Consider the following 112,784-nt stretch of genomic DNA (forward strand, 5'->3'; position numbering starts at 1 on the left):
CGGACGAGGAAGAATGCGGGGCGTCGGTCGTCATCGGCATGCGTGCGGGATACGGGCGGCCATTATAGGGGCGGCGCGCGCGGCGTCAGCCCGGCTTGCCGCCGAGCTTCGGCGCCCGCAGGCTGGCCAGCAGCGCCTCGGCGTCGCGCGCCGCCCGCTGTTCGAGCGCGGCGCCGTAGCCGCGCACGAAACCGAGCTGGTACGGCGGCGCCGCCAGTTGTTCGAGATGATGCAGCGCGACCATCGCGTCGTTCGCCTCCCCGAGCACGCTCTGCACGCGCGTGAGCGTCTTGACCGTCTCGTTGCGCGTGCGGCGCGACGCGAGCGACGCGAAGAATTCGAGGGCATAACGCAGCCGCTTCGCATCGATCCGCACCCGATGGCGTGCCTCGGTGTCCAGCGACGTGAGCGACGGCGATGCGTAGAGATGACCGAACAGCCGCCGCACGCGCTTGGACGCGTGACGCCGCAGCGACGGCGCGTCGTCGCCGTCGGCCGCCGGCAGCGCGAGCGCGCTCAGCCATTCGAGCCAGCCGAGCGTCAGCCGCGCATAGCGGGCCGAATGCAGCGCCTGCCGCAGCTCGACGCGCGCGGCCATCGACTGCGCGCGGGCGGCGTCGAGCGTGCCGTCCCAGTCGCTGCCGCCGCCGTCGGCCGCGATCAGCGCGGGCAGGCTCTCGGTCGCGAACACGTCCCAGTCGCGCACCGTGCCGAGCAGCGCGGCGAGCCAGCGCAGGTCGACGCCGAGCGTGTCCTTCCATTGACGGTCGGTGAAGCGCGGGAAGAAGCGCATCAGCGTGCGCAGGCGGCGCAGCGCGACGCGCATCTGGTGCACGAATTCGGGATCGTCGCGATCGAGCACGCCGCATTCGTTGCCGAGCCACTGCGCGGTGATGTCGCCGGACAGCGCGAACAGCGCGGCGCGCTGGGTGCGGATGCCGGTCAGGTCGACGGATTGCGCCTTGACCAGCGCGGGCGCCAGCGGGCCGCCCGCACAGGCGCGGTCGATCACGCTCGTCAGTTGCACGAAGGCGGGCCACGCGCCGCTCAGTTCGCGCGCAGCGGCAAACAACGCGCACAGCGCGGCCGTGCGCGCGGCCACGGTTTCCCAGTCCGGCGCGGCCAGGCGCAGCTCGACGTGGCGGCGCGGCGGCTCGCCGCCGCCGTGCAGCGTGATGTCGTCGAGCGTCATTTCGACCACGACGCCGCTGTCGTCGGCCCAGCGCCCGCGCCGCCGTTCGCTGACGACGCGCAGCGCCGACGCCTGGGACCGCGCTTCGTCGGTGTCCGGTGCATCGCCGCCGACGGCGGCCCGTGCGTCGGCACCGGCTGCGGCACTCGGCGTGGGTATCGGCAGCGGCGTCGCGACCGCGATGCCCGCGTGCTCCGCGTCGAACAGTTCGCGCTGCGTGACGCCGGGGGCGAACGTCGCGGTGCGCGAGGCGACGACCCGCGTACCATGCGCGTTCGATTCGACCCAGGTCCACCAGTTCGCGCCGGGACTCCGCTCGGCCTCCTCGATCTGGCACGGCGCGATCGTCACGCGCTCGTGGCCGCGCCGCATCCGGACCTGCGGGCAGATCCGCCACGCACGCACGAGTTCGGCGCCGAAGTCGCGCTGCGCGCCCCGGGCGCGGCTTGCGCCCTTGACCGGCCACCCTTCCAGCGACAACGACAGCACGATTTCCAGCACACGCGACATGGAGGCTCCTGCACATGAAGGATCGCCGGCGCATCGACCGCGCCGGCGTCGCTCGTGAAGCAACTTCCATAGTACACGCCCCAAAAGCGCGCAGGCGACGATCCGGCCCTGTCTCCCTGTGGCAGGTCAAGCCGGCACGTCAGACGGCGTATTGCGCGATGCCGTTGCCGAACGACCAGTTCTCCTTCAGCACCTCGACGAGACTGATGAATACGTCTTCCCGCCGCACGCCGGGCTGCTGCGCGAGGTTCTCGACGATCGTCCGGTACAACGCCCGCTTCTGCTCGAGCGTGCGTGTGTTGTTCGCGGTGATCTGGATCATCACGAGATCATCGCTGCGCTCGATATCGTAGTAATGACGGCCGAACACGAAATTCTCGGCCGCGTGCTCGGTCACGACCATGAAGATGTCGTCCTCGGGGACGTTGAACGTCTGCATCAGCGCGCGGTGCACGCCGTCGACGAGGGCCCTGCGGTAGGCGGCCGGTTTGCCTTCGCGTACGGCGATACGGGTCATTGGCATGGTCTTGCTCCTGTCGGTGAATGACGTTGAAGAACGAAAACACAGCGTCAGGTTAGGCGCGCCGATCTATAATGAACAGTCATTGACGGATATTTCATTCATTTTCATTTGAAATGAAAGTACTCGACCTCGATGCCGTCCGCGCGTTCGTGCTGGTCGCCGACCTCGCCAGCTTCACGCGCGCCGCCGATGCGCTCGGCACCACGCAATCGGCCGTCAGCCTGAAGCTGAAGCGGCTGGAAGCCCATCTCGGCAAGCCGCTGCTCGCGCGCACGCCGCGCGTCGTCAAGCTGGCCGCCGACGGCGAGCATTTCCTGCCGGCCGCCCGTGCGCTGCTCGACGCGCACGAGCACGCGCTCGGCGCGATCTCGACCGGCACGGTCCGCCTGTCGCTCGGCGTCAGCGAGCACGTCGCGGTGCCCGACCTGCCGGCCGTGCTCACGAGCCTGCACCGGCAGGATCCGGGACTGTCGCTGGAAATGCATCTCGGCGCGTCGACGAGCCTGCTTCCGCAATACGACGAACGGCGGTTCGACGCGGTGATCGTCCGTCACGAGCCGGGCGAGGATCCGCCGCGCGACGACGGCACGCCGCTGTTCACCGAGCCGCTCGCCTGGCTCGCCGCGCCCGACTGGACGCCGCGCGCCGGCGAGCCGCTGCCGCTCGCGGTGCTGGCCGGCCCCTGCGGCGTGCGGGCCGCCGCGCTGCGCGCGCTCGACCGCGCGGGGCTGCCCTGGCGCGAGCGCTTCACGGGCGGCGGGGTCGCGGCGGTCACGGCGGCGGCCGCGGCGGGGCTGGCCGTCTGCCCGCTCGCGCGCCGCGTCGCCCCGCGCACGCTGGTCGACGTCGGCGCGAAATTCGGGCTGCCGCCGCTGCCGCAATCGCAGGTCGTGCTGTATTCGCGCGTACGCGACGCCCGGGCCGCCGCCGCGCTGCGCAGGTTTGCCGACAGCCTTGCAATCTCGGCGTAAACTAGCGGGCTCCACCGCCCGCAATCTCCAGACGAATGCCGATGAAGCCCGACGCCCGCAAGCACCTCCGCGCCAATCTGCTGATGCTCGCCGCCGCCGCGATCTGGGGCTCCGCTTTCGTCGCGCAACGCCTGAGCCTCGACGTGATCGGGCCGTTCCTGTTCACCGGGCTGCGCTTCCTGCTCGGCGCGCTCGTGCTCGTGCCGCTGCTGATGATGAATACGGCGTCGCGCGCGCAGCTCGCGGCCATTCGGCGCGAACCGGCCCTGCTGCTGCCGGGCGTCGCGCTCGGCGGTCTGCTCGCCGTGTCGATCTCGCTGCAGCAGTTCGGCCTGCAATACACGCGGATCGCCAACGCCGGCTTCATCAGTTCGCTGTACGTCGTGATCGTGCCGCTGATGGGCGTGTTCGCGCGCCACCGGATCGGCGCGGGCACGTGGTTCGGCGCGATGCTGGCCGCGGTCGGCCTGTATTTCCTCAGCATCGACGAACACTTCGCGGTACTCGACGGCGACTGGTTCCAGCTCGCGGGCGCCGTCATCATCGCCGCGCACGTGATGGCGGTCGGCCATCTCGCGAAACGCCACGATCCGCTCGTGCTCGCGTTCCTGCAATTCGCCGTGTGCGGCATCGCGTGTCTCGCGGTCGGCCTGGCGGTCGAACCGGTCAGCGTCGCGATGCTGCGCGGCGCGCTGCCGACGCTGCTGTACGGCGGGCTGCTGTCGGTCGGGGTCGGCTATACGCTGCAGGTCGTCGCGCAACGCGACGCGGCGCCCGCACACGCGGCCGTGATCTTCAGCATGGAAGGCGTGTTCGCGGCGATCGCCGGCTGGGCCGCGCTCGGCGAAACGCTGACGCTGCGCGCGCTCGTCGGCTGCGCGCTGATGCTGGCCGGCCTGCTCGCGTGCCAGTTGCTGCCGAACGGCGACGCACGGAAAAAGGACGAGGACGCGCTGCCGGCGTGACGCCCACCGTCCCTATAATGGCGATTCGCGTGACTTCCACGCCAACCGCTTCCGACAGGCCTGCTCCGTGACGTCCACTTCCGTCGATCCCGCCGCCGACCTGCTGCGCGAACGCGCAGCGCACTACGCCGCCCAGGCGGCGCTATTCCTGCGCGACCAGGCGCTCTCCATCGCGTCGCACGACCTGCGCAGCCCGCTGAATGCGATGCACAGCTGGGCCTACGTGCTCGAGCGCCAGCTCGCCCATGCCGATCCGAACCTGCAGCGCGCGCTCGCGGGCATCCGCACGGGCATCGACCAACAGGTCGCGCTGATCGACGGCGTGCTCGACGCGCCGCGCGCGGAAACGCGCATGCTCACGCTCGCGCCGCGGCCGTTCGCGCTGCGCGCGCTGCTCGACGAGACGGTCGCGCTCGTGCGGTTCGCGCTCGCCGACGCACGGCAGGTCACGCTCGACACGACGCTGCCGGACGGCGAACCGTCGCTCGCCGTCGATCGCGAACGCGTCGCGCAGGCGCTCTGGACCATGCTGACGACGGCCGTCGAGGCCAGTGCCGCGGGCAGCCGCGTCGCATTCGCCTGCACGCGCGACGGCGCGCAATTCACCGCGCGCGCCACCTGCACCGTTAACGCCGACGCGCTCGTCGATCCCGCGCAGCCGCACGCGTTCGAATCGTTCGCCCGGCGCGAGATGCTGCGCGAGCGCGATGCAAAGCGCAGCGCGTGGACGCTCGCGCTGTGCCAGCGCGTCGCGCTCGCGCACGGCGGCACGTTCACGCACGACGTGTTCGCCGACGGCGCCGCCGCCACGCTCACGTTCTCGATTCCCTGCGAGGCGCCGGTGTAAGCAAGCGGCCGGTCGATACATTACAAATTCCTTTCCGGCTCTATACTGATGGGCCTGTCATAACCGGAGCGATTCTTTGTTACAGATCTTCGCGCTCATCGGCGCGTTGTTCCTGGTGGCCCTGAACGGGTTCTTCGTTGCGGCCGAATTCGGCCTCGTCAAACTCCGCGCGACGCGCGTCAAGACCCTCGCCCGCAAGCACGGCTTGCGCGGGCGCATCCTCGGCATCGTGCACGGCCGGCTCGACGCGTATCTTTCCGCGTGCCAGCTCGGCATCACGCTCGCGTCGCTCGGCCTCGGCTGGGTCGGCGAACCGGCGTTCGCGCAACTGATCGGCCCGCTGCTCGACCTGGTCGGCGTCCACTCCGAACGCGTCGTGCACCTGATCTCGCTCGTGTTCGCGTTCTCGCTGATCTCGTTCCTGCACATCGTCGTCGGCGAACTGGCGCCGAAATCGATGGCGATCCGCCAGTCGGAGAAGGTCGGCCTGTGGGTCGCGCTGCCGCTCTACGCGTTCTACTGGGCGATGTATCCGGCGATCTGGGTGCTCAATACCAGCGCCAACGCGGTCCTACGGCTCGCGGGGCTGTCGGCCGACCACGGCGGCGACGCGCACTATTCGACCGACGAGCTGAAGCTGATCCTGCGCAGCCGCCGCAGCGCGGCCGGCAATGCGGCACAGCCGGCGCGCGGCACGTACAGCAACGACGAGTGGAACACGCTCGCGCACTCGCTCGATTTTTCGTCGATGACCGTGTCGGACCTGATGCGGCCGGCCCATGAAATGATCGGCCTGCGGCGCGACCTGCCGCTGCCCGACAACATGGAGATCGTCGCGCGGCACCGCTTCAGCCGCTATCCGCTGTTCGAGGATGCGTCGCGCGAACAGGTGAGCGGGCTGATCCACCTGAAGGACCTGTTGCTCGCCCGTCACGCGGGCGCCGCGCTCGACGACCTGTCCGACTACGTGCGCCCGGTCCAGTACGTGAAGCCCGACACGCCGGCGCTCGAACTGTTCCGCCGCTTCCGCAAGGGCGCTCCGCACTTCGCGCTGGTGGGCAACAAGGGCGAGAAGCCGATCGGCTTCCTGACGCTCGACAACCTGCTCGGCGCGCTGGTCGGCCAGATCCACGACGAGTTCCGCCAGGGCGATGCCGACTGGAGCCGTCTCGACGACGGCACGTTGATGGGCAAGGGCAGCCTGCCCGTCGTCTCGCTCGAACAGGCGCTCGGCATCGACATCGACGAAGGCCGCGCGGAATCGGTCGGCGGCCTCGTGATCCAGGCGCTCAACGACCTGCCGACCGAAGGGCAGCGCGTGTCGTTCGACCGCTTCGACGTCGTCGTGAAGAAGATGAACGGGCCGCGCATCGTGCTCGTGCGCGTCTATCCGAAGATCGCGAAAGAGGCCGACGAATGACGGCCGCGCGCCGCGTCGTCGCGCGATGAACGCGCCGCTGCCGCGCTGCTGCGTGATCACGCCGGAACCGGCGTCCGCGTCGGCGGCCGATCGGGCCGCGTTTCTCGACCGGCTGTCGGCCGTGCTCGCGCGCGGCGAAACGCTCGTGCAACTGCGCGTGAAATCGCTCGACGCGGCCGCGTTCGCATCACTGGCCGCCGCGGCGCTCGCCCGCTGCGACGCAGCCGGCGCGTCCCTGATGCTGAACGGGCCGATCGATGCAGCCGGCGTGATGCGGCTCGACGGCGCCGGCTGGCATCTCGATGGCGCCGCCTTGCGCGCCGTCGCGCAACGACCGCTGCCGGCCGGCCGCCGCGTGTCCGCCGCGTGCCACTCGCACGACGATCTGCTGCTGGCCGCGCGTGCGGGCGCGGATTTCGTCACGCTGTCGCCGGTGCTGCCGACGCTCAGCCACCCCGGCGCGCCGACGCTCGGCTGGGCGCAATTCGACACGCTGGCCGCCCAGGCCGCGATGCCCGTGTTCGCGCTCGGCGGCATGACGCGCGCGCATCTCGACGAGGCGCGCCGTCACGGCGCATACGGCATCGCGGGCATCCGCGGGTTCTGGTAATTCGGCGCCTTCCGGCAGCGTTACCGGGCCGCGCCCGGCTCCGACGCGTCACGCGCTCGGCCTCACGCGTTCAGGTTCGGACGCATCCCGCGCCACGAACCGTCGTCGATGCGACGCACATCGTGCGTCAGCGCGTAGCGATTGACGTCGCCCGTCAGCCACGCGACGAGCGAATACGGCGGCAACTCCCCCTCATCGACCCGGTCGCGCGCACGCGCCGGCGTCTCGAACACCACGCGCCCTCGCGGCGCGTCGAACGGCACCGCCTCGGGCGACAGGTTCAACGCGATCGTCAACGTTTCGTCGTCGGCAAGCCGCCATGATGCGCACAGCGCGTCGGCATCGCCGTCGCCATCCGCTTTCAGCGCACGTGCGTCCTGCGGCCGGCAATCGGACAGCCTTGGCGCGATCAGCTTCGCGCGCACCGCGAGCGCCGACTGCACGAAATGCGCGCGGTCGATGTCGCGCGCGGTTTCGTCGAAGATCAGCGGGATCTGCGGCGTGAGCAGCGACAGCGCCAGACCGGCCAGACCGGCCGCCTGCCCATCGTGATCGCCCGGGCCGCCGTCACGCCATGCGCCATCGGACAGGACGAGCGACGTCAGCGACAGGCCGCCGTCGGCGGCCATGCCGTCAGCCGGCGCGGCCGGCCGGTACGCCGCGCCGGCCGCGGTCAGCGCGCGAGCGAGCGTGTGAATCGACTGGTGCATCGAAATGCCTTCATGCGCCGACGTGTCGCGCCCCGTGAGCCGGTGCAGCGCGCGTTCGCCGCAGCCGTTCCACTGCGCATCGAAATGGGTATCGGCGAGATGGGCCGGATGCCGCTCGCTGCCGAGCACGAGATGGATCAGCCGGTCGGCCGGCACGGCGGCGCGCACGCGATCCGCGATCTCGCGCAGCCACGACACGCCGATCCGGTCGGCTTCGCGCAGGCGCAGCCCGTCGCAGCGGTATTCGTCGATCCAGTACAGCGCGTTGTCGCAGAAGAAATCGCAGACTTCCGGATGGTCGAGCGCGAGCGGCGCGGCCTGCAGCGGATCGTCGCGCGTGTGGAAGAACGGCCCCGCGTAGTGGCGCAGCGCATCGGTGCCGCTGCCGAAGCGCGCGTAGTCGAGCTCCAGCAGCACTGCGAGACCGTAGCCGTGCGCATCGTCGATCAGCGCCTTCAGCGCGTCGGGGCCGCCTTCGGCCGCGAGCGGCGCGAACGGCAGGCTGTCGTGCGGCGATGCGAGCAGCTCCAGCGCGGTCACGCCGAGGCGCGCGAGCTGCGGCAGGCGGCGGCGCACGCCGTCGAAGCCGCCCACCGCGTGCGGGCGGATCGCATACAGCGCGATGTCCTCCCACGCGCGCCCGTGCCAGAACGTATTGCGCCATTTGAACGCACGCGGATCGACGACCTCGCTCGGGCCGTTGAGCCCCTCGGGTTGCGAGCGCGACGCGGGATCGGGAATCGACACCGTATCGTCGAGACGATAGCGGTAACGCGCACCCGCGCCGCAGTCGACGAAGACTTCGAACCAGTTCGGGCCGGCGCTCGTCATCGGGACGAGCGTCGGGCCGTAGCCGGTATCGAGTTCGAGCTGGACGTGAGTGCTGCCGGGCGCCCACACGCGAAAATGCGTGCGCGGCGCCGTGCTGAGCGCGCCGCAGGGCTGCGCGCCAAACGGCAAACAATGGATGTAGTGCTGCGCGTACGGATCGTGCGGACAATCGGACATCATGCGCTCCTCGTGCGTACCGAGCGGCATGGCCGCGCCGATGGCGCAGCGCATCGGGGCCCGGCATGCGACGGCCAGGCGGGGGAGAGAAACGAGTATGCGCCGGATTCGCCATCTCGATGCATCGTGGTCAGACATTTTTAAATGCGAATCGACCCCGGGAAGCCGGCTGGTGCGGGTCGACGAGTCGGGTAGTCGGCATACCGGAATGATCGCTCGCCTTGTTGCGCCGGCCACGCGCCCCTACGCTCTGCGTCATGCCCGCGGACACGCCGTCCGCCCCACTCCGAGGAACTCCGCCATGTCGCTTCCCGCCAGCGCCGCGAAATTCGATCCGTCGCGCGCGCACGAATACGCCGAGCAATCGCGCATCGCGCTCGCCGGCTACGATGCGTGCCACGAACTCGCCGCATGCCTGCTCGCGTCGGCGATCGGCGTGCCCGATGCGCGGATGCTCGTCGCGGGCGCGGGCGGCACGGGGCAGGAAATCTGCGTCGCGGCCGCGCTCGAACCGGGCTGGCAGTTCACGGCCGTCGACCCGTCCGCGCCGATGCTCGCGCTCGCGCGCTCGAATGTCGAGGCCGCTGGTTTCGGCACGCGTACGACGTTCGTCGAGGCCGGCGTCGACGCGTTGCCCGACGCGCCCGCGTTCGACGGCGCGACGCTGATCGGCGTGCTGCATCACGTGCCGGGCGACGACGCGAAAGCCGCATTGCTGCACGCGATCGCACGACGCCTGAAGCCCGGCGCACCGCTCGTGCTCGCCGGCAACCATCGCCGCTACGCGGACCACCCGCGTCTGCTCGACGCCTGGCAGCAGCGCTGGCGCATGAAAGGCGCCACGCCCGACGCCGTGCGCGCGCAGCTCGCGAAGATCCTGCAGGGCGCCGATCCGCCCGTTTCCGAGGACGCCGTGTTCGCGCTGCTGCGCGAGGCGGGCTTCGATGCGCCGCTGCGTTTTTTCGCGAGCCTGTTCTGGGGTGCATGGATCGCGGTGCGGCGCGCATGACGGCTCGATGCGGCGCGCAACGGCACGCGCCGTGCGATTCGCGAACGCGCCGCATGCGCTCGGTATGATGTCGTTCCCGCCCCCCTTTTCGGCCTCGACATGCTCACCGTCCATCACCTGAACAACTCGCGTTCGCAGCGCGTGCTCTGGCTGCTCGAAGAACTGGATGTGCCGTACGAGATCGTGCGTTACGAACGCGATCCGAAGACGATGCTCGCGCCGGCCGAATTGCGCGCGATCCATCCGCTCGGCAAGTCGCCCGTCGTGACCGACGACGGCCGCACGTTCGCCGAATCGGGCGCGATCGTCGAATACCTGGTCGAACGCTACGCCGACGGGCGCCTCGCGCCGCCGCCCGGCTCGCCCGAGCGGCACGACTACACGTACTGGCTTCACTATGCGGAAGGGTCCGCGATGCCGCCGCTGCTGCTCAAGCTCGTCGCGCTGCGGATCGCGCAGGCGCCGATGCCGTTCTTCGCGCGGCCGATCGCACGCAAGATCGCCGCGACGCTGCAGTCGGGCTTCGTCGATCCGCAGATCGCGCTGCATCTCGGCCATGTCGACGGCGCGCTGGCACGCACCGGTTGGTTCGTCGGCGACCGCTTCAGCGCGGCCGACATCCAGATGAGCTTTCCGCTCGAAGCCGCGACCGCGCGCGGCGGCGGCAGCCGGTATCCCGCGATCGCGCGCTTTCTCGACACGATTCATGCCCGGCCTGCATACCAGCGCGCGCTGGAGCGCGGCGGCCGGTACGACCTGCTCAAGTGACCGGCGTAACCGGCGTCAGCTCAGCAGCCCCGCCGCGACGTTGATCGACAAGCCGAGCACGGCCATGTTGAAGTAGAACGACAGGATCGACTGCGCGAGCACCGAGCGCCGCGCGGAGCGGTTCGCGAGCGACACGTCGGCCGTCTGCGACGCGACCGCGAGCGTGAACGCGAAATACAGGAAATCCCAGTAATCGGGCTCCGGGTTCCGGTCCGGGAAACGGAGCGCGCGATCGCCGCTCGGCGAGCCGTAGTAGAGCCGCGCATAGTGCAGCGTGAAGATCGTCGGAATCAGGAACCACGCGCCGAACAGCGTCGCGCCCGTTATCGCGTAGTGGCTGAGTCCCGCGCGGAAGCCGACGCTCTTCGCGGTCGCGAGTTCGATCGCGATCGCCGCGACGCTCGCGACGGTCGCGAGGCACACGACGGTCAGCACGGTCGTCGCGTTTTCATCCTCGCGGATCGCGACTTCGCGCACCTTGTGATGATGCGCGGTGACCATGCGCACCCACATCAGCACCAGATACAACCAGACCGCGCAATCCCAGCCGATCAGCGCCCGCACGGTCGGGCGCAGCGGAAACGGCAGCAGCACCGCGCACAGCAAGCCTGCGACGAACGCCGCGACCATGCGCGGCCGGTTGCGTAATACCTGCGGATAAAACGTCATCGTGCGATTCCCGAAAGCAGATGGAAAGGGTTCGGCCGGTGCACCGCATCGGCGGCCAACGCGCCCCGATTATCGCCATTCCATCGCGGCGTGGCGATGGGCGCGAGCGCCTAAGATAAGGGGATGACCGCCACCGCCCTGCTCTGCCGCCATCCCGAGAATACGACCGGCCGCGACTTCGTCGTCGGCGACCTGCACGGCTGCGTCGACGTACTGCGCGCGCTGCTGCACGACGTCCGCTTCGACCCGGCCCGCGACCGGCTGTTCTCGGTCGGCGATCTCGTCGATCGCGGCCCGGCCTCCGACACCGCGCTCGACCTGCTCGAGCGGCCGTGGTGCCACGTCGTGCGCGGCAATCACGAGGAAGTGCTGAGCCTCGTCGCGCGCGGCAAGCTGCCGCCCGACGCGTGGCGCGGCATCGGCGGCGACTGGGGCGCCGACCTGCCGCCGGAGCGGCTGCGCGCGCATGCGGCGCGCGTCGACGCATTGCCGCTCGTGCGCGTGATCGGCGACGGCCCGACGCGCTTCAACGTGTTGCATGCGGAATTCTTCGGCTCGGACGCGGATCTCGATACGGGCTGTTATTCGCACGACGTACGCGAGCGGCTGATGTGGGGCCGCGACCTCGTCCAGGGGCTCGCGGATCCGGCGCGGCAGGCCGGGCTGTCGCTGACCTGCACCGGTCACACGCCGGTGCGTGCGCCGCTACGGATCGGCGCGCAATGGTTCATCGATACGGGTGCGTTCGCGCCCGCCGGCCGGCTTACGCTCGCCGAGCCGCGCACCGGCCGCACCTGGTCGATGACGCAGGCCGAAGCGCGCGAACGCCACGCGGGCGACTGGCCGCTGCCCTGACGCGCCGGCCGGCGACCGCGCCACGCAACGCAACGGCCCGCCGCGCCGGCCAGGCGAACGCTAGCCGACCTGATTCAGTTCGAACACCGCATCGACGGCCGAACCGTTCCAGTTGTATTCGAGATAGGCCGCATGCTGGCAGTCGCGCAGCAGCGTCGTGCGGAACGCGGCGAGACACTCGCCGCGCGGGTCGCGCACCGACGGATAGACGATCCCCGCGCCGCCTGCACCGCGCACCGCACGGCCGAATGCCTGTCCCGCGCTGTAGTCGACCGGGTCCAGTAATGCGGGATCGCGCTGCGGCCACGCGCGTACGTCGGCGACGTCGCCGTGCGCGAACACGGTGTAGAGCCGCATCTGCTGACGCATCGGCGGCTCCTTCGTCGCGGCGAGGAACAGCCCGCTGTGATAGCGCGTTTCGGCGATCGCCGTGTCGCGCGTGCGCGTGCAGTAGAACACGCCGTAACTGCCGTCCGAAAAGCGGCTGCCCAGCGGATTCAGGTGCGTGAACGCGGCCATGATCGGCCCCCAGCCCTGCCCGTAGCGGCGCTCGGCGGGCGGCACGAGATCGAGCGTGCCGACTTCGTTGCGGATGCGGTCGTTGGTCAGCGATTCGAGCGCGTAGAGCGCGTCGAAGTCGTCCGCCGACGCGACGCGGTCGAACAGGTTGATGGCCGGAAAACGGGTGGGAATCACGCGATAGGCGGGCGCCCAATCGACGGTGGTCGTGGGCCACCGGCTGACTTCGATCGGTGTCGTCACGCCCAGCCACCCCGCATCGCGTCGAGATATTGCCGGACCGCCACCAGATCGCCGACGTTGCCGGCCAGCATCCGGTCGAGTGCGCGCTTGCCGCCGAACGGCGCCGCATCGTTCGGCCGCTTGACCCACGCATCGGCCGCGGCGGGTTGGGGCAGCAGGATCTGCAACCCCTTGTAGATGCCGAGTAGCAGCGATAGCCGCTCGAGCGTATCGCGCGGCAGGCGCGCCGATTCGGGCGCGGCCTTCCACTTGAAGAACGTCGAGCGGCCCGGCGATCCGAGCAGCACGATCTGCTCGTCGATCGTCAGCTCCCAATCGCGCGCGATGTTGAAAAACGCACGCAGGCCGGCCGCCGACATCTGCGCGACCGAAGCGTGCGGCACGGCGGAATGCGAATCGTACGCGGGCTGTGACATGATCGTTAGTCTCGAAACGAATTCACTAACAAGATTAGTCCATTCTCGTATTTTTGCAAGGGTCGCACCCATCGATCGCGTGCAGGCATCCAGCGAAACGATATTTTTTGTCCATTCTGGACTCCGATTTTATTTTCTGCGTTAATGGCCGTGCGGACACCGCGTCACGGCGCGGGTCGTGTCCGTGGAGACCGTGTCGCCCAGAAACCGGATGCACCACGCCAAGGAATGCACGATGAAGAGACTGATTGCCGCCGTTTCGATCGCCCTGCTCGCGGTATCCGCAGGCCCCGCCGTCGCGAAGGACTGGACCACGATCCGCTTCGGCACCGACGCCAGCTATGCGCCGTTCGAGTCGAAGACGCCCGACGGCAAGCTCGTCGGCTTCGACATCGACCTCGGCAACGAGATCTGCGCGCGCCTGAAGGCGAAATGCGTGTGGCTCGAGAACGACTTCGACGGGATGATTCCGGCGCTGAAGGCGAAGAAGTTCGATGCGGTGCTGTCGTCGATGTCGATCACGCCGCAGCGCGCGCAGCAGATCGGCTTCACGACGAAGATCTACAACCAGCCGACGCGGCTCGTCGTGAAGAAAGGCTCGCCGCTGCTGCCGACCGCCGAATCGCTGAAGGGCAAATCGATCGGCGTCGAGCAGGGCACGACGCAGGAGACGTATGCGAAGGCGTACTGGGGCAAGCAAGGCGCGAACGTCGTGTCGTACCAGAACCAGGACGGCGTGTATGCCGACCTGATCGCCGGTCGCCTCGACGCAGCGCTCCAGGATGAAGTGCAGGCCGCGATCGGATTCCTGAAATCGCCGCGCGGCGCGAACTATACGTTCGTCGGGCCCGAACTCGTCGACGAAAAGGTGCTCGGCATCGGCGCCGGCATCGGCTTGCGACAGGAGGACACCGACCTGAAGGCGAAGATCGACCGCGCGATCGTCGACATGGTCAAGGACGGCACCTACAAGCGGCTCGCATCGAAGTACTTCGACTTCGACATCTACGGCGGCTGAAAAAACGGCGTCGCGCGCGTACGGATGACCGCTTCCGTCGCGCGCGTCCGACCGCCCCTCCCCTTCAACCGGATGGCAACGACATCGAGCGGCTCGCCGTTGCATCGAATGCGCGTCGTGTTGCGTCGTTTGTCGTGTTGCGTCGTACGCGGCCTGCGGCACGACGTTTCGTCTATCGTTCGGATCACCAATCAATCGCGTGCGGCAACGGCGGGCCACGCGAGCGAACGTCGTGCGGTTCGAATCAATAGGCGAAAACCGGGCGTCGCGGTACCGGCGCCCGTGTGCACATGCCCATGCGGATCGGGTTCGCGTGCAGGAAAGTACCGACCCGGCGCGGATGACCGGCAACCAGCCGGATCCGCCTCGCGCCGGGCGCGGAGAGATGGCCTGTCGAGGCATGCCGGTCGGCCGCAAGCGCGACGTTCGAGCGGCGATGTCCCGAATCACGGCGATCGCGGCCTGCGGGCCGCGGCGTGTGACGATCGATCATTTTTCTACCCCGTTTGCTGTCTGATGTTTGTTCCGGCAACCGGACGATGCCGATGCCCCGGCGATCAGGCGACGACGCTCCGTGCTCGCCGCGACGCGGCCGCTGCACCGCGCGCGGCCGCCGCATCCCCGCGGACTGCGTCCTGGCCGGTACTGAAGGCTTCGGCTGCCTGACCGGACGGACCTCGCGTCGTCGACTCTCGCACGCCCTTCTTCGCAAGGACCGGGCCAGCGCGGCGCGAGCCCGGCCCGACAAGGAGGCGACCAGGCCGGCTCGCGGCCGGAACCGGCGTGGGATGCCGGAAGTTACGCAATTGAAACATCGGTGCCGCGGCACGCGCCGGCGGCGACACGGCGGGGCCTTGCGGAATAAGGCTGAACAATGGAGCACGGAATTTTTACCGGCGACGGACCGGCCGATCGGCCCGATTCGACGCGGGAATTCGCCCGGCGGCCGACGCGAAATGTTTCATGCGCTTTACATGCCGCCGGCGGCGAGGTGCGCCGCACGCCGCGGCCGGACGCCGAACGCGGCCGATCGCATGGCTTTCCTGCGGCGGCGCCGCACGCGACCTCGCGCCGCCCGGGCGACCGCCCACGACGATCCGCCGAGCTCGCCACGCTGACCCGCTTCGGCGTGTCGGGCCAAGGCTCGCCCGCGCGTGGCGCGTCGTCGCGGTCGTGCCGTGCGTGCCGCCCGTCACGTTCGTGCCGCACCGGCTGCGGACCGCTCGCCGAGCCGGTTCGCGCGCCGCTCAGCCGACCCGCTGATGCCCGGCGTCGTCCGACGGCGCGCCGTCGTGGCCGCCGTCGTGGCCGCCGTCGTTGCCGCCGTCGTTGCCGCCGTTGTCGCCGTTGTGGTCGCGATCGTTCAGCCCGTGCTCGATCATCATCCGATAGAGCGTCACGCGTGAAATGCCGAGTTCGGCGGCGGCCTTGTTGATCCGGTGGTCGTTGCGCAGCAGCGCATTCTCGATTGCGGTGCGCTCGGCCAGCGCCCGCGCCTGTTCGAGCGTCACCGGTTCGGTTTCGCCGGGCGTGTCGAGCCCGAGATCGTGCGGCGTCAGCAACCGGCTCTCGGCCATCACGATCGCGCGCCGCACGCGGTTGATCAGCTCGCGCACGTTGCCGGGCCACTCGTAGCGCCGCATCGCGTCGAGCGCGGCCGACGTGAAGCCGCTGATCTTGCGGCCGCTGTCGGCCTTGAATTTCTGCAGCACGTAGTGCGCGAGGATGTCGATGTCCTTGCCGCGTGCGCGCAGCGGCGGCTCGTGGATGCGCAGCACGCACAGCCGGTGATAGAGATCCGCGCGGAAGCGCCCGGCCTCGACCGCGCCGTCGAGATCGACGTGCGTGGCCGAGATGATCCGCACGTCGACCGCGATCGACTCGTGCCCGCCGAGCCGCTCGATCCTGCCTTCCTGCAGAAAGCGCAGCAGGCTTGCCTGGCTTTCGACCGGCATGTCGCCGATCTCGTCGAGAAACAGCGTGCCGCCGTTCGCCGATTCGATCCGGCCCGCGCGCCGCTGGTTCGCGCCGGTGAACGCGCCGCGTTCGTAGCCGAACAGCTCGGACTGCAGCAGATGATGCGGAATCGCTCCGCAATTGATCGCGACGAACGGCCCCTTGCCGCGGCCGGAGCGCTCGTGAATCGCGAGCGCCGTCAGTTCCTTGCCGGTGCCCGACTCGCCCGAGATGAACACGCTCGCGTCGGTCTTCGCGACCTTGCGGATCGTGCTGAACAGTTGCTGCATCGCCTCGCAGTTGCCGATCATCCCGTGTTCGCCGATCGACGCCGCGTAGGCGGCGCCGTCGACGCGATCGAGCGCGGCCATCCCGCGCGCATGGCCCAGCACGTGCGAAATCCATTCGGACGGCAGCGGCAGCGTCACGTAATCGAAACAATAGCTGCGGATCAGTTCGCGCACGGCGGGGCCGATCGTGATGCCGGCCTGCGCGATGGAAATCCAGCCGATCGCCGGCTGGCTCAGACACATCTTCAGCGCGGGATAGTCGCGCGACGTGAACCCGGTGAAATCGACCAGCCCGGCGGCCACGCTCACGCCGGAGGTCATGTTCTGCGCGGCGCCGGCCGTCTTCGCGACCGCGATCTCCCAGCCGAGCCCGCGCAGTTGCGCCAGCAACGGCTCGTCGGGCGTGCGCATGATCACGAACAGCTTGCGGCCGGCCTCGGGAGCGGTGACGGACACGTCCGTCATCTCGGGCGCCGCGTGCCCGTTTGCGTCGGGTGACCTTGCAACCATCGTTGTTCCCCGCTTGGCTTTGGTATCGCGCGCCGGCTCACCGCCGCGTACGACGGACACGATCGAACCGACATATTGGGCGTATTTCCGTCCGAATAAAATCCCCCTGCGCATGAATCGCGCGGGAGTCGACGTCGCCATGAACGGTATATCGATGCGGCCGGCCGCCGGCTACATGGGTGTTATCCCTGTGGCGGGCGCCGCACACGGCCGGAAAGAACCGGTACCGCACGCGCAAAGCCGCGCCGGTGCTGGCGCGAGGCATGGGTATGGGACGGGCGCACGCCCGATCGGCGCACCGGCGCATGCGTGTGCAACCGGTGTGGCGGGCATGCGAACGCGGCGCAACCGGTTCCGGTTGATTGTCGTCAATCGTCGGAACGAGCCGGCCGATGCGCGAACGCAACAGACACGATGCCCCGCCGCGCGACGGGCGACGGGCGACGGGCGGCCTGCGGCCCGGATCAGCGGCCCGACGCGAGCGGCGCCGGCGCGTTCGCGCGACCGCGGCCGGCCGGCGTGCCGCCGTGTTCGCCGTAGGTGGCGGCCAGTGCGTCGACCCGCGCGAGATGGTGACGATTGTCGTGATCCCACGGGTGGAAGCCCGGCCGGAAAAAGCTCAGCCATTCGCCGGCGATGCGCGGGAACAGCCCGCGGCGCGGCCCGTACAGGAACGCGATCGTCCGCAGCAGGCCGCGCACGTGATGGCCGGCGCCGCGATCGCGCCACAGCAACGTCGCATGCATCAGGAACACGGTCGGCCAGAACGTCAGCGTCGTCAGCAGATACACGCCGATGCGGATCAGGTAGCGGCGCAGCCCCGGCTTCATCGCGGCGTTCCACACGTCGAACGACACGGCCTTGTGCTCGGTTTCCTCCAGCGCGTGCCAGATCCACATCTGCCGGTAGCCTTCGACCGAGCCGTCGAGCCGCGTCGGGTCGCGCAGCAGCCAGTCAGCGAGCATCGCCGTGTAGTGCTCGGCCGCCACCGTGTGCGCGAGCTGCACCGAATGCGGCAGCGTGCGCTTCATGTAGCCGAGCACCGCCCACACGCGCCGGTCGAGCTTGCGCGCGGGCAGCCGGTTCGCCTGCATCAGCTCGTTGTATTCGACGTGCTCGCGCGTGTGCATCGCCTCCTGGCCGATGAAGCCCAGCACCTGCTGCTTCAGCACGGGATCGTCGATCCGGTCGCGGTAATTGCGCACCGAATCCATGAAGAAGCGCTCGCCGGCCGGAAACAGCAGCGACAGCGCGTTGAAGAAATGGGTCACGTGCGACCCCAGGCCATGCCAGTCCTTCGCGCGTTCGACCGGCAGGTCGAAGCGCAGGTCGCGGCGCACCGGCATGATCCCGGCTGCGGTGACGGAAGCGGCTGACTTCATGTGCATCGTTCTCCTGTTGCCGAGCGGCCCGGCGCATCGTCGGACGCGGCCGGTGCAAGCCCGGGCGACGCGTCGCGCGCCGCCAAAATCCTGACATCGACAGATGTAACGATAGGCCGCGCGCGCCGGCGCACGCAAGCCGTGCGGTAGATGCGCGCTTCCAAACAGGGCACGGTCGGACAGGCGGAAAAAACGGCGTTCGAACGACGCTCGGCCGGGTGGCGATTCGAACGCGCCGGCGCGCGAACGAGCGAGGTGGCGGGTGTGGCGCAGCGCCTCGCCATCGGCCCGGCAGCCCCGTGCGCCGGGCATCTCGCCGCGTCCCGCAACGGTCGCCCGGCATGCGGCAACACGTGCCGGGGCGCCGATTCATACACATGGCGCACTGCCGTGGTGCAACCTCGGGCCCGCGGGCTCGCCGAAAATTCAAACGCGCGTTCCAATAGCGGATCGGCCGATCCCGCGCGCGGCGCCCCGCCACCTTCGCCGACACGCGTACGACGGCACGAAATCCACGCGCGCCGGGCCGCTGCGCGCTCGCCTACAATAGCGGTTTCACGCAACGTTCTTTCAGGAGAAGTCATGTCTGTCACCACGACCGCATCGGGCCTCAAGATCGAGGACCTGACCGAAGGCACCGGCGCGGAAGCGCAAGCCGGCAAGACCGTCAGCGTCCATTACACCGGCTGGCTGACCGACGGTCAGAAATTCGATTCGAGCAAGGATCGCAACGACCCGTTCGCGTTCGTGCTCGGCGGCGGCATGGTCATCAAGGGCTGGGACGAAGGCGTGCAGGGCATGAAGGTCGGCGGCGTGCGTCGCCTGACGATCCCGCCGCAACTCGGCTACGGCCCGCGCGGCGCAGGCGGCGTGATTCCGCCGAATGCGACGCTCGTGTTCGAAGTCGAACTGCTCGACGTCTGACCCCGCCTCCGGCCGTTTCCCTTCCAATGGAACGCATCGCCTCGCCCGCCATCGCGCTGCGCCGCTACGCCACGTGCGAAGCGTCGGACGTGCACGACTTCCACCAGGTCGTGCTCGGCGTCGATGGCGCGATGGTGATGGCGGTGGACGGAATCGGCCGGCGCATCGACCGGCACGCGGCCTGGCTGATTCCGGCCGGTGCGCGCCACGACTACGCGGGCCTCGGCGAGAATCGCCAGCTCGTGATCGACCTGCCCGCCGCGTCGCTCGCGGTACCGCAGCGGCTGTTCGACCATGCGCGCGCCGTGGCGATCGACCCGGCGCTCACGTCGCTCGTCGCGCAGGTCGCGGCGGCCGCCGCACAGCACGATGCGCCGGCCGGCGACGCTCGACAGGCCGCCGCGCACCGCTTTCAGTGGCAGGCCGCCGCGCGCCTGTGCGACGCGCTGCTCGACGATGCGGGCATCGCCGCGCCGGCGTCGGGCCTCGATTTCGCGCGCATCGACCGCTGGCTGCGCGCGCGGCTCGCCGAACCGCTGCGCATCGCCGATCTCGCCGCGCACTGCGGCTACGGCATGCGCCGGTTTCATCAACTGTTCGTCGAGGCATTCGGCGAAACGCCGCATCGCTACCTGCAGCGGCTGCGGCTCGACGCCGCGGTCGTGCTGCTCGCCGACGGCCGGCATTCGCTCGTCGACATCGCGGGCAGCGTCGGCTTCGCGGATCAAAGCACGTTCACGCATGCGTTCACGAAGCGCTTCGGCGTGGCGCCTGGACGCTGGCGCGGCGAACGGCATTGAGCGCGGTAGCGCGCTGAATACGCATCGACGCACGTAGCCGGCAGCACGCGGATCGGCATCCGTATCGACGCTTCGCGTCTCGCTGAAACGTCGCGTGTCCGTCGCCGCCTACGATGGGCGCATGGATACGACCACACCCTCCCCCGCTTTCCCGCCCGCGCTGGCGCGCGTCGTCGCCACCGTCAGCATCGGCTTCGTCGTCACGCAGCTCGACGTGACGATCGTCAACATCGCGCTCGCGCATCTCGCCGCCGACCTGCACCTGCCGGTCGCCGGCCTGCAGTGGGTCGTCGATGCGTACACGCTCGCGTTCGCCGTGCTGATGCTGTCGGCCGGCGCGCTCGGCGACCGCTTCGGCGCACGGCGCCTGTACGTCATGGGCCTCCTGCTGTTCGCGCTCGCGTCGCTCGCATGCGGCGCCGCCGTCGCGCCCGCGATGCTGGTCGCGGCCCGCGCGCTGCAAGGCGTCGGCGCCGCGGCCATGCTGCCCAATTCGCTCGCGCTGCTGAACGACGCGTGCCGGCACGACCCGCGCCTGCGCGCCCGCGCGGTCGGCGCGTGGACGGCGGCCGGGTCGATCGCGATCGCGGCCGGCCCGGTCGTCGGCGGCCTGCTGATCGCCGCATGGGGCTGGCGCGGCATCTTCCTCGTGAACCTGCCGCTGTGTGCGGCGGGACTCGCGGCCACGTTCGCGTGGGTGCCCGCGCGCCGCGAACGCGCGGCGCCGCCCCGCTCGCTCGACCTGCCCGGCCAGTTCGTCGCGATCGCGATGCTGACCGCGCTGACCGGCGCCGTGATCGAATGGCGGCCGCTCGGCTTCACGCATCCGGTCGTGGCCGGCGGCTGCGTGCTGGCGGCGCTGGCCGCGCTCGCGTTCGTCGCGATCGAGTCGCGCACGGCCACGCCGATGCTGCCGCTGTCGCTGTTGCGCCACCGCACGTTCAGCGCGGCCGTGCTGTTCGGCATCTGCGTGAACCTCACGTACTACGGCACCCTATTCGTGCTCGCGCTGTACCTGCAACGCGCACGCGGCGAATCGGCGCTGCAGGCGGGACTCGCGTTCCTGCCGCTCACGGGCGGGTTCCTGCTGTCGAATCTCGCGAGCGGCCGCGTCGTCGCGCGCCACGGCCCGCGTGTGCCGATGCTGGCCGGCGCGCTCGTCGCCGCGCTCGGCTACGGGTCGCTGCATTTCGTCGACGCGTCGACGCCGCTCGGCGTGCTGCTGGCGCCGTTTCTGCTGATACCGTCGGGCATGGGCTTCGCGGTGCCCGCGATGACGACGGCCGTGCTCGCATCGGTCGCCCCCGACCGCGCCGGCATCGCGTCGGCCGTGCTGAATACCGCGCGGCAGGCCGGCGGCGCGATCGGCGTCGCGGCGTTCGGCGCGCTCGCCGGCGGCGGTGCATCGCAGGTCGTCGGCGGATTGCGGATCGAAACCGCCGTGTCGGTCATGCTGCTGCTCGCGGCCGCGCTGCTCGCGACCCGCGTGCGGGCCGATGCGCGTCGCGATGCACCGCGTTCGCGTCGGGCGGTGCCGGCGCACGATCGAGCGCTGGCGGTCACGCGTCGCCGGGGTCGGGCTGGATCAGGTGACGCCACGGAAAGAAGTTCTTCCTGAAGTGGCTCACATAGCCGCCTCTGCCGGCCTGGATCACCATCAGTTGCAACGCCGGATGCAGCGCCTGCAGCGCTTCAAGCGCGTCGAGGTCGAGACAGGTATTTCTCAGATACAGCGCGTGGAGCCGCTGGCCGGTCCGGCTCTTCAGCAAGCGCTCGTAGGCGTCGAACGGCGTGATGCAGCCCGCGCCACGCTCGTGCTTCCACGCCGAATGCAATTCCGTCGACTCGGAGAAATCGAGCCGGCCGAGCGACGGCAGGTTGTCGCTGCCGGCAAGACGGTCGATGAACTGCTGCGTGTCGTAACAGCCGCCGATGCGCAGCCGGCTCAGATACGGCAACGGCACGTCGAAGAAGCGTGCATCGGGTGCGTTCGGCACCGTCAGCTCGGCGAGAAACGGCGCCTTCGCGACGAAGCGGACAATCTCGCCGCCCTCCTGCATGATCCGATCCCGGCGCACGATCATCGACATGTTGTGATCGGCCGGCTCGGTCGGCCGCACATACAGCGACCGCAGTATCGGAAAGTGCGCATCCGAATCGAGCAGCGGACCGAAATCCCATTCGCGCGTGCCGTTCGCGCCTTCGTCCGGCCCGCTGAACACCAGATCGGTCACGAGGCTCGCCACCTCCGGCTCCGCCAGACATGCCAGCGTCCAGTCGAGCGGCTCGCCCCATGCCTCGCCGAAGTATCGGACATGCAGCCCGGCCCGCAGCGGCGCGACGTCGAGATGATTGAAATCGGACAGCCACAGCGGCTCCGCCGGATCCGCATGGTCGTGGCCTTCCTCGGCACCTTCGCTTGCGCAATGATCGTGGATACGGCGCTGCAACTCGAGCAAGCGCCGATAACCGGCGGAATCCAGTGGATGAGTCATGGCGATGCGGCTCCGGACGACGATCGCGACAGTCTAGCCGACGGTGCAGCCATCGCGCCTCGCGCTCATCGCCGTGCCGCACCCGCTTCATCGTCGATCTTCCTGACGACCGTGTCGGCCGCCTTCAAGGGCCGGCCGTCGCCATGCCGCAGCGCGAGCTTGCGAATCGCGCGCCCGGTGCCGCGGTCGACCAGCACCGAATGCGGCTCGCCGCGCGCGAACAGGTTGGCCTCGCCCCACTGCCGCAGCATCACGATGACCGGAAACAGCCCCTCGCCTTTCCTGGTCAGTACGTACTCCTGATACGCGGTGCCGTCGGAGGCCGGCACGACGTCGAACACGCCCGCGTCCACCAGCATCTTCAGCCGGTCGGACAGGATGTTGCTCGCGACGCCGAGGCTCGCACGAAAATCGCCGAAGCGGCGCACGCCGTCGAACGCGTCGCGCACGATCAGCAATGCCCAGCGATCGCCGACGATATCGGTCGCGCGCGCCACCGGGCACGGCGAATCCGCAAGACTTTTCTGCCTGGCCATGTTCCTCTCCGCAATCGCGCCGGCCGCCTTCGCGGGCAGGCCGACCGTCCGTGCACGGGCCCCACGCCCGCCGTCAAACAGGTTGCATTTTAAAACTACTTTCCCTACACTCCAAACCAGTTTCAAATTGCAACTACATTGCATGAGGAAACCCATGGAATCGTCCTGCCATTCCGGCACCGTTGCATCGAACGCGCCAACCGGCGCGGTCCATCCGGCCGAGGGCGGCCGCCTGTCGTCGGCGCGCGTCGCGCTCCTGGCCGTCTGCTGCGCGGCGAGCGTCGCGAACGTCTACTACGCGCAGCCGCTGCTCGATTCGATCGCGCGGGATTTCGGCGTGTCGCAAGCCGCGGTCGGCGGCGTCATCACCGCGACGCAGCTCGGCTGCGCGCTCGCGCTGCTGTTCGTCGTGCCGCTCGGCGACCTGCTGAACCGCAAGCGCCTGATCGCCGTGCAGCTTGTGCTGCTGAGCGCCGCCTGCATCGGCGTGGCCGTGGCGTCGACACGCGTCGCGCTGCTGGCCGGAATGGTCGCGGTCGGGCTGCTCGGCACCGCGATGACGCAAGGGCTGATCGCATGCTCGGCCACCCTCGCCGGCGCCGGCGAACGCGGGCGCGTGGTGGGCGCCGCGCAGGGCGGCGTCGTGGTCGGGCTGCTGGCCGCGCGCTCGCTGGCGGGCGTCGTCACCGACATCGCGGGGTGGCGGGCGGTCTATCTCGTGTCGGGCGGGCTCGCGATCGCGATGCTGGTCGTGCTGTCGCGGCTGCTGCCGGATCGGCACGAACCGCGCGAACGCATCGGTTATGCGGCGCTGCTGCGCTCGATGGTGTCGCTGCTGCGCGACGAACGCGTGCTGCGCGTGCGCGGCGCGATCGCGCTGCTGATGTTCGCCGCGTTCAGCATCTTCTGGAGCGCGCTCGTGCTGCCGCTGAGCGCGCCGCCGCACGCGATGTCGCACACGCAGATCGGCGCATTCGGCCTCGTCGGCGCACTGGGTGCGGCGGCCGCCGCCCGCGCGGGCCGGCTCGCGGATCGCGGGCGCGGCGAAGCGACGACCGGCGCCGCCCTTGCGCTGCTCGCCTGCTCGTGGCTGCCGCTCGCGTTCGGCAATACGTCGATTGCGCTGCTGATCGTCGGCATCGTGCTGCTCGACGTCGGCGGACAGGCCGTGCACGTCGTCAATCAGAGCATGATTCTCGGCGCGCGGCCCGACGCGCATGCGCGGCTCGTCGGCTGCTACATGCTGTTCTATTCGGCCGGCAGCGGGCTCGGTGCGATTGCGGCGACGATGACGTATGCACGCGCCGGATGGACCGGCGTCTGCGCGCTCGGCGCGGCGGTGAGCATGGCCGCGCTCGGCGTATGGGCCGCGACGCTGCGGCGCGCGTGATGCGCGCGGGTCATGCGGATCGAATGGGAAAGCCGGCGCGCCCTCGGCGGGCGGCCGGCACGCGAACTGGCCGCGCACGCGCGCCGGTCGGGCGTTCGGTTCGGCGCGCGCGCTGCGCGCCGCAGGCGTTCAGCCCGCCGCCCGGATCGCCTCTTCGTAGACGCCGGCCACGCGCCGCGCGATCACCGCATTGTCGAAATGATCGCGCGCATAGCGCTTGCACGCGGCCTCGTCGGGCAGCGCGATCGCGCCCGACAGCGCACCGCCGAGCCCTTCGGCGATCGCATCCGCGCCCGTCGACGGCAGCACGAGATCGTTCGACAGCCCGGCGACCGCCTCCGGCAATCCGCCGACCGGCGTGACCAGCACCGGCGTGCCGGATGCCAGCGATTCGACGGTGATCAAGCCGAAGCCCTCGAGCGCGACCGTCGGCACGACGCTGACCGTCGCCGCGCGGTACAGCGCCGCGAGATGGTGGTCGGGCACGAAGCCGAGCAGCTTCACGTTGTCCTGCAGCCCGGCTGCGTCGATGCGCTGCTGCAGTTCCTCGCCGATCTTGCCCTTGCCGGCGATCAGCAGCAGGACGTCCGGGTGGCGGCGCTTGACGAGGCCGATCGCGTCGATCAGGTCCTCCAGCCCCATGCGCCGCACGAGCCGGCGCACGGCCAGCACGATCGGCCGGTCCTGCGGCAGTTGCAGCTTGTGCCGCGCCTCGGCCGGCGTAAGCGGCGTGTCGAACTGCGCGGTATCGACGCAGCCGGGAATCACGCGCACGCGCGACGGATCGATCCCGTAGCGGTTCGTCAGGATCTGGCCGAACGCCTGCGACAGCACGATCAGCCGCGACGAGCGCGTGTAGACGGCCTGTTCGAGATAGCGCTTCGCGCGCTGCCCGAGCGACGCGGCGCCCTCGACCTGGCTTTCGTCGGCCCACGGCCCCTGGAAGTGCGAGACCTGCGGAATCCCGCGCGTCACGTCGAGGCCCGGAAACGTGTACAGCGCGAAGTGCGACGAAATCACGTCCGGACGCGCGCTGCGGATCTCGTCGCGCAGCGCGCGCCGCGCGGCGAGCATCCGCCGCGCGAGCGGCTGCGACGCAGGCCCGAAGCCCTGGATCGCCCCGCCCGTGTCGTCGGCGACCTTCGGCGAGCCGGCGACGAGCCCGCGCACCTCGACGCCCGCCCCGGGCAGCGCGCCGACGAGCGAGTAGTACATCCGGTCGAGGCCGCCCGCGCGTTCGGGAAACCAGTGCATGCCGATCTGCAACGATTTGATCGGCCGGGAAGATTGGGACATCACGGTTGCTCCTGCGTGACCGCATGCTCGACCCGCTCGAAGGCGGACGGCTGCGTGGGTTGGCCGATGCGCCGGTAAAGCGCGACGTACTGGGCGCCCATGTGCGCCCAGCCGAAACGGGTCATCAGTTCGCGGGCCGCGTCGCCCATCGCGCGACAGGTGTCGCGCGACGCCGCGAGCGAGCCGATCGCCTGCGCGAGCGCGGCCGGATCGTCCGGATCCTCCAGCACGATCCCGCATTCGCGCGTGATGATTTCCGCGCCGCCCGCCGTGCGCGCGGTGACGACCGGCAGCCCGGCCGCCATCGCCTCCAGCAGCGACAGGCTCATCGCTTCGTAGCGCGACGGAAAGACATACGCGTCGACCGAGCGCATCAGCGTCGGCATGTTCTTCACGAGCCCGAGGAAATGCACGCGCGAATCGATGCCGAGCGCGCGCGCTTCGTCGGGATACGGGCTGCCGGGCAAGTAGCCGGCCACCGCGAGATGAACGTTGGGCGGCAGCTTCGTCAGCGCCTTCAGCACCGTGCCGAGGTTCTTGCGCGGCGTGCGCAGGTCGCCGACGAACAGCAGCAGGAACGCGTCGTCCGGCAGCTTGAACGCCGCACGGTCGGCCTGGGCGCCGGCGAACGCGCTGCCGTCGACGCCGTTGTAGATCACGCTGATCTTGCGGCTATCGATGCCGAGCCCGGCGATTTCGTCGGCCACCTTCTGCGACACGGCCGTGATCGCGCGCGAGCGCCGGTAGGCCCAGCGCTCGAGCGCGGTGTTCACGCGCGTATAGACGTACTGGTAGGCCGACCACAGCCCCTTCGTCAATCCGAACGGATAGTACGGACTCTTGAACCAGCCGCCGTGCACGAAGTGCGCGGTATTCACGTCGGCCTTGATCCACGAGATGAAGCCGTTCACGTGCAGCACGTCGTATTCGCCGCGGTGCGCGCGCAGCCACGCCGCGCTTTTCAGCGCGAACACCTGCTGCTTGACGAGATTCGACGGCCAGAAGCTGCCGACCTTCACCGGCACCCAGCGCACGCGCGGGTCGGCCAGCAGCTCGGGCGCGACGTGCGACGCGACCAGCGTGACCTCGTAGTTCTCGGCCAGCGCCGCGCGCGCGATTTCGTAATTGACGCGGCCCTGCCCGTCGTTATGTCGCACGACGTGCGTGACGATCGCGATTCTCAATGGTCGCCTCCCCGTGAACGCGCGGCGACCAGCAGGCGTTGCGCCTTCTGCCAGTGCGCCGCGGCAAGTATCGAAAAAATGGCCGTGAACATCAGCAGGCCGCCGGTGCCGATCAGCGAGTTCGTGAACACGAGCATCGCGAAAGTCGACAGGCACAGGCTCAGGCACGCGCCGACGAACTTGTCCTTGCGCAGCTTGAACGCCGCGCGCAATGTGCGGCCGAACAGCATCACGACGCCGGCGAGATACAGCAGCGTGCCGGGCCAGCCGAGCACGAACGGCACGTTCATCACGCCGCTGTCGAAGCTGCCGTACTTGCCGAGCTCGCCGCTGTCGCTCGACAGCTTCGTGGACGCGCCGGTCGCGCCCATCCCTTCGCCGGCGACGTCGGTGAACGCCGTCTGCGCGAAGGTCGCGTAGAACTTGTTGCGATCGTCGTAGCTGCGGTCGTCCTTCAGGTTCGCGATCGACTGCAGGCGCTGGCCGAGCCGGTCGGCCACCGGTCCGACCGTCAGGAGCGGCACGCACAGCCCGACCAGCACGACGCCGCTGATCAGGATCCGCATCCGCACGCGGTTGCTCGATTGCACGAGCTGGATCGCGAGCGCGATCACCCAGCCGCCCCAGGTCGAGCGCACGAGACACAGCGCGAACGACACGAAGCCCGCCGCGCCCGCGAACCAGCGGATCTTCTGCGGCGCGACCAGCACGAACACCAGCGCGCCCATCATCGCGAACGCGAACGGTCCGGACGAATTCATCGTGCTGAACACGCGCACGCCGTACGGCACCGGCTCGCCCTGCGAACCCATCTGCGAGCCGACCATCCACAGCACGTCCCACTGCGGCATCACGAAATACTGCACGACGCCGTACACGCCCATCACGAGCATGCCCCACATGAAGGTGGACAGCAGCACGTCGCGGTACTCCGGATAGTTGCGCGCGTTCACCATGATGTGAAAGCCGATCAGGATCGGGTACAGCCAGTTCGCGAGGTCGTAGGTCGCGGCCATCACGCCGCTCGACACGATCCCGACGAGATACGCATACACGAGCCCGAACAGGATCAGCAGCACCGGAATCCCGCGCCGCTGCGCGAGCACGCGGTAATGCCTGAGCAGCCCGAAGCCGGCGATCATCGTCACCGCGAGCGGCGCGACCTGGATCAGGCTCGTCGGCGTGAACGCGCCCTTCGACCAGTCGGCCAGGCGCCGGACCTCCGGGCTCAGGAACCACACCCACCACATGAAGCCGACATAGCGCGCCGGGCTCTTGAAATACAGCCAGATGCCGACCCCGATGGCCAGCACCGGGAACGCGAGCGTCAGCACCTTGCCCTGGTGGACGGCGATCAGCGCGGCGGTGAACGTCCACAGCCCGGCCTGCCCGGCCCAGTGCTTCGGCTCGGCGAACCGGCTGCGGGGGCGCGACGGCGCGCGTTCGGCGGCAATCGTACTCATCGATGCGCGCTCACTGCGACGAAGGACGCGAATCGGCGAGCGGCATCGCCACGCCGGCCGCCGCGGGTGTGCGGCGCCGGCGCAGCATGTCGCGCGTGATCCGCACGTGCTGCTCGGCGAACGCCTGCGTGGTCAGGTCGCGCTCGCGCAGACACGCGGCGGCCGCACGCGCGCAGTCGAGCGCCGCCACCGGGTCGGCGACGAAGCGATCGGCGGCCTGGCGCATCGCCTGCGCGTCGAACGCCGGCACATAGGCGGCCGTATCGTGCGGAAAGTAGTCGCTCAGGCCGCCCACGTCGGACACGATCATCGGCTTGCCGACGGCCGCCGCCTCGAGCATCACCGTGATGCCCGACGCGTGGAAATTCGGCCGCAGCGGCACGACGATCACGTCGGCCCACGCGTACAGCTCGTGCTGCTTCGCGAGCCCCGCCGCCGGGCCGATCTTCACGTTCGGCGCGTGCCACTCGCGCGGCACGCGGCGGCGCGTCGCGAGCCGCACGTCGTAGCGCGCGTCGCCGCCGAACGCGGCGAGGAACGTGCGCCAGTCGCGGTCGCGGTCGTTGCCGATCGCCGCGATCCGCAGCGGCCGGTTCGGTTTCCATTGCTGCGGCTCGACCGGCGGAAAGTCCTGCGTGTTCAGCCCGTAATAGACGAACTCGGCTTCGCGCCCGAGGTAGCGGCGGCACAGGTCGGCGTTGTCGCGAGCCAGCGTGGTCAGCGCGTCGGCGCGCGCGAGCAGCTTGCGGTACAGCCAGCGGCGCGGGCCGCCGAAGCTGTTCCATTTGTCGAACAGCCACACGCTCTGCGCGAGCAGCAGCGGGCGCTTGCCCTGCGCGCCGGCGAGCTTCAGGATCAGCGCGGCGGCCAGATGCTCCTGCTCGGTGTGGGTCCAGATCACGTCGGTATCGAGCAGCGCCGCGCGGTTGCGCCACGCATGCACGACGTCGAAGCCGAGCGCCGCCTTCAGCGCACGGCGCGCGACGCTCACGACGCGGTTCTCGCCGCCGTCCTGCGAATAGGTCAGCCGGAACTCGTCGGATTCGGCGTGGTGATAGCCGTACAGGCAGCCGATGTCGTCGCCTTTCCGGTAGGTACGCGGATCGGCGCCATAGAACAAATGGACGTGAACTTTCGTTGCATCCTTCATGGTCATGCGAGCCCTCCGGGCGTGGCCGCGCGCACTGCGCGCAGGCCGTTCAAGACGTCACCGGCGGCATCGCCGCGCGGTGGGGGGCGAGGTTCGTGCGGCGCGCATCGCGCGCGCCGCGGCGCACCGCGCGCCAGTGCGCGAGCACTCGGGCGCGCCGCGCGGTGGGCAACGACAGCAGCACGTGCGCGAAACCCGGATAGACGCGCGTGCCGATCAGCGTCCACCACCACCACGCGATCTCGCGCCGTACCGGCGGCAGATGCTCGCGCAGCGTCAGTTGCAGGTTGTACGCGCCGTTGCTGATCGCGTTCAGCGATGCCGCATCGCGACGGTCGTCGTCGAAGCGCTCGGCCGGGAAATGATCGACGGCGATCGCCGGGTCGTACAGCAGCGTCCAGCCCGCGCGCTGCACTGCCATGCTGAACGCCATGTCGTTGTGCACCTGCGCGCCGGCGCCGCGCAGCCGCGTGTCGAAGCGCAGCCGTTCGATCGCCGCGCGGCGGTAGCTCATGTTCGCGCCTTTCAGCATGTCGACTTCGCGTGCGCCGCCGACGCCGAGGTGATGATTGCCGACGATCTTGCCCGACAGCGTGAGCTGGCCGACCAGCTCGCGCGATTCGTCGAGCAGGCGGCCTTTTTCGTGCACCCAGTCGCGGCCGCCGACCGCGCCCACGCGCGGGTTGGACAGGAACGCGGCTTCGATGCGCGCGAGCCAGTCGGGGTGCGGCGCCGCATCGTCGTCGGTGATCGCGACGATGTCGCCGGTCGACGCGTCGAGCCCCTTGTTCAGCGCGGCGACCTGCCCCGCCACGTCGACCGGCACGATGCGCAGCGGCAGCGCGCCGCCGACCGCCGGATCGGCGAGCCGTTCGTGCGTGGCGTCGTCCTCCGGGCGCGCGACGACGATCACCTCGTCGGGCAGCCGCTGCTGCCGCTGCAGCGCCAGCAGGCAGCGCGCGAGGTCGGCGGGACGCCGGTAGGTCGGAACGAGCACGGAAATTTTCATCGAAGGTTCTCCATTCGGCCGGGCCGCTGCGGCGCGCGCCGGCCCGGTGTCGTGCAATGCGATCAAGCGCTCAGGTATTCGTGCACGGCCGCATAGCCGCGGCCGTAGCCGCGCGCCTTCGGCGGCACGCCATTGAAGATCCCGCCTTCCAGATCGACGCCCGCGGTGCGCAGGCGCTTGATCGCGTCGGCGATCTCGCCTTCCGTGTGCATGCCCGAGCGCAGCACCAGGAAGGTGGCGCCGGCCATGCGGCCGATGATGGTCGCGTCGGTCACCGCGAGCACCGGCGGCGAATCGATCAGCACGACGTCGTAGCGCTTGCCGAGGCCTTCGAGGTATTGCGGCAGGCGCGTCGACATCAGCAACTCCGACGGGTTCGGCGGGCGCGTGCCGGCCGCGATGAACGACAGGCCCTGCACCGGCGTCTCGCGGATCGCGTCCTCGAGCGAGGACTGGTCGCTCAGCAGCTCCGACAGCCCCGGCTGCGAGGTGAGGCCGAAGTAGCGGTCGAGCATCCCGCGGCGCATGTCGGCGTCGATCAGCAGCACGCGCTTGCCCGAATGGGCGAGCAGCACCGCGAGGTTGACCGTCAGGAAGCTCTTGCCGATGCCCGGCGTCGGGCCGGTCAGCACGATCACGCGGTTCTTCGCGTCCATCATCGCGAACTGCAACGCGGTGCGCAGGCTGCGCATGCTTTCGACGCTCAGGTCCTTCGGACGCAGGCTCGCGAGGATCGGCCGTGCACGACCGCCGCCCTTCTCGGCCGCGGCATCGAGCTTCACCTGCTCGGCGCTCTGCGGGACGAGCCCGTACAGCGGCAGGTTGAACGTGCGTTCGACGCGGTCCGGATCCTCGATGCCCTGGAACAGGTTGCGGCGCAGGAACACGACGCCGGTGCCGAGGATCAGCCCCAGGAACACGGCGGCCGACAGGATCAGCACCTTCTTCGGCTTGATCGGCGCGCCCGGACGGAGCGCCGAATCGACGAGGTGGATGTTGCCGCCCGTGCCGGCCTTCTGCACCGACAGCTCCTGCACGCGGTTCAGCAGCAGCACGTAGATGTCCTCGGCGACCTTCGCGTCGCGCTGGAGCTGGACCGCCTTCACTTCGGTCGCCGGCAGGCTGCGGAAGCGGTTGCTGAACTTGTCCTTCTCGCCCTGCAGCTCCGCGAGCTGCTGCTTCGCGGCGATCACCATCGGGTGCGAATCGGTGAAGCGCTGCGCGAGCGACGCGAGCTGCAGGCGTTGCGCGGCGATCTGCTGTTCGTACTGCACGCTGCCTTCGAGGTAGACCTTCGCCTCGTCGCTCGCGTTGATCGAGCCCGAGGTGCGCTGATACTGCGTCAACGCGGCTTCCGCGCGTTCGAGATCGGCCTTCAGGCGCGGCTCCTCGCCCTTCAGGAAGTCGAGCATCTTGGTCGCTTCGGCCTGCTTCGCGACCACGTGCTGGTTCAGGTACGACTGCGCGAGCGCGTTCGCGATCGCGGCGGTCTGATCCGGGTCCTTGCCTTCGAGCGAGATCTGCACGACACCCGTCTGCTTGCCCTGCTCGGACACCTGGATGCCCGTCTGGAAACCCGTGATCGCGTCGAGATCGTTGTAGCGGACCACCGTGAATTGCGTGCCGGGGCGCGCGACGAGCTTCTGTACGAGCAGCGTCACGCCGCCGCCCTGCGCCGGCTCGCCGACGCGACCCGCCAGCAGCCGCGTGCCGTTCTCGTCGACCAGCGAATAGGTGCCGTCCGGGCCGGCCGTCAGCGTCAGCTTCTTGCCTTCGAGCGCCGGCACGACGCTGATCGAGTCGACGTCGGCGAGCTCGCCGCCCCACGCATACGACTTCAGGCCGAGCCACGGCCGCGACGGCTGGCCTGGCGTCGCGAGGCGCGCGGCGAGGCTGCCGAGCACCGGCAGCGTCTTCGGCGCGACCGAGAAGTTCAGCTTGAACTGCTCGACGACCGGCGTGACGACGCCGCGGCTCTTGATGATCTCGATTTCCGCATCGGTCGGCGCCTGCTGCGGGCCGCTGTTGATCGACGCGCCCGTCTGCGTCTGCGTGAGCGCCTGCGACGTGTTGTCGTTGCCCTCGACCCGCACGTGCACGTCCGCCTGGTAGACCGGCTTCGCGATGAAGCAATAGAGGCCGGCGAGCGCGACGACCGTCACCGCGATGCCGAGCAGCAGCCAGATGTCGTCCATGATGACCTGGAGCAACTGGCCGAGAACGACGTCCTCTTCCTCGGTTTTCGCGGTCAGGTCCGCGTAGGAGTGTTTCGCTTGCGTGTTCACCATTCGTTCCCGCTTGAGTGGTGCCGGGGGGCGGACGCCGCCCCGGCGGGCTATCAGCGCGTGATTTGCCGCATGTAGAAGATCGTCTGGATCGTCGGCAGCACCTGCTGCAGCACGCGGTTGAACTGCACCGAGCCGGCCGTGCTGACGTAGACGACGTCGAGCGGTTGAAGCGGGAAGCGGCTCGACAGCATCAGCGCGTCGGGCTGCGTCATGTCGAGACGGAACACTTCGGGCTTCGTCGGGTTGTCGCGCATCCCGCGCATCACGTAGATCTTGCGCGGGTTCGCGTCGGTGTCGAGAATCCCGCCGCCGGCCGTCAGCGCGTCGGCGATGGTCAGCTTGCCCTTGAGCATCGGCACCGTGACCGGCGTCTTGACCTCGCCCATGATGAACACGCGGCTGTCGCTGCGGTCCGGCACGTTGACGATATCGCCCGGCTGCAGCATCACGTTCTGCTTCACCTCGCCGCGATCGAGCACGCCGTTCGCATCGAGCGTGTACAGCTTGCCGTCGCGCGTGAGCCGCACGCGCTGCAAATCGGCCTCGGCGGTCGAGCCGCCCGAGCGCGAGATCGCGTCGACCAGCGTGAGCGGCACGTCGCTCACCGCGAGCGGACCCGGCTGCTTCACCTCGCCCGTCACCTGCACCTTCTGGCTGCGGAACGACAGCACGCGCACGTCGAGCTGCGGATTCTTCACGTAGCGCGCCAGGCTGGACGCCATCTCGTCGCGGATCTGCGCGACCGTCTTGCCCGCCACGCGAATGCGGCCGACGAACGGGAAGAAGATCGTGCCGTCGGCGGCCACGGTCTGGCCGTACGGATCGGCCTGACCCGGCAGCGCGGTCGTATACGGCTGCTGCAGCGCGCCCGCGACCGATTGCGTCGTGTTGCCGCCGCTCGAGAACGACTGGCCCTGCGGCGTCGTCAGCTCCGGGTGATCCCACACGGTGACGCCGAGAATGTCCTGCGGGCCGACGCGATACGTGTACTGCGACGGATCGGTATAGCGCCCGGGCGGCAGCGGATGGTCGACCTGCGCTTTCTGCAGCTGATCCATCACCACTTTGGCGTCGATGTAATGAACCGGATAGGTCTCGGCCGCTTCCTGCCGGCCGTCGTCCTTCAGGTTCGACGAGTCGAGGTAGTTGCCGGGCGCGGTTGCGCAGGCCGACAGGAAGGTCGTCAGCGCGACGGCGAGCGCCAGCGGGCGCATGGGACGTTTCAGCATAGTTTTTGCAGCCATCCTTGAACCAGACGTTCGATCAATGAGTAGCTCTCGCGATAGTCGGCCTCGGGGCCGCCATGCGGGTCCGCGATCTCGGCGTCCTCCCACTTGCCCAGCAGGTGGACCTTGCCGCGCGCGAACGGATCGACCGATTCGACGGCCTTGATCTGATCGCGCTCGCTGACGAGAATCAGGTCGGCGTCGCGCACGATCCGGCGCGACAGCCGCCGCGAGCGATGGGTCGTCGCATCGACGCCCCGCTCGGCCAGCAGTTGCCGCATCACCGGATCGATGCCGTCGCCGTCGTTCGCGTTCACGCCGGCCGAATGGAACGTCGGGCGCGGGCCGCCGCGCGACGCGGCGTGCGACTTGAACAGCATTTCCGCCGCCGGGCTGCGGCAGACGTTCGCGTGGCAGACGATCAGGATGTTCCGGAACATGGCGTCTCGTAACGAGTGACGGAAAACGGGTTACGCGCCGGCGCGCGCGGCGCCCGGCACGCGGGCGGCGACGGCCTGGCGCGAGCCCGGCCGGCCGATCGGGTGGTACTCGATGCCCTGCTCGCTCATCGTCTCCGGCTCGTACAGGTTGCGGCCGTCGAAGATCACGGGGGCCTTCCACAGGCGGCCGAGCGCGACGAAGTCGGGGCTCTTGAACACCTTCCATTCGGTGACGATCACGAGCGCGTCGGCGTCTCGCGCGGCCTGCGCCTCGTCGTCGACGAAGGTGAGGCGCTCGAGCCAGCTCGGATGATCGGCGAGATCGAGCGCGATCACGCGGCGCGCTTCCTGCTGCGCGACCGGGTCGTAGGCCGCGACGCGCGCGCCGCGCGACAGCAGCTCGGCGATCAGCTCGCGGCTCGGCGCCTCGCGCATGTCGTCGGTGTTCGGCTTGAACGCGAGGCCCCACAACGCGAACGTGCGGCCGGTCAGGTCCTCGCCGAAACGCGCGACGATCTTGTCGGCGAGCACGCGCTTTTGCGTCGCGTTGACCGACGACACCGCCTTCAGGATCTGCAGCGACTGGCCGTGCTCGTCGGCGGTGCGGATCAGCGCCTCGACGTCCTTCGGGAAGCACGAGCCGCCGTAGCCGCAGCCGGCGTACAGGAAGTGGTAGCCGATGCGCGGATCGGAGCCGATCCCGCGGCGCACGGCCTCGATGTCCGCGCCGAAGCGGTCGGCGAGGTTCGCCAGTTCGTTCATGAACGAGATGCGCGTCGCGAGCATCGCGTTCGCCGCGTATTTCGTGAACTCGGCCGAACGCACGTCCATGTACAGCGTGCGCTCGTGATTGCGGTTGAACGGCGCGTAGAGCTTCTTCATCAGCTCGCGGGCGCGCTCGCCCGGCACGTCGTCGTCGCAGCCGATCACGATGCGGTCCGGCCGCGTGAAGTCGTCGACGGCCGCGCCTTCCTTCAGGAATTCCGGATTCGACACGACCGAGAACATCTGGTCGCCGCCGCGCTTCGCGAGCTCCTCGGCGACCGCCGCGCGCACGCGCTCGGCCGTGCCGACCGGCACCGTCGACTTGTCGACGATCACCTTGAAGCCGGTCATGTAGCGGCCGATGTTGCGCGCCGCCGCGAGCACGTATTGCAGGTCGGCCGAGCCGTCCTCGTCGGGCGGCGTGCCGACCGCGATGAACTGCACGTCGCCGTGCGCGACCGCGGCCTCGACGTCGGTCGAGAAGCGCAGGCGGCCGGCCGAGCGGTTGCGCGCGATCACTTCCTTCAGGCCCGGCTCGTGGATCGGCACGCCGCCGTCGTTCAGGATGTCGATCTTTGCCTGGTCGACGTCGAGACAGAACACGTCGTGCCCGATGTCGGCGAGACAGGCGCCGGTGACAAGCCCTACGTAACCGCTGCCGATGATAGTCAGATTCATGATGTGTCGGACCCCTTGACCAATGATTCGAAATTCGGAAAACCGGAATGCCTGCGTGACGCGGCGCGTCGGTGTCAGTACGCGTTGCTGCCGGTGAAGCCTTTCCACAGCGTCAGCACGACGATCTTGATGTCGAGCCAGAACGACCAGTTCTGCATGTAGTACAGGTCGAGCTTCACGCGGCCCATCATCTTCTCGATCTGGTCGGTTTCGCCGCGAAAGCCGTTGATCTGCGCCCACCCGGTGATGCCCGGCTTGATCCGGTAGCGGAACATGTAGCCCTTGACCAGATCCTTGTAGATGTCGTCGTGCGCGAGCGCATGCGGGCGCGGGCCCACCACCGACATCTCGCCCTTCAGCACGTTGATGAACTGCGGCAGCTCGTCGAGGCTCGTGCGCCGCAGGAACCGGCCGACCGGCGTCACGCGCGAGTCGTTCTTCGTTGCCTGCGTGACCTGCCCGGCCACTTCCTGATGCACCTTCATCGAGCGAAACTTGTAGATCTCGAACTCGTGCCCGTCGATGCCCTTGCGCTTCTGCCGAAAGAACACCGGCCCGCGCGAGGTCAGCTTGATCAGAACCGCGATCAGCACCATCACCGGCGCGAGCGCCGTGAGCGCCGCCAGCGCGAACAGCCGGTCGAACACGAACTTCGGCAGGATCCGCACGTCGGTGATCGGCGACGCCGCGAGGTTGATCGCCGGCACGCCGAGCACCTCGACCACTTCCTGGTTGAAGAACGACAGCGTGCGCACGTCCGGAATGAAGCGAATGTTCACGAAGTCGTGGCGGAACACCGTCACGATCTCGTGAATCCGACGCTCCTCCGTGATCGGCAGCGTGAGCCACAGCTCGCTGATCGCGCGGCTGCGCACCAGCCACACCAGCGATTCGAACTGCCGCTCGATACGCACGTCGTCGAGCGCGACTTCGCCCGGCGCCTCGCTTTCGTCGTACACGCACACCGGGTTGAAGCCGGCTTCCGGCCGCGCCCGCATCTGCGCGATCAGCCGCCGTGCCGCCGGCGTGCCGCCGACGATCGCGACCGCCTTCAGGTTGTAGCCGCCGCGGCGCAATTGCCGCAGCACCACGTGCACGCAGGCTTTCGAGCCCGCGAGCAGCGCCGTCGTCGCGAGCGCCCAGTAACCCAGCCACAGCCGCGACAGGTCGCCCGACTGGTGAAAGCTGAAACTCAGCAGGATGCCCGCGAGCTCCACGGCGAGCCACGCGAACGCAACGCGGACCACCAGCCCGACGAGACGCTTGCCGCGCCACGACTGGTAGATGCCGACGGCCGGAAAGAACACGACGACCAGCAGGCAGTCGAACAGCACCGTCGTGCGCTGCAGGTCGCTGAGCCCGATGCTGCCGTCGTGCAACGCGGCCGCGATCAGCGCACCCGTCACGACCATCGCGATATCGATGACTCTCGCCAGCACGCTCAACATGTCTGTTTCCTCTTCTTTGAACAGGCGTTTGCCGAACAGCGCCTTGCGCAGCCCTTGCCGCGCATTCGATTCAAACGTTGCATGACGCTATTGAAGCGACAAGAAAATTCCTCCTCAAGCGCACAAGTATTTCGAAAAATAATCGGAAATTCTTGCCGCGATCTTTTTTAATTAAATCGGCAGGTTTTCCCGAATCGGTCGGGAACGGAGATTTTTTCGGAATCTTTACGCTTCCCGGCCGCCCTTTGCGGGCGGTCGTGTCCGGCCGGCGCCCGGAATTATTTTTTATTTTTTTATTTCTGGCCGGTGCTATCGCGGAAAATTCTTCCGTACGCATGCCTGACGGATATCCGGCATTGGGTCCGGTTTTATTGTCGATTTACTTCATGCTACAACGACAGGCACCGACTTCAACCGTGGAGAGTGTCATCATGAATGCTCCGGCAGTGGCCGCCGAAACGCGCCCTTCTACTTCCGCCGCCCCCGCGGCCGGCACGCGTCTCGCCGTGCAGCCCGTGATTCTCGCCGGCGGTTCCGGCACGCGCCTGTGGCCGATGTCGCGCGAGCGTTTTCCGAAACAGCTGATCGGCCTGCTCGGCGATCACTCGCTGCTGCAGTCCACCGCGCTGCGCCTCGACGGCCTGACGGCCGATCATCCGCTCAACGACGACGTGCTGATCGTGTGCGGAGAAGATCACCGCTTCACGACCGCCGAGCAACTGCGCCTGACGGCCAAGCACGCGACGATCATGCTCGAACCGCTCGGTCGCGACACCGCGCCCGCGCTGACGCTCGCCGCGCTGCGGCTCGTCGCCGGCGGCAACGACGCGGTGATGACCGTGATGCCGGCCGACCATGCGGTCGCGGACGTGCCGCGCTTTCACGCGGCCGTCGCGGCCGGCGTGCACTGCGCCGCGCAAGGCAAGATCGCGACGATGGGCATCGTGCCGAAGCACGCGGAAACCGGCTACGGCTACATCCGCGTCGGCGCGCCGCTCGGCGACGCCGCAACCGGCCCCCTCGACGTACGCCGCCTCGACCGCTTCGTCGAGAAGCCGCACCTCGAACTCGCGCAGCAGTACGTCGCGTCGGGCGAATACTGGTGGAACAGCGGGATCTTCATCGTGCGCGCGTCGGTCTGGCTGAAGGCGATCCGGCAGCTCGAGCCCGCGATCTACGCGGCCTGCGAACAGGCCGTCGCGCAGGGCAAGGAAGACGGCGACTTCTTCCGCGTCGATCGCGACGCATTCGCCGCATCGCCGTCGAACTCGATCGACTACGCGGTGATGGAACCGCTCGCGAGCCAGCCGCAACTGTGCGAGAGCGTCGTCGTGCCGCTCGACGCGGGCTGGTCGGACGTCGGCTCGTGGGATGCGATCTGGCAGATCTCGCCGAAGGACGACACCGGCAACGTCGGCCGCGGCCACGTGCTGTTCGAAGGCGCCGAATCGACGTTCGCGCACTCGGAAAGCCGGCTCGTCGCCTGCGTCGGCACGCAGAACCTGGTCGTCGTCGAAACGCCCGACGCCGTGCTCGTCGCGGACAAATCGCGCGTGCAGGACGTGAAGAAGATCGTCGGGCACATCAAGGCGCGACAGGGCTCCGAAGCGACCGACCACCGCAAGGTGCATCGTCCGTGGGGCCACTACGACTCGGTCGACATGGGCGAGCGCTTCCAGGTGAAACGCATCGTCGTGAAGCCGGGCGCGCAACTGTCGCTGCAGATGCACCACCACCGCGCCGAGCACTGGATCGTCGTGCGCGGCACCGCGCGCATCACGCGCGGCGACGAAACGTTCCTGCTGTCCGAAAACGAATCGACGTACATTCCGCTCGGCGTATCGCACCGCCTGGAGAACCCGGGCAAGATGCCGCTCGAGCTGATCGAAGTGCAGTCGGGCGCGTATCTCGGCGAGGACGACATCGTCCGCTTCGACGATACCTACGGCAGACAGTAACGCGGCGCCGTCATGCACGAAAGGGCGCCGCCTCGACAGCGGCGCCCGGGCGAGGCAGACATGGAGACACCGAAGGAGACACCGGACTGGCGCGCGGGCGTCGTGGCGCACGACGGCCCGCGCGTGGCACGGAAACGGCGATCAGCCCACGCGGTACTCGTATTCGCGACGTTCCGACTGCACGGGATCGTTGCGGCTTTCCGACAACGCGCCCGCGCGACGCTCGGCGATGAAGCGCTTGATGTCCGACTCCGCGCGCGCCAGCGCCGACAAACCGGCCAGCACTTCGCCCTGCGGCTCGCGCGCCGGCGCGTCGCTCGCACCGTGGCGATCGATCCACTGGCGGGCCCAGTCGAGCGCGTACTGCTCGGCTTCCTCGGCGTCGGTGAAGCGCGGGCCGATCAGGCCCGAGCGCTCGACGCGCCGGTCGTCCTGCGAGATCTCGGCCCACGCGCGATACATCAGGTTCTGCACGGGCTGCGCGATCCCGCTGATCGTATAGCCGCGATACTCGTCGACCTGCGGCTCGGCCGCGGCGAAGCTCGCCGCCGACGCCCGCACATGGCGCAGCTCCGCGGCCGGCGCGCCGGGCACCGTGAACGACACGTCGGCGCGGCCGTCCACCTGGTCGTCCCGCATCGTGCTCAGCGACGCACCCTCGCCCGGCCAAACGTTTGCCTGCGCAACCGGCAATTGCCACGACTCGGGGTTCTGCCAGAACACGCCGCGCAGACGGTCGTTGTCGGGCACGGGCTCCGCGCGGCGGGCCGGCGCGACCGCGACGGGCGGCGGCGGGATATACGCGAACGTGCGCCCGCTGAACTGGGTCAGCACGTCGATCATCTTCAGCAGCGTGCCGTTCGCGAGCCACTCTTCGTAGCGGCGGCGGCACGTCGGCCCGGATGGATAGCGACCGGGCAGCTTTGACCAGGCTTCCCCGGTCGTCAGGATCCAGAGCACCGCGTTGGCGACGACGCGCGGTTCGGCGCGCGGACGCCCTCGACGGTTCAGCCGGATGGGTTCATCGGCGATCAGCGCTGAAAGGCGAAACCACTCTTCATCGTTAAGCTCATCGAAGAACATAGTCGATCTCTCCACGCAGCCAGGCCGGGGCTGCGATTGGCGGCGCCGTCGCGACACGTCGCGGGGCGGCCAGGTTGCACATTATGGTTATCCGGCGTTGTGCATACCGGGCGACACCGCACTTTCACGGTGCCGCGATTCCCGGCAATGGCGCACAAATCGCGGTCTCACTCCAATGTGGGAATTTTTGTGCACGAAGCATACCATCCCTAGGGTTTATCTCAATATGACAATGACTTAATGTTACGCACTGAAACAACCTGCCATGGGCGAGCAATCCATTTACGCTTGAATTTTTTTGCGAGATCTTTATGCCGGCGGCTGCAAAGGCCCGTCTGGCGGGGCTCTCCGGCGTCCGAAGAAAGCGATGAAACGGGCCGTTGCGGCCTGCTCCGACCCCACCCGCGACACTCCGCGGAATGACTTCCCGAAATCGGTAAATCAGGGAAAAATTCGTAACAAGATATTCACGAATCGGTAAATCATTCGATTTTCGGAGAATCGAATTATCTCCATGCACAATCTTTTTATTGTTTCTCTGCGAGTAATGAAAATACGCTGACGCGGCGCGCTCACTGTGTCCCCGCATGCAAATCCGTCACGGTTGTTACATTTTCGGGGCAACGGGCGAGCGGTCGCGCCGCGGCGTTGCGGCGCGACCGTTTCGGGTCGGAACGGAAAAGCGGCGCCGCCAGGCGCGGTGGGCGCCGGCTCAGCGCAGATCGCCGGCCAGCGCCGCGGCCACGTCCGCGTCGATGCGCTGCGGCGGCATCGCATAGGCCGGATGATCGCAGCCGATCGACAGCGCCGCGCCGCCCTTGAGCGCGGCGCGCATCGGCGCATCGAACTCGAAACGGACGAAGTGCACGGCCGACGTTTTCTGGGCGTTGTCGCGTTCGAGATCCTCGTCGGCGATCGCGTAGACGCTCGCGTGCCCGTCGACCCGCAGGTACACGCGATCCTCGACCCCGATCAGCCGCGCGAGCGCCGCGCGCCGTTCGACCTCGTGCTCGTACTCGATCTGCATCGTCGCCTTCAGGTTGGTGCCGTCGGGCACCAGCGGCAGATACGCGTCGAGCTCCGCTGCGATGCCGGCTTCGTCGAAGATCTTCTCGATGTGCAGCATCTCGTGGATCTGGTAGCGGATCGTCGTCTCGTCCTCGAACAGGAAACGCAGGTGATTGCCGAGCGCCACCGCGCGGCGGCGCTTGTACGCGACGAGCCGCGCGTGCTCGGCCTTGCGGATCTTCGCGTACGCTTCGAGCGTCAGCAGGGAGTCGCGGGTCAGCGTCATGGATGTCCTTGGGTATCGTCGGATGTCGTCGATGTGTTCGCAACGAAGCGGGTTCGGACGCGTCAGATGCCGTACGCGCGGCGCAGCAGCGTCAACGGATGCGCGAGCGGCGCTTGCGGCAGCCCCTTCTCGCCGATGCCCTGCACGATGTGATGGCCGGCGAGCGCGCAGTCGGACGACACGACGTCCGGCTGCGGCTCGGCCATCGCCTTGAACACGGGCGCGCCGATCCGCATCGCATCCGCATGAAACCCCTTCTTCACGCCGAACGTGCCCGCATGGCCGGAGCAGCGCTCGACCACGTTCACGCGCGTATCGGGCACGAGCGACAGCGCATCGGCCGTCTTGCGGCCGATGTTCTGCACGCGCGCATGGCACGGCACGTGATACGACACGGTGCCGAGGCCGGTCTTGAAATCGGTCTTCAGCAGTCCGTCGCGATGCCGCGCGATCACGTACTCGAACGGATCCCAGAACGCGTCGGCCACCGCGCGCACGGCCGCGTCGCCGGGGAACATCAGCGGCAGCTCGCTCTTGTACATCAGCACGCAGCTCGGGATCGCGGCGATCAGCGCATAGCCTTCGCGCGCGTAGCGTTCGAGCACCGGGACGTTGACCGCCTGCTTCGCGGCGACGCCGTCGAGATTGCCCTGCTCGAGCAACGGCATCCCGCAGCACGCTTCGCGCGTGACGAGCTCGTACGGGATCTCGTTGTGCGCGAGAATCGCGAGCAGGTCGTGGCCGATCCCCGGCTCGTTGAAATTCACGTAGCACGTCGCGTAGATCGCGACCTTGCCGGGCGTGCGTTCACCGTCGCGTACCGGCGGGCCATCCGAGCGCTTCGCGGCGCGGCGGAACTTGCGCGGCGCGAACTCCGGCAGCCATGCGTCGCGGTCGACGCCCAGCAGCGCTTCCAGCGCGTGGCGCGCAGGCGGCGTGCGGTTCACCGCGTTGACCGTCTGCGTGACGACCGGAATGCCCGCGAAATGGCCGAGCGCATCGGTATTCGACAGCACCTTGTCGCGCAGCGTCGCTTCGCCGCGCTTGTAACGCGCAGCCTTGCCGCGCAGCATCAGGTGCGGGAAATCGACGTTCCATGCGTGCGGCGGCACGTACGGGCATTTCGTCATGTAGCAGAGGTCGCACAGATAGCACTGGTCGACGACCTTGCCGAATGCAGCCTTCGGCACTTCGTCGATGTCGCCCGTCGGCGTGTCGTCGACGAGGTCGAACAGCGCCGGAAACGCGCCGCACAGCGACACGCAGCGCCGGCATCCGGCGCAGATGTCGAATACGCGCGTCATTTCCGCATCGATCGCGGCCTGATCGTAGAACGCTTCGGACTGCCAGTCGAGCGGATGCCGGGTCGGGGCTTCGAGACTGCCTTCCTTGTGGGGCATGGGGCGCTCCCGCGTGGCGCGCATGTGCGCAAGCGCACCGCCCGCGCGGTGCGGGCGGCGATGAACGAACCGCCGGCCGCGCGGCGCTGCCGTGCGACCCGCGACGGCCCGTCAGTCGACGAGACTGTCCAGCGCCTTCGTGTAGCGGTTCGCGTGGCTGCGTTCGGCCTTCGCGAGCGTCTCGAACCAATTCGCGATTTCGTCGAACCCTTCGTCGCGCGCGGTCTTCGCCATGCCCGGATACATGTCGGTGTATTCGTGCGTTTCGCCGGCGATCGCCGATTCGAGATTCAGCCGCGACGAACCGAACGGCAAACCCGTGGCGGGATCGCCGACGGCTTCCAGGTATTCGAGATGGCCGTGCGCATGGCCGGTTTCGCCTTCGGCCGTCGAGCGGAACAGCGCGGCGACGTCGTTCTGCCCCTCGACGTCGGCCTTCGAAGCGAAATACAGATAGCGCCGATTCGCCTGCGATTCGCCCGCGAATGCGGCCTTCAGGTTCTCTTCGGTTTTGCTGCCCTTGAGTTGAGCCATTTGCGCCTCCGTTCGAGTCGGCGCGGCCGCGTGCGACGCCGGGCCGATCAGATATGTGGGGAACGATGCGTGCGCCGGGCGCGCATCGTGCTCTTCAATCTAGGCGCTCGCGTTCGCATCCCCCAATAGGCTTTTTCAATGCGGGCGATAGCGTCGGGGGCGAACGCGGCGGATGGCCGCGAAGATGGGCGCTGCCGCGGCGCCGCGCGCGTCATGCGCGATGCGTCACGCATCCATCGCGCGCTTGAGCAGCAATTCGCGCTCGCGCTCGTTGCGCGTCAGTTCCGCCGCACGGCGGAACTCCCGCTTGGCCTCGTCGGCGCGGCCGAGCTTCGCGAGCAGATCGCCGCGCACGCTCGGCAGCCAGTGATAGCGCGCCAGCGCCGGATCGTCGCGCAGCACGTCGACGAGTTCGAGCGCCGCGGCCGGCCCGAACGCCATCCCCACCGCGACCGCGCGATTCAGCTCGACGACCGGCGACGGCGCCACTTCGGCGAGCGCGTCGTACAGCGCGACGATCTGTGCCCAGTCCGTGTCCGAAGCCTGCCGCGCGCGCGCGTGGCACGCGGCGAGCGCCGCCTGCAGTGCATACGGCCCGCGCACGCCGCCGAGCTTCGTCGCCCGCTCCAGCGCGGCGAGGCCGCGCCGGATCAGCAACGGATCCCAGCGGCTGCGGTCCTGGTCGAGCAGCAGCACAGGGCGGCCCTGCGCGTCGATGCGCGCATGCATGCGCGACGCCTGCAGCTCCATCAGCGCGACGAGCCCGAACACTTCGCTTTCGTCCGGCGCGAGCCCGGCCAGCACGCGGCCGAGCCGCAACGCCTCGTCGCATAGCGCCGGACGCATCCAGTCGTCGCCCGCCGTCGCCGCGTGGCCTTCGTTGAACACGAGATAGATCACTTCGAGCACCGACGCGAGCCGCGCGGGCCGCGCATCGGCGGCCGGCACCTCGAACGGCACGTGCGCCGCCGCGAGCGTGCGCTTCGCGCGCACGATCCGCTGCGCGATCGTCGGCTCGGGCGTCAGGAACGCGCGCGCGATCTCGCCCGTCGTCAGCCCGCCGAGCAGCCGCAGCGTCAGCGCGACGCGCGCGTCGGTCGACAGCACCGGGTGGCACGACGTGAAGATCAGCCGCAGCAGGTCGTCGCCGATGTCGTCGTCGCGCGCGTCGGCGAGTGCGTCCGCGATATCGGGGACGACATGCGCTTCGAGCGCGTCCATCTCGTGACCGAGCTGGTCGCGCTTCGCCGCATGAAGCGACTCCTGCCGGACCCGGTCGAGCGCGCGGCGCTTCACGGCCGTCATCAGCCAGGCGGCCGGGTTGTCGGGCACGCCGTCGACGGGCCAGTGCTCGAGCGCCGCGACGAGCGTGTCCTGCGCCAGCTCCTCGGCCACGCCGACGTCGCGCACCACGCGCGCGGCGCGCGCGATGATCTTCGGCGCCTCGATTCGCCAGACCGCTTCGATCGCACGATGAGTCGCCTCACGCGTCACGACGCCTGCCCCTGGGCGGACGCGTCCAGCGGCATGGCCATCAGTTCCCACGTGTGACCGTCCGGATCGGTGAATCCGTGGCCGTACATGTTCGGGTATTCGCGCGGCGCCTGCGGCGCGGCCCCGCCCGCCGCCAGCGCCTTCGCGACGATCGCGTCGACTTCGGCGCGGCTGTCGCACGACAGGCACGACAACACCTGGATGTGCGTCGCCGGATCGATGATGGTCTTGTCGGTGAAGGTCTGGAAGAACGGCCGCACGAGCAGCATCGCGAAGATCGCGTCGCTGATCCGGATGCAGGCGGCCTGATCGTTGGTATAGGCCGGCACGACCTCGAAGCCGAGCGCCTGGTAGAACGTCTTCGCGCGCGGCAGGTCGGCTACCGGCAGATTGATGAAAACCATCTTGTGCATGACGGGTGCTCCCTGTGAGGTTGGTTCAGGCGTGGCTACGGCCGACGTGGAGATCGCGGAACCGCTCGACCGCGTCGCTCGGCGTCAGGTCGTCGAGCTCGAACAGCGGCCGCACCTCGATCTCGCAATCGAGCTCGGCGCCGAACGGCGCGGGAAACCGGCGCGTCCATTCGAGCGCTTCGTCGCGCGAACGCACCTGGATCAGCGTATAGCCGGCGATCAGTTCCTTCGTTTCGGCGAACGGGCCGTCGATCACCGTGCCCTTGCCACCCGTGTAGCGCACGCGCCAGCCATGGGCGCTCGACCTCAGGCCGTTGGCGTCGAGCAGCACGCCGGCCTTCGCCAGTTCCTCGTGATAGACCGTCATGGCCTCGACCAGCCGGTTGTCCGGCAACGCGTCGGATTCGCTGACGGCGTTCGCCCGGATCATGATCATGAATCGCATCGTTTACTCCTCGTCGTCGGTGGAAAGCGGCGCCCGTTCCGCGGCGCCTTACCCGGACGACGGGCGGAAGACGGCCGGATCGACACGCGCCACGACAAATCAGGGTAAATACCGAGTCGCGACGCTCACAGGAAGCACGGGCCGACCGCGCGCACCTCGACCGTGCACCATTGCGCGGCCGGGCACTGGCGCGCGATCTCGATCGCTTCCTCGCGCGTGTCGACGTCGACGAGGAAGAAGCCTCCGATCATCTCCTTCGCCTCCGCGAACGGGCCATCGAGCAGGCGCGTCTCGCCGTCGCGCACCTGCACGCGCGTGCCGCGCTCGGACCGCTCCAGCGACTCGACGCCGCGCAGCACGCCGCGCGCCTTCAGCGACTCGGCGAAATCGACCATGCGCGCATAAAGCGCCTGACCTTCGTCGAGCGTGCGCTGGGCGCGCTGCTCGGTCGGTTCGACAATCAACAGCATGTAAGACATGGATTTCTCCTGTGGGGACGGGGCGCCGCGGCATGCGCCGGGCGAGCGGCATGCGACGGCCGATGCGAAAGCGTAACAGCCGCGGGGCGGCTTGCCGCATCGTTGGCCAACCGGCACTGGCCGGACGGCCATTTCGGTCGCAGCCTGACAGTTTGCCTTCAAGATGCGGTCCCGAACCGTCGGATTTTCATCCTGTGGACCGTCTCATGTCACGCCCGCTTCCCCTGTTCGCCGTTGCGCCGTTCGCGGCGTTGTCCGCCGTGCTCTGCGCACCGCTCTTCGCCCGGCCGGCCGTCGCCGCGCTGCCGGTCAGCAGCGGCTGCGGCGGCGCGACCACGGCGATTGCCGAGATCCGCCGCGCCGGCCGGCCGTCGCCGCTCGCCGGGCAAACGACGTCGATCGAAGCGGTCGTCACCGCGGCGTTCGGTGGCGCCGGCGGCCTGGGCGGCTTTTTCGTCCAGCAGGCCGACGCGCAGCGGCAACGGCGGCCGGGCGTGCCGGAGGGCCTGTTCGTCCACGCGCCGAACGCGCGCGCCGAGCCCGGCGATCTCGTGCATCTGACCGGCAAGGTCGACGAGCAATACGGCCGGACGCAGTTCACGCTGTCGGGCCGCGTGACCGTCTGCGCACGCGGGCAGACGGTCACGCCGGCCACGCTCGCGCTGCCGGTCGCGTCGCCCGCCGTCCTGGCCGCGCACGAAGCCATGCGCGTACGCCTGCCGCAAACGCTGACGGTCAGCGATACCTACGAACTCGGCCGCTACGGCAGCATCGTACTGAGCAACGGCCGGCTGCGCGTACCAACCCAGGTCGCATTGCCGGCCGACGCTGCCGCCCGGGCCGCAGCCAACGCGCTGAACCGCATCGTGCTCGACGACGGTTCGAGCCGCCGCGACCCGGCGACCGTCCGCTATCCGCCGCCCGCGCTGAGCGCCGCCAACACGCTGCGCGCGGGCTACACGGTACGCGGCGTCGAGGGCGTGCTCGAGTGGCGCTACGGCGCATGGCGGCTGCAACCGGTGGCCGGCACGGCGCCGGTGTTCGAGGCCGCCGCGAACCCGCGTACCGCGGCACCGGCCCGGCATCCCGACGCCGACGTGCGCGTCGTATCGTTCAACGTCTTCAACTATTTCAACGGCGACGGCCGCGGCGGCGGATTCGACGCGCCGGCCGGCCGCGGCGCGAAAACGCCTGCCGCGTTCGCGCGGCAGGAAGCGAAGATCGTCGCGGCGTTGCGCGCGCTGCGCGCCGACGTGATCGGGCTGATGGAAATCGCGAACAACGGCCACGGCGACGCGAGCGCCGTGACGCGTCTGGCCGCGCAACTCGGCGCCGGCTGGCGCACGGTCGATCCCGGCACCGCGCGGCTGGGCCGCGACGCGATCGCGGTCGCGCTGCTGTACGACAGCCGCACGGTCGAGCCGGTCGGGCGCGCCGCCACCGTCGCACTCGGCGGCCGGCACCGCCCGCCGCTCGCGCAGACGTTCCGGCGCATCGGCGGCACGCGCGCGTTCACGGTCGCGGTCAATCACCTGAAGTCGAAGAACTGCCCGCATGCGAGCGGCGCCGATCTCGACCAGTCCGACGGCCAGGGCTGCTGGAATGCGGCGCGTACCCAGGCGGCCGCGCGCGTCGCCGACTGGCTCGCCACGTCGCCGACGGGCGTCGCGGCCGACGGCGTGCTGCTGATCGGCGATCTGAACAGTTATGCGAAGGAAGACCCGGTTCGCAAGCTCGAAGCGCGCGGCTATGCGAACCTGGTTGCCCGCTTCGTCGGCGATGCTGCGTACAGCTACGTATTTCGCGGCGAAGCCGGCAATCTCGACCACGCACTTGCCACGCCGCCGCTCGCCGCGCGCGTGAAGGCCGTGCAGTTCTGGCACATCAACGCGGACGAACCGCTCGTCCTGCAACCCGTGCCCGATTACAAAACGTCCGCGCGACGGTCTGCTTATTACGCGCCCGACGCCTACCGCTCGTCCGACCACGATCCCGTCGTCATCGACGTCGCGCTGGACGGCAGCGGTGGGCGATCGGCACCGGGCACGAATCGTGCGCCTCGATCTGCCGTCGATTAGTGCAATTGCATCAGTACGCGACCTGCAACGGCACTATTTACCTGATGGCCCGGCAACGCCATATTTACCGGGCTTTCACTGCGATCCGCTGCTCGACACGCGGCGTCGGCCGAGACGCGAAATTTTTTCAACCGCCGCTCCGCCCCGCGTGACGGGGCGCTCGGGCGATCCCGCCGACGAATTGAAAATTTGTCTCGAAACTCAAACGGATCAAGTGAATCACACTAGTTGCTGCGATTCGTCTTATCTTCAAATTAGCCTGGAATCGAAGGAGGATAAACACCATGGCGCTTACCGACTCGATCGAACACAAGCTGGACCGCGGCCTGTCCGATATCCGCCGCACCGGCCGACGCGTTGGCCGTACGACCCGCTCCGCCGCCCGCGACCTGCAAGCCGACGTGAGCGACGATCTGCGCGGGCTGGTCGACGAACTGGAAGACTTGCTGAAAAACGACGGCGATGGCGATATCGCCGCCTTGCGCAAACGCATCCAGTCCCGGATCGACGAAGCGCGCGGCGCGCTCGACTACGCGTCGGGCAGCGCGGCCGCCCGGCTGCGCGATTCGGCCGAACGCATGTCGCAGGTCGTGCACGAGAATCCGTGGCAGACCGCCGGCGTCGTCGCGGGCCTCGCGTTCGTCGCGGGGCTGCTCCTTTCCCGCCGTTGAACGGGGCTGCCCGCACCGTCGCCCGCACCGTCCGCTCTCAATCAGACAACGAAGGAGAAACCGCCATGCAGAAATCCCTCGCCATGAAAGCCGCCGCTGCCGTGATGCTCGGCAGCCTCGCCCTCGCCGGCTGCACGACCACGTCCGACAAACCCGATAGCGCGGCGGCCAGCGCGTCGAAACGCCAGTCGATCGATGCCAGCGTGAATGCCACGCTGTCGCGCCTGTATTCGACGGTGCCGGGCTCGCGCGATCTGGTCTCGAAGGCACGCGGCGTCCTCGTGTTCCCGAACGTGCTGCAAGCCGGCTTCATCGTCGGCGCCCAGTCCGGCAACGGCGCGCTGCGCGTCGGCGGCAGTACCGTCGGCTACTACAACACGTCGTCGCTGTCGGTCGGCCTGCAGGCCGGCGCGCAGTCGAAGGCGGTCGTGTTCCTGTTCATGACGCAGGATGCGCTCGACTCGTTCCGCAAGTCGGACGGCTGGTCGGCCGGCGCCGACGCGTCGGTCGCGGTCGTGAAGGTGGGCGCGAACGGCGCGGTCGACACCACCACGGCCACCGCGCCGGTGGAAGTGCTGGTCCTGACCAACGCGGGCCTGATGGGCGACCTGTCGGTGAACGGCACGAAGGTCACCAAGCTCCACATCTGACGACGCGGCACGCGGCCTCGCGCCGCGTTCGCTTCCCGGCAGCGCCGCGGCCCCGGCCGCGGCGTTTTCGCATGTCTGTCAAGCAGCGGCTATGATGGCGGCACCTTTGCGGGCATACTCCGCGTGGGCCGCCCCGCAACGCGTTTGGCCGCGAACCCGTGACGTTCGCGAATCGATCGCGCACGGGGCAACGAAATTCAATCAAACCACGCATCAATCTGCGCGAATGTCACCCATGGATAGCGGACAAGATCACCAAAAATTCTTCTATTTCCTGCTGTTCGCGGTCACCGTCGGACTCTGCTGGATCCTCGCACCGTTCTTCGGCGCCGTGTTCTGGGGCACCATTCTCGCGATCCTGTTCCAGCCCGTGCAGCGCTGGCTGGCCGCGCGCTTCGGCAAGCGGCGCAACCTGGCCGCGCTCGTCACGTTGTCGTTGATCATCCTGATCGTGATCCTGCCGCTCGTGTTCGTGGCGGGCACGCTCGTGCAGGAAATCGCGTACGTGTACCAGGAAATCAAGACCGCGCAGCCGAACTATTCGCAGTACTTCCAGGACATCGTTCACGCACTGCCGTCGTCGGTCCAGCATCTGCTGCAGAAATACGGGCTGACCAACATCCCGGGCATCCAGAAGAAGCTGACCGACGGTGCCGCGCAGATCAGCCAGTTCGCGGCGACCCAGGCGCTCAGCATCGGCCAGAACACGTTCCAGTTCATCGTGAGCTTCGGCGTGATGCTGTACATGGTGTTCTTCCTGCTGCGCGACGGCGGCGAGATCGGCCGCCGCGTGCGCCGCGCGCTGCCGCTCGACGACGAGCACAAGAACCTGCTGCTCGCGAAATTCACGACGGTCGTGCGCGCGACCGTGAAGGGCAACATCGCGGTCGCGCTCGTGCAAGGCGCGCTCGGCGGCCTGATCTTCTGGATCCTCGGGATCGAGGGCGTCGTGCTGTGGGGCGCGCTGATGGCGTTCCTGTCGCTGCTGCCCGCGATCGGCGCGGGCCTCGTGTGGGTGCCGGCCGCGCTCTACCTGCTGATGATCGGCTCGGTCTGGAAGTGCGTGATCCTCGTCGTGTTCTGCGTCGGCGTGATCGGCCTCGTCGACAACCTGCTGCGCCCGATCCTCGTCGGCAAGGACACGAAGATGCCCGACTGGGTCGTGCTGATCTCGACGCTCGGCGGGATGGCGTTGTTCGGCATCAACGGCTTCGTGATCGGGCCGCTCGTCGCCGCGCTGTTCATGGCGAGCTGGGACATCTACGCGCGCGCCGAACAGGGCGAATGACGCGCGTCCGGCCGCCGGCGCGCCGCACGCGTGCGGACATCGCCGGTCAAGGATGACGGATATGGATCAAGACGGGCGCCACGGCGCCCGTTGCTTCATCCGCCGCGACCGTCATCACGCCGCCATACGGGCCGACGCGATGAACCCGGCCCGGCGCCAGCGGCACGCTTCGTTCGTCGCGCGCATCGCGCCACGTCACCCGCACCGCCGCGCCGCCGTCCGACGCGAGCGGCGCGCCGTTCGGCCCGACCAGCGCCACCTGCGCACCGGCCAGGCGCCGGCCATGCGCATCGAACCGCAGCGTGGCCGTTGCCGCGCCGCCGGCCGCGTCCCGCGCGTCGACCTGCACGCCCGCCGGGGCATCGAGCGTCACGTCGTAGAGATCGACGAGCGAACCGGCGAACCGCACGACGCCATCCGACGCAGGCTGTCCGGCCGCCATCGCGTTCGGCATGGCATTCGACATCGCGAACACGACACCGAGCCCGAACACCATCGTCCGCACGACGCCGGCACCCGCTGCCGTCGCCGATGCCGATCGCTTCGCGTTGTTGCGCATGTTCCCTCTCCTCTGCCGCGTGACCGAAAAAACGGGCGGCGTGACGCATCGGTCACGCCGCCCGTGTGCTGGCAATTACTGTAAGGAGAGCGGCCCGGACAATATATGGGACAAGTCCTAAACTGCAGCCGAATTGATCGAACTCAGCGCAGCCGACACGGCCCCGCGGCCCGATGCGACCGAAGTCGCACGCCCGTCACGCGTCCGGATCGACGCGCAGCACGAGCTTGCCGCGATGGTCGCCGTCGAACAGGCGGTTCAGCACGTCGGGCGCGTTTTCGAGACCGTCGGCCACGGTTTCCTCGGCCTTGAGCCGGCCGTCGCGCAGCCAGCCCGCGAGCGTCTGCACGGCTTCGCGGCTCTTGCGGTAATCGAGGATCAGGAAGCCGCGCATCGTCAGCCGCTTCGAGATCAGCACGCCGACGTCGTCGGCCGCGCGGCCGCTGTTGTAGTTCGAGATCACGCCGCACAGCGCGACGCGCCCGCCGATCACCATCCGCGACAGCACCGCGCGCATCACCTCGCCGCCGACGTTCTCGAAGTTCACGTGCACGCCGTCCGGCGTCGCCGCCTTCAGTTGCTGGCGGAAATCGTCGGCCTTGTAGTCGACGGCCGCGTCGAAGCCGAGCGTCTCGGTCAGGTAGCGGCACTTGTCCGCGCCGCCCGCGATGCCGACCACCCGTGCGCCGTGAATCTTGCCGATCTGCCCGGCGATCGAGCCGACCGAGCCGGCCGCCGCCGACACGACGAGCGTTTCGCCCGGCTGGACCGGCGCGATGTCGGTCAGCCCGTAGTACGCGGTCAGCCCGCTCATCCCGCACGCGCCGAGCAGCGTCGGCAGCGGCAGGCCCGACTGCGCGGGCAGCTTCACGAGCTGCGCGGCCTGCTCGGCCGGCACGACCGCATAGTCCTGCCAGCCGACGAGCCCCTGCACGAGCTCGCCTTCGGCGAAACCCGCATGGCGCGACGCGACCACGCGGCCGATACCGAGCGCGCGCATCACCTCGCCGATCGCGACGGGCGGCAGGTACTGCGGCACGTCGCTCATCCACACGCGGTTGGTCGGGTCCATCGACAGATACAGCACGCGCACGAGCACCTCGCCGTCGGCGAGCGCCGGCACCGGCGTCTCGACGAACGAGAAGTGTTCGCGGCCGACCCGCCCTTCGGGGCGCGTCTTCAGCAGCAGTTGGCGATTCACGGGTGTCGACATGATGTTCTCCTCCAATCGTCGTGGTTCGGGATGCGTGTCAGACCGCGCACATGCCGCCGTCGATCACGAGTTCGGCGGCCGTCACGAAGCGGCTCTCGTCGGATGCGAGATACACGGCCGCGTGGGCGACGTCGTCCGGATCGCCGAGCCGGCGCAGCGGAATGCCGCGCGCGAGCTTGCGCGTCGCGTCGCGTTCGCCGAGCGACTGGAACAGCGGCTCGACGATCCCCGTGCGGATGAACGCCGGGTGAATCGAATTGCAGCGCACGTCGATCTCGCGGCGCGCACAATCGATCGCGACCGACTTCGTCAGCGACGCGACCGCCGCCTTCGACGCGTTGTACGCGGTGAAGTCCGGCTCGACCTTGAACGCCGCGACCGACGAGATGTTGACGATCGACGCGGGATGGCTCTCGGCCAGGTACGACAGCGCATGCTTGCAGCCGAGCACGATGCTCTCGACGTTGATCGCCATCACGCGCCGCCATTCGTCCAGCTCGATTTGCGCGGGCGAACCGATCGAGCCGACGCCCGCGTTGTTGACGAGCACCGACAGCCCGCCCATCGCGTCGGTCGCCTGCGCGAGCAGCACCTGCCAGCGCGCTTCGTCGCGCACGTCCTGGGTCGCGGCGAACGCGACCGGCGCCGCACGGCCCGCATTGAGTTCCTGCGCGAACGCATCGAGCACCGCCGCTTCCGCGATGTCGGTCAGGAACACGCGCGCACCCTGCTCGACCATCCGGCGCGCGATCGCACGGCCGAGGCCGCCCGCGGCGCCCGTGATGTATGCGCACTTGCCGGCGAGGCGCGGAGAAACGATTGTCATGTGACCTGCTCCTGTCGTGAATCGTCGTCGCGCAACGCTGCCGCGACGGGGTTTGCGTGCATGGTCCAGCCGACCTGGGCCGGTCGCCGGTGCGCCGACGCGGCGACGCAACGCACGGTTTCCGCGAGTATATCGAGATGGCCGCGACGCAAGCCGGACCGGCCGCGCAGCTTGCCTGCGATAAAACGACAGCCAGCGTACGCGAATGCTGCCGATCGATGAAATGAATCTTCGTTATGCCCGGTCATAGGCATCGTTCATGACTTGCGCGTACGGTGCCCGTGCGCAAACAGCCGGATGCGGCCGCTCGGACGGATTGCGTCGGCCAGTCGATCAACGGGAGACGGACGTTGCGTTGCGCACGAAGAAGAATGCAATCGGGAAGACGAGCCGGCGTGGCATCGTGCCATGCGCCGGAAAACGCCGGACGAACGCCGGCGGCAAGAAGGCGGCGAGGAGGCGCCAGAGCGGCCGCCATCGGCGACCGTCAGAACCCGTCGCCCGACGGCGCGCGCACGAACGCGCAGAGCTGCGGCGAATGCGTGTCGATCATCCGCTGGAACGGTGCACGGTGCCCGTACGCGATGCCCGACACGAGCAGCAGGCAAACCGCCGCGACGCGCGGCGAAAACGCGCGCTGCCGCGCGCCGTCGTAGCCGCGCAGGAACACCAGCGCGACCAGCGCGCCGAGTATCCAGCCGACGACGACTTCCGGCACGGTGTGCGAATGATCGAACACGCGTGCGACGGCCGTGACCGCGCCGACGGCCAGCCCGACCGCGATGCCGGGCGCCTTGCCCGGCCGGAACGCCTGCCACAGCATCGACAGCGCGACCGTCCACACCGACGTCGACAGCATCGTATGGCCGCTGATCACGCGGAAATCGAATTGCGGCAGCTCGATGCCGCATCCCGCATAGAGGATTTTCGTGGCGCCGACGACGCCCATGCCGGCGGCCAGCAGCACGCCCCAGCGGGCGGCGAGACGCCAGTCGGTCAGCGCGAGCCATGCCGCGCAGGTCAGCGCGATCGGCAAGGTCAGCGCGGCATCGCCGATGTTGCTGATTTCACTCCACATGACGGACTTCGGGGACGATCGAAAGGCCGCAGTTTACCGCAAGCGCGCAGCGCACCTGTGTCAGCCTGTGACAGGCTGTATCAGCCCGCGACACCGGTAATCAACAGCAGGTTCGTGCTGGTGATCACGGCGAACAGCGCCCATGCGGCCACCTGCATCCCGCGGCCGATCGCATGTTCGCCCATCGTGCCGCGATCGCTGACCGAGCGGATCAGCGGCCACATCGCGAACGGCAACTGCAGGCTCAGCAGCACCTGGCTCCATACGAGCAGCTGCCCGACCGAGCCGTCGCCGAGCCACAGCACGCCGATCAGCGCCGGCACGAGCGCGAGCCCGCGCGTGATCAGCCGGCGCTGGTAGCACGGGATCTTCGTATGCAGGAAGCCGTCCATGATGACCTGGCCGGCGATCGTGCCGGTGAGCGTCGAGCTCTGCCCCGACGCGAGCAGCGCGATGCCGAACAACAGCGCGGCCGCGCCGCCCGCGATCGGCGTGATCAGCCGGTACGCCTGCTCGATGTCGGTCACGTTGTGCTGGCCGGTCGCATGAAATGCCGCACCCGCGACGACGAGGATCGCCGCATTGACGAGCATCGCGACGAACAGCGACACGCAGGTATCGATGCGCACGAGTGCGAGCGTGTCGCGGATCACGCCGCGCGCGCCACCGACGACGTGCCGCGTCTGCACGACCGACGAATGCAGATACAGGTTGTGCGGCATGATCGTCGCGCCGACGATGCCGAGCGCGAGCACGATCGCGTCCTTGCGATCGTGGCCGGGATCGCCCGGCACGAGCCCGCCGACCACCGCATGCCAGTCGGGCGGCGTGATCGCCACCTGCGCGACGAAGCAGAACGCCATCGTCGCGATCAGCCCGAGCACGATCGCCTCGATCTGCCGGAACCCCTTGCCCTGCAGGCCGAGCACGATCACCGTGTCGAGCGCGGTCAGCACGACGCCCCACGCGAGCGGCACGCCGAGCAGCAGCTTGAACGCGAGCGCGCAGCCGAGCACTTCCGCGATGTCGCACGCGATGATCGACACTTCGGCGGTGATCCACTGCACGACGCGGCCGACGCGCCCGTAGCGGTCGTAGCTGGCTTGCGCGAGATCCTTGCCCGCGACGAGGCCGAGCCGCGCCGCGAGCATCTGCAGGAAGATCGCCGCGAGGCTCGAGAACGCGACGACCCACAGCAACGCATAGCCGAACTGCGAGCCCGCCTGGATATCGGTCGCCCAGTTGCCGGGATCCATGTAGCCGATCGCGACCAGCAGGCCGGGGCCGAAAAAACGCCTGAGCTTGCGCCAGCGCGGCGCGGCGGCGTCGATCGTGATGCTGCCCTTTACTTCCGACGGGCAGAAAGGGGCGGTGGCGGTAGTGGGGAGGAAGGGCATGGAAACCGGGAATCGAGATCGCGACACGACGATTCTACGGGTATCCGGCCCGTTTTCCCGCGCTCGGCCGCGCATGCGTCGCAACCCGCCCCGTCGCCGTCGCAACATGCGGCGGCGCGGGCGTCATCTGAATCGGGCGACGCGGCGCCGTGCGCGAGGATTTTTTCCCGCTCGGCGACGCGAAATTCGGTCGGCGACATCAACAGGCGCTGGCGAAACAGCTTCGCGAGCCGCTCGCCGCTGCCGAACCCGGTGCGCCGCGCGACCTTGTCGGCCGGCAGCGTCGTATGGATCAGCATGTGGCACGCACGTTCGAGCCGCACGTGCTGGACGAACTCGGTCGGCGTCACGCCGATTTCCTTCTTGAAGCGCCGCAGGAAATTGCGCTCGCTCATCGCGGCCGCCTGCGCGGCGTTCGCGATCGAGACGCGGTTCACGCTCTGCGCGCGCAGCCGCTGCGCGGACATCCGGATCGACGGGCTCGCGCTCAGTTCGCGGAACGCCCACATCGACTGCACATAGCGCTGCTCGACCGGCCGCATCATGTTGCTGGCGATCTCCTGCGCGGCGCTGTCGCCGAGGTCGGCGCGGAACATGTCGAGCGCGGCGGCAAACACGTCGGTTTCGCCGGCCCGCGATTCGATCGTCGTGGCGGCCCGGCGCCCCGCCCGGCCCGGCCGCCCGTCGATCGACGACGACGGCCGCCGCGTCGCGGCGAGCGCGGGCAGATCCATCGCGTCGACGATCCAGCGCGCATGCCGGCGAATGTCGGTCAGGCGCCGTTGCAATGCGTCGTCCCAGTTGACGGCCGCCCGGTCGCCATGAAGATGAAAGAACGCGAGCGCACGGCGGCTGTGTTCGTCGCCGAGCGGATCGGCCGCGATTCTCACGCCGGACGACGACTGCAACAGTCCCCCGCTTTCGGATACGTACTTGAGCTGATAATCCGCGCCGTACCCATGCAGGCGATTCGCCAGGTTGAAGGCTTCGCCGAGACGCGCGGCCTGGGCCAACGAAAACCCCGTACTCAAATAGATAACGACCCACCGCTGATCTGCTGCATTCACTGGCCAAGCCCCCGACTTGTTCGACTTCTTCTAATACCGTCGAACTGTCAGGCTTATATTTGGTTTGAATGCGTGCGACAGGACGGCTATCCCGAAATATGAAGCGACGGCATCTTAGCCGAACGGGTAGTGCCTTTGGCGCGAAATGGCCGACGGGGACAGCATGATGGCGGATTACTACAGGCTGCCGTGCGCCGCCGGTAAGCCGGCACGGAATCGCGCATCCGATGCGGCCAACCATCGCGGCCGTCATGCATGACGACGTGCTGTTCGATGGCGTCGCGCAGCGGTCGAGCGGCCGCTCCCGTATCGGCGCGAACGGCGTCGACACGCATCGAACGCGCACGATCGGCGCGTATGCCGAGCCGTGCATCCGTTGCCTGCGCATCCTTTAGAATCGATCCGTCCTTCACCACGCCGCCCGCGCTCCGTGCCCGCCGATCACCGTCTCGACCTGAACCTGTTTCGCGTGCTCGACGCCGTCTACGTGCATGGCGGCATCGGCGCGGCCGCCCGCGCGCTGCATCTGACGCAGCCGGCCGTCACGCATGCGCTCAACCGGCTGCGCGCGCATTTCGACGATCCGCTGTTCGTGCGCCAGGGCAATCGGGTCGTGCCGACCGAGCGCACGCGGTCGATCATCGCGGACGTGCAGCGGCACCTGAAGGGCCTGCAAGGCACCGCGCGCGATCCGTCCGCCTTCGATCCCGCGACGCTCGACCTGAGCATCGCGGTCGGCATTCGCGACGTGCTCGAATCCATCGCATTGCCGCGCATCGTCGCCGCGTTCGCCGACGAAGCGCCGGGCCTGCGGCTCGTCAGCCGTCGCATCGCGGTGCCCGACATCGAACGCGAACTGGCGTCGGGCAATCTCGACGTCGTCGTCGATCGCCGCGTGCCGACCGGCGCGCGCATCGCCACCGAACACCTGCTCGACGATTCGCTCGTCGTCGCGATGCGCCGCGATCATCCGCTCGCGCGCGACCCGCTGCGACGCGGCGACTATTTCGCGGCGCAGCATATCGCCGTGTCGTCGCTCGGCGCGCCGCAATCGCTCGACGTCCTGCTCGGCAACGACGGGCGCTTGCGCGACATCCGGCTCACCTGCCAGCACTATTTCGCCGCCTGCCAGATCGCCGCGGCCGGCAATCTGCTCGTCACGCTGCCGCACACCTATGCGCGGCGCATGGCCGCGCTGCTGCCGATCGCCGTGCGGCCGCTGCCGCTGCGGCTCAAGCCGTTCCCGCTGCTCGCGTACTGGCACGAGTCGCGCGACACCGATCGCGCGCATCGGTGGGTGCGCGAGCGCATCGCCGCGCTCGTGCGCAGCAGCGCCGGTATCGCCGACACGTAGCGGTGCGGCACGCGAGCGCGACGGTATGCTGGCGGCTGCGCGCCGCCGCACGGCGCCCTCTTTCCTCGATCCGCTACCGGAGATTTGCCATGTCCCTCATCCACGCCGCCGCCGTCCTCGATGCCGACGCGCCCGACTACGTCGTCCAGTTGCAGGCCGGCACGCATGCGCTGACCGGCGACGAAGCGCCGCGCGAAGGCGGTCAGGATCGCGGGCCGGCGCCATACGCGTTCGTGCTGGCCGGGCTCGCGCAATGCACGGCCGCGACGCTGCGCATGTACATGCAGCGCAAGGCATGGCCGGCCGCGCGCATCACGGTGCGCACAGAGTTGCATGCCGATCGCGAAGGCGTGCAGTACGTGCGCCGCGTCGTGACGCTCGACGGCCCGCTCGACGACGCGCAACGCCAGCGTCTCGCGGAAATCTGCGAGAAGACGCCGGTCACGCAGTTCATCAAGCGCGGCACGCGGATCGACACGACGTTGAACTGACGCACGCGGCAGGCCGTATGGCCGGCCGCCTGAAAAACGAAACGGGCGGGCCGCGCATCCGGCGCGACCCGCCCGTTCGTCGATCCCGCCCGGCGCTTACAGTCCGAGCGCGGACAGGTCCAGCTTGCCGTCCTTCATCGGCGGGCACCAGAAATACGCGCCCGTCAGCGGCCGCGTGAAGCGGAACAGGCCGTCGACGATCCCGTCTTCCGCGCCGCTCATCCGGCGCATCTGCACGTCGAACGCGCGGAACGAGCAGCCGAACGCGACGAAATAGAGGCCCGCGCGGCGCGCGTCCGACCACGGCGACGAACGGCGCAGCATGAACGCCTCGGGCTCGAAGCTCTCTTGCGCGGTGCGCTTCACGTGCGCGAATTCGGGCGCGTCGTCGAGTTCCTCGTTGTCCGAACGGCGGCGCCCGATGATGTGATCCATCTCACCCGACGGAATGCGCTCCATCCGGTCGAAATCGTGCACCCACTGCTGCACCGCGACGAAGCTCGAACCGTCGAGCCCCGCGCCCTGCCCCGTCACGATCGCTGCGGCGATCGCGTCGTCGCCTTCCGGGTTCTCGGTGCCGTCCTCGTAGCCGGACAGGTCGCGATCGTTCGAATAGCGGAAGCCGTCGACGGCGTCCTGCAGGGCGAACGCCGGCGCGAGCGCGCGTTCGATCGCCCGCGCGCGCAGCACGATCTCGCCGCGATCGTCCGAGCGCAGCCAGACCCACACGTCGGCCGGCGTCGCCGGCAGCGTCCGGTCGTTCACCGCGAACGCCGGATAGTCGGTCAGGCCCGGCACCGGATGTCCGAGATAGGCAGCCAGCGCGTGCCCGAAGCCGACGACCGTGTCGCGTCCGTCGACGATCTCGCGCAGCGCGGCCAGCGCCGCGGCGATATTGCCGTCATTCGACATCGTGAAAGTGAGGTATCGCGCTGCCGTATCGATCGGAGCCAGGATGCCTTGCTGAACGTCGCTCATCGTTTCCTCGGGAAGGGTTCGGAGTGGATCCGGGCGGGCGCGCGTCGTCGCGCGCCGCGGACGCCGAAGTGTAATCGATGCGCCCGCCGCGGCCCGTGCCCGCCATCGCGCAACGTACGCGAAAAGGGGCCAAAACCCTGAATACTAACCGTATCGACGCTGCAACGCCGCATTCGTCAGACATTGCGGCGCGCGCGACACTCCTGATAAAATCGCTGCACGTCTTTTCGGCGTCCTTTCAACCGTTCACTTCAGGGAGGTGCAGATGTTCCGAATGCCAGCAACCTTCCCGAACGTGGTCTCACGGCGCAGTTGATCCAGCCCGCCGTCCGCGCCGGCTCCCGAGTTTTCCGCTGACCCGTCAGCCGCGCTTTTCCCGACAGCCCGTTTCGTTCCGCCCGCGTGTTTCGCGCGGTCCGGCTGTTGCGTTTTCGACGTTCTCCGAACCGGAAAGTCCCGTCGCGCGACGCGCCGGGCAACGATACATGACCAGAAAAACCTCCCATCTGGGCGGCCATGCATTCCAGGCCGTCTTCGGCTTCACCCTCCGTTACTGGCGCAAGCAGCCGGTGCGCATCGCCGCGGTCGCGAGCCTCGCGCTGCTCGCCGCGCTCGCCGACGTCCTCACGCCGCTGTTCGCCGGCCGCCTCGTCGACGCGCTGTCGAGCGGCCTGACCGACCGCGCCGCCGCGTGGCATTCGGCCCTCGTCGCGTTCGCCACGCTCGCCGGGCTCGGCATCGGCGCGACGGTGCTGCGTCAGGGCGTCTACCTGAACATCATCACGCTCACGCTGAAGATGATGAGCGAGATCGCCGCCGCGTCGTTCCACCGCGTGCAGCGCTTCTCGACCGACTGGCACGCGAACAGCTTCGCGGGCTCGACCGTGCGCAAGATCACGCGCGGCATCTGGGCGCTCGACCTGCTCAACGACACCGTGCTGATCGCGCTGCTGCCGTCGGTCGCGATGCTGGTCGGCGCGACCGTGCTGCTCGGCACGCACTGGCCCGTGATGGGGCTCGTCGTCGGCGCGGGGTCGCTGCTGTACATCGCGGTGACGGTCGCGGTGTCGCTCGGCATCGTCGCGCCGGCCGCCCGGCTCGGCAACCTGTGGGACACGCGCATGGGCGGCGCGCTCGCCGATGCGGTGAGCTGCAACGCGGTGGTCAAGGCGTTCGGCGCGGAAGCGCGCGAGGAAGCGCGGCTCGCGCGCGTGATCGGCAAGTGGCGGCAGCGCACGCGCCGCACGTGGGTGCGCGGCACGTTCAACGGCGGGTTGCAGGGCGCGATGCTCGTCGCGATGCAGGCCGCGATGATCGGCGTCGCCCTGCGGCTGTGGATGAACGACGAGGCGAGCGTCGGCGACATCGCGTTCGCGCTGACGATGTTCTTCATGCTGCAGGGTTACCTGCGCGACGTCGGCATGCACATCCGCAACCTGCAGCGCTCGGTGAACGACATGGAAGAACTCGTCGCGCTCGAACGCCAGCCGCTCGGCATCGACGATCGCCCCGGCGCGCCGGCCATCCGGATCGGGCAAGGCGAGATCCGCTTCGAGCACGTGACGTTCCGCTACGGCAACCATCCGGTGCCGCTGTACGACGATTTCTCGATGCGGATCGCGCCCGGCGAACGCGTGGGCCTCGTCGGCCATTCGGGATCGGGCAAGACGACGTTCATCAAGCTGATCCAGCGCCTGTACGACGTATCGGGCGGCCGCATCACGATCGACGGCCAGGACATCGCGCAGGTGCGGCAGGATTCGCTGCGCAGCCAGATCGCGATCGTCCAGCAGGAGCCCGTGCTGTTCCACCGCACGCTCGCGGAGAACATCGCGTATGCGCGCCCCGACGCGAGCCGCGCCGACATCGAACGCGCCGCGCGCCTGGCCAGCGCGCACGACTTCATCGCCGCGCTGCCGGACGGCTATGACACGCTCGTCGGCGAACGCGGGATCAAGCTGTCGGGCGGCGAGCGCCAGCGCGTCGCGATCGCGCGCGCGTTCCTCGCGGATGCGCCGATCCTGATCCTCGACGAAGCGACGTCGAGCCTCGACAGCGAAAGCGAGCTGCTGATCCAGCAGGCGATGGAGCGGCTGATGGTCGGCCGCACGACGCTCGTCGTCGCGCACCGGCTGTCGACCGTGCGCGCGCTCGACCGGCTGCTGGTGCTCGATCGCGGCAAGGTGATCGAGGAAGGCAACCACGACGCGCTGATCCGCATCGACGGCGGCATCTATCGCCGGCTGTTCGAGCGGCAGGCGCTGGAGCTGGCGAAGGGGCTCGCCGATTCGCCGCGACGCACGGCGGATCGCGATGCCGGGCCGCTGGGAGAGCCGGCCGAGGTTTGAGGCAGGCGCGTCGCGACCTGGCCCGGCGGCGCGGTCATCGCCGCCGGGCCTCGCGGCGGCAATCGGTTCCGGATCGAGGCCGTGCCATGCGCACGGCCTTTTTTCGTGTCCGCGGCGTTGGCTCGGCGGCGCCGGACCGCGCGCCGCGCGTGTCCGCCGCCGGGATCACTTATCATGTCGGCCAGGCAATTCGCGACGAAAGGCAGACCATGTTTACAGGCATTGTTCAGGGCGTCGGCACCATCGACGCCATCAAGGATCACGGCGAGCTGAGGACCTTCAGCATCGCATTCCCCGAGCGGTTCACCGACGATATCGAGATCGGCGCGAGCGTGTCGGTCGATGGCGTGTGCCTGACGGTGACGACCATCCATTCGCCGGTGCTGATCGACTTCGACGTCATGCTGCCGAGCCTGCGAATCACCACGCTGGCCGAGCTCGCGACCGGCGCGCGGGTCAACGTCGAGCGGGCCGCGAAGGACGGCGCGGAGATCGGTGGGCATCCGCTGTCCGGCCATGTCGATTTCACGGGGACCATCGTGCACATCGCATCGTCCGAGCACAACCGGATGATCCGCATCGGCGTACCTGCCGAGTTCAAGCGCTATGTGTTCGCGAAGGGCTACATCGCGATCAACGGCTGCAGCCTCACCGTGTCGGACGTCAATCGCGACGAAGGCTGGTTCGACGTCTGGCTGATTCCCGAAACGCGCCGCGCGACCACGTTCGATGCGAAGGGCGTCAACGACACGGTCAACATCGAGATCGAGCGCAGCACCCAGGTCGTCGTCGATACGATCCGGGAATCGGTCAAGGAAACGCTCGGCGAATTGAACGGCGTCGTCACCGCGCTGCTGGCGGAAAAAGGCATCGATATCGAGGAACTGCTGGCGCGCAACGTCGCGCGGCTGCCGAAGCAGTAACGGCCGATTGCCCTAGGTGATCCGCTGGATCACCGAGTAGCGGCTGCCGTCGGAAAACACTTCGATCCACGGTTCCGATTCCTCGAACGTCCAGAGGACGAAATCGAGATCGATCGGCTCGTCCCCGTCATCGGGCCACGGCATGTTCCATCCGCCCGCGACGGCCACCACCCCGCCCGTGTAAAGCGGGCATTGCACCATCCACTCGCGCACGTAGTCATGCGCGGCGGCGCCCTTGAAGTTGTCGTTGAATCCCCAGTCGCGCTGCCAGCCGTGCGCGTCGAGATAGGCGTCGATCGCCGCGGAGCCGAAGCGGAACACCGCATCGACCGGCGGCAACGACGTTGCGTCGGATCGGCGCAGCGGGCGATCCGAGCGGACGGGCTGCGTGGAAATCTCCACGCGGCCGCCTGCGCCGCTTTCGTCGAGATACACGTTCAGCCAGGCGCCGTCGCGCTCGACGGAAATGCACAACGCGCCGGCATCGATCCCATGCCAGTAGCCGGCAACGGGTTCGCCGTCGGCCGCGAATCGGTACGCATGGCATGGCCGGGCCATGCGCGCCGCTTCGGTCAGAAAGTCGTCCAGCGTCATCCGATGCCTCCGTTGTTCGAGCGTTCCCGGTATCGTATCGCGCCGCCGCGAGCGAACGACGTCGACCGCGGTCGCACCTCACTCCGCCGCCACCCGCGCCCCCTTCCCCACCGCCACGCGCTGCGCGCGATAAATCCCCGCGGGTCCGGAGAACAGATACGCGACGACGCAGGCGACGATCGCATACACGCCGATATCCGCGCCGAACAATTCGATCGCCATGATCGTCGACGCGATCGGCGTGTTCGCCGCGCCCGCGAACACCGCGACGAAGCCGAGCCCCGCGAGCACCGGCACCGGCAGCGCCAGCACCTGGCCGAGCGCATTGCCGAGCGTCGCGCCGATGTAGAACAGCGGCGTCACCTCGCCGCCCTTGAATCCCGACGCGAGCGTGACCACGGTGAACGCGAACTTGCCCGCGAAATCGTAAAGCGGCAGCGGGCCGCGAAACGCGGCCTCGATCGTCGGGATGCCGAGGCCGAGATACTGCGGCACGTTCAGCACGGTCGCGGCCACGGCGACCAGCAGGCCGCCGAGCACCGGCTGCAGCGGCGCATGGCGGATCGCGCGGCGAAACCACGCGGTCAGCGCATGCGTCGCGAACGCGAACAGCCGTCCGACCACGCCGAACGCGATGCCCGCGACGACCGTCACGGCCAGCCCCGTCGCCGATACGGCCGGCACGAACGGAATCGCATAGGCCGTGTGATGGACGCCCCACGCACGGCACACGGCGTCCGCGACGATCGCCGACGCGACGCAGGCCAGCAGCGCGTCGTATCGCACGCGCCCGATCGCGAGCACCTCGAGCCCGAACACGGCGCCCGCGAGCGGCGTGCCGAACACCGACGCGAAGCCGGCCGCGATGCCGCCCATCAGCAGCACGCGGCGATGCTCGCGATCGAGACGAAACAGGTGCGTGACGCGATCGGCGAGCGCGCCGCCCATCTGCACGGCCGTGCCCTCGCGGCCGGCCGACCCGCCGAACAGGTGCGTGACGACGGTCGCGACGAGCACGAGCGGCGCCATCCGCTTCGGCACGAGCGCCTTCGGGTCGTGAATCTCGTCGATCAGCAGGTTGTTGCCGCGCGCGACCGACTGGCCGAAGCGATGGTAGATCCAGCCGGTGGCGAAACCGGCGGCCGGCAGCCCCCACAACAGCCACGGATGCGCGACGCGCGTGCCGGTCGCCCAGTCGAGCGCGATCAGGAACACGGCGGAAGCCGTACCGGCCAGCGCGCCGAGCAGCGCGGAAAGCGCGAGCCAGCGGCACACATAGCGCAGGGTCGCGAAAAGATCGGCAGAAGTCGTGAAAAACATGATTTCCAGATTCGACGGAACATCGAAACCTGGGCGGCAGAACGCCGGATGGACGGCCTGCGACCTCCTGACGACCCAGGAACACGCAGGCATCATCAGCCGGGCAAACCGGCGGTTGAGGGCCGCACCGCGCGCGCCACGCGCCGCGAACGACCGCAGGGAGGCATGCCATCTCCGCAGGCCGCGATTGTACGCGACGCCGCGCCGCGCACGCAACGCAGACGCCGGCGCGCCGCGAAACGACGGCGCCTGGCCGGTGCGCCGTCAGTCGCGCGGCGCGAGCGCGAGCCGCGCGATCAACTGCGGCGCGATCTGATCGAGCGGCAGGATCGCCGACGCCGCGCCGATCGCCGCGGCCGCCTTCGGCATCCCGTACACGGCGCTGGTCGCTTCGTCCTGCGCGATCGTATAGCAGCCCTTCGCGCGCATCGCCTTCAGGCCGAGCGCGCCGTCGCGTCCCATGCCCGTCAGCAGCACGCCCAGCGCATCGCCCTGCCAGCCGTCCGCGACGCTGTTGAAGAACACGTCGATCGACGGCCGGTACGGCGTTTCGGCCGGATGCCGCGTATAGCCGAGCACGCCGCGCGGCGACAGCGTCAGATGGTCGTTGGTCGCCGCGAGCAGCACCTCGCCCGCTTCCGGCACGCTGCCCTGTCGCGCGACGCGCACCGGCAGCCGCGTATAGCCGTCGAGCCATTCGGCCATGCCGTACGCGAATGCCTGGTCGACGTGCTGGACGATCACGATCGCGGCCGGAAAGTCGGCCGGCAGCGCGCGCAGCAGCGCGGTGAGCGCGGTCGGCCCGCCCGCCGACGCACCGATTGCAACGAGCGTCGGCTGTCCGCGCGCGGGCGCCGGCCCCGGCGGCACGAGCGCCGCGGTGCGGCTTTCGAGCAGCCGGCCGATCTGGTCGATCTTCGCGAGCAGCGCCTGCGGCGACGCATCGGTCGACAGCCCGAGCGCGAGCGTCGGCGTGTCGACCGCGTCGAGCGCGCCGGCGCCCATCGCCTCGTACACCGACGACGTGTTCGCGCTGACGCTCGCCGTCACGATCAGGATCGCGCACGGCGCGCGCGCCATGATCCGGCGCGTCGCGGCGACGCCGTCGACCTTCGGCATCACGAGATCCATCAGCACGACGTCGGGCGGATGCGCGACGCAGAAATCCACGGCCTCGTCGCCATCGGTCGCCACCCACAGCACGCGATGGTCCGCGCGCAGCGCGATCACGCGGCGCAGCGCCTCCACGGCCAGCGGCAGATCGTTGACGATGCCGATGTTCATCGGTGCGCGCCCCCGATCAGGTCGTGCACGGCATCGAGCAGCGCCTCGTCGTGGAAGCTGCTCTTCGCGAGATAGTAATCGGCGCCGGCATCGAGCCCGCGCCGGCGATCCTCGTCGCGATCCTTGTACGACACGATCATCACCGGCACGCGCTTGAGCATCGGGTCGCTCTTGATCAGCGTGACGAGTTCGATGCCGTCCATGCGCGGCATGTCGACGTCGGTCACGACGAGATCGAACGCATCGCTGCGCACCGCATTCCACCCTTCCATCCCGTCGACCGCGACCGTCACGTCGTAGCCGCGCTTTTCCAGCAGCTTGCGTTCGAGCTCGCGCACCGTCAGCGAATCGTCGACGACGAGCACGCGGCGACGCCGGTCGGCGAGCGCGAGTTGCGGATCGCGCGTGAGCCGTGCGAGCTGGCCGCCGCGCACGAGCTTGTCGACCGAGCGGATCAGGTCCTCGACGTCGACGATCAGCACCGGGTCGCCGTTCTCGAGCAACGCGCCGGCCGCGATGTTCTGGATCTTGTTCAGGCGGCTGTCGAGCGGCTGCACCACGAGCATCCGTTCGCCGAGGAAGCGGTCGACCGCGACGCCGTACAGCTCGGGTTCGCCGCCGACGACCACGACCGCGGTGGTGGCGCGCGCGACATCGGGCTCGCCCGCGTCGAGCAACTGGTGCGCGGCGACGAGACCCGCGCGCCGGCCGTCGAACGGAAAATGCGGCTGCCCTTCGAGCACGTCGATGTCGTCGTGCGCGAGTTCGAGCGTGCGGCGCACGTGCGCGAGCGGAAACGCATACGGCTCGCCGCCGACCTCGACGAGCAGGCTGCGGATCACCGACAGCGTGAGCGGCAACTGCAGCACGAAGCGCATGCCGGCGCCCGGCTCGTTGAAGATCCGCACCGCGCCGCGCACGCCGCGCACCATCTCCTGCACCGCGTCGAGGCCGACGCCGCGCCCCGATACGTCGGTCACCGCATCGCGCATCGAGAAGCCCGGCAGCAGCAGGAATTCGAGCAGTTCGGGATCGGACAGCCGCGCGGCCGTCTCGTCGTCGGTCAGGCGCTGGCGCACGACGGCCGCGCGCAGCGCATCCATGTCGACGCCCGGCCCGTCGTCGATCACGCTGACGAGCAGCGAGCCCGCGCTGTGGCGCGCCTCGAGCGTGACGCTCGCCTCGGCCGGCTTGCCGCGCGCTTGACGCGCGTCGGGCGAATCGACGCCGTGGTCGATCGCGTTGCGCAACAGGTGGCCGAGCGGCGCGTCGAGCAGGTCGAGGATGTCGCGATCGACCTGCGTGCCTTCGCCGACGATCGAGAAACGCACCTGCTTGCCGAGCGAGCGCGCGAGATCGCGGACGATGCGCGGATAGGCGCGCGTCGCGTCGCCGAACGGCCGCATCCGGCATTGCAGCGCCTCGTCGTACAGTTGCTCGGCGATATGCGTGCTGCGCCGCTCGAAGCGGTCGAATTCGTCCATGCGCTCGGCGAGCGAGCGCTGCAGGTCGTTGAGCATGTGTCGCACTTCGTTCATCGACGCGAGCATGCCGGCGTCGAGATCGTCGGCGTACTGCTCGTACATCAGGTCGAGCGAACGGGCCGCGTCGCGCTGCGCGCGCTTCACGCGCAGCATCGATTCGGCGAACGGCTTGAGCCAGCGCGATTCGACCAGCGATTCGCCGGACAGGCTCAACAACCGGTTCAGCGTATCGGCGCGCACGCGGCGCATCGCACCGGCGCCCGCCACGCGGCCGGCCTGAACCGGATCGGGCGGCGTGCCCGACACGGCGAGCGGCGGCATCGCGGCACTTGCCCCGACCGGCTCGTTCGCGGCGCCGTCGTGTTCGCGATACGGCACCAACGACGGCGGCACCGGCGGCGGCACGGCGGCCGGCGCCTGCATCGTCTGCGCGCCGTCGGCGCCCGTCAGCGCCGCCGCGAACCCGTCGATCTCAGTCTGCGACACGGGCTGCCCCTGCGGATCGCCGACGCGCACCAGCAAATCGACGCCGGCCAGCAGCACGTCGACGTGCGTGGCCGTCAGCGCGATCGTGCCGGCCTGCGCGGCGACGAAGCATTCCTCCATCCGCCCGGCGATCTCGACGCCGAGCGGCACGCCGACGATGCGCGCGGCACCCTTCAGCGAATGCGCGGCGCGCATGCACGCTTCGAGCGCGACGGAATCGGGCTCGCCCGATTCGAGCGCGAGCAGCCGCTCCGACAGCGCCTGGGTCTGCGTGCGCGTCTCCTCGCGATACAGCTCGAGCAGCGACAGGTGGCTCAGGTCGTCATCGCCGCTCATCGCATGCTCCGTGTCACGGCGTCGAACAGACGATCGTCGTCGAGCAGCCCCACCGACTTGCCGCGCCACGACAGCACGCCGCGCGACAGGCCGGCGCTCGCGCGCCCGACCGTGGCAGGCACCGGCACCCAGTCGGAGGCGCCGAAGCGCAGCACGCCCTCGACCTCGTCGACCGGAAACACGACCGGTTCGCCCTGGTGCGCGGCCACCAGCAGCCGCGTGAAACGGCCGTCGTCGCCACTGCCGCTGCCGGTCTTGCCGGCATCGAGGCCGAGCAGCGCACCGATCGAGATCGCGATGCGCAGCGTGCCGCGGATGTTGACCACCCCGCGCACGGCCGAATGGCGGCGATGCGGCAGGGAATGGATCGGGCGCGTGCCGGCGATCTCGCGCAGCACGCCGATCGGCAGCGCGAGCCATTCGTCGGCCACCCGGAACGCGAGCGCCGCATGGCGCGTATCGCCGTCGTCGTCGCGCGCATGCGCGGTGCCGAACGCGCTCATCCGGCGCGTGACGTCCGTCATCTCGGCGACGTCGAGCGGACGCTCGAGCAGCTTCGCCGCGTGACTGGCGTAGACCGGGCAGTTCAGGCAGCGCAGGCAGTCGTTCAGCCGCTCGCACGAGCGGTCGCCGCGCGTGCCGATCCGGTTCCAGCAATCGTCGACGTCGAGCGTCGCGTCGTCAGTGGCAGCGGCGGCGCGGTTCATGAATTCCTCTGGTCATCGCGGTGTCGGTCCCATTCCCGTCGTCGTGTCAGCCGGCCGAACGCCGGGCGCGTTCGAGCAGCCATTGCGCGCCCGCACGATCGCCGCCGACGTCGAGCAGCGTCGCGAGATGCGTCAGCGCCTCGTGATGCGTGGGGCGCAGGTACAACGCCTTCCGGTAGAAGTCGCTCGCCTCCGCGGCGCGCCCACGCGCATCCGCGATCAGTCCGTTCAGGTAGAACGCGTCGGCATGCGGGCCGACGCGCGCCGAGAACTGCGCGAGCACGCGCTCGGCCTCGTCGAACGCGCCCGCGTTCGCGAGGGCCTGGGCATCCTCCAGCGTCGGCGCATCCTCCAGCGTCGGCGCGTCGTCGATCGTCGGGGCGATGCCGTCGTAGGCCGGCGCGGCCGCCACGGCGGTTGCGACGGCAAGCTCGGCCCGTGCGTCGATTGCGGCCGTCGGCACGGCCGGCGCCGCCGCGAACGGCTGACGCCCGTCGCCGAGCCAGGCGGGCGGCTCGACGGCCGCCGGGTGCAGTGCGGCGAGCGGTGCGACCGTGACGCGCTCCGCGCGCCGGTACGGCGTCGCCGCGGACAGCGGTGCAACCGGCCGGGCCGCGCATGCATCGGCCGCCGCCGCGCCGGCCGACTCGCGATGAAACGCGAACGCCAGCGGCACGCGCGCCGAGCGCATCCCGTGCCGCATCGCGACGCCCGTCTCCGCCGGCCCGACGAACAGCATGCCGTCATCGGCGAGACGCGCGTCGAGCGAGCGGATCACGCGATCCTGCGCATCGCGGTCGAAATAGATCAGCACGTTGCGGCAGAACACGAAGTCGTAGCGAATGCCGTTGTCGGCCACCGGTTCGACGAGGTTCGCGTGACTGAACTGCACGCACGCGCGCACGCGCTCGTCGAGGAGCCAGCCGTCGCGGGTCGGCGTGAAATACCGCGTACGAAACTCCGTCGCCGTTCCGCGAAACGCATTGCGTCCGTAACAGCCGAGCCGCGCCTGCTCGATCGCGCGCGCGCTCAGGTCGATCGCGTCGATCGCGAAGCTGGCCGGCTCGAGCCCCGCATCCAGCAATGCCATCGCCGCCGAATACGGCTCCTCGCCCGTCGAGCACGGCGCGCTCAGCACGCGGATCACGCGGCCGGGCATCGCGGCGAGCCGTTCGGCGGCCTGCCGCGCGAGCGTGGCGAAGGCTTCGCGGTCGCGGAAGAACCACGTCTCCGGGACGACGAACAGCTCGATCAGCGCGCGCCGTTCGTCAGCCGACGCGTTGAGGTGCTGCCAGTACGCGTCGAGCGCTTCCGGCGTCACGGTCGCCCGCGCGGCCGACGGCACGCGCTCGCCGTCCGCCTGCACCGCATGCACGCGATCCGTCAGCGCCCGCATCAGGAAATCGTTGCCGAGCGAATCGGGGTCGATGCCGGTCTCGCGCAGCAGCCAGCCGCGAAATCGCGATTCGGACGCGTTCATGCGGATTCCTCCCCGTGGCCCGACAGGCCGTCGAACAGATACAGGCGGGCAACGTCGTCGATCAGGTCGGACACGGAGATCTGCTGCACGACGCCGTCGGGCGTGTTCGCGACTTGCCCGAGCCAGCGCGTGCGCGCGGTGGAGACGCCGCTGGCGCGGAACGCCGCGCGGTCGATCCGCATCGTCTGCGTCGCACGCTCGACGATCAGGCCGATCGTGCGCTCGCCACCGGCGTGACCGGCGCGATGGCGGACCATCACGAGCCGCGTCGAGCGCAGCGCCTGCGCGCGCCGCCCGAGCGCCAGCATCGGTACGTCGATCACCGGCACCGGCTGGCCGCCGCGCATCAGCAGCCCGGCGATCCAGTCGGGCGCGCCGGGCACCGCCTTCGTGACGGCGAGCGGCAGCACCTCTTCGATGCCGGCCGCGTCGAGCGCATAACGCTCGCCGTCGAGCTCGAACATCAGGAACAGCGCGTGGGCGCCGTGCTGCGGATCGGCGCGCGTCACGCGTCGACCTTGAAGCGCGACACGCTGGTGCGCAACTGGTTCGCGACGAGCGTCAGGTCGTCGATCGCCTGCGACGACTGGCGCAGCGACTCGGCCGTCTGCTGCGCGGCTTCCGACAGCTGCGACAGCGCCTGCGTGATCTGCTCGGCGCCGTTCGCCTGCGTCTGCATCCCTTCGTTGACCATCTGGAAGCGCGGCGCGAGCGTCTGCACCTCGGCGATGATCTGCGACAGCTGCCCGCCGACCTGCTGCACGTCGAGCATCCCGCGGCGCACTTCCTCGGAGAACTTGTCCATCCCCATCACGCCCGCCGACACCGCCGACTGGATCTCCTTCACCGTCTGCTCGATGTCGTAGGTCGCCACCGCCGTCTGATCGGCCAGGCGGCGGATCTCGGTCGCGACGACCGCGAAGCCGCGGCCGTATTCGCCGGCCTTCTCGGCCTCGATCGCCGCGTTCAGCGACAGCAGGTTGGTCTGGTCGGCCACCTTGGTGATCGTCGCGACCACCTGGTTGATGTTCAGCGCCTTCTCGTTGAGGATCGCGAGCTTCGCGTTCACCGAGCCGGCCGCATCCATCACGCTGCGCATCGTCTCGCCCATCCGCGTGAGCCCGCTCTGGCTCACGCCCGCGAGCGTCGCCGACTGCTCGGCCACGCCGGCCACCTCGTTCATCGTGCGCAGCAGGTCGCGCGACGTCGCGAAGATCTCGCGCGAGGTCGCGCCGATCTCGGTCGTCGTCGCCGCGGTTTCGTTCGCGGTGGCCTGCTGCTCGCGCGACGTCGCGGCGATCTCGGCCACCGACGTCGTCACCTGCATCGACGACTGCTGCGCGCGCGAGACCAGCTCGGTCAACTCGTCGGCCATCCGGTTGAAGCCCGTCTCGAGCGTGCCGAATTCGTCGCGCCGGCGCAGGTCGAGGCGACGCGTCAGGTTGCCGGTGCGCATCACGTCGTGCACCTCGACGAGCCGCGCCATCGGTACGGTGACCGAACGGTACAGCCCGTAGCCGAGCCCGAGCGCGGACAGCAGCACGAACGCGAGCGCGGTCGCGAGCACGATCTCGGTGTCCTGCACCGATTCGCGGATCAGCTTCGCGGATTGCTCGGCGAACTTGCGGTTCTCCTGCACCAGCACGTTCGCGTTGCGCACGACCTCGGTCCACGCGGGCAGCACCTTCGCGTAGGCGGCGACCGCCTCGTCTCGCGACGCGCGGCTCTTCCGCATCGCGTCGTTCAGCAGCGGCACGTAGTGATCGTAGGCGCCGCGGAACGCCGCGAAGCGCTGGCGGTCGTCGTCGCGGAACGTCGTGTTCTGGTAGTCCACCGACAGCGACTCGATGTCCTTCAGCACGTCGGGGATCCTGGCGAGATCGCGCTGCACGGTTTCGGGTTCGGTATCGACGAAGGTCGCCTGCTGCAGCAGCGTGAACGATTCGTTGACCGAGCCGCGCAGCGTCGACGCGAGGTAGACGCCGGGCAGCGAGTCGCGCTCGATGCTGACGGCTTCGGCGTTGATCGCGCGCAGTCGCTCGTACGACACGCCGGCTGTCACCAGCATCAGCACGAACAGCACGCCGAAGCTGAGCAGGATGCGATTGCCGAGCGTCAGCCGGGCGGCGCCGATCGTCGGATGCAGGCTTTCATTGGTCGTGCGGGGCGTCACGGTGGCCATGTTCGTTATGGGCTTTCTAAATTCAGCGTTGAAAAAATCCGCGCCCGCCTGCGCGCCGGATGGCGCGCCACGAGCGCATCGGGGTCTCGCGGGCGGCGCGGCGCCGGCAGGCCGCGCCGCGAAATCACCGCTCCGCTTGCGCCGGCAGCCGAAGCGCGACCATGAAGCCGCGCGCCGTATTGCGCATCAGGATCTGGCCGCGATGCCGAGCCGCCGTCGCGCGGACGAACGCGAGGCCGAGGCCGAAACCGCTGCGCGCCGCGCCATGCGCGGATTCGAGCTGCACGAACGACTCGGTCGCGGCCGTGCGCTGTTCCGGCGCGATGCCGGCGCCGGCATCCTCGACGCCGATCAGCCAGGCGCCGTCGTCGCCGCTCAGCGTGCACTGTACGTCCATCCCGGCCGGGCCGTACTTCAGCCCGTTGTCGATCAGGTTCGCGACCGCGCGCGTCAGCATCATGCGGTCGCCCATCGTCACGCACTCGGTATCGGGCACGTGCGCGATCACCCGGCAGCCGAGCCCGGCCGCCTTCTCCCACAGCTGGTCGACGGCGTCGAGCACGATCTCGTTGAGACTCACGACCTCGGGCGCGCGGCGCTCGGACTGCGCGCGGGTCAGGTGGATGAAGCCGTCGGCGAGCGCGAGCGCGCGCCGCGCGTGGCCGGCGATGCGCTCCATGATCGCCGGCATGTCGCCGTGTTCGGCCCGGTAGACGTCGAGCAGCGCGAGGATCGACGTCTGCGGCGAGCGCATGTCGTGCGACAGGAAATCGAGCGCCTCGTCGCGCTGCCGCGACATCAGGTACGAATTCGAGTGATAGCGGATGCGCGCGGTCAGCTCCATCGCGTCGGGCAGCTTCACCAGATAGTCGTTCGCGCCGGCGATGAACGCCTCGCGCTTGACGATCGGCTCCTCCTTCGCGGACAGCACGATGATCGGCACGCGTGCGGTGCCGGCGTCCGCGCGCCACGCGCGCACGAGATCGAGGCCGTCGATCTCCGGCATCACGAGATCCTGCAGGATGACCGTCGGCTTCACGTCGCGCGCGACCGCCATCGCCCGATGTGCATCGGTGCACACGTGCAGGTCGATGTCGTGCTCGCTGCGCAACGCGCGACGGATCACCTCGCCGACGAACGGCTGGTCGTCGACCAGGAGGACCGATAACCCCGATTCGAGGCAATCCGAGGCATTATCACTGCTCGATTCTTTCATAAATACAGTTTCAAACGCCGAATCTCCAATCGATTCTTTCATAGGAGTTGTTTATCCGACTTGGACACTATCTTATATTGGCAGTTGTAAAACCCGCCTGATTTCGCCGATTTGGCCTGTCGGCACTGCCTTGCAGGGCTTCGGACGCCGCTTGTTTCCCCGTCGACGACCGCATTACCTCCGCATTCTTTCTCTCAATAAACATAACCGGCTGATTCTAAATGAAATTAGAACACAGCATCTATCTCCTTCCGGTTTAGTTTTGCCAAATATGCAGAAAGAGACGGAAACAGATAAATCAGATCATTTCCGGATTCGAAAGACGATAACGTTTGCGGGACCGCGCCGACGAGGTTTGCATGCGCTGCAAGGCTCGGCGTCGGTCATATTGAGGGCCGGATTCGGATGCACCGAATCGGCAGGTGGGACGGGACAAATCGCGCGACGGGTCGCTCGACCCGCGCGCGTTTCAGGGCCGGCAGAACGCCGACCCGTGCGATTCGCGAGCTGGCCGCCCTAGCCGCGCGCGTGCTGCGCGGACACTTCCTGCAGGTCGAGGTCGCGTTCGAGCGTGTGCAGCATCTCGTCGTGGATGCGCCCGGACCGGTGCAGGCGCAACAGTTCGGCGCGCCCGGCCCGGATCGCGGCCAGCACCACGTCGTAGTGCGCGGCGCGTACTTCCGCCGGGTACGCGGGCTCGTTCTTCGAGCGTTCGGTCAGCTCGGCGCGATACGTGTATTGCTCGAGCAGGCGCGGATGGATCACGATGCCGTTCTCGTCGCGCACGAGCGGCTGGATCGCCGCGAGTTGCGCGGCCTCGACGTACGCCCACGTCTGCGGCTCGCTCAGATGGTGCGCGGCGCGCTCGTCGCGCTGCGGCATGCGCAGCAGCCGGATCAGCGGCCCGATCGTCGTGCCCTGCAGCAGCACCGTGACGAGAATCACCGCGAACGATGCGACCAGGATCACGTCGCGGCCGGGCAGCGCCTCGGGCAGCGACAACGCGATCGCCAGCGTCACCACGCCGCGCATGCCGGCCCAGCTCATGACCGTCGCGGCCTTCCAGTCGGGCGCCGGCCCGCGCCGCGCGAGGCCGCGCACCGGCCACTTCAGCGCCTCGACCGCGTAGATCCACACGAAGCGCGACACGATCACCGCCGCCAGCACCGCGAGCACGGGCTCCACCATCGTGCCGAGCACCTGCTCGAAGCCGCCGAGCCGATGGATCGCGCCGCGCAGCGACAGCCCGATCAGCACGAACACCATCGCCTCGAGCAGGAACACGATGACCTGCCAGAACGCGGTGCCGCGCGTGCGCACGGCCGCCGAGAACACCTCGTGCTGATGCCAGCCGACGATCATGCCGGCCGTCACCGTCGCGATCACGCCCGACACCTCGACCATTTCGCCGGCGATGTACGCGATCCATCCGGCGATCACCGCGACGGTGATCACGAGGTAGTCGTCGTCGAGCAGCTTCAGGAACCACACGACGAGCTTGCCGATCACGAAGCCGACCACCACGCCGCCGAGCCCGAGCTCCGCGAAGCGCACGACCGCGTGCTCGAGGCTGAACGCGCCGGTGAGCGCGGCCGCGACCGCGAAGCGGAACAGCACGAGGCCGGCCGCGTCGTTCAGCAGGCTCTCGCCTTCGAGCAGCACCATCAGCCGGCGCGGCAGCGCGACGCGTTCGAGCACGGCCTTCGCGGCGACCGCGTCGGGCGGCGACACGATCGCGCCGAGCGCGAAGCACGCGGCCCACGGCAGCGCCGGCAACACCCAGTGCACGGCGAAGCCGACGGCGAACGTCGTGAACACGACCGCGCCGATCGCCAGCATCAGAATGCCGCCGACGTTGCGCTTGAATTCTTCCCACACGGAGAAGTACGCACCGTCCATCAACAGCGGCGGCAGGAACACCAGCAGCACCAGTTCGGGATCGAGGTTGATCGGCGGCAGACCGGGGATGAACGCGATGCCGATGCCGCCGATCAGCAGCGCGGCCGCGGGCGGCAGCCGCAGCCGCTTGGCGATGCATTCGAGCGCGACGATCGCGAGGAATGACAATAGAACCAGCTTGAATGCCGAGACGGGGGACATGAATCGACCTCGTGAAGAATGAATTCGCGCTTTCCGGCGTCGTACCCCGGTCGGCAGTTTCGCGCGATTACATCACGAGGCGAGGCCCGTAGTCGAGCCTGTTTCCGGCGGCCGCGCAGGGTACGCGGGGGACGCGCGCGGCGCCGTGCCGCCCCGCGCGCCGCCATGAAAAACGGCACGCGGGCCGGCCCGATCGCCCGCCCGCGTGCCGTCGCGGCGCCACGCCGCCTGACGCGCGTTACCGACGCCGCACCACCATCAGCCGCGGCTCGGTCATGTCCTCGATCGCGTAGCGGACGCCTTCGCGGCCGAGGCCCGAATCCTTCACGCCGCCGTACGGCATGTTGTCGACGCGGAACGACGGCACGTCGTTGATCACGACGCCGCCGACCTCCAGTTCGTCCCACGCGCGCTGCGCATGCGTGAGCGAATCGGTGAACACGCCGGCCTGCAGCCCGAAGTCGCTGTCGTTCACGCGTGCGAGCGCGTCGTCGAAGCGGTCGAACTTCTCGAGGATCGCGATCGGGCCGAACGCCTCCTTTCGGTACAGGTCCTGCTCGCGCCCGACGTTTTCCAGCAGCGTCGCCTCGAACATCGCGCCGTCGACCTTGCCGCCCGCGACGATCTTCGCCCCCGCCGCGACGGCCGCGTCCATCCAGCCCGACAGCCGGCGCGACTCGGATTCGGAGATCATCGGGCCGACGAACGTCGACGGATCCTTCGGATCGCCCATCTTCAGCGAACGCGTCTTCGCGATCAGCTTCTCGCGCAACGCGTCGTAAAGGTCGGCATGCACGAGGATCCGCTGCACGCCGATGCAGCTCTGGCCCGACTGGTAGTACGCGCCGAACGCGAGCCGCTCGACCACGTAGTCGAGCCGCTCGCGCTGGTCGGCATCGACGATCGCGGCCGCGTTGCCGCCGAGCTCCAGCACGACTTTCTTCTTGCCGGCCTTCTCCTTCAGCGCCCAGCCGACGGCTGGCGACCCGGTGAACGACAGCAGCTTGAAGCGCTCGTCGGTCGTGAACAGGTCGGCGCCGTCGCGATGCGCGGGCAGCACCGAGAACGCGCCCTTCGGCAGGTCGGTTTCCGCGAGCACCTCGCCGATGATCAGCGCGCCGATCGGCGTGCGGCTCGCCGGCTTCAGCACGAACGGACAGCCGGCCGCGAGCGCGGGCGCAACCTTGTGCGCGGCGAGGTTCAACGGGAAGTTGAACGGCGAGATGAACGAGCACGGGCCGATCGGCACGCGCTTCGTGTAGCCCGTATAGCCCTGCGCACGCGCGGAGATCTCGAGGTTGACGATCTCGCCGTCGATGCGCACCGATTCCTCGGCCGCGACGCGGAACGTATCGATCAGCCGCGTGACTTCGCCCTTCGAGTCGTTGATCGGCTTGCCGGCCTCGATGCACAGCGCCTCGGCCAGCTCGTCGAAACGTTCGCGAAACCGCCCGACGCAATGATCGAGCACGGCCTGCCGCCGGTAGGCGGGCATCTCGCGCATCGGCTTCGTGGCGTCGACTGCCGCGGCGATCGCCGCATCGATCGCCTTCGCGTCGGCCAGCGCGACGCGCGTGGCGACCTTGCCGCTGAACTTGTCGGTCACCTCCAGATCGGTGTTCGCGTAGACGGCTTCGTTGGCGAGGTAGTACGGATAGGTTTCCTTCAACATGGAACGACTCCTTCCTGTGAACGGGGCATTCAGAGTTGCGCCGACAGGCGCTTGATCTCGCGGTTCAGCACGCGCTCGTTGTCGGAGTAGTCGATCGGCACGTCGATCACGTGCACGCCCGGCGACGAGAAGCACTCGCGCAGCAACGGCTCGAGATCGTCGGCCGATTCGACGCGATGCCCGTGCGCGCCGTAGCTCTGCGCGTACGACACGAAGTCGGGATTCTTCAGCGTCATCGCGAAATCGGGGAAATTCATGTTCTCCTGCTTCCAGCGGATCATCCCGAACGCATCGTCGCGCAGGATCATCACGACGATGTCGAGCTTCAGCCGCACGGCCGTTTCGAGCTCCTGCGAATTCATCATGAAGCCGCCGTCGCCGCACACGGCGATCACCTTGCGCTGCGGATGCACGATCTTCGTCGCGATCGCCGACGGCAGGCCCGCGCCCATCGACGCGAGCGCGTTGTCGAGCAGCAGCGAATTCGGTTCGTGCGCACGCCAGTAGCGCGCGAACCAGATCTTGTACATCCCGTTGTCGAGGCAGACGATGCCGTCGAGCGGCAGCGCGTTGTACAGGTCGTTCACGATCCGCACCGGATACATCGGGAACCGCGGGTCGTGCTGGCCCTTTTCCAGGTGCGCGTCGAAATGCGTCTTGATCATCGCGAAGCGCTCGAAATCCCAATGCGGCTGCGGCCTCACCGCTTCCTTCATCTGCCACACCGCGTTCGCGATGTCGCCGACCACCTCGATCTGCGGAAAATAGACGGGGTCGACCTGCGCGCCGAGGAAGTTCACGTGGATCACGGTCTTGTCGTCGGTGCGCATGAAGAACGGCGGCTTCTCGATCACGTCGTGGCCGACGTTGATGATGCAATCCGCATGCTCGATCGCGCGATGCACGAAGTCGCCGTCGGACAGCGTCGCGTTGCCGAGCCACAGCGGGTGCGTCTCGTCGATCACGCCCTTGCCCATCTGCGTCGTGAAGAACGGGATGCCCGTCTTGTCGACGAATTCGAGCAGCATCTTGCAGGTGGTCTTGCGGTTGCCGCCCGCGCCGATCATCAGCAGCGGATGGCGCGCGGCCTGGATCGCGTCGACCGCGTGCGCGACCGCCTTCTCCTCCGCCACCGGCCGCCGGCTGTAGCTGCGCGGAATCGGCTTGCCGTCGCCCTCTTCGTGCGCGATGTCTTCGGGCAGTTCGAGGTGCGCGGCGCCCGGACGCTCTTCCTCCGCGCGGCGGAACGCTTCGCGCACGGCCGACGGGATGTTGCCGATCGACACGATTTGCCGCGTGAACTTCGTGAGCGGCTGCATCATGTCGACCACGTCGACGATCTGGAAATGGCCCTGCTTGCTGGACTTGATCGGCTTCTGCCCGGTGATCATCAGCATCGGCATCCCGCCGAGTTGCGCATACGCGGCGGCCGTCACGAAGTTCGTCGCGCCCGGCCCGAGCGTCGCGAGACACACGCCGGTGCGGCCCGTGAGGCGGCCGTAGGTGGCAGCCATGAACCCGGCCGCCTGCTCGTGCCGGGTCAGCACAAGCTTGATCTTCGATCGCCGCAGCGATTCGAGCAGATCGAGGTTTTCTTCGCCTGGAATGCCGAACACGTACTCGACGCCTTCGGCTTCCAGCGCCTTCACGAACAGATCCGATGCTTTCATGGGGACTCTCGGTTATGCCGCCTGCCCGGCCTACGGACACGCGGCGTTCAGGACGCGCGCCGGCCTACGGCACGCGGACGCCTTACCTACTGGACACAGACCACGGCACTGCTCGCCGCGCAAGACGCAATACCGGATGCGTGCTGCGCGGCGGCGCCTCCGGATGCCGGAGGACGAACGGACCCGCCTGCGCGGCAAGTACGCGCGGGCGGCAAAGACGTTTTTGATTGTAGACGGATTCCCGAAATTCCGGCTTCGGCCGGATGGCCGACTGCGGCAGCGGAAAGATCGGCCTGATGGCCGGGAAACGTCCAGCGGCGCCCCGGCCGGGCTGTAATGGGAACGATGTTCAACTCGACAGACATGTGAACCATGGTTGACACATCGCAATTCATGCCTTACAGTTCCCCGGCATTCAGCATCCGGACCACCGACGTCTTCGACACCTGGTTTGCCGGTCTGCCCGATCGCATCGCCAAGCGCCGCATCCAGGCGCGCATCGACCGCCTGTCGATGGGCAATCCCGGCGACTGGAAATCCGCCGGCGCGCCCATCGTCGACATGCGCATCGATCATGGGCCCGGCTACCGCGTCTACTCCGTCAGGCGCGCGACGATCTGGGTCATCCTGCTTTGCGGCGGCGATAAATCGACACAACAGGCCGACATACGCGCTGCGCATGCAATGCTCGCGCACCTCGACATGGAGTGATCGATGGACAAGATCAAGACGCGGCCGTGGGATTCGGCCGAACACCTGAAAACCGAAGACGACATGGCCGACTACTTCGACGCGTGCCTGCAGGAAGCCGGCGACGATCCGGCCTTCATCGCGCACGCGCTCGGCGTGATCGCCCGCGCACGCGGCATGTCGCAGGTCGCGCGCGATGCGGGCCTGTCGCGCGAAGGGCTGTACAAGGCGCTGTCGCACGACGGCAATCCGAGCTTCGGCACGATCCTGAAAGTCATCAAGGCGCTCGGCCTGCAATTGCACGGCGCCAAGGCTGCCGCCTGACCCGGCGGCGCACGGCATCGCGCCGCCGGCGCAACGTCCGTGCCCGCCTCGATGCCGCCACCCGGCCGCCCGGCGCGGCGCGGTGCGAGCGACATCCGATCCGCCCCGAGCCGATCAGCCCGCCGGCCTGCGTGCCGTCGATGCATCCGATCGTCCGTCCGGATGGCATATCGGACGCGTAAAGGCATCGAACGCCCCCATACTCGTCGGAACGACACAAACCGTTGGGCACCCATCGGCGACGCCTGTCGTCACGCGTCGACCTCCATTGATTTCCAATCAGGTAGGTCTCCTGTTGTTCATCTCACGCGACAACGCTTCGGCGCGCGCATCGCCGAAGTCATTTCATTCTCATTGACGTATTACGCTAAACGTAATACCCTAACCGTAATGATCGATTCGTTCCGATGCAAAGACACGCAGTTGCTTTTCGCAGGAGAAACGCCCAAGCGCTTCCGCGCGATCGAAACGGTTGCCACCCGGAAACTGCAAATGATTGCCGCAGCGAAGGAACTGCGCGATCTGCGGGCGCCGCCCGGCAACAGGCTCGAAGCGTTGCAGGGCGATCGGGAAGGTCAGCACAGCATCCGCATCAACGAGCGATGGCGGATTTGTTTCGAATGGAGCGACGACGGCCCCGTCCAGGTCGAGATCGTCGACTATCACTGACTGGAGCTTCGCATGCTCAAGAACGGAATGCGCCCGATTCATCCGGGCGAAATCCTGCGGGAAGAATTCCTCGTTCCGCTGGAATTGAGCGTCAACGCGCTGGCGCTCGCGTTGAACGTGCCGGCAACGCGGTTGCACGAAATCGTCAAGGAACGGCGCGGAATCACGGCCGATACGGCCTACCGGCTCGGGCGCTACTTCGATACGTCGCCGGAATTCTGGCTGAACCTGCAAGCCACGTACGATCTCAAGACGCTGCCGACGCGTAGCGAGATCGACCGCAAGGTCGAACCGCGCGAACGCACGCACGCGTAGGCACGCAGTCCGCCGTTCGTTCGCGTGGCCGCGTCAATGCAGCCAGCCGGCCGCCCAGCGCGGCGCGAGCGACACCAGATACAACCCGAGCCCGATCAGCCCGCCGACCAGCGTGCCGTTGATGCGGATGTACTGGAGATCCTTGCCGATGTTCAGCTCGATCTGCCGCGACATCTCGCGCGCATCCCAGTTGCGCACCGTGTCGCGAATGTGACGCATCAGGAAATCGGCGAAATCGGGCGCCATCTCGTGCACGGCCTTCTCGACGTGCTCGTTCAGCGACGCACGCAGCGCCGGGCTCTCGGCGAGCCGCGCGCCGAGCCAGCCGCCGAGCGTCGCGGCCTGCCGGTGCAGCGCCGAATCGGGGCGCGCGAGATCGGCCTTCAGCCACGCGCGCAACTGGTCCCACAAGTCGCGCACGTACTCGTTGAACGCATCGCCGTCGCGAATATAGCGCTTGATCTCCTCGCCCTTCGCGATGAACGCGGGGTCGTGCTTCAGCCGCTCGGTCAACCGCACGACCGTCCGGTCGAAGCGTTGCCGCAACTCGTGCTCGGGGTCGGCGGCGACGCCTTCGAGCACGCGGCTCACCGCGCTCGCGAGCATTCGCGCGCCGTTCTCGCCGAACCACTGCGTCGGCATGATCTTCTCGACCTTCGGGTATTGCGTCTTCAGCCATTCGACGATGAAGCCCGCGATCACCTCGCGGTTCTCTTCCTTGTCGAGCACGTCGACCACCTGTTCGATCGCGTCGTCGAGCAGCGCCTGGTGGCGGCCGTCCTTCGTCAGCGTGTCGAGGATCGCGCCGGCCGATTGCGACAGGTCGACCCGGTCGATCACCGCGCGGAACGCATCGTGGACGAACGACTGGATCCGCGCGTCGTCGGTCATGTCGAGCGCGAAGCTCGTCAGCTTCGTCACGTAGCCGCCGAGCGCGTCGGTATTCGCCGGCTCGCCGAGCCACGCGCCGAGCTTCTGCGCGGGATCGTGCTGGCGAATCTGCGCGGCGAGCGCGTCGGGGCCGAGAAATTTCTCGCGCACGAACACCGCGAGGTTGTCGGCGATCTTGTCCTTGTTCTTCGGGATGATCTCGGTGTGGCGCGACACGAACGGGATCGGCACGCGGCGGAACAACGCGACGACCGCGAACCAGTCGGCGAGCGCGCCGACCATCGCGGCTTCGGCCACCGCCTTGAAGCCGTCGACCCACGGGCCGCGCGGCAGCAGGATGGTGGCGACGAACACCGCGACGGCCGCCAGCAGCAGCCACAGCGCACGGCGCTTGCTTCGTTTCAGTTCGAGGGCTTTGTCTGGCGTCATGGAGGACGGGCGAATCGGCGATGCCGCTAATATCCCCGATTTCGCCGCAACCGACAAACCCGCCCGCCGGCGTCGGCACGCGCGGCGCACGCGTGCCGCGCGCCGCCGCTACATGAACGTCTTCAGATTGACCGTCGGATCGGCCAGCTTCGCCGGATCGGGCACCGCGCCCGCCGCGATCAACCGCCGCGACGCGCCGATGTCGCGCCCGAGGTTCGCCGCGGCCACCGCGACGATCCTGCCGTCTTCGCCGAGCCCGAACACCGTGAACGCCCCGCTCGCCGGATCGCCGCGCACGACGATCGTGCGTTCGCTGCCGAACAGCCCGAGCATCTGCAGGTTGCAGTCGTACTGATCGGACCACAGCCACGGCAGCTCCGCATAGCGCTCGTCGGCGCCGAGCAGGTTCGCGGCCGCGACGGCCGGCTGGTTTTCCGCCACCTGCCACGATTCGATCCGCACGTGGCGCCCGAGCAGCGGATTGAAGTGCATCGTCACCTCGCCCGCCGCGAAGATCGCGGCATCGGCCGTGCGACAACCTGCATCGACGCGTATCCCGTTGTCGACGTCGAGCCCGGCCGCCTGTGCCAGCTCGACGTTGGGCACGACACCGATGCCGACCACGACGACGTCGGCCGGCACGTCGCCGCGATCGGTCTCGACGACGGCGCCGCCGCCCGGCGCGCGGCGGATCGCGCGCGGCAGCGTCGCCATCTGGAAAGCCACACCGCGCGCGTCATGCAATTGCCGCGCATACGCGCCGACGGCTTCCGGCAACGCACGCTGCAGCAAGCGCGCGGCCGGATCGATCACCGTCACGTCGCAGCCGAGCTGGCGTGCGGCCGCCGCGACCTCGAGGCCGATGAAGCCGCCGCCGAGCACCGCCACGCGGCGTCCGGGCGCAAGTTGCGCACGCAACGCGCGCGCATCCGCCACGGTACGCACGTAATGCGGCACGATGCCTTCGTCGACCGGGCCGCCGAACGTCCGCACGCGCGAGCCCGTCGCGAGCACGAGCTTCGCGTACGGCAACGCCGCACCGTCGTCGAGCCGCACGCGCCGTGCGTCCCGCTCGATCGCTTCGACGCGTGCGCCGAGCCGCAGTTCGATGCGCTGCGCGTCGTACCACGCGGCATCGCGAATGAACGCACGCTGCTCGCCGCCGTCGCTCAGCAACGCATCCTTCGACAGCGCCGGCCGGTCGTACGGCAACTCGCGCTCCGCGCCGATCATCACGATGCGCGCGGCCGCGTCGCGTTCGCGCAGCGCCTCGGCCGTACGCCGCGCCGCGTGGCCGGCGCCGACGATCACGAACGGATCAGCCGACATTGACTTCCACCTGCCCGTCGACGATCCGGATCGGATAGGTCCGCACCGGCTCGGTGATCGGCGCGCATTTCGGCGCGCCGGTGCGAATGTCGATCAGCCCCTGGTGCAGCGGGCATTCGACGCAGCCGTCCTCCACATAGCCTTCGGACAGCCGCGCATGCCCGTGCGTGCAGAGGTCGTGCATCGCGAACAGTTCGTCGCCGATCCGGAACACGGCGATCGGCTTCTGGCCGGCGACGCGCGCCGCCGGTTCGTCCTCGGAGAATTCGTCGAAAGCGCCGAGCGGATGCCACTCGGCCAGCGTTGCTTCGGTCATGTCGATTCCTTGCTTCGTCAGATCGGTCGGATCGGTCAGATCGGCGTCGCGAGCAGCGTCTGCACGCGCGACGTGTCGTAGATCACGCGCTTGGTCTTGTAGCGCAACCCGTCGGGCGTGCGGACCACCGTGTCGTAGTACTTGCCGGCCTGGTACACGTTCGATTCGCCGTTGCTGCGGGTCTGCACGACCACGTAGTTGCTCTCGGTGTCGATTTCGCCGTCGCGTTCGGCGACGATCGTCAGGCCCGACGTCATGTGCCGGTACGTGTGCGCTTCGTAGATGTTCGCGTGCCGCAGCGACACCACGCGATCGCGCAGCATCCGCTGGTTCGTGCAGTGCACGATCCCGACCGGCAGCCCGAGATCGGCGTTCTCCTTCGGCACGATTTCGTACGTGCAATCCTCGGTGAACATTTCCGGCCAGCGTTCGAGCCGGTCGTTGTCGAGATGTCCGATGTAGCGGTTCTGGAGCATGTAAATCTCGAACCACGTCTTCATGTCTTCCGTCATTTTTCGCTCCCGCCTCAATAGCCCATCAGCTTCTGGTAGCCGACCCAGAACTTGCGGATCAGGCTCTCGGTGATCACCGTGTCCTGCTGGTCCGGATTGCCGCGCGACATCTCGATCACCGACGTCGCGTCGGCGTCGCGCACCGTGCCGCGCTGCACGAGCTCGGTCGCTTCCGTGTCCTCCATCGAGATATAGCCGGCCGGCCCGACCAGGTTCGCCTGCTTGATGCGCAGCGCGCGCAGCTCGGGCGTGTCGTCCGCATAACCGAAGAAGTGGAAGATCAGCTCGAAGTTGTCCGGCCCCTTCGGCAGGATCTGGCGCGCGACCAGCGTGTTGTGGATCTGCTGGATCACGAGCTGCGGGAAGATCGGCTGGATATGGTTCGTGCAGTCCTCGTCGTATTCCGACACGAGATCGAGAATCGATTCGTCCTCCAGATGAAAACCCTCGTCGAACGAACGGATGTTCTGCTGCTTGTACGCGGCCGACGTATCGTCGCCCGTCTTCGTCACCGTGATGATGCTGTGCAGCCCGTGGTTCGCGTCCGGAATCGAGCGCGCCTTCATGCCGACGCGGAAGATGTTGAAGGTCGTATGGAACAGGTGCAGCATGCTCGCGTGATACGGATCCTTCACGTTCTCCATGTACAGCTTCCAGTTCGACTTCGAATACTGGCGCGTGCAGCCGAGATACTCGATCGGCTTGTGGAAGATCCGGTCGATCCACGGGCGCATCTGCTCGCCGAGATACTCGGGCAGCGGCGCGACTTCGTCGCTGAAGGTCGCGAACACGAGCCCGCGATAGCTGTCGACGCGCAGCTTGCGCAGCCCGTGCTGCTTCGGGTCGAAGTCGGCCGGCATCCCGGTCATGCCCTTCTGGCCGCGCCGGAACGGCACGCCGAGCAGGTTGCCCTGGCTGTCGAAGCTCCACTGGTGATAGACGCACGTGTGCGAACTCGCGTTGCCGCGCGACTTGCGGCACACCTGCGCGCCGCGGTGCGCGCAGCGGTTCACCCACGCGGACAGCGCGCCGTCCTCGGTGCGCGTGACGACCACCGGCGTATCGCCGACGAACGTGCTCTTGAAGTCGCCGGCGTTCGGGATTTCCGCTTCGAGTGCGACGAAATTCCACGTCGGCCCGCGGAAGATGCGTTCCTGCTCGCGTTCGTAGACCGCCTGCGAGCTGAACACCTTGTACGGCACGCGCGAGCCGTCGTCGTGCGGGAAGGTCACGTCGGACGCGTCGCCGCGCGCGGCGAAAACGACGGGCGATTCTGTCTGCTCCATGTCGGACTCCTTGTCGATCCGTTGCGTTGAATGCATGGAGCCGATTTTTGAAAAGCTAATATTCGGCGTCTATCCGGAAAGTGCGATTGCGGCGGCGCAATATCCACTTTCGGCGGATTTCTGCGCTAGCATGACGGCACACGCGACCCGGCGCACGAGCGCGGCCCATTCGTCGGATCGAAGCGCGCGTCGTCCATACCAAGGCTGAGGCCCATGTCCCCAACGTCGTTCGAGCCGCTCGCGCTGCGTGCGCACCGGCTGTTCGAATCCCGCGATCTCGACGAGACGCGCGAGCGGATCTCGCGTGTGATGCAGCCGCACGCGCTGCTGCCGAACGGCCGCGTGCACGGCGCGTCGCACATGGATTTCGTCAAGCTGGGCGGCCTCGGGATCGGCACGATCGCGTTCGGCGACGCGATGCGTGTGCAGGTCGACGCCGTCGACGGCTACTACCTGCTGATGTTCTGCCTGTCCGGCCACGCGGAAGTGCGCGCGATGGGACGGCAGCTCGGCGTCGACGGGCAGACCGGCGTGCTGTGCGCGCCCGGCGAGCGCTTCGACGCGACGCTGTCGGCCGATTGCGAGCAGTTCGTGCTGCGCATCGACGCGGCGACCGTCGGTTCGCTGACCGGCGATCCGCGCGCGACGCTCGACCCCGTGCTGCACATCAGCGACGCCGCGCTCGCCGCGTGGCGCCAGCAACTGATGCTCGTCGCGCGGTCGCCCGAGCTGCTCGAACGCGCGAACGCGAACCCGCGAGTCGCGTCGCAGCTCGAGCATCTGCTGATCGACCTGCTGATCGAAGGTCATCCGCCGTCCGCGCTGCAGGCGTCGCATCGCGACCCGGCGCCGGGCTTCGTGCGGCGCGCGCAGGAATTCGTCGATGCGCACTACGCGCAGCCGCTGCAGCTCGCCGATATCGTCCAGGCCGCCAACGTGCCCGAACGAACGCTGCGCGACGCGTTCCTGCAATTCCGCGGGATGAGCCCGATGCAATACCTGCGCGCGACGCGGCTCGCGCACGCGCGCGAACTGCTGCGCGGCGCGGCGTCCGACCGGCGGATCGCCGATATCGCGCTCGATTGCGGATTTACGCACCTCGGCCGGTTCGCCATCGCGTATCGGGAGAAGTTCGGCGAATCGCCGTCGGACACGCTCGACGGGAAGCGGTAGCCCGGACGCGCGGGCTTGTCGATCTTCCCGATCTGCCTGCCCGGCCCGGCCGATTTCCCCGATTTCCCCGATTTCCCCGATTTCCCCGATTTCCCCGATCTCCCCGATCTCCCCGGCCTTCCCGACCTTCCCGACCTTCCCGACCTTCCCGGCGTGCCCGACTTTCCCGGCATGCCCGACCTTCCCGGCATGCCCGACCTTCCCGGCATGCCCGACCTCCCCGGCATGCCCGACCTCCGATTTGCCTGCCGGCTCGCCCGCGGTAGCCGCGTGCCGACGCCTGACCTCGCACCGCGTCCGCCCGGCTCCGCCGGACCTGACCGTTAGTTGCAGTCGAGAGGCGAGCGGCTTCGCTATGCGGCCGGCACGATCATCTCCCGCGCAATCGCGCAGAACGCGGCCGTCGCCGCGCTTTCGCCGTGCAGCCGGCGGCTCATGATGATCGGCGACGTCGCGCCCGGCTCCGGCAGCCGCCGATAGACGACGCCCTTCACGCGCACGCCCTCCACGCTCTCCGGCACCAGCGACACGCCCACCTGCGCGGCGACGAGCCCGAGCGCCGTCTGCAGTTCGCGCACTTCGTGCACGGCCGCCGGCACGACCGCCCCGTCGCGCAGCGCCGACAACTGCTGATCGGCGAAGCTCGGCCGCGGCGTGCTCGGATAGACGATCATCGTCTCGCTCGCGAGATCCGCGAGCGTCAGCGGCCGGGCCGGATCGGCGAGCCGATGCCCGACCGGCAGCGCCGCGATCAGCTTCTCCTCGATCAGCGCCTCGCGCACCAGCTGGTCGTCGTCGAAGCGCAGACGGCCGAACCCCACGTCGATCCGCCCGCCCTTCAGCGCGCCCAGTTGTTCGAGCGTGAACATTTCGATCAGCGACAGCTCGACGTCCGGCTGCGCCTCGCGAAACGCACGAATCACGTCCGGCAGCGCGCCGTACAGCGTCGACGGCACGAAGCCGATCACGATCCGCTCCGACAGTTGCGCGAGCCGCCGCGTCAGCGGCCCGAGCTCGTCGGCCTGGTCGACCAGACGTTTCGCCTGCGCATAGAACACGCGTCCGGCATCGGTCAGTTTCAGCGGCCGCGCGCCGCGCTCGAACAGCGGCAAGCCGATCTCGTCCTCGATCGCCTGGAGCTGGCGGCTCAGCGGCGGCTGCGTCATGTGCAGCCGCTCCGCGGCCCGTGTGATGTTCATTTCCTCGGCGACGGCGATGAAGTACCGGAGCTGACGCAATTCCATTTCATGCCTCAAAGGTATGGAAGTAGTCGGAAAGAGTGTTGGACGACGCGGGGCGGGAATTCCTACCATGTGCACCAACAGGAGGAATCGCATGATAGCAACCGCCGCCACCATCGAGCGCATCGACACGTTGCTGGTCGATGTGCCGACGATCCGGCCCCACAAATTGTCGGTCGCCACGATGAATTGCCAGACGCTCGTCCTGGTCCGAATTCGATGCACGGACGGTATCGAAGGCGTCGGCGAGGCGACGACCATCGGCGGCCTCGCCTATGGCGAGGAAAGCCCCGAAAGCATCAAGGTCAACCTCGACACCTATTTCGCGCCGCTGCTGCAAGGCATGGACGCGACGCGCCCCGGCGCCGCGATGGCGCGAGTGCGCAAGCTGTTCCAGGGCAACCGCTTCGCGAAGTGCGCGATCGAGACCGCGCTGTTCGATGCGCAGGCGCGGCGTCTGGGCGTGCCGCTGTCCGAGCTGTTCGGCGGGCGCCGGACCGATGCGGTCGATGTCGCGTGGACGCTCGCGAGCGGCGACACGCAGCGCGACATCGCGGAAGCCGAAGCGATGCTCGACGCCCGCCGCCATCGCGCGTTCAAGCTGAAGATCGGCGCGAACGCGGTCGCCGACGACGTGGCGCACGTGGTCGCGATCAAGCGCGCGCTCGGCGAGCGCGGCGACGTGCGGGTCGACGTGAACCAGGCCTGGAGCGAAACCGATGCGATCTGGGCCGGCGCGCGGCTCGCCGACGCCGGCGTGAGCCTCGTCGAGCAGCCGATCGCCGCGACCAACCGCGCGGGGCTGAAACGCCTCACGCAGCTCGCGCAGGTGCCGATCATGGCCGACGAGGCGCTGCACGGCCCCGTCGACGCGTTCGCGCTCGCGCAGGACCGCGCGGCCGACGTGTTCGCGGTGAAGATCGCGCAATCGGGCGGCCTGCAGGGCGCGGCGAGCGTCGCGTCGATCGCCGCGGCGGCCGGCATCGAACTGTACGGCGGCACGATGCTCGAAGGCGCGGCCGGCACGATGGCGTCCGCGCAACTGTTCAGCACGTTCGACTCGCTGAAATGGGGCACCGAACTGTTCGGCCCGCTGCTGCTCACCGAGGAGATTCTCGTCGAGCCGCTGCGCTACCAGGACTTCAAGCTGCACCTGCCGGCGGCGCCCGGCCTCGGCCTCGCCTTCGACTGGGCCCGCATCGAACGGATGCGGCGCGACGCCCGCTGATCCCCACACGACAACCGAAACCGGAGACACAGATGAACAAGCAAGCCATCGACGCACTGCTGAAGACCTTCGACGACGCCGCCGAGAAGCCCGGCAACCCGCGCGTGCGCGCGATCGTCAACCGGATCGTGAAGGACATCTGCTACACGATCGAGGACTTCGACGTGCAGCCGAGCGAATTCTGGACGGCCCTGAACTTCCTGAACGAAGCCGGCCGCGAATTCGGGCTGATCGCCGCGGGCCTCGGCCTCGAACGCTTCCTCGACGTGCGGATGGACGAAGCCGAGGAAAAGGCCGGCATCCACGGCGGCACGCCGCGCACGATCGAAGGGCCGCTGTATGTCGCCGGCGCGCCGGAATCGGTCGGCCACGCACGGCTCGACGACGGCACCGATCCGGGCCAGACGCTGATCATGCGCGGCCGGGTGCTCGGCCAGGACGGCGCGCCGCTCGCGAACGCGCTGGTCGAGGTGTGGCATGCGAACCACCTGGGCAATTACTCGTATTTCGACCCGTCGCAGCCCGCGTTCAATCTGCGCCGCTCGATCCGCACCGATGCCGAAGGCCGTTACAGCTTCCGCAGCGTGCTGCCGGTCGGCTACAGCGTGCCGCCGGGCAGCAAGACCGAGCAACTGCTCGACCAGCTCGGCCGCCACGGCCATCGTCCGGCGCACATTCACTTCTTCGTTTCCGCGGACGGGTATCGTAAGCTGACGACGCAGATCAACATCGATGGCGATCCGCATCTGTGGGACGACTTCGCGTTCGCGACGCGCGACGGGCTGATCCCGCCGGTCAGGCAGGCGGAGGGTGCGGAAGGCAAGCCGTACGGCGTCGACGGGCAGTTCGCGCTGATCGACTTCGATTTCTCGCTGCTCAAGGACAAGCAGGACGTGCCGGGGAGCGAAGTCGAGCGGCCCCGCGCGCAGGCATGAGCGCCCGTCCCGTTCGACGAATCGACAACGCAAGGAGTGCAGGATGCTGTTTCATGTGGAAATGACCGTTCGCCTGCCGGCGGACATGGATCCGGTCAAGGCGGCCACGCTGAAGGCGGAAGAAAAGGCGATGTGCCAGCGGTTGATGAACGAGGGCGTGTGGCGACATCTGTGGCGGATCGCCGGGCAGTATGCGAACGTCAGTATTTTCGACGTCGACAGCGTGCAGCAACTGCACGACGTGCTGAGTCAGTTGCCGCTGTTTCCGTATATGGAGATGGAGGTGCGGGCGCTGTGCCGGCATCCTTCGTCGGTGCGGGAAGACGATCGGTAAGCAACGATGCATCGCGGCCGTGACCGACGGCCGCGAGAGGCACGACCCGGGCGGCCGGCGATGTCGCGCAGGCCGCCCGGGTCGTTTTGCATTCGGCGACGGTTACCCGTATCACCGCGCGTCGACGTGCGCAGCCCCTCTCACGCGGCCAGATGCGCGGCGAACCCCACCGTCCCCGGCGCGATCTCCTCTTTCAACGTCAGCGCCGGAATCTCGTAGTCGCCCGCGTTCTGCCGGCGAAACGGAATCGGCGGCGTGGTCCACAGATCGTCGAGACGCTGGCCGAGCGCCGTACACGTTGTGTCGAAGCGCGCGGCGTTCATCTTGCCCGTCCGATAGATCACGAACGGCGGCAGCACGTCGAACCCCGGGTAATACAGCACGCCGTGCTGGATCGGGAACAGCAAGTCGTCGATCGGCCCGTTGATGCCGCGCGGGCTGTAGTGCGGCTCCCATCCGCCCGTCGTGACGACGATCATCGCCCGCTTGCCTGCCAGCGAACCTTCGCCGTAGCGATCGCCCCAGTGCGTATCGGAATGCTCGCCGACGCCGTACGCGAAACCGTACGCGTACACGCGCTCGAACCAGCCCTTCATGATCGCCGGCATCGAGAACCACCACAGCGGAAACTGCAGGATCACCGCGTCGGCCCACTTCAGCTTGTCCTGCTCGCGCGCGATGTCTTCTCTTTGCGTGCCCGCCTCGAACGCGCGCTTCGAATCGAGCGACGGATCGAACCGCGCGTCATGCGTGCGATCGGTCACGTCATTCGCATCGAGTACCGCCTTCCAGTTCATCGCATACAGGTCGCTCACCTGCACCGTGTGGCCGGCCGCTTCGAGATGGCCGACGGTGAAGTCGCGCAGCGCGCCGTTCAGCGAACGCGGCTCGGGATGGGCATACACGATCAGCACATTCATGTTAGTCACTCCGTGGATTGAATGACTGCAGGATGCCGCCTTCGACGGTATATTTGAAATGAATTCCCGATATTCCAGCTATAGCCATGAATAATCTCAGAAGGCTCGACCTGAACCTGCTCGTCACGCTGGACGTGCTGCTCGCCGAGCACAACGTCACGCGCGCGGCCGAGCGGCTGAACATGTCGCAGCCGTCGGTCAGCGTGCAGTTGCAGAAACTGCGCGACCTGTTCGGCGATCCGCTGCTGCTGCCGGGGCCGCGCGGGATGCGGCCGACTGCACGTGCGCAAGCGCTGCGCGAGCCGTTGCGCGACGCGCTCGAAGGGCTCGAGCGCACGGTGCTCCCGGCCGCGCCGTTCGATCCCGCGACCGCGACGAACACGTGGCGGGTGGCCGCGACCGACTACGGCGAATCGACGATCGTGCTGCCCGCGCTGCACACGCTGCGTTCGACCGCGCCCGGCACGCGGCTGGCCGTCATCGAGCTCGTGCCGCCGCGCATCGAGCAGGACACCGAACGAAACGGCGTCGACCTCGCGTTCCATACGACCGAAGGGTCGCCGCCCGGCATGCGGCGCCTGCCGCTGTTCGTCGAACGCTACGTGCTGATCGGCCGTGCCGGCCACCCGAAGCTGAAGCGGCGCCCCACGCTCGCGCAGTTCGGCACGCTCGAGCACGTGATCGTGTCGCCCGACGGCGGCGGCTTTTTCGGCGTGACCGACGAAGCGCTCGTGAAGGTCGGCGCCGCGCGGCGCGTCGTGCTGTCGGTGCCGCACTTCCTGTTCGTGATGTCGGCCGTCGCGAGCACCGACCTCGTCGCGATGCTGCCCGAGCGGCTGGTGCGCGACGTGCCCGCGCTGCGCGTGGTGGACGCACCGGTCGAGGTGCCCGGCTATGAGATGTCGATGCTGTGGCACGAGCGCATGCATCGCGATCCGGCGCATCGATGGCTGCGGGAAACGATCGCGGCGGCGGTGTAGATCGTTCGTCCGATCGACGCGATTCGCCCGCGTCGATCGCCGACGCACGGAATCCTCCACTCGGGGCTTGAAACCGCATCGAACACTGTATATATTTACAGTGCTTTTGCACCATTTGACCCGAATTCCGTCATCCACAGACGAACGGACTTTTGTGAGGCGACCATGTTCCAGGCTTCCGCATTCGATCCCGAACAACCCGGCTTCAATCCCGTCCACTTCGAGCGCGCCGCGCAGCGGGCGGTCGTCGATCTGCAGCGTGTCGTCGGCGGCCCCGCGCAGCGGGCGCTCGGCCTGCGCCGCCGCACCCACCCGGCGGCCGTGCGCACGATGAGCTGGCAGGCGCTGCTGAACGTCGAAGAGCTGGCGTTCTCGAATCCCGGCTTCCTGAACCGCAACGATCCGGCCGTCGTCGACGCGTTCATCCGGCTGCGCGACAGCCGGCTGGTCGCCGCGGACGTCGAGGAGCCGGTCGACTGGCGCCGCGACGACGACGATCTGCCGGCCGTCTATCTGATCGTCAAGGCGATGCTCGAAGCGGAGGAGGAAGAGCGGGCCGAAGCGGCCTGAGCCGCACCAGTCGATCGCGGTCACGGTCCGCGGGGCGTGCCGCCACATTGCATGGTGGCGCGGTCGGCGCTGCGGCCCACTGCAGTCCTGCACTTGCGAGTCGCCGCATCGGGCGGCAAGCCGCGAACCGTCGCGCAGGCTGATCGCCGCCACGCGACGTACGCCGGAACGGCCGTCGCAGTGGCAACCCGTTACAGCCGCGCCGCCAGCCGCGCACCCTGATCGATTGCGCGCTTCGCGTCGAGTTCGGCCGCTAGTTCCGCGCCGCCGATCAGGTGTACCGAGCGGCCGGCCGCCTGCAACGGCGCGAGCAATGCACGTTGCGGCTCCTGCCCCGTGCAGAGCACGATCGTGTCGGCTTCGATCAGTTCGTGATCGGTGCGCTGCTCGCCGTACGACACATGCAGCCCGCGCGCATCGATCCGCTCGTAGTTCACGCCGCCGATCATCTTCACCTGCTTCATCTTCAGCGTCGCGCGGTGAATCCAGCCGGTCGTCTTGCCGAGCCCCTTGCCGAGCGGGGCGGCCTTGCGCTGCAGCAGCGTCACTTCACGCGCCGGCGCCGACACCTGTGCACGCGTCACGCCGCCGCGCGTCGCGGCCGGGTCGGTCACGCCCCACTCCGCTTTCCATTCGTCGAGATCGAGCGTCGGCGACTCGCCGTCCTGCACCAGATATTCGGCGACATCGAAGCCGATCCCGCCCGCGCCCACCACCGCGACCCGCCGGCCCACCGGCTGCCTGCCCGCGAGCACGTCGATATAGCTGAGCACGTTCGGCCCGTCCTGCCCCGGAATCTTCGGGTCGCGCGGCGCGACGCCGGTCGCCAGCACGATCTCGTCGTAACCGCCCGCGATCAGATCGCTCGCGTCGACGCGGCGGTTCAGGTGCAGCTTCACGCCGGTGAGTTCGACCTGCCGGCCGAAGTAGCGCAGCGCTTCATGAAACTCCTCCTTGCCCGGAATCCGCTTCGCCATGTTGAACTGGCCGCCGATCTCGGCCGCGCCGTCGAACAGGTCGACCCGATGGCCGCGCTGCGCGAGCACCGTCGAGCAGGCGAGCCCGGCCGGCCCCGCGCCGACCACCGCGATCCGCTTCGGCTGCGGCGCGGGCGTGTATTTCAGCTCGGTCTCGTGGCACGCGCGCGGGTTCAGCAGGCACGATGCGATCTGGTTCTTGAACGCGTGATCGAGGCATGCCTGATTGCAGCCGATGCAGGTATTGATCTCGTCGGCACGGCCCTGCGCGGCCTTGACGACGAACTCGGCATCCGCGAGCAGCGGGCGCGCCATCGACACCATGTCCGCGCAGCCGTCCGCGAGAATCTGCTCGGCCACTTCGGGCCGGTTGATCCGGTTGGTCGTCACGAGCGGAATGCCGACCTCGCCCTTCATCTTCTTCGTCACCCACGCGAACGCGCCGCGCGGCACCGACGTCGCGATCGTCGGCACGCGCGCCTCGTGCCAGCCGATCCCCGTGTTGATGAGGGTCGCGCCCGCGCGCTCGACCGCCTTCGCGAGCTGCACGGTTTCGCTCCAGTCGCTGCCGTCCGGAATCAGGTCGAGCATCGACAGCCGGTAGATCAGGATGAAGTCGCGGCCGACCGCTTCGCGCGTGCGCTCGACGATCTCGATCGGCAAGCGCATGCGGTTCTCGTACGAGCCGCCCCACTGGTCGGTGCGCTTGTTCGTGTGCATCGAGATGAACTGGTTGATCAGGTAACCCTCGGAGCCCATGATCTCGACGCCGTCGTACCCGGCTTCGCGTGCCAGCGTCGCGCAGCGCACGAACGCGCGGATCTGCCGCTCGACGCCGCGCGCGCTCAGTTCGTGCGGCGCGAACGGCGAGATCGGCGATTTGATCTTCGACGGCGCGACCGCGAACGGGTGATAACCGTAGCGACCCGTATGCAGGATCTGCAGCGCGATCTTGCCGTCCTCCGCATGCACCGCGCCGGTGACCTCGCGATGCCGGCGCGCGGCGGCCGACGTCGTCAGCATGCCGCCGAACGGCTTGGTCCAGCCGGCCACGTTCGGTGCGAAGCCGCCCGTCACGATCAGGCCGACTCCGCCGCGCGCACGCTCGGCGAAATATTCGGCGAGGCGCGGCAGCGTCTTGCGGCTGTCTTCGAGGCCCGTATGCATCGAGCCCATCAGTACGCGATTCTTCAGCGTCGTGAAGCCGAGATCGAGCGGTGCGAGCAGGTGGGGAAAGGGAGTCGTCATGATGATCCGGCCAATAAGCGATGCCTGTCATCGTAGGCGCGCGCCGCCTTGAACGTGAGGGGCCAAACAGCCATAATGCTTGTCATTTCCGGCCAAATCGACATGACTTCCCCGTCTCGCAAGGATCGCCTCGGGCTGCGCCGGCCGACCATTCCGGTCGCCTATACGCGCCTGCTGCTGCAGGCGCTGGCCGCACGCGGCGTCGACCTGGCCGCCGTGCGTGCCGGCACGGGCCTGCGCGACGCCGTGCTGGCCGAGCCGGACGCCCGCGTCGCGCCGTCGCAATGGGGGCGGCTCGTGCTCAACGCGATCGAAATCGGCGGCGATCCGGGTATCGGGCTCGCATTCGGGCTGCTGCTGAAGCCGACCGTGCACGGCTTTCTCGGCTACGCGACGCTGACCGCGCGGGACATCCGCGAAGCGCTGTCGGTCACGCAGCGCTACTTCCGGATGCGCAATCGCCAATACCGGCTGACCTATGCGGAGGACGCACGCGGCGCGACGCTCGAACTGCATGGCGTGCAGGCGAACCCCGTGCTGCAGCACCACGTGATGTTCGAATTCGTGCTCACGGGGCTCGCGCAGAACATCTCGCAGTGGTCCGGCCGCGTGTCACCGCCAATCACGCTGCAATTCACGTGGCCGGAGCCTGCGTATTTCGCGCGCTATCGCGATACGTTGCCGCCGGTGGCATTCGGCTGCGCGGCCAATGCGTTGTGGATCGCACGCGACGCGCTCGACTGGCCGCTGCCGCTCGCCGACGAAGTCGCGCACCGGCAGGCGCTCGTGCAGGTCGAGCGCGAATATGCGCAGGTGCGGCAGGAGGAAGGCGATCTGGTCGAGCGCGTGCGGGCGGAACTGGCGCGCGCGGCCGGCGATTATCCGGGGCCGGACACGCTCGCCGATGCGCTGCTCGTGTCGACGCGCACGCTGCGGCGCCGCCTCGAGGAAGCCGGATCGAGCTATCGGCGATTGCTCGACGAAGCACGGTTTCGCGACGCCAAGCAGTTGCTCGCCGCGTCGGATCTCGATCTGAAAACGATCGCCGAACGGCTGCAATTCACCGACCCGGCGAATTTCACGCGCGCGTTCCGGCGCTGGGCCGGACAGACGCCGAGCGCGTATCGGGAGGCGGCGGCGACGGCACGCGACTGATGCGAAACACGCGCGCAGCGGGTCAGCCGCCGATATGAATCCGCGCGCCGCCGTCCCCCTCTCCCGCTTCGATCCGCACGTCGCCCGTAGCCGCGGCGATCGCGTCGTACACATCGTCGCTCACGCACACCACCGGCACCGCGATCGCATACAGCTCGGCGGCCACGATCGCGCCGATCGAGATGATCAGGTCGCGCTCCTTCAACACGATCGCGACCGGCCCCGTGCCGTTGCGCACCGCTTCCGCGAGCACGCTGCTGCTCGAGCTCGAACCCTTCGCGTGCGGCATCACCATCACCTTGCCGGCCAGGCTCGCGCCGGCCTGCGGATGCCCGCGATCGACGATCCGGCCCGCGCCCGAGTCGTAGCCGCCCCAGAAGCTCAGCGGCTTGTCGAGGACGAACGGGCGCGCGCACGCGCTGCCCGGCACGAGCGTGTCGCCCGTCAAGCATTGTCCCGTCGCTTCAGTCATCGAATCGCACCTTGCCTTCGTATGCGGACCGCACGCATTCGCGCATGCTGCCGTACGCGACCGTCACGCCGATGTTCGCGGGCGCATACGACGCCCATTTCCCCGAGTTGGTCATCACCAGCCCCGACAACTGCTTCATCACCGGCGTGATGTACGTGCAGGTATCGACGACGATCTGGACGCCGCGCGCGGCGAATTTCTCCGCGAGACCGGCTTGCTCCAGCTCCCACAAAATGAAGCGGCTCGTGTTCACGTAGAAATCGCAGGCCGGCTGGCCGTCGAACGCGTCGAGCAACGTGTCGAGCGTGCGGAATTCGGCCAGCGAAAAATGCGGCGTACCGAGCGCGACCGCGACGAGCGCGTCGCCGGCCGCGCCGTGATTCAGCGTGCGGCGAATCTCGTCGAGATCGGCCATCGTGATGTCGACCGTGCGTTGCGCCGCCTGCCCGTGCAACGCGGCATCGAGCGTCGGCGCCTCGGGCGTCACGCCGACCGCATGGAACAGCGCGACGGCCCCGCTCGACGCGGCGGCCGCGCCAAGCGCCTTGAGCTCGTCCTCGGTGGTGTCCGCCGGCAGCCCGACGATCGCCGGCACGATCGCGCCCGCGATCTTGCCGACCGCCAAACCGAGCGCGGCGAAATAGATGTCGCGCGACGGCAGGCGGCTGAAGTCCGGTGCATTGAACACGATCCCCGCGGCGCGGTTCGCGTCGACATGCAGCCCCGCATACGGCGCACGCCCGGTGATCGCGGCAGCCAGATCGAGAAAATCGCCGTAGCGGCTCGTGCGCGCGCCGAGCACCGAGTTCGCGAACACGATCGCATTCGATTCGGCCCACGCGATCTGCTCGCCCATCGCGGGACGATTCTTCAGTTGATACGGCGCGCACGTGAAGCTCGATTCGCAGCCGAGCAGCACATGCGCATCCATCAGGCGCTGCGCATCGCGCTGGATCGTGCGGTCGCCGTGATACAGCTCGGGATGGATCAGGTCGAGCGACCCGACGTTCAGCGTGGTCGGCACCGCGACCTTCGCGCCCGTCTCGACGAAATAGTCGACGAAGTCGAGGCTCGTCCGGCCGTGATACAGACAGCCGTCGATGTGCGCGGACGTAATGTCGATCAGGTGCGGCGCGGACATCACCTGCGCCGTGCGCGCGACGATGCGCATCGCGCGGGCGACGCCGTCGCCGAAATCCCCGCGCAACATCGCGTCGTCGCGGTCACTCAACTGCAGCATCGGTGGCTCCTCGTGACTCGTACCGGCGGCGCCGGCCCTGAAATCGGTCAGAGGACTCTACAACTGGAAATAAAAACTGTCCAGATCACCCGAAAACCGGACACCATTAAAACCAATCTTCACGACTCGACGCTTCCGATCGCACCAATGGCTCGGATTTCGCACCAGTCGCTCGCCACACCGAACCGCCAGCCGCGCCTAGCGTTCCGCCGTCAGGCTGAACAGCTCATTGCGCAACGCCTTCGCGCGATCGCGGCCGAACTGCGCGTCGAATTCGTCCTGTGCGGCCTGCCACGCGACTTTCGCCTGCGCGAACGTGCGCTCGCCGAGCTTCGTGAGATGGAGCGCATGGGCACGCGCATCGTGCTCGGACGCAGCCGTCGCAACGAAGCCGTCGCGCTGCAACGGCTTCAGCGCGCGCAGCAAGGTCGTGCGATCCATCACGAGCGTATCGGCGAGGTCGCTCATCACCAGGCCGGGCCGATGCGTAAGGTTCGCCATGATCGAGAACTGCGCGGGCGTGACGCCAACGGGGGCCAGATGGCGCTCGTACAACTGCGTGACGAAGCGCGCCGCCTGGCGCAACGCGAGGCAGTTGCAGGTCTGGGCAATCGAGATGTCGTTCATGTTTCGCAATCTATATGTGCATATGCATAAAGTCAATGTACACTCCGTCGTAACAGCGGCCGGCGGCCGGCCATCGCGTCAAGGAGACGGACATGGACTACATCGACAAGCTGCGGATCTTCCGGTCGGTGGTGGAGATGCGCAGCTTCACGCGCGCCGCGGACATGCACGGCCTTGCGCGGCCGGTCGTGTCGCGCGCGGTCGCGGATCTGGAGGCTCGCTTCGGCAGCCGGCTGCTGCACCGGACCACGCGCCAGGTGTCGCTGACCGAAACGGCCGAGCGGATCTACGAGCGTTGCGCGGCCGTACTCGACGAGCTCGACGCGCTGGAAGCGCAAGCGCAGACGCACACGCGCGAGCCCGAGGGGCTGCTGCGCCTCGTCGCGCATACGACGGCCGCGCTGAACCGCCTCGTGCCGCTGATCGCCGGCTTCAAGACCGCGCATCCGAACGTGCGCCTCGACGTCACGCTGACCGAGCGCCCGGTCGATCTGGTCGGCGAAGGCTACGACATCGGCATCGTCGTGCCGTACATGCTGACGAGCGAATCGACCGTCGTGCGGCTGATCGAGCGCATTCCGGTCGTGATCGTCGCGACGCCCGCGTATCTGCACGCGCATGCGCGCCCCGAGACGCCGGCCGACCTCGCCCTTCATCCGTTCGTGCCGATCTCGCCGTCGCTGCGCCGCCCCGCGCTGTCGTTCCGCGTCGACGGCGACACGCTCACCGTGCCGTTCCGTTTCGACATCTCGTCGAACAGCCCCGTGTTCAACCGCGAAATGGTGATGCACGACTTCGGCATCGGCATCGTCCCGAAAACGCTCGTCGAGGCCGAACTCGCGTCGGGCGCGCTCGTGCAGTTGCTGGAAGGCGCCGATCTCGTCGATGCGTTCGTCGACATCAAGCTCGCCTACGCGAACCGCGCGCTGCTGCCCGCGAAGGTGAAGGCGTTCATCGACTACACGGCCGCGTATTGCGACCGCGAAGGCTGGAGCGTGCCCGCGGCGGCTTGACCCGGCGCGCGAACGCGCGTTGCCGACGCCGATTGGTACAGCCACGACACCAATCTGATCCCGCCGCGCCGCTCGCTTCGCGCCGCCCCGCCACCTAACATGTGCACATGCACAAGACCACGCTCACCGACGACGATTGCTTCGCAGTCCGGCAAGCCGCCCGACGAATTTCGCAGTTCTACGAGCGTTACCTGTCGCGGGCGGGCGTCACGCCGTCGCAATACAGCATCCTCGCGCTGCTGCGCGATCGGCCCGGCCTGACGATGGCGACGTTGTCGAACGTGCTGGTGATCGAACGCACCGCGCTGCTGCGCGCGCTCAAGCCGCTCGTCGGCGCGGCGCTGGTGACGGGGCGCATCGAGCCGCCCTGCCGTGGCCAGACGTTCGCGCTGACCGCGGACGGCGAAACGAAGGTGGCCGATGCGCACGTGCACTGGCTCGCCGCACAGGAAGCGTTCGAGCGGTGCTTCGGGCCGACGCAGGCGGCCCGCCTGAGAGACGAATTGTTCCGGATCACGCACAACCTGCCGGAACGCTGACCCCTTCCCCGATCGACGCCGGGCCGTCGGTCGTTTTGAACAGTGCATATACATAGGTGAATCGATGGATACGACCCAAGCCGCTGCCTCGTCCCGCGAAGCAGCCACAACCGAGCGGCCCGCGAAGCAGCAACGCCGCGTGCCGTGGATGCGCATCGCGGTGGGCGCCGTCGTCGTCGTGGTCGCGGCCGCCGCGCTCGACTGGCTGTTCGTGCTGCGCTTCCAGGAAAGCACCGACGACGCGTATGTCGGCGGCGACGTGACGGTGCTCGCGCCGAAGGTCAACGGCTTCGTCGACAAGATTCTCGTGACCGACAACCAGCGCGTGAAGGCTGGCGACGTGCTCGTGCAGCTCGATGCGCGCGACTACGACGCGAAGCTCGCGCAGGCCGGCGCCGAAGTCGACAGCGCGCGCGCCGCCGTGACCGAACTCGAAGCGAAGCAGCAACTGCAATTCGCGGTGATCGGCCAGCACGCGGCGGACAAGAACGCGTCGTCGGCCGAACTGACGCGCGCCGCGTCGGACCGCGTGCGCTATCGCGAGCTCGTGAAGTCGGACGCCGTATCGAACCAGATCGTCGAACGCGCGGATGCCGATTACTCGAAGGCCGGCGCGGCCGTCGAACGCAGCGACGCCGCGCTGCTCGCCTCGAAGCGGCAGCTCGACGTGCTCGGCGCACAGCTCGCCGATGCGCGGGCCCGTGTAAACACCGCGCTCGCCGCACAGCGCGTCGCGGCACTCAACGTCGAATACACGACGATCCGCTCGCCGGTCGACGGCTACGTCGGCAACCGCACGGGCCGCGTCGGGATGCTCGCGAACGTCGGCGTGCCGCTGCTGACGGTCGTGCCGGCGTCCGGCCTGTGGGTCGACGCGAACTTCAAGGAAGACCAGTTGCGCAAGATGCGCGCGGGCGATCGCGTCGACGTCGCGCTCGACGCGTCGAGCACGCGCCTGCATGGCCGCGTCGACAGCCTGGCGCCGGCGACCGGCGCGACCTTCAGCGTACTGCCGCCCGAGAACGCGACCGGCAACTTCACGAAGATCGTCCAGCGCGTGCCCGTGCGCGTGCATCTCGATCCGCAGCCCGGCATCGAGCAGGTGCTGCGCCCCGGCCTGTCCGCGGTCGTGACCGTGCATACCGACCACAAGCACTGAGCGGGAGCCGACGATGACCACCGCGTTTTCCGGCGACCCCGCGTCGCAACCGACCAGACAGCGCGTGTTCGCGTTCGCGCTGATGTGCGTCGGCTTCTTCATGGCGACCCTCGACATCCAGATCGTCGCGTCGTCGCTGCGCGACATCGGCGGCGGGCTGTCCGCGAGCCAGGACGAATTGTCGTGGGTGCAGACCGCGTACCTGATCGCCGAGATCATCGTGATCCCGATGTCGGGCTGGCTGTCGAAGGTGATGTCGACGCGCTGGCTGTTCGTCGCATCGGCCGTCGGTTTCACGATCACCAGCATGCTGTGCGGGCTCGCGTGGGACATCAACTCGATGATCCTGTTCCGCGGGATGCAGGGCGCGCTCGGCGCCGCGATGATCCCGACCGTGTTCACCACCGCGTTCGTGCTGTTTCCCGGCAAGCAGCGACTGATCGCGTCGACGACCATCGGCGCGCTCGCATCGCTCGCGCCGGCGATCGGCCCGGTGATCGGCGGCTGGATCACCGACCAATGGTCGTGGCACTGGCTGTTCTACCTGAACCTCGTGCCGGGCATCGCGGTGGCCGCGCTCGTGCCGCGCTACGTGCATATCGACGAGCCCGACCTCAGCCTGATCAAGCGCGGCGACTATCTCGGCATCGCGCTGATGTCCGGCTTCCTCGGCTGCCTCGAATACGTACTCGAAGAAGGCCCGCGCAAGAACTGGTTCGGCGACGATGCGATCGTCATCTGCGCGTGGATCTCCGGCATCTGCGGCTTCCTGTTCATCGTGCACGCGCTGACCGCCGACGATCCGATCGTCGACCTGCGCGCGCTCGCCGTGCGCAACTTCGGGATCGGCAGCCTGCTGTCGTTCGTGACCGGTATCGGGATCTTCGTGACCGTGTTCCTGACGCCGCTGTTCCTCGCGCAGGTGCGCGCGTTCAGCTCGCTGCAGATCGGCATCGCGCTGCTGTCGGTCGGCGCGTTCCAATTGATCGCGCTGTGCGCGTATGCGTTCGCCGCGCGCTATTTCAGCATGCGTGCGCTGCTCGTGTTCGGGTTGATCTGCTTCGGCCTCGGCTGCTACCTGTACACGCCGATCACGCACGACTGGGGCTGGCGGGAATTGCTGCTGCCGCAGGCGCTGCGCGGCATCGGCCAGCAGTTCAGCGTACCGCCGATCGTGACGATGGCGCTCGGCTCGCTGCCGCAGTCTCGACTGAAATCGGCGAGCGGGTTGTTCAACCTGATGCGTAACCTCGGCGGCGCGATCGGCATCGCGGTGAGCGCGACGATGCTCAACGACCGGCTGAATTTTCATTATCTGCGGCTGAACGAGCACGTGAGCGCCGGCGAACCGCAGGTCGCATCGCTGCTCGATCGCCAGGCCGCGTACTGGGGATCGGTGGCCGGCAATACGTTGAATACCGCGCAGGCCGGCCTCGCGAACCTGCATCGGCTGATCTATCGCGAAGCGCTGACGCTCACCTATGCGGACGCGTACTACGCACTGTCGCTGTGCTTCGTCGTCGCGCTGCTTGCCGTCGTGTTTTCCAAACCCATTACGTTGAATGCGCCGCCGCCGGACGCGCACTGAGGCCAAAGGATCATCATGAAGAAGCTACTCGTCGCGCTGGCCGTCAGCGCATTCGCCGCCGGGTGTGCGGTGCAGCCCGCGCAACATCCGGCGTTGAACGAATCGGTTCGGACGCTTGCGCCGACCGCATGGGATACCGACGTGCCGCGCGCGGACATCGACGCCGCCGCCTGGTGGGCGCAATTCCACGACCCCGTGCTCGATCGGTTGATCGCGACCGTGCTCGACGGCAATCTCGATCTGCAAGCCGCTGCCGAACGCGTGAAGCAGGCACAGGCGCTGACCGTGCAGAAGCGCGCGGTGCTGCTGCCCGAACTCGACGCGACCGCCCATGCGGCCGACGCGCGACAGAACACGCCGCCGCCGCTCGGCTATGTGCGGCAGGCGGGTGCGGGGCTCGCGCTGAGCTGGTCGCCCGACGTGTTCGGCGGCGAACGGCTCGATTTGCTGGCCGCACAGGCCGAGCTGGTTGGGCAGAAGCATGCAGAAGACGCGATGCGGCTCGCGCTCGCGGCCGATGCGGCATCCGCGTATGTCGATCTGCGCTGGGCGCAGCAGGAATTGAAGATCCTGCAGGACAACGCAAAGATCCGGCAGCATGCGCTCGAACTCACGCGCAAGCGACAGGCGTTCGGGCTGTCGACGGAACTCGACGTGACCCGTGCGCAGAACCAGCTCGATGCGCTCGAAGCCAGGATTCCGCCGACGCAGGCGCAGATATCGCATCAGCTCAATCTGATCGCCGTGTATTCGGGGCGGACGCCGGAATCGGTCGATCGGCTCGTGTTGGCGCAGGCCGGCGAGATTCCAGCGCCGCCGGTCGGTGTGCCGGGGACGTTGCCGTCGCAGGCGTTGCTGCGGCGGCCCGATGTGCTGACTGCCTACGCTCAAGTCGAGCGGCGGGCGGCACAAGTGGGCGTGGCGAAGGCCGAGCGCTATCCGAAGTTTTCGTTGAACCTGACGGACGGGATTCTGGCGGCTTCGTATCTCGGGTTGCCGACGTTGACCGATAACCTGTTCAGCGCGGCGCTGAGTGCGACGAGCCCGATCTTCAACGCGGGACGGATTACCGCCGATATCTCGCAGAGCGAAAGCCGGATGCGTGAGTCGGAACTCGGGTTACGGCAGACGATGCTGCAAGCGTTGCGGGAAGTCGAGGATGCGCGCGCGAATCTCGTCAGTTCCGATGAGGCGACGCGGAGGCTGGGTAGCGCATTGGCGGCTTCCGATAAAGCGCTTGGGTTGGCGAATCAGCTTTACAAGGGCGGCGCGACGGATTTTCTCGATGTGCTGTCGGCGCAGGAGGTTTATCTGCGCGACTCGGATTCGCTCAATCAGGTCAAGCGCGAGCACGCGCTCGCGGCGGTGGCGTTGTATCGGTCGCTTGGGGGTGGGTGGAGCAGGAATGAGGGGGCGGGTGGGACGGAGGTCGAGGCGGTGGCGAAGAATTGAGCGCGATCGTGAGCTGGGACCGGGCGGCGGAACCGGTCGGGCTGTTCGACGCGATGCGGTAAGGTATCGCCTTCGCGAAGGCATATGCCGGGGGAGCAGCGCTCTAGCTGGATCAGGAAAAAATGAACGCGTGGCGCGCAACACCGTGACGACCTACAACCGACTCGTGAAACCCGAAGATCGAGTGCTCTGAGCCATGAAAGACGACACCTGGGAACGTTTCGAAGCCTTCGCCCGTAAGGAGCTTGGCCGGCCGCTGTTCGGCGGCAAGCTGAACCTTCAGCCGCAATCACGGCTTGAGGAGGATCTCGGCGTCACCGGCCTCGACGGGATCGAATTTATCGACAAGTGGGCCGAGACATTCAACGTCGACGCCGAGGGGTTCCCGTACCGGCGATACTTCGGCCCCGAAGGTCAGGAACTGCTGTCGTCACTCATTGGGCTATTCGTGAAGCGGCTCCGACCGCCAAAGCGCTACCCGCTGACGCTTGGCATGCTGGCCGAGGCGACGCGACGCGGAAAATGGGACACGGATGCGATCGAGGGAGCTGCAAGAGAGGAATCGTAATTGGCCGCGCCGGTCAGCTGTTCTGACCGGCCTTTTCCATTGGCGGAAATATAACTACGCCACGCGAGATTTCTACACCTACCCATTTATCGCACTGGGCCTGTGCGTTCATCGCACCCGGCTTCAACAGGAGCCTGTATCGCGCATTAGCGTAGAGACGAAGATTGCCAGTCTGCGCTGCAGGCTCCTTGTGGGTACGGAGATCGGCGACTGCGGGCTTGCGCGCCGACAGGCTCCGGGTGGGCCAATGCGGCACGCTTGACAGATTAGCAGCGGCGGGAAAAGTGTCGTTGGGTGTTTTGCGCGCGCCGTCGCTGCGCGATCATTCGGTGGCCGGCCAACGGTACCCGATCACTTCATGCAACGGGTACGCAAGCTCGCGAACCTCTTCCAATTGATTGCCGCCGAACAGATGCACGTGTTCGGCATCGTGGCGCAGGTAGAAACCAACGTGCCCTTTCCAGCTCGTCGGATCATCGCGCGTCAGGATCGCGATGCAGCCGTAGACCGGGCGCTCCAGCGGTTTGCCCCATTCCAGCCACGAGCGTGCGAGCGCCGAGCCTGTACCGCGGAATCCGGCGTGCACCATGCACCAGTTCACGAACGACGAGCACCAGGAAATCTTGTCGTCGTAGCCGGCCAGGTTCGTCTGGTTGTTGTACTCGACGATGCGCGGGTTGATGCTGCCCGGCGGATGGCGGCGGATGCCGAGTTCGGCCAGCGCGACGGGCATCCAGGGCGGGTGGGCATCGGCGGCTTTCACTTTGCTCTCAGGGTTCGATAGGGTCACGTCGTTCTCGGGCACGTGTCGGTGTCGTTTCGCGCAATCTTCGCACGAATGGGGCGAATCCACAGCGCCCTTTGCAGGTTGCGATTTTCGTCGAGTGCACCCGTATCATGTCGGCAGCGCCATCGACTCCGCCAACCGCCATGCGCATCACGCCTCTGCCGCCCCTTCAGTGCCTCATCGCGTTCGAAGCCGCCGTGCGGCACGCGAGTTTCACGAAAGCCGCCGCCGAACTGCACCTGACCCAAAGCGCGATCAGCCGCCAGATCCAGCAGCTCGAGGAATTCCTCGGCCGCTCGCTGTTCGTTCGCGAACATCGTTCGCTGCGGCTGACGATCGCCGGCGAGCAATACGCGGCGCAAGTCCACCATCTGCTCACGCAATGCGCACAGGCCACGCACGACGTGATGAAACCGTACGGCGATCTCGAACTGACGATCGCGTGCTCGTCCGGCGTCGCGCTGCTCTGGCTCACGCCGCGGCTACCGAACTTTCGCGCCACGTATCCCAACATCAAGCTGCGCCTGATCGTGCGCGACGGCCTTGCCTCGATGTCGCCCGCGGAATTCGACGTGGGCGTCTACTACGTGCGCCAGCAGGCGCCGGCCGAATACACCGCACGCCGGCTGTTCGACGAAGAAGTGTTCCCCGTCTGCGCGCCCGGCTATCTGGCCGGCCGCACGCTCGACGCCGCCGATCTCGCGAACGAAACGCTGCTGCGCCTCGAAGACGGCCAGCGCCAATGGATGTCGTGGTCCGAATGGTTCGACTTGAACGACGTCGACCGGCAGAAGGCGCAGCCGCAGGACATCACGATCAACTCCTATCCGCAGATCGTGCAGATGACGATACTCGGTCAAGGCGTGTCGCTTGGCTGGCGCTACATGATCGACGCATGCATCGACGCCGGCCTGCTCGTACGCGTGACGGACGCGTCCGCGAGCCACGGCGGCGGCTATTACGTGATCTCGCCGAACGACCGCGCGCAGAACCAGGCCGCCCGCCTGTTCACCCGCTGGCTGTTCGAACAGGCGGAGCAGCAGATCGCGTCCTGAATACCGGGCGCGACGCATGCGTGCAGCGCATGCCTGCATGCGAATCTTTCGTTTCAGAAAAAAATCCGGCGTTCCTTAGCATGGGATTCGTGCGGGGCAACCGTCCCGTCTTCTGACCAAGGAAGAGACCATGCAAGGAACGCTTTCTCCGCGCGCCGCGCCTGCCGTCGATGCGGCGGTGCAACAGCGCCGCCGCGCCATCGTCGCGACCGTGATCGGCAACGGTCTCGAATGGTTCGACTTCACCGTCTACAGCTTCTTCGCGGTGATCATCGCGAAGCTGTTCTTCCCGACCGGCAACGAACTGACGTCCGTGCTGCTCACCGTCGCGACCTTCGGCGTGGGCTTCTTCATGCGGCCGGTGGGCGGCATCGTGCTCGGCGTCTATGCCGACAAGGCAGGCCGCAAGGCCGCGCTGTCGCTGACGATCCTGCTGATGGCGGCCGGCACCGCGCTGATCGGGATCGCGCCCACCTACGAACAGGCCGGCATCGCCGCGCCGCTGTTGATCGTCGTCGCGCGGCTGCTCCAAGGCTTCTCGGCCGGCGGCGAGATGGGCGGCGCCACCGCGTTCCTCACCGAATACGCGCCGCCGGAGAAACGCGCGTATTACTCGAGCTGGATCCAGTCGAGCATCGGCTTCGCGGTGCTGCTGGGTGCGGCGACCGGCACGTTCGTCACGACCTCGCTCGACACGCAGGCGCTGCATAGCTGGGGCTGGCGGCTGCCGTTCCTGCTCGGGATCGTCGTCGGGCCGGTCGGTTACTTCATTCGCAGACATATCGACGAGACGCCCGCGTTCAGCGCCGTCGAATCGCAGGCGAAGGAAAGCTCGCCGCTGAAGGAAGTGCTGCACACGTATCCGCGCGAGACGTTCGCGAGTTTCTCGATGGTCATTCTGTGGACCGTCTGCACCTACGTGCTGCTGTTCTACATGCCGACCTATTCCGTGCGCACGCTGCATCTGCCGCAATCGACCGGCTTCACGGCCGGCATGGTCGGCGGGCTGATGATCATGTGCTGCTCGCCGATCGTCGGGCGACTCGCCGACGCGTGGGGACGGCGCGTATTCCTGTCCGGCTCGGCGCTCGCGATACTCGTGCTGGCGTGGCCGATGTTCTCGTGGATCAACCACGCGCCCGGGTTCACGTCGTTGATCGTGTTCCAGGCCGTGTTCGGCGTGCTGATCGCGGCCTATACGGGGCCGATCCTCGCGGCGTTCGCGGAGCTGTTTCCGACCAAGGTGCTGTCGACCGGGCTATCCGTTGCGTACAACTTCGCGGTGACGATCTTCGGCGGGTTCGCACCGTTCCTGATCACGTGGCTCATCGCCCGCACCGGCAGCAACATGGCGCCCGCGTTCTACGTGATGCTCGCGGCAGCCGTCAGCTTCGTCGGCACGCGCTTCGTGAGGGATGCGAAGCGTGCGGCCGCAACGACTCGATAAGGATTTTTTCCCATGACCATTACCGTGCTTCAAGGCGGCAACGTGCTCGACCTCGAACGAGGCGTGTTGCTCGAACATCATCATGTCGTGATCGAAGGCGAGCGGATCGTCGAAGTCACCGATCGACCGGTGGATTTGCCGAATGCGCAGGTGATCGACGTGCGCGGCAAGACCGTGATGCCCGGGTTCATCGATTGCCATGTGCATGTGCTGGCGTCGAATGCGAACCTGGGCGCGAATGCGACGCAGCCGAATATTCTCGCGGCGATTCGGTCGCTGCCGATTCTCGATGCGATGTTGTCGCGGGGGTTCACCAGTGTGCGGGATGCCGGGGGCGCGGATTGGAGCCTGATGCAGGCGGTCGAGACGGGGCTGATTCCGGGGCCGCGGATTTTCCCGTCGGGGAAGGCGCTGTCGCAGACCGGCGGGCATGGGGACTTTCGGCCCCGGGGGGATTTGCTGGAGCCTTGTTCGTGCTGCTTTCGAACGGGGGCGATTGCGCGGGTGGTCGACGGCGTTGAAGGTGTGCGGCTCGCGGTGCGTGAAGAAATTCAAAAAGGCGCGACGCAGATCAAGATCATGGCTTCTGGTGGCGTGGCTTCGCCGACCGATCCGATTGCGAATACGCAGTATTCGGAGGATGAGATCCGGGCGATCGTCGACGAGGCCGAGGCCGCGAATACTTATGTGATGGCGCATGCGTATACGGGGCGGGCGATTGCGCGGGCCGTGCGATGCGGCGTGCGGACGATCGAGCACGGGAATCTCGTGGATGAAGCGGCTGCGATGCTCATGCATGAACGGGGGGCGTTTGTGGTGCCGACGCTGGTGACTTATGACGCGCTGGCTAAACATGGGGCTGAGTTTGGGATGCCGGCGGACTCCATCGCGAAAGTGGCTTCCGTGCAGCAGAAAGGACGCGAGTCGCTCGAGATCTATGCAAAGGCCGGCGTGAAGATGGGGTTCGGGTCGGACCTGCTCGGCGAGATGCATGCGTTTCAGTCTGGAGAGTTTCGGATTCGGGCGGAGGTGCTCGGGAATCTGGAAGCGCTCAGGTCGGCGACGACCGTGGCGGCGGAGATCGTCAATATGACGGGGGAGCTTGGGGTGGTTGCGACGGGGGCGATCGCTGATCTTGTCGTGCTCGATGGCAATCCGCTCGAGGATATCGGGGTCGTGGCCGATGAAGGCGCGCGGATCGAGTATGTGTTGCAGCGGGGAACGGTTGTGAAGCGGCGGGCTGGCGCGCGGTGATGTGACGCCGTTCGTTCGGCTATTTCGGCAGGCGCGGCGCGGCCTCCCGGGCCTTGCGTCGTGACAGTTGTTGAAAGTCGCTGGACGTGTGAATCGCGGCGTTCGCGGCAATGGCCGGGGCTGTGTCGCCCCGGCGGTCAATCGCATTCGAGAAACGCCTGCGTTCCACTCGCTAGAGCCGCATCAAGCAGCCCTTGCAAGCGTTATAGCGGCGGCGGTACCCAGTCGGGATCGTGGTACGGCTGCTCTCGCAGCGCCAACTGGCCGTAGTCCGGCGTGATCGTAATCGTACGGTTGGCATCGCAGACCCGCAGGTACACGCGGTCGCCCGGCTTGAATCCGAAGATCTTGAAATTGATATCGATCGCCTTCATCCACGGCAGGTACGGCCAGCCTCGCTTGGGAAGGTCCGGGTAGTTGCGAAGGACCAGCTCAAACGTCTTCTGCATGTTGACGGGTTTGTTCTTTCTACGACGTGGCTTAGTATTGGTGTCAGCCATTTCCGACTCCTGTGGCGAGTTGGTGGTGGTCAGCGGGTCGTATGGGTTGCCGCCCATGCGGCCCGCGCTTCTTTGATGCCTTGGGTTTCCCCTTTTTCTCCCCTCTTCGCTGAGTCTTGTTGGGCAAGACAGCTTTCTTTCGACCACCGAGGCAGAGGGGCTGCGTTCAACTTTCGATGGCGAGAAGCAAGGCTTCACGACCAGTGTAGTCGGGCTGGCATCTCAGAAATGGGGAATTGAGAGGGATTGGCCGTTAGGCATAGAAGCCCGCGACTCGCTTCTTTGGCGACCGTTGGTCGACTTTTTCTCTATCCGGTCGAGAGCCTATCCGAATCTTTGTGTGTGAGGCATAAACTGATGGCCAAGGAGCCACCTTATGCCACGCAAACGCAAGGAAGAAGTGACGATTGAGCCGGGCAAGGGCTTGAACCTGGACCCGGAACTCATCAAGCAACTGGTGCCCGGGACGCTGGATCGGGCGACGATCCATGAGCAGCTCGCGGCGCTCAAGAAGGCAATCTTCGAGCGCGCGCTGGGCGGCGAACTGACCCACCACCTCGGCTACGAGAAGGGCGAAGCCAAGCCGGTTGGCCGCACGAACCATCGCAACGGCACCAGCCGCAAGCGCATCACGACCGACGACGACCTGCTCGACGTCGAGATTCCGCGCGACCGCGAAGGCACCTTCGATCCGGTGCTGATCGCCAAGGGCGAGCGACGCTTCACCGGCTTCGACGACAAGATCATCGCGATGTACGCACGCGGCATGAGCGTGCGGGAGATTCAGGGTTTCCTGCTGGAGATGTACGGCATCGAGGTATCGCCGGACTTCATCAGCACGGTGACCGATGCCGTGATCGATGAGGTGCGCGAATGGCAGCAGCGGCCGCTCGAGCCGATGTACCCGGTCGTGTTCTTCGACGCCTTGCGAGTCAAGATCCGCGACGAAGGCATTGTGCGCAACAATGCGATCTACCTGGCGCTGGGCGTGCGGCGCGACGGCACACGTGATGTGCTGGGCCTTTGGATCGAGCAGACCGAGGGGGCCAAGTTCTGGCTGCGGGTGGTGAACGACCTGAAGCTGCGCGGCGTGCAGGACATCCTGATCGCCGTGGTCGACGGCTTGAAGGGCTTCCCGGAAGCGATCAACACGGTGTTCCCGGAAACGACGGTCCAGACCTGCATCGTGCATCTGATCCGGAACTCGCTGGACTTTGCCAGCTGGAAGGACAGGAAATCCGTTGCAGCGGCGCTCAAGGAGGTCTACCGGGCGCCGTCGGAGGAAGCCGCCGCCGTGGCGCTGGACGCGTTCGATACGAGCCCGTGGGGTACGAAATACCCCCCGATTGCCGCCCTCTGGCGCCGGGCCTGGGATCAGGTGATTCCGTTTTATGCCTTAGCGCCCGACATCCGGAAAACTGTATATACGACCAACGCGATCGAGTCGTTGCACATGCAGCTTCGAAAGATCATCAAGGCGCGCGGCCACTTCCCGTCGGACGAGGCCGCACTCAAACTGATCTGGC

General features: G+C 68.1%; 107 protein-coding genes and 1 riboswitch (2 of these 108 running past the window's edge). Of the genes, 45 read left to right on the forward strand and 62 right to left on the reverse strand.

Going from position 1 to position 112,784, the window contains the following annotated elements; genetic code table 11:
* The 3 genes from WS96_RS30650 to WS96_RS30660 all read right to left on the reverse strand — a co-directional run.
* Window positions 1–40: the beginning of a TOBE domain-containing protein gene (locus tag WS96_RS30650; protein ID WP_059837582.1), read on the reverse strand. Its footprint begins 806 nt before the window's first position; the window shows 40 of its 846 coding nt (coding positions 1–40); the start codon lies at window positions 38–40; its stop codon lies beyond the left edge, outside the window.
* A gap of 45 nt (window positions 41–85) precedes the next feature.
* Entirely contained in the window at window positions 86–1,702 is a 1,617-nt protein-coding gene (locus WS96_RS30655; protein WP_059837584.1) for a CHAD domain-containing protein, read from the reverse strand.
* 139 nt (window positions 1,703–1,841) lie between these two features.
* Window positions 1,842–2,225, reverse strand: coding sequence for a tautomerase family protein (locus tag WS96_RS30660; RefSeq protein WP_059837586.1), 384 nt, complete (start codon window positions 2,223–2,225; stop codon window positions 1,842–1,844).
* A gap of 113 nt (window positions 2,226–2,338) precedes the next feature.
* Between WS96_RS30660 and WS96_RS30665 the strand changes: the two genes are divergently transcribed.
* The 5 genes from WS96_RS30665 (at window position 2,339) to WS96_RS30685 (ending at window position 7,038) form a co-directional block, all read left to right on the forward strand.
* On the forward strand, window positions 2,339–3,196 hold the full coding sequence (locus WS96_RS30665) for a LysR family transcriptional regulator (protein ID WP_059837588.1): 858 nt from the start codon (window positions 2,339–2,341) through the stop codon (window positions 3,194–3,196).
* A 41-nt stretch (window positions 3,197–3,237) separates the two neighbouring features.
* The gene (locus tag WS96_RS30670) at window positions 3,238–4,161 is read left to right on the forward strand and encodes a DMT family transporter (protein WP_059825661.1); all 924 of its coding nucleotides are present in this window, start codon (window positions 3,238–3,240) and stop codon (window positions 4,159–4,161) included.
* A 67-nt stretch (window positions 4,162–4,228) separates the two neighbouring features.
* Window positions 4,229–5,008: a sensor histidine kinase gene (locus WS96_RS30675; protein WP_059837590.1), complete on the forward strand. Its 780-nt coding sequence runs from the start codon at window positions 4,229–4,231 to the stop codon at window positions 5,006–5,008.
* A 76-nt stretch (window positions 5,009–5,084) separates the two neighbouring features.
* On the forward strand, window positions 5,085–6,428 hold the full coding sequence (locus tag WS96_RS30680; RefSeq protein ID WP_059825444.1) for a hemolysin family protein: 1,344 nt from the start codon (window positions 5,085–5,087) through the stop codon (window positions 6,426–6,428).
* Between the two features lie 25 nt (window positions 6,429–6,453).
* Window positions 6,454–7,038 (forward strand): thiamine phosphate synthase, encoded by a 585-nt coding sequence (locus WS96_RS30685; RefSeq protein WP_059837592.1) that lies wholly within the window; start codon window positions 6,454–6,456, stop codon window positions 7,036–7,038.
* A 62-nt stretch (window positions 7,039–7,100) separates the two neighbouring features.
* On the opposite strand, the gene WS96_RS30690 is transcribed toward WS96_RS30685, so the two are convergent.
* Window positions 7,101–8,756: a DUF3459 domain-containing protein gene (locus WS96_RS30690; RefSeq protein WP_059785093.1), complete on the reverse strand. Its 1,656-nt coding sequence runs from the start codon at window positions 8,754–8,756 to the stop codon at window positions 7,101–7,103.
* 301 nt (window positions 8,757–9,057) lie between these two features.
* On the opposite strand from WS96_RS30690, the gene WS96_RS30695 reads away from it, so the two are divergent.
* Complete coding sequence (locus WS96_RS30695; protein WP_059837594.1) at window positions 9,058–9,765, forward strand: class I SAM-dependent methyltransferase; 708 nt, start codon at window positions 9,058–9,060, stop codon at window positions 9,763–9,765.
* Window positions 9,766–9,864: 99 nt separating this feature from the next.
* Window positions 9,865–10,533, forward strand: coding sequence for a glutathione S-transferase (locus WS96_RS30700; protein WP_034205261.1), 669 nt, complete (start codon window positions 9,865–9,867; stop codon window positions 10,531–10,533).
* A gap of 15 nt (window positions 10,534–10,548) precedes the next feature.
* Here the strand turns inward: WS96_RS30700 and WS96_RS30705 are convergent, their stop codons facing one another.
* On the reverse strand, window positions 10,549–11,202 hold the full coding sequence (locus WS96_RS30705) for a DUF1345 domain-containing protein (RefSeq protein ID WP_034205262.1): 654 nt from the start codon (window positions 11,200–11,202) through the stop codon (window positions 10,549–10,551).
* Between the two features lie 123 nt (window positions 11,203–11,325).
* On the opposite strand from WS96_RS30705, the gene WS96_RS30710 reads away from it, so the two are divergent.
* Window positions 11,326–12,057: a metallophosphoesterase gene (locus WS96_RS30710; protein ID WP_059837596.1), complete on the forward strand. Its 732-nt coding sequence runs from the start codon at window positions 11,326–11,328 to the stop codon at window positions 12,055–12,057.
* A 60-nt stretch (window positions 12,058–12,117) separates the two neighbouring features.
* Here WS96_RS30710 and WS96_RS30715 read toward each other — a convergent pair whose 3' ends face one another.
* Together WS96_RS30715 and WS96_RS30720 are read right to left on the reverse strand one after the other, a co-directional pair.
* Complete coding sequence (locus WS96_RS30715; RefSeq protein ID WP_059837598.1) at window positions 12,118–12,819, reverse strand: RES family NAD+ phosphorylase; 702 nt, start codon at window positions 12,817–12,819, stop codon at window positions 12,118–12,120.
* Entirely contained in the window at window positions 12,816–13,235 is a 420-nt protein-coding gene (locus tag WS96_RS30720) for an MbcA/ParS/Xre antitoxin family protein (RefSeq protein WP_027782522.1), read from the reverse strand. Before WS96_RS30720 ends, WS96_RS30715 begins: the two co-directional genes overlap by 4 nt.
* A gap of 235 nt (window positions 13,236–13,470) precedes the next feature.
* Here WS96_RS30720 and WS96_RS30725 point away from each other — a divergent pair, with 235 nt between their 5' ends.
* On the forward strand, window positions 13,471–14,253 hold the full coding sequence (locus WS96_RS30725) for an ABC transporter substrate-binding protein (RefSeq protein WP_034206232.1): 783 nt from the start codon (window positions 13,471–13,473) through the stop codon (window positions 14,251–14,253).
* Window positions 14,254–15,500: 1,247 nt separating this feature from the next.
* Here WS96_RS30725 and WS96_RS30730 read toward each other — a convergent pair.
* A complete protein-coding gene (locus WS96_RS30730; protein ID WP_059837600.1) occupies window positions 15,501–17,009 on the reverse strand; it encodes a sigma-54 dependent transcriptional regulator in 1,509 nt (502 codons plus the stop codon).
* A 464-nt stretch (window positions 17,010–17,473) separates the two neighbouring features.
* Complete coding sequence (locus WS96_RS30735; RefSeq protein ID WP_034205266.1) at window positions 17,474–18,391, reverse strand: metal-dependent hydrolase; 918 nt, start codon at window positions 18,389–18,391, stop codon at window positions 17,474–17,476.
* Window positions 18,392–18,973: 582 nt separating this feature from the next.
* Here WS96_RS30735 and WS96_RS30740 point away from each other — a divergent pair.
* The 3 genes from WS96_RS30740 (at window position 18,974) to WS96_RS30750 (ending at window position 21,733) form a co-directional block, all read left to right on the forward strand.
* Entirely contained in the window at window positions 18,974–19,315 is a 342-nt protein-coding gene (locus WS96_RS30740) for an FKBP-type peptidyl-prolyl cis-trans isomerase (protein WP_059466723.1), read from the forward strand.
* A gap of 26 nt (window positions 19,316–19,341) precedes the next feature.
* Window positions 19,342–20,115, forward strand: a complete 774-nt coding sequence (locus tag WS96_RS30745) for an AraC family transcriptional regulator (protein WP_059837602.1) — start codon at window positions 19,342–19,344, stop codon at window positions 20,113–20,115.
* Between the two features lie 121 nt (window positions 20,116–20,236).
* Window positions 20,237–21,733 (forward strand): MFS transporter, encoded by a 1,497-nt coding sequence (locus WS96_RS30750; protein WP_059837860.1) that lies wholly within the window; start codon window positions 20,237–20,239, stop codon window positions 21,731–21,733.
* On the opposite strand, the gene WS96_RS30755 is transcribed toward WS96_RS30750, so the two are convergent.
* Together WS96_RS30755 and WS96_RS30760 are read right to left on the reverse strand one after the other, a co-directional pair.
* On the reverse strand, window positions 21,675–22,610 hold the full coding sequence (locus tag WS96_RS30755; protein WP_059837604.1) for a hypothetical protein: 936 nt from the start codon (window positions 22,608–22,610) through the stop codon (window positions 21,675–21,677). The genes WS96_RS30750 and WS96_RS30755 overlap by 59 nt on opposite strands.
* 65 nt (window positions 22,611–22,675) lie before the next feature.
* Window positions 22,676–23,146, reverse strand: a complete 471-nt coding sequence (locus WS96_RS30760) for a winged helix-turn-helix transcriptional regulator (protein WP_059837606.1) — start codon at window positions 23,144–23,146, stop codon at window positions 22,676–22,678.
* Window positions 23,147–23,300: 154 nt separating this feature from the next.
* On the opposite strand from WS96_RS30760, the gene WS96_RS30765 reads away from it, so the two are divergent.
* Complete coding sequence (locus WS96_RS30765; RefSeq protein ID WP_059837608.1) at window positions 23,301–24,536, forward strand: MFS transporter; 1,236 nt, start codon at window positions 23,301–23,303, stop codon at window positions 24,534–24,536.
* Between the two features lie 129 nt (window positions 24,537–24,665).
* Here WS96_RS30765 and WS96_RS30770 read toward each other — a convergent pair whose 3' ends face one another.
* The 11 genes from WS96_RS30770 to WS96_RS33935 all read right to left on the reverse strand — a co-directional run bounded on the left by WS96_RS30770 (window position 24,666) and on the right by WS96_RS33935 (window position 37,820).
* A complete protein-coding gene (locus WS96_RS30770) occupies window positions 24,666–25,832 on the reverse strand; it encodes a glycosyltransferase family 4 protein (protein ID WP_059837862.1) in 1,167 nt (388 codons plus the stop codon).
* Window positions 25,832–27,016 (reverse strand): glycosyltransferase family 4 protein, encoded by a 1,185-nt coding sequence (locus tag WS96_RS30775; RefSeq protein ID WP_059837610.1) that lies wholly within the window; start codon window positions 27,014–27,016, stop codon window positions 25,832–25,834. Before WS96_RS30775 ends, WS96_RS30770 begins: the two co-directional genes overlap by 1 nt.
* Entirely contained in the window at window positions 27,013–28,479 is a 1,467-nt protein-coding gene (locus tag WS96_RS30780) for an O-antigen ligase family protein (RefSeq protein WP_059837612.1), read from the reverse strand. The genes WS96_RS30775 and WS96_RS30780 overlap by 4 nt, the downstream gene beginning before the upstream one ends.
* A 10-nt stretch (window positions 28,480–28,489) precedes the next feature.
* On the reverse strand, window positions 28,490–29,635 hold the full coding sequence (locus WS96_RS30785; protein ID WP_059837614.1) for a glycosyltransferase family 4 protein: 1,146 nt from the start codon (window positions 29,633–29,635) through the stop codon (window positions 28,490–28,492).
* A 43-nt stretch (window positions 29,636–29,678) separates the two neighbouring features.
* Window positions 29,679–30,638: a glycosyltransferase family 2 protein gene (locus WS96_RS30790; RefSeq protein WP_059837617.1), complete on the reverse strand. Its 960-nt coding sequence runs from the start codon at window positions 30,636–30,638 to the stop codon at window positions 29,679–29,681.
* 62 nt (window positions 30,639–30,700) lie between these two features.
* Window positions 30,701–32,926, reverse strand: coding sequence for a polysaccharide biosynthesis tyrosine autokinase (locus WS96_RS30795; protein ID WP_059837619.1), 2,226 nt, complete (start codon window positions 32,924–32,926; stop codon window positions 30,701–30,703).
* Window positions 32,927–32,976: 50 nt separating this feature from the next.
* On the reverse strand, window positions 32,977–34,155 hold the full coding sequence (locus WS96_RS30800; RefSeq protein WP_059837621.1) for a polysaccharide biosynthesis/export family protein: 1,179 nt from the start codon (window positions 34,153–34,155) through the stop codon (window positions 32,977–32,979).
* Entirely contained in the window at window positions 34,149–34,592 is a 444-nt protein-coding gene (locus tag WS96_RS30805) for a low molecular weight protein-tyrosine-phosphatase (protein ID WP_059837622.1), read from the reverse strand. Before WS96_RS30805 ends, WS96_RS30800 begins: the two co-directional genes overlap by 7 nt.
* A gap of 30 nt (window positions 34,593–34,622) precedes the next feature.
* Entirely contained in the window at window positions 34,623–36,035 is a 1,413-nt protein-coding gene (locus tag WS96_RS30810) for a UDP-glucose dehydrogenase family protein (RefSeq protein WP_059837624.1), read from the reverse strand.
* Window positions 36,036–36,109: 74 nt separating this feature from the next.
* Complete coding sequence (locus tag WS96_RS30815; RefSeq protein ID WP_059837626.1) at window positions 36,110–37,483, reverse strand: undecaprenyl-phosphate glucose phosphotransferase; 1,374 nt, start codon at window positions 37,481–37,483, stop codon at window positions 36,110–36,112.
* A 70-nt stretch (window positions 37,484–37,553) separates the two neighbouring features.
* On the reverse strand, window positions 37,554–37,820 hold the full coding sequence (locus WS96_RS33935) for a hypothetical protein (protein ID WP_156443713.1): 267 nt from the start codon (window positions 37,818–37,820) through the stop codon (window positions 37,554–37,556).
* Between the two features lie 94 nt (window positions 37,821–37,914).
* Here WS96_RS33935 and WS96_RS30820 point away from each other — a divergent pair, with 94 nt between their 5' ends.
* Window positions 37,915–39,441 (forward strand): mannose-1-phosphate guanylyltransferase/mannose-6-phosphate isomerase, encoded by a 1,527-nt coding sequence (locus WS96_RS30820; RefSeq protein WP_034205282.1) that lies wholly within the window; start codon window positions 37,915–37,917, stop codon window positions 39,439–39,441.
* Window positions 39,442–39,582: 141 nt separating this feature from the next.
* On the opposite strand, the gene WS96_RS30825 is transcribed toward WS96_RS30820, so the two are convergent.
* The 8 genes from WS96_RS30825 to WS96_RS30860 form a co-directional block, all read right to left on the reverse strand.
* Entirely contained in the window at window positions 39,583–40,524 is a 942-nt protein-coding gene (locus WS96_RS30825) for a transposase (RefSeq protein ID WP_059837628.1), read from the reverse strand.
* A 712-nt stretch (window positions 40,525–41,236) separates the two neighbouring features.
* Window positions 41,237–41,818 carry a DUF3501 family protein gene (locus WS96_RS30830; protein WP_059837631.1) on the reverse strand — a complete coding sequence of 194 codons (582 nt, stop codon included), beginning with the start codon at window positions 41,816–41,818 and terminating at the stop codon, window positions 41,237–41,239.
* Between the two features lie 62 nt (window positions 41,819–41,880).
* Window positions 41,881–43,218 (reverse strand): heterodisulfide reductase-related iron-sulfur binding cluster, encoded by a 1,338-nt coding sequence (locus tag WS96_RS30835; RefSeq protein WP_059837633.1) that lies wholly within the window; start codon window positions 43,216–43,218, stop codon window positions 41,881–41,883.
* Window positions 43,219–43,329: 111 nt separating this feature from the next.
* Complete coding sequence (locus WS96_RS30840) at window positions 43,330–43,752, reverse strand: rubrerythrin family protein (RefSeq protein WP_006497294.1); 423 nt, start codon at window positions 43,750–43,752, stop codon at window positions 43,330–43,332.
* Window positions 43,753–43,977: 225 nt separating this feature from the next.
* Window positions 43,978–45,246: an RNA polymerase sigma factor gene (locus WS96_RS30845; protein ID WP_059784148.1), complete on the reverse strand. Its 1,269-nt coding sequence runs from the start codon at window positions 45,244–45,246 to the stop codon at window positions 43,978–43,980.
* A complete protein-coding gene (locus WS96_RS30850) occupies window positions 45,243–45,659 on the reverse strand; it encodes a VOC family protein (RefSeq protein ID WP_034205286.1) in 417 nt (138 codons plus the stop codon). Before WS96_RS30850 ends, WS96_RS30845 begins: the two co-directional genes overlap by 4 nt.
* A gap of 25 nt (window positions 45,660–45,684) precedes the next feature.
* The gene (locus WS96_RS30855) at window positions 45,685–46,104 is read right to left on the reverse strand and encodes a YciI family protein (RefSeq protein ID WP_006482945.1); all 420 of its coding nucleotides are present in this window, start codon (window positions 46,102–46,104) and stop codon (window positions 45,685–45,687) included.
* A gap of 125 nt (window positions 46,105–46,229) precedes the next feature.
* Window positions 46,230–46,583 carry a YciI family protein gene (locus WS96_RS30860; protein WP_059837635.1) on the reverse strand — a complete coding sequence of 118 codons (354 nt, stop codon included), beginning with the start codon at window positions 46,581–46,583 and terminating at the stop codon, window positions 46,230–46,232.
* Between the two features lie 206 nt (window positions 46,584–46,789).
* On the opposite strand from WS96_RS30860, the gene WS96_RS30865 reads away from it, so the two are divergent.
* The 4 genes from WS96_RS30865 to WS96_RS30880 all read left to right on the forward strand — a co-directional run bounded on the left by WS96_RS30865 (window position 46,790) and on the right by WS96_RS30880 (window position 51,270).
* Window positions 46,790–48,661: an ExeM/NucH family extracellular endonuclease gene (locus WS96_RS30865; protein ID WP_059837637.1), complete on the forward strand. Its 1,872-nt coding sequence runs from the start codon at window positions 46,790–46,792 to the stop codon at window positions 48,659–48,661.
* A gap of 284 nt (window positions 48,662–48,945) precedes the next feature.
* Window positions 48,946–49,332 carry a DUF883 family protein gene (locus WS96_RS30870; RefSeq protein WP_034205288.1) on the forward strand — a complete coding sequence of 129 codons (387 nt, stop codon included), beginning with the start codon at window positions 48,946–48,948 and terminating at the stop codon, window positions 49,330–49,332.
* A gap of 65 nt (window positions 49,333–49,397) precedes the next feature.
* Entirely contained in the window at window positions 49,398–49,982 is a 585-nt protein-coding gene (locus WS96_RS30875) for a BPSL1445 family SYLF domain-containing lipoprotein (protein WP_059501268.1), read from the forward strand.
* A 235-nt stretch (window positions 49,983–50,217) separates the two neighbouring features.
* Complete coding sequence (locus tag WS96_RS30880) at window positions 50,218–51,270, forward strand: AI-2E family transporter (protein WP_059784156.1); 1,053 nt, start codon at window positions 50,218–50,220, stop codon at window positions 51,268–51,270.
* Between the two features lie 46 nt (window positions 51,271–51,316).
* Here WS96_RS30880 and WS96_RS30885 read toward each other — a convergent pair whose 3' ends face one another.
* The 6 genes from WS96_RS30885 to WS96_RS30910 form a co-directional block, all read right to left on the reverse strand.
* On the reverse strand, window positions 51,317–51,829 hold the full coding sequence (locus WS96_RS30885) for a hypothetical protein (RefSeq protein ID WP_059837639.1): 513 nt from the start codon (window positions 51,827–51,829) through the stop codon (window positions 51,317–51,319).
* 196 nt (window positions 51,830–52,025) lie between these two features.
* The gene (locus tag WS96_RS30890; protein ID WP_059837864.1) at window positions 52,026–53,042 is read right to left on the reverse strand and encodes an NADP-dependent oxidoreductase; all 1,017 of its coding nucleotides are present in this window, start codon (window positions 53,040–53,042) and stop codon (window positions 52,026–52,028) included.
* A gap of 37 nt (window positions 53,043–53,079) precedes the next feature.
* Window positions 53,080–53,868, reverse strand: coding sequence for an SDR family oxidoreductase (locus WS96_RS30895; RefSeq protein ID WP_059837641.1), 789 nt, complete (start codon window positions 53,866–53,868; stop codon window positions 53,080–53,082).
* 487 nt (window positions 53,869–54,355) lie between these two features.
* The gene (locus WS96_RS30900; RefSeq protein WP_059837643.1) at window positions 54,356–54,946 is read right to left on the reverse strand and encodes a phosphatase PAP2 family protein; all 591 of its coding nucleotides are present in this window, start codon (window positions 54,944–54,946) and stop codon (window positions 54,356–54,358) included.
* Window positions 54,947–55,026: 80 nt separating this feature from the next.
* The gene (locus WS96_RS30905; protein ID WP_059837645.1) at window positions 55,027–56,343 is read right to left on the reverse strand and encodes an Nramp family divalent metal transporter; all 1,317 of its coding nucleotides are present in this window, start codon (window positions 56,341–56,343) and stop codon (window positions 55,027–55,029) included.
* Window positions 56,292–57,356, reverse strand: a complete 1,065-nt coding sequence (locus tag WS96_RS30910; protein ID WP_059837647.1) for a helix-turn-helix domain-containing protein — start codon at window positions 57,354–57,356, stop codon at window positions 56,292–56,294. Before WS96_RS30910 ends, WS96_RS30905 begins: the two co-directional genes overlap by 52 nt.
* Window positions 57,357–57,637: 281 nt before the next feature.
* Between WS96_RS30910 and WS96_RS34270 the strand changes: the two genes are divergently transcribed.
* The 3 genes from WS96_RS34270 to WS96_RS30920 all read left to right on the forward strand — a co-directional run bounded on the left by WS96_RS34270 (window position 57,638) and on the right by WS96_RS30920 (window position 59,255).
* Entirely contained in the window at window positions 57,638–57,805 is a 168-nt protein-coding gene (locus WS96_RS34270; protein ID WP_156443714.1) for a hypothetical protein, read from the forward strand.
* A gap of 35 nt (window positions 57,806–57,840) precedes the next feature.
* Window positions 57,841–58,764, forward strand: coding sequence for a LysR family transcriptional regulator (locus tag WS96_RS30915; protein ID WP_059837649.1), 924 nt, complete (start codon window positions 57,841–57,843; stop codon window positions 58,762–58,764).
* Window positions 58,765–58,853: 89 nt separating this feature from the next.
* The gene (locus tag WS96_RS30920) at window positions 58,854–59,255 is read left to right on the forward strand and encodes an OsmC family protein (protein WP_059837651.1); all 402 of its coding nucleotides are present in this window, start codon (window positions 58,854–58,856) and stop codon (window positions 59,253–59,255) included.
* A 96-nt stretch (window positions 59,256–59,351) separates the two neighbouring features.
* On the opposite strand, the gene WS96_RS30925 is transcribed toward WS96_RS30920, so the two are convergent.
* Window positions 59,352–60,233 carry a Dyp-type peroxidase gene (locus WS96_RS30925; protein WP_059837653.1) on the reverse strand — a complete coding sequence of 294 codons (882 nt, stop codon included), beginning with the start codon at window positions 60,231–60,233 and terminating at the stop codon, window positions 59,352–59,354.
* 485 nt (window positions 60,234–60,718) lie between these two features.
* Between WS96_RS30925 and WS96_RS30930 the strand changes: the two genes are divergently transcribed.
* Both WS96_RS30930 and WS96_RS30935 read left to right on the forward strand, forming a co-directional pair.
* Window positions 60,719–62,581, forward strand: coding sequence for an ABC transporter ATP-binding protein (locus WS96_RS30930; RefSeq protein ID WP_059837655.1), 1,863 nt, complete (start codon window positions 60,719–60,721; stop codon window positions 62,579–62,581).
* 209 nt (window positions 62,582–62,790) lie between these two features.
* Window positions 62,791–63,504 (forward strand): riboflavin synthase, encoded by a 714-nt coding sequence (locus tag WS96_RS30935; RefSeq protein ID WP_059837866.1) that lies wholly within the window; start codon window positions 62,791–62,793, stop codon window positions 63,502–63,504.
* Window positions 63,505–63,516: 12 nt separating this feature from the next.
* Here WS96_RS30935 and WS96_RS30940 read toward each other — a convergent pair whose 3' ends face one another.
* The 12 genes from WS96_RS30940 to WS96_RS30995 form a co-directional block, all read right to left on the reverse strand.
* Window positions 63,517–64,098, reverse strand: coding sequence for a hypothetical protein (locus WS96_RS30940; RefSeq protein ID WP_059837657.1), 582 nt, complete (start codon window positions 64,096–64,098; stop codon window positions 63,517–63,519).
* Window positions 64,099–64,176: 78 nt separating this feature from the next.
* Entirely contained in the window at window positions 64,177–65,418 is a 1,242-nt protein-coding gene (locus WS96_RS30945) for a voltage-gated chloride channel family protein (protein ID WP_059837659.1), read from the reverse strand.
* 79 nt (window positions 65,419–65,497) lie between these two features.
* A riboswitch (Fluoride riboswitch) is annotated at window positions 65,498–65,603 on the reverse strand.
* A gap of 79 nt (window positions 65,604–65,682) precedes the next feature.
* Window positions 65,683–66,702: a chemotaxis response regulator protein-glutamate methylesterase gene (locus WS96_RS30950; RefSeq protein WP_059837662.1), complete on the reverse strand. Its 1,020-nt coding sequence runs from the start codon at window positions 66,700–66,702 to the stop codon at window positions 65,683–65,685.
* A complete protein-coding gene (locus tag WS96_RS30955; RefSeq protein WP_059837664.1) occupies window positions 66,699–69,008 on the reverse strand; it encodes a hybrid sensor histidine kinase/response regulator in 2,310 nt (769 codons plus the stop codon). The genes WS96_RS30950 and WS96_RS30955 overlap by 4 nt, the downstream gene beginning before the upstream one ends.
* On the reverse strand, window positions 69,005–69,715 hold the full coding sequence (locus tag WS96_RS30960) for a chemotaxis protein CheW (RefSeq protein WP_059837666.1): 711 nt from the start codon (window positions 69,713–69,715) through the stop codon (window positions 69,005–69,007). The genes WS96_RS30955 and WS96_RS30960 overlap by 4 nt, the downstream gene beginning before the upstream one ends.
* Before the next feature lie 46 nt (window positions 69,716–69,761).
* Complete coding sequence (locus WS96_RS30965; protein ID WP_059837668.1) at window positions 69,762–71,195, reverse strand: CheR family methyltransferase; 1,434 nt, start codon at window positions 71,193–71,195, stop codon at window positions 69,762–69,764.
* Window positions 71,192–71,704, reverse strand: a complete 513-nt coding sequence (locus WS96_RS30970; RefSeq protein WP_059784202.1) for a chemotaxis protein CheW — start codon at window positions 71,702–71,704, stop codon at window positions 71,192–71,194. The genes WS96_RS30965 and WS96_RS30970 overlap by 4 nt, the downstream gene beginning before the upstream one ends.
* Window positions 71,701–73,377 carry a methyl-accepting chemotaxis protein gene (locus WS96_RS30975; protein WP_059837670.1) on the reverse strand — a complete coding sequence of 559 codons (1,677 nt, stop codon included), beginning with the start codon at window positions 73,375–73,377 and terminating at the stop codon, window positions 71,701–71,703. The genes WS96_RS30970 and WS96_RS30975 overlap by 4 nt, the downstream gene beginning before the upstream one ends.
* Window positions 73,378–73,501: 124 nt before the next feature.
* Window positions 73,502–74,635 (reverse strand): hybrid sensor histidine kinase/response regulator, encoded by a 1,134-nt coding sequence (locus tag WS96_RS30980; protein ID WP_059837671.1) that lies wholly within the window; start codon window positions 74,633–74,635, stop codon window positions 73,502–73,504.
* A 474-nt stretch (window positions 74,636–75,109) separates the two neighbouring features.
* Window positions 75,110–76,693 carry a Na+/H+ antiporter gene (locus WS96_RS30985; RefSeq protein WP_059837673.1) on the reverse strand — a complete coding sequence of 528 codons (1,584 nt, stop codon included), beginning with the start codon at window positions 76,691–76,693 and terminating at the stop codon, window positions 75,110–75,112.
* 238 nt (window positions 76,694–76,931) lie between these two features.
* Window positions 76,932–78,365, reverse strand: a complete 1,434-nt coding sequence (locus tag WS96_RS30990; protein ID WP_059837675.1) for an aldehyde dehydrogenase family protein — start codon at window positions 78,363–78,365, stop codon at window positions 76,932–76,934.
* Window positions 78,366–78,394: 29 nt separating this feature from the next.
* Window positions 78,395–80,035 (reverse strand): acetolactate synthase large subunit, encoded by a 1,641-nt coding sequence (locus tag WS96_RS30995; protein ID WP_034205314.1) that lies wholly within the window; start codon window positions 80,033–80,035, stop codon window positions 78,395–78,397.
* Window positions 80,036–80,428: 393 nt separating this feature from the next.
* Here WS96_RS30995 and WS96_RS31000 point away from each other — a divergent pair, with 393 nt between their 5' ends.
* The 4 genes from WS96_RS31000 to WS96_RS31015 all read left to right on the forward strand — a co-directional run bounded on the left by WS96_RS31000 (window position 80,429) and on the right by WS96_RS31015 (window position 82,033).
* A complete protein-coding gene (locus WS96_RS31000; protein ID WP_156443717.1) occupies window positions 80,429–80,746 on the forward strand; it encodes a type II toxin-antitoxin system RelE/ParE family toxin in 318 nt (105 codons plus the stop codon).
* A 3-nt stretch (window positions 80,747–80,749) separates the two neighbouring features.
* Complete coding sequence (locus WS96_RS31005; protein ID WP_006490972.1) at window positions 80,750–81,049, forward strand: addiction module antidote protein; 300 nt, start codon at window positions 80,750–80,752, stop codon at window positions 81,047–81,049.
* Between the two features lie 390 nt (window positions 81,050–81,439).
* Window positions 81,440–81,718, forward strand: coding sequence for a type II toxin-antitoxin system RelE/ParE family toxin (locus WS96_RS31010; protein WP_059837679.1), 279 nt, complete (start codon window positions 81,440–81,442; stop codon window positions 81,716–81,718).
* Window positions 81,719–81,730: 12 nt separating this feature from the next.
* Window positions 81,731–82,033: a HigA family addiction module antitoxin gene (locus WS96_RS31015; RefSeq protein WP_059501307.1), complete on the forward strand. Its 303-nt coding sequence runs from the start codon at window positions 81,731–81,733 to the stop codon at window positions 82,031–82,033.
* Window positions 82,034–82,066: 33 nt separating this feature from the next.
* Here the strand turns inward: WS96_RS31015 and WS96_RS31020 are convergent, their stop codons facing one another.
* From WS96_RS31020 to andAc, 5 genes are all read right to left on the reverse strand, one after another.
* Window positions 82,067–83,353, reverse strand: a complete 1,287-nt coding sequence (locus WS96_RS31020; RefSeq protein WP_059837682.1) for a DUF445 domain-containing protein — start codon at window positions 83,351–83,353, stop codon at window positions 82,067–82,069.
* Between the two features lie 108 nt (window positions 83,354–83,461).
* Window positions 83,462–84,682 carry an anthranilate 1,2-dioxygenase system ferredoxin--NAD(+) reductase gene (andAa, locus tag WS96_RS31025; protein WP_059837683.1) on the reverse strand — a complete coding sequence of 407 codons (1,221 nt, stop codon included), beginning with the start codon at window positions 84,680–84,682 and terminating at the stop codon, window positions 83,462–83,464.
* Window positions 84,672–84,998: an anthranilate 1,2-dioxygenase ferredoxin subunit AndAb gene (andAb, locus tag WS96_RS31030; protein ID WP_006479527.1), complete on the reverse strand. Its 327-nt coding sequence runs from the start codon at window positions 84,996–84,998 to the stop codon at window positions 84,672–84,674. The genes andAa and andAb overlap by 11 nt, the downstream gene beginning before the upstream one ends.
* A 35-nt stretch (window positions 84,999–85,033) precedes the next feature.
* A complete protein-coding gene (gene andAd, locus WS96_RS31035) occupies window positions 85,034–85,510 on the reverse strand; it encodes an anthranilate 1,2-dioxygenase small subunit AndAd (RefSeq protein WP_059837685.1) in 477 nt (158 codons plus the stop codon).
* A gap of 14 nt (window positions 85,511–85,524) precedes the next feature.
* Complete coding sequence (gene andAc / locus WS96_RS31040; protein ID WP_059837868.1) at window positions 85,525–86,796, reverse strand: anthranilate 1,2-dioxygenase large subunit AndAc; 1,272 nt, start codon at window positions 86,794–86,796, stop codon at window positions 85,525–85,527.
* Between the two features lie 213 nt (window positions 86,797–87,009).
* Between andAc and andR the strand changes: the two genes are divergently transcribed.
* Window positions 87,010–87,969: an anthranilate 1,2-dioxygenase regulatory protein AndR gene (gene andR / locus WS96_RS31045; protein WP_059837687.1), complete on the forward strand. Its 960-nt coding sequence runs from the start codon at window positions 87,010–87,012 to the stop codon at window positions 87,967–87,969.
* 15 nt (window positions 87,970–87,984) lie between these two features.
* Window positions 87,985–88,296: a hypothetical protein gene (locus WS96_RS34275; protein WP_156443715.1), complete on the forward strand. Its 312-nt coding sequence runs from the start codon at window positions 87,985–87,987 to the stop codon at window positions 88,294–88,296.
* Window positions 88,297–88,322: 26 nt separating this feature from the next.
* Here WS96_RS34275 and WS96_RS31050 read toward each other — a convergent pair whose 3' ends face one another.
* Window positions 88,323–89,213, reverse strand: a complete 891-nt coding sequence (locus WS96_RS31050) for a LysR family transcriptional regulator (protein WP_034205322.1) — start codon at window positions 89,211–89,213, stop codon at window positions 88,323–88,325.
* Between the two features lie 91 nt (window positions 89,214–89,304).
* Here WS96_RS31050 and WS96_RS31055 point away from each other — a divergent pair, with 91 nt between their 5' ends.
* Genes WS96_RS31055 through catC form a run of 3 tightly spaced genes read left to right on the forward strand, consistent with a single transcriptional unit; the run spans window position 89,305 to window position 91,707 of the window.
* Window positions 89,305–90,438, forward strand: coding sequence for a muconate/chloromuconate family cycloisomerase (locus WS96_RS31055; RefSeq protein WP_059837689.1), 1,134 nt, complete (start codon window positions 89,305–89,307; stop codon window positions 90,436–90,438).
* 32 nt (window positions 90,439–90,470) lie between these two features.
* On the forward strand, window positions 90,471–91,373 hold the full coding sequence (gene catA / locus WS96_RS31060; RefSeq protein WP_034205324.1) for a catechol 1,2-dioxygenase: 903 nt from the start codon (window positions 90,471–90,473) through the stop codon (window positions 91,371–91,373).
* Between the two features lie 43 nt (window positions 91,374–91,416).
* Window positions 91,417–91,707 carry a muconolactone Delta-isomerase gene (gene catC, locus WS96_RS31065; protein WP_059825339.1) on the forward strand — a complete coding sequence of 97 codons (291 nt, stop codon included), beginning with the start codon at window positions 91,417–91,419 and terminating at the stop codon, window positions 91,705–91,707.
* A 140-nt stretch (window positions 91,708–91,847) separates the two neighbouring features.
* On the opposite strand, the gene WS96_RS31070 is transcribed toward catC, so the two are convergent.
* The gene (locus WS96_RS31070; protein WP_059837691.1) at window positions 91,848–92,627 is read right to left on the reverse strand and encodes an NAD(P)H-dependent oxidoreductase; all 780 of its coding nucleotides are present in this window, start codon (window positions 92,625–92,627) and stop codon (window positions 91,848–91,850) included.
* A gap of 86 nt (window positions 92,628–92,713) precedes the next feature.
* Between WS96_RS31070 and WS96_RS31075 the strand changes: the two genes are divergently transcribed.
* Both WS96_RS31075 and WS96_RS31080 read left to right on the forward strand, forming a co-directional pair.
* A complete protein-coding gene (locus WS96_RS31075) occupies window positions 92,714–93,607 on the forward strand; it encodes a LysR family transcriptional regulator (protein ID WP_059837693.1) in 894 nt (297 codons plus the stop codon).
* A 165-nt stretch (window positions 93,608–93,772) separates the two neighbouring features.
* Window positions 93,773–94,177, forward strand: a complete 405-nt coding sequence (locus tag WS96_RS31080; RefSeq protein WP_034205328.1) for a DUF2471 family protein — start codon at window positions 93,773–93,775, stop codon at window positions 94,175–94,177.
* A gap of 191 nt (window positions 94,178–94,368) precedes the next feature.
* On the opposite strand, the gene WS96_RS31085 is transcribed toward WS96_RS31080, so the two are convergent.
* Window positions 94,369–96,402 carry an NADPH-dependent 2,4-dienoyl-CoA reductase gene (locus tag WS96_RS31085; protein WP_059837695.1) on the reverse strand — a complete coding sequence of 678 codons (2,034 nt, stop codon included), beginning with the start codon at window positions 96,400–96,402 and terminating at the stop codon, window positions 94,369–94,371.
* Between the two features lie 75 nt (window positions 96,403–96,477).
* Here WS96_RS31085 and WS96_RS31090 point away from each other — a divergent pair, with 75 nt between their 5' ends.
* Complete coding sequence (locus tag WS96_RS31090) at window positions 96,478–97,557, forward strand: AraC family transcriptional regulator (protein WP_059837697.1); 1,080 nt, start codon at window positions 96,478–96,480, stop codon at window positions 97,555–97,557.
* A gap of 22 nt (window positions 97,558–97,579) precedes the next feature.
* Here the strand turns inward: WS96_RS31090 and WS96_RS31095 are convergent, their stop codons facing one another.
* The 3 genes from WS96_RS31095 to WS96_RS31105 all read right to left on the reverse strand — a co-directional run bounded on the left by WS96_RS31095 (window position 97,580) and on the right by WS96_RS31105 (window position 99,896).
* Entirely contained in the window at window positions 97,580–98,029 is a 450-nt protein-coding gene (locus WS96_RS31095) for an aconitase X swivel domain-containing protein (RefSeq protein WP_059825325.1), read from the reverse strand.
* Window positions 98,022–99,269, reverse strand: a complete 1,248-nt coding sequence (locus WS96_RS31100) for an aconitase X (RefSeq protein WP_059837699.1) — start codon at window positions 99,267–99,269, stop codon at window positions 98,022–98,024. Before WS96_RS31100 ends, WS96_RS31095 begins: the two co-directional genes overlap by 8 nt.
* A gap of 198 nt (window positions 99,270–99,467) precedes the next feature.
* Window positions 99,468–99,896, reverse strand: coding sequence for a MarR family winged helix-turn-helix transcriptional regulator (locus tag WS96_RS31105; RefSeq protein WP_059837701.1), 429 nt, complete (start codon window positions 99,894–99,896; stop codon window positions 99,468–99,470).
* Between the two features lie 92 nt (window positions 99,897–99,988).
* On the opposite strand from WS96_RS31105, the gene WS96_RS31110 reads away from it, so the two are divergent.
* From WS96_RS31110 to WS96_RS31135, 6 genes are all read left to right on the forward strand, one after another.
* A complete protein-coding gene (locus WS96_RS31110) occupies window positions 99,989–100,909 on the forward strand; it encodes a LysR family transcriptional regulator (RefSeq protein ID WP_034205335.1) in 921 nt (306 codons plus the stop codon).
* Between the two features lie 107 nt (window positions 100,910–101,016).
* The gene (locus tag WS96_RS31115; RefSeq protein ID WP_059501342.1) at window positions 101,017–101,448 is read left to right on the forward strand and encodes a MarR family winged helix-turn-helix transcriptional regulator; all 432 of its coding nucleotides are present in this window, start codon (window positions 101,017–101,019) and stop codon (window positions 101,446–101,448) included.
* A gap of 64 nt (window positions 101,449–101,512) precedes the next feature.
* Window positions 101,513–102,607: an HlyD family secretion protein gene (locus tag WS96_RS31120; protein ID WP_034205337.1), complete on the forward strand. Its 1,095-nt coding sequence runs from the start codon at window positions 101,513–101,515 to the stop codon at window positions 102,605–102,607.
* A 13-nt stretch (window positions 102,608–102,620) separates the two neighbouring features.
* Window positions 102,621–104,195, forward strand: a complete 1,575-nt coding sequence (locus tag WS96_RS31125; protein ID WP_059837703.1) for a DHA2 family efflux MFS transporter permease subunit — start codon at window positions 102,621–102,623, stop codon at window positions 104,193–104,195.
* A 15-nt stretch (window positions 104,196–104,210) separates the two neighbouring features.
* Window positions 104,211–105,647: an efflux transporter outer membrane subunit gene (locus WS96_RS31130; protein ID WP_059837705.1), complete on the forward strand. Its 1,437-nt coding sequence runs from the start codon at window positions 104,211–104,213 to the stop codon at window positions 105,645–105,647.
* A gap of 196 nt (window positions 105,648–105,843) precedes the next feature.
* Window positions 105,844–106,215 (forward strand): DUF1493 family protein, encoded by a 372-nt coding sequence (locus tag WS96_RS31135; protein WP_059837707.1) that lies wholly within the window; start codon window positions 105,844–105,846, stop codon window positions 106,213–106,215.
* 322 nt (window positions 106,216–106,537) lie between these two features.
* On the opposite strand, the gene WS96_RS31140 is transcribed toward WS96_RS31135, so the two are convergent.
* Window positions 106,538–106,948, reverse strand: a complete 411-nt coding sequence (locus tag WS96_RS31140; protein WP_059837870.1) for a TIGR02594 family protein — start codon at window positions 106,946–106,948, stop codon at window positions 106,538–106,540.
* A gap of 197 nt (window positions 106,949–107,145) precedes the next feature.
* On the opposite strand from WS96_RS31140, the gene WS96_RS31145 reads away from it, so the two are divergent.
* The 3 genes from WS96_RS31145 to WS96_RS31155 all read left to right on the forward strand — a co-directional run bounded on the left by WS96_RS31145 (window position 107,146) and on the right by WS96_RS31155 (window position 110,758).
* A complete protein-coding gene (locus WS96_RS31145) occupies window positions 107,146–108,057 on the forward strand; it encodes a LysR substrate-binding domain-containing protein (RefSeq protein ID WP_059837709.1) in 912 nt (303 codons plus the stop codon).
* Window positions 108,058–108,187: 130 nt separating this feature from the next.
* Window positions 108,188–109,504: an MFS transporter gene (locus WS96_RS31150; protein ID WP_059837712.1), complete on the forward strand. Its 1,317-nt coding sequence runs from the start codon at window positions 108,188–108,190 to the stop codon at window positions 109,502–109,504.
* 12 nt (window positions 109,505–109,516) lie between these two features.
* Window positions 109,517–110,758, forward strand: coding sequence for a metal-dependent hydrolase family protein (locus WS96_RS31155; protein WP_059837714.1), 1,242 nt, complete (start codon window positions 109,517–109,519; stop codon window positions 110,756–110,758).
* 203 nt (window positions 110,759–110,961) lie between these two features.
* Here WS96_RS31155 and WS96_RS31160 read toward each other — a convergent pair whose 3' ends face one another.
* Window positions 110,962–111,258, reverse strand: a complete 297-nt coding sequence (locus WS96_RS31160; RefSeq protein ID WP_059837872.1) for a hypothetical protein — start codon at window positions 111,256–111,258, stop codon at window positions 110,962–110,964.
* Between the two features lie 376 nt (window positions 111,259–111,634).
* On the opposite strand from WS96_RS31160, the gene WS96_RS31165 reads away from it, so the two are divergent.
* Window positions 111,635–112,784, forward strand: the 5' portion of a protein-coding gene (locus WS96_RS31165; RefSeq protein ID WP_059837716.1) for an IS256 family transposase. 110 nt of this gene lie beyond the right edge of the window; 1,150 of the gene's 1,260 nt are visible here — the first part of the coding sequence; it begins with the start codon at window positions 111,635–111,637; its stop codon lies off the right edge, out of view.

This window comes from Burkholderia sp. MSMB1835 (assembly GCF_001526365.1).
Taxonomy (GTDB): Bacteria; Pseudomonadota; Gammaproteobacteria; order Burkholderiales; family Burkholderiaceae; genus Burkholderia.

Bases quoted from the DNA above. Each gene is read 5' to 3' on its own strand.
- WS96_RS30655 (WP_059837584.1), bottom strand. From the start codon at position 1,702: ATGTCGCGTGTGCTGGAAATCGTGCTGTCGTTGTCGCTGGAAGGGTGG.
- WS96_RS30660 (WP_059837586.1), bottom strand. From the start codon at position 2,225: ATGCCAATGACCCGTATCGCCGTACGCGAAGGCAAACCGGCCGCCTAC.
- WS96_RS30665 (WP_059837588.1), top strand. From the start codon at position 2,339: ATGAAAGTACTCGACCTCGATGCCGTCCGCGCGTTCGTGCTGGTCGCC.
- WS96_RS30670 (WP_059825661.1), top strand. From the start codon at position 3,238: ATGAAGCCCGACGCCCGCAAGCACCTCCGCGCCAATCTGCTGATGCTC.
- WS96_RS30685 (WP_059837592.1), top strand. From the start codon at position 6,454: ATGAACGCGCCGCTGCCGCGCTGCTGCGTGATCACGCCGGAACCGGCG.
- WS96_RS30690 (WP_059785093.1), bottom strand. From the start codon at position 8,756: ATGTCCGATTGTCCGCACGATCCGTACGCGCAGCACTACATCCATTGT.
- WS96_RS30695 (WP_059837594.1), top strand. From the start codon at position 9,058: ATGTCGCTTCCCGCCAGCGCCGCGAAATTCGATCCGTCGCGCGCGCAC.
- WS96_RS30700 (WP_034205261.1), top strand. From the start codon at position 9,865: ATGCTCACCGTCCATCACCTGAACAACTCGCGTTCGCAGCGCGTGCTC.
- WS96_RS30705 (WP_034205262.1), bottom strand. From the start codon at position 11,202: ATGACGTTTTATCCGCAGGTATTACGCAACCGGCCGCGCATGGTCGCG.
- WS96_RS30710 (WP_059837596.1), top strand. From the start codon at position 11,326: ATGACCGCCACCGCCCTGCTCTGCCGCCATCCCGAGAATACGACCGGC.
- WS96_RS30720 (WP_027782522.1), bottom strand. From the start codon at position 13,235: ATGTCACAGCCCGCGTACGATTCGCATTCCGCCGTGCCGCACGCTTCG.
- WS96_RS30725 (WP_034206232.1), top strand. From the start codon at position 13,471: ATGAAGAGACTGATTGCCGCCGTTTCGATCGCCCTGCTCGCGGTATCC.
- WS96_RS30730 (WP_059837600.1), bottom strand. From the start codon at position 17,009: ATGGTTGCAAGGTCACCCGACGCAAACGGGCACGCGGCGCCCGAGATG.
- WS96_RS30735 (WP_034205266.1), bottom strand. From the start codon at position 18,391: ATGAAGTCAGCCGCTTCCGTCACCGCAGCCGGGATCATGCCGGTGCGC.
- WS96_RS30740 (WP_059466723.1), top strand. From the start codon at position 18,974: ATGTCTGTCACCACGACCGCATCGGGCCTCAAGATCGAGGACCTGACC.
- WS96_RS30745 (WP_059837602.1), top strand. From the start codon at position 19,342: ATGGAACGCATCGCCTCGCCCGCCATCGCGCTGCGCCGCTACGCCACG.
- WS96_RS30750 (WP_059837860.1), top strand. From the start codon at position 20,237: ATGGATACGACCACACCCTCCCCCGCTTTCCCGCCCGCGCTGGCGCGC.
- WS96_RS30755 (WP_059837604.1), bottom strand. From the start codon at position 22,610: ATGACTCATCCACTGGATTCCGCCGGTTATCGGCGCTTGCTCGAGTTG.
- WS96_RS30760 (WP_059837606.1), bottom strand. From the start codon at position 23,146: ATGGCCAGGCAGAAAAGTCTTGCGGATTCGCCGTGCCCGGTGGCGCGC.
- WS96_RS30765 (WP_059837608.1), top strand. From the start codon at position 23,301: ATGGAATCGTCCTGCCATTCCGGCACCGTTGCATCGAACGCGCCAACC.
- WS96_RS30770 (WP_059837862.1), bottom strand. From the start codon at position 25,832: ATGTCCCAATCTTCCCGGCCGATCAAATCGTTGCAGATCGGCATGCAC.
- WS96_RS30780 (WP_059837612.1), bottom strand. From the start codon at position 28,479: ATGAGTACGATTGCCGCCGAACGCGCGCCGTCGCGCCCCCGCAGCCGG.
- WS96_RS30785 (WP_059837614.1), bottom strand. From the start codon at position 29,635: ATGACCATGAAGGATGCAACGAAAGTTCACGTCCATTTGTTCTATGGC.
- WS96_RS30790 (WP_059837617.1), bottom strand. From the start codon at position 30,638: ATGAAAATTTCCGTGCTCGTTCCGACCTACCGGCGTCCCGCCGACCTC.
- WS96_RS30795 (WP_059837619.1), bottom strand. From the start codon at position 32,926: ATGGTGAACACGCAAGCGAAACACTCCTACGCGGACCTGACCGCGAAA.
- WS96_RS30800 (WP_059837621.1), bottom strand. From the start codon at position 34,155: ATGCTGAAACGTCCCATGCGCCCGCTGGCGCTCGCCGTCGCGCTGACG.
- WS96_RS30805 (WP_059837622.1), bottom strand. From the start codon at position 34,592: ATGTTCCGGAACATCCTGATCGTCTGCCACGCGAACGTCTGCCGCAGC.
- WS96_RS30810 (WP_059837624.1), bottom strand. From the start codon at position 36,035: ATGAATCTGACTATCATCGGCAGCGGTTACGTAGGGCTTGTCACCGGC.
- WS96_RS30815 (WP_059837626.1), bottom strand. From the start codon at position 37,483: ATGTTGAGCGTGCTGGCGAGAGTCATCGATATCGCGATGGTCGTGACG.
- WS96_RS33935 (WP_156443713.1), bottom strand. From the start codon at position 37,820: ATGCGTACGGAAGAATTTTCCGCGATAGCACCGGCCAGAAATAAAAAA.
- WS96_RS30820 (WP_034205282.1), top strand. From the start codon at position 37,915: ATGAATGCTCCGGCAGTGGCCGCCGAAACGCGCCCTTCTACTTCCGCC.
- WS96_RS30825 (WP_059837628.1), bottom strand. From the start codon at position 40,524: ATGTTCTTCGATGAGCTTAACGATGAAGAGTGGTTTCGCCTTTCAGCG.
- WS96_RS30830 (WP_059837631.1), bottom strand. From the start codon at position 41,818: ATGACGCTGACCCGCGACTCCCTGCTGACGCTCGAAGCGTACGCGAAG.
- WS96_RS30835 (WP_059837633.1), bottom strand. From the start codon at position 43,218: ATGCCCCACAAGGAAGGCAGTCTCGAAGCCCCGACCCGGCATCCGCTC.
- WS96_RS30840 (WP_006497294.1), bottom strand. From the start codon at position 43,752: ATGGCTCAACTCAAGGGCAGCAAAACCGAAGAGAACCTGAAGGCCGCA.
- WS96_RS30850 (WP_034205286.1), bottom strand. From the start codon at position 45,659: ATGCACAAGATGGTTTTCATCAATCTGCCGGTAGCCGACCTGCCGCGC.
- WS96_RS30855 (WP_006482945.1), bottom strand. From the start codon at position 46,104: ATGCGATTCATGATCATGATCCGGGCGAACGCCGTCAGCGAATCCGAC.
- WS96_RS30860 (WP_059837635.1), bottom strand. From the start codon at position 46,583: ATGTCTTACATGCTGTTGATTGTCGAACCGACCGAGCAGCGCGCCCAG.
- WS96_RS30865 (WP_059837637.1), top strand. From the start codon at position 46,790: ATGTCACGCCCGCTTCCCCTGTTCGCCGTTGCGCCGTTCGCGGCGTTG.
- WS96_RS30870 (WP_034205288.1), top strand. From the start codon at position 48,946: ATGGCGCTTACCGACTCGATCGAACACAAGCTGGACCGCGGCCTGTCC.
- WS96_RS30875 (WP_059501268.1), top strand. From the start codon at position 49,398: ATGCAGAAATCCCTCGCCATGAAAGCCGCCGCTGCCGTGATGCTCGGC.
- WS96_RS30880 (WP_059784156.1), top strand. From the start codon at position 50,218: ATGGATAGCGGACAAGATCACCAAAAATTCTTCTATTTCCTGCTGTTC.
- WS96_RS30885 (WP_059837639.1), bottom strand. From the start codon at position 51,829: ATGCGCAACAACGCGAAGCGATCGGCATCGGCGACGGCAGCGGGTGCC.
- WS96_RS30890 (WP_059837864.1), bottom strand. From the start codon at position 53,042: ATGTCGACACCCGTGAATCGCCAACTGCTGCTGAAGACGCGCCCCGAA.
- WS96_RS30895 (WP_059837641.1), bottom strand. From the start codon at position 53,868: ATGACAATCGTTTCTCCGCGCCTCGCCGGCAAGTGCGCATACATCACG.
- WS96_RS30900 (WP_059837643.1), bottom strand. From the start codon at position 54,946: ATGTGGAGTGAAATCAGCAACATCGGCGATGCCGCGCTGACCTTGCCG.
- WS96_RS30905 (WP_059837645.1), bottom strand. From the start codon at position 56,343: ATGCCCTTCCTCCCCACTACCGCCACCGCCCCTTTCTGCCCGTCGGAA.
- WS96_RS34270 (WP_156443714.1), top strand. From the start codon at position 57,638: ATGCGGCCAACCATCGCGGCCGTCATGCATGACGACGTGCTGTTCGAT.
- WS96_RS30920 (WP_059837651.1), top strand. From the start codon at position 58,854: ATGTCCCTCATCCACGCCGCCGCCGTCCTCGATGCCGACGCGCCCGAC.
- WS96_RS30925 (WP_059837653.1), bottom strand. From the start codon at position 60,233: ATGAGCGACGTTCAGCAAGGCATCCTGGCTCCGATCGATACGGCAGCG.
- WS96_RS30930 (WP_059837655.1), top strand. From the start codon at position 60,719: ATGACCAGAAAAACCTCCCATCTGGGCGGCCATGCATTCCAGGCCGTC.
- WS96_RS30935 (WP_059837866.1), top strand. From the start codon at position 62,791: ATGTTTACAGGCATTGTTCAGGGCGTCGGCACCATCGACGCCATCAAG.
- WS96_RS30940 (WP_059837657.1), bottom strand. From the start codon at position 64,098: ATGACGCTGGACGACTTTCTGACCGAAGCGGCGCGCATGGCCCGGCCA.
- WS96_RS30945 (WP_059837659.1), bottom strand. From the start codon at position 65,418: ATGTTTTTCACGACTTCTGCCGATCTTTTCGCGACCCTGCGCTATGTG.
- WS96_RS30950 (WP_059837662.1), bottom strand. From the start codon at position 66,702: ATGAACATCGGCATCGTCAACGATCTGCCGCTGGCCGTGGAGGCGCTG.
- WS96_RS30955 (WP_059837664.1), bottom strand. From the start codon at position 69,008: ATGAGCGGCGATGACGACCTGAGCCACCTGTCGCTGCTCGAGCTGTAT.
- WS96_RS30960 (WP_059837666.1), bottom strand. From the start codon at position 69,715: ATGAACCGCGCCGCCGCTGCCACTGACGACGCGACGCTCGACGTCGAC.
- WS96_RS30965 (WP_059837668.1), bottom strand. From the start codon at position 71,195: ATGAACGCGTCCGAATCGCGATTTCGCGGCTGGCTGCTGCGCGAGACC.
- WS96_RS30975 (WP_059837670.1), bottom strand. From the start codon at position 73,377: ATGGCCACCGTGACGCCCCGCACGACCAATGAAAGCCTGCATCCGACG.
- WS96_RS30980 (WP_059837671.1), bottom strand. From the start codon at position 74,635: ATGAAAGAATCGATTGGAGATTCGGCGTTTGAAACTGTATTTATGAAA.
- WS96_RS30985 (WP_059837673.1), bottom strand. From the start codon at position 76,693: ATGTCCCCCGTCTCGGCATTCAAGCTGGTTCTATTGTCATTCCTCGCG.
- WS96_RS30990 (WP_059837675.1), bottom strand. From the start codon at position 78,365: ATGTTGAAGGAAACCTATCCGTACTACCTCGCCAACGAAGCCGTCTAC.
- WS96_RS30995 (WP_034205314.1), bottom strand. From the start codon at position 80,035: ATGAAAGCATCGGATCTGTTCGTGAAGGCGCTGGAAGCCGAAGGCGTC.
- WS96_RS31000 (WP_156443717.1), top strand. From the start codon at position 80,429: ATGCCTTACAGTTCCCCGGCATTCAGCATCCGGACCACCGACGTCTTC.
- WS96_RS31005 (WP_006490972.1), top strand. From the start codon at position 80,750: ATGGACAAGATCAAGACGCGGCCGTGGGATTCGGCCGAACACCTGAAA.
- WS96_RS31010 (WP_059837679.1), top strand. From the start codon at position 81,440: ATGATCGATTCGTTCCGATGCAAAGACACGCAGTTGCTTTTCGCAGGA.
- WS96_RS31015 (WP_059501307.1), top strand. From the start codon at position 81,731: ATGCTCAAGAACGGAATGCGCCCGATTCATCCGGGCGAAATCCTGCGG.
- WS96_RS31020 (WP_059837682.1), bottom strand. From the start codon at position 83,353: ATGACGCCAGACAAAGCCCTCGAACTGAAACGAAGCAAGCGCCGTGCG.
- andAa (WP_059837683.1), bottom strand. From the start codon at position 84,682: ATGTCGGCTGATCCGTTCGTGATCGTCGGCGCCGGCCACGCGGCGCGG.
- andAb (WP_006479527.1), bottom strand. From the start codon at position 84,998: ATGACCGAAGCAACGCTGGCCGAGTGGCATCCGCTCGGCGCTTTCGAC.
- andAd (WP_059837685.1), bottom strand. From the start codon at position 85,510: ATGACGGAAGACATGAAGACGTGGTTCGAGATTTACATGCTCCAGAAC.
- andAc (WP_059837868.1), bottom strand. From the start codon at position 86,796: ATGGAGCAGACAGAATCGCCCGTCGTTTTCGCCGCGCGCGGCGACGCG.
- andR (WP_059837687.1), top strand. From the start codon at position 87,010: ATGTCCCCAACGTCGTTCGAGCCGCTCGCGCTGCGTGCGCACCGGCTG.
- WS96_RS31050 (WP_034205322.1), bottom strand. From the start codon at position 89,213: ATGGAATTGCGTCAGCTCCGGTACTTCATCGCCGTCGCCGAGGAAATG.
- WS96_RS31055 (WP_059837689.1), top strand. From the start codon at position 89,305: ATGATAGCAACCGCCGCCACCATCGAGCGCATCGACACGTTGCTGGTC.
- catA (WP_034205324.1), top strand. From the start codon at position 90,471: ATGAACAAGCAAGCCATCGACGCACTGCTGAAGACCTTCGACGACGCC.
- catC (WP_059825339.1), top strand. From the start codon at position 91,417: ATGCTGTTTCATGTGGAAATGACCGTTCGCCTGCCGGCGGACATGGAT.
- WS96_RS31070 (WP_059837691.1), bottom strand. From the start codon at position 92,627: ATGAATGTGCTGATCGTGTATGCCCATCCCGAGCCGCGTTCGCTGAAC.
- WS96_RS31075 (WP_059837693.1), top strand. From the start codon at position 92,714: ATGAATAATCTCAGAAGGCTCGACCTGAACCTGCTCGTCACGCTGGAC.
- WS96_RS31080 (WP_034205328.1), top strand. From the start codon at position 93,773: ATGTTCCAGGCTTCCGCATTCGATCCCGAACAACCCGGCTTCAATCCC.
- WS96_RS31085 (WP_059837695.1), bottom strand. From the start codon at position 96,402: ATGACGACTCCCTTTCCCCACCTGCTCGCACCGCTCGATCTCGGCTTC.
- WS96_RS31090 (WP_059837697.1), top strand. From the start codon at position 96,478: ATGCTTGTCATTTCCGGCCAAATCGACATGACTTCCCCGTCTCGCAAG.
- WS96_RS31095 (WP_059825325.1), bottom strand. From the start codon at position 98,029: ATGACTGAAGCGACGGGACAATGCTTGACGGGCGACACGCTCGTGCCG.
- WS96_RS31100 (WP_059837699.1), bottom strand. From the start codon at position 99,269: ATGCTGCAGTTGAGTGACCGCGACGACGCGATGTTGCGCGGGGATTTC.
- WS96_RS31105 (WP_059837701.1), bottom strand. From the start codon at position 99,896: ATGAACGACATCTCGATTGCCCAGACCTGCAACTGCCTCGCGTTGCGC.
- WS96_RS31110 (WP_034205335.1), top strand. From the start codon at position 99,989: ATGGACTACATCGACAAGCTGCGGATCTTCCGGTCGGTGGTGGAGATG.
- WS96_RS31115 (WP_059501342.1), top strand. From the start codon at position 101,017: ATGCACAAGACCACGCTCACCGACGACGATTGCTTCGCAGTCCGGCAA.
- WS96_RS31120 (WP_034205337.1), top strand. From the start codon at position 101,513: ATGGATACGACCCAAGCCGCTGCCTCGTCCCGCGAAGCAGCCACAACC.
- WS96_RS31125 (WP_059837703.1), top strand. From the start codon at position 102,621: ATGACCACCGCGTTTTCCGGCGACCCCGCGTCGCAACCGACCAGACAG.
- WS96_RS31130 (WP_059837705.1), top strand. From the start codon at position 104,211: ATGAAGAAGCTACTCGTCGCGCTGGCCGTCAGCGCATTCGCCGCCGGG.
- WS96_RS31135 (WP_059837707.1), top strand. From the start codon at position 105,844: ATGAAAGACGACACCTGGGAACGTTTCGAAGCCTTCGCCCGTAAGGAG.
- WS96_RS31140 (WP_059837870.1), bottom strand. From the start codon at position 106,948: ATGCCCGTCGCGCTGGCCGAACTCGGCATCCGCCGCCATCCGCCGGGC.
- WS96_RS31145 (WP_059837709.1), top strand. From the start codon at position 107,146: ATGCGCATCACGCCTCTGCCGCCCCTTCAGTGCCTCATCGCGTTCGAA.
- WS96_RS31150 (WP_059837712.1), top strand. From the start codon at position 108,188: ATGCAAGGAACGCTTTCTCCGCGCGCCGCGCCTGCCGTCGATGCGGCG.
- WS96_RS31155 (WP_059837714.1), top strand. From the start codon at position 109,517: ATGACCATTACCGTGCTTCAAGGCGGCAACGTGCTCGACCTCGAACGA.
- WS96_RS31160 (WP_059837872.1), bottom strand. From the start codon at position 111,258: ATGGCTGACACCAATACTAAGCCACGTCGTAGAAAGAACAAACCCGTC.